Annotated in this window: 75 protein-coding genes and 1 tRNA gene (1 of these 76 only partly in view); 28 read left to right on the forward strand and 48 right to left on the reverse strand. The window is 68.8% G+C overall.

The window, feature by feature from the left end; genetic code table 11:
• The 15 genes from HNO80_RS10320 to HNO80_RS10390 form a co-directional block, all read right to left on the reverse strand.
• Positions 1-622, reverse strand: the start of a protein-coding gene (locus tag HNO80_RS10320; RefSeq protein ID WP_217500784.1) for a PKD domain-containing protein. The gene continues 2687 nt to the left of window position 1, outside the view; 622 of the gene's 3309 nt are visible here — the first part of the coding sequence; its start codon is at positions 620-622; its stop codon lies off the left edge, out of view.
• A 48-nt stretch (positions 623-670) separates the two neighbouring features.
• Entirely contained in the window at positions 671-2059 is a 1389-nt protein-coding gene (locus tag HNO80_RS10325; protein ID WP_175322770.1) for an O-antigen ligase family protein, read from the reverse strand.
• Positions 2056-3645 carry a hypothetical protein gene (locus HNO80_RS10330; protein ID WP_175322771.1) on the reverse strand — a complete coding sequence of 530 codons (1590 nt, stop codon included), beginning with the start codon at positions 3643-3645 and terminating at the stop codon, positions 2056-2058. The genes HNO80_RS10325 and HNO80_RS10330 overlap by 4 nt, the downstream gene beginning before the upstream one ends.
• Positions 3638-5002, reverse strand: coding sequence for an MATE family efflux transporter (locus HNO80_RS10335; protein WP_175322772.1), 1365 nt, complete (start codon positions 5000-5002; stop codon positions 3638-3640). The genes HNO80_RS10330 and HNO80_RS10335 overlap by 8 nt, the downstream gene beginning before the upstream one ends.
• Positions 4999-5808, reverse strand: a complete 810-nt coding sequence (locus HNO80_RS10340; RefSeq protein WP_175322773.1) for a WecB/TagA/CpsF family glycosyltransferase — start codon at positions 5806-5808, stop codon at positions 4999-5001. Before HNO80_RS10340 ends, HNO80_RS10335 begins: the two co-directional genes overlap by 4 nt.
• Positions 5809-5843: 35 nt before the next feature.
• The gene (locus HNO80_RS10345; protein ID WP_175322774.1) at positions 5844-6299 is read right to left on the reverse strand and encodes an FAD synthase family protein; all 456 of its coding nucleotides are present in this window, start codon (positions 6297-6299) and stop codon (positions 5844-5846) included.
• A 1366-nt stretch (positions 6300-7665) separates the two neighbouring features.
• A complete protein-coding gene (locus HNO80_RS18085; RefSeq protein WP_175322775.1) occupies positions 7666-10308 on the reverse strand; it encodes a helix-turn-helix transcriptional regulator in 2643 nt (880 codons plus the stop codon).
• 60 nt (positions 10309-10368) lie between these two features.
• Positions 10369-13104, reverse strand: a complete 2736-nt coding sequence (locus tag HNO80_RS10355) for a helix-turn-helix transcriptional regulator (protein ID WP_249777286.1) — start codon at positions 13102-13104, stop codon at positions 10369-10371.
• A gap of 225 nt (positions 13105-13329) precedes the next feature.
• Positions 13330-16059 (reverse strand): helix-turn-helix transcriptional regulator, encoded by a 2730-nt coding sequence (locus tag HNO80_RS10360; protein WP_175322777.1) that lies wholly within the window; start codon positions 16057-16059, stop codon positions 13330-13332.
• On the reverse strand, positions 16046-18793 hold the full coding sequence (locus tag HNO80_RS10365; protein WP_175322778.1) for a helix-turn-helix transcriptional regulator: 2748 nt from the start codon (positions 18791-18793) through the stop codon (positions 16046-16048). Before HNO80_RS10365 ends, HNO80_RS10360 begins: the two co-directional genes overlap by 14 nt.
• A gap of 185 nt (positions 18794-18978) precedes the next feature.
• Positions 18979-19566: an aminoacyl-tRNA hydrolase gene (pth, locus tag HNO80_RS10370; RefSeq protein WP_175322779.1), complete on the reverse strand. Its 588-nt coding sequence runs from the start codon at positions 19564-19566 to the stop codon at positions 18979-18981.
• Positions 19567-19665: 99 nt separating this feature from the next.
• Entirely contained in the window at positions 19666-20292 is a 627-nt protein-coding gene (locus tag HNO80_RS10375) for a 50S ribosomal protein L25/general stress protein Ctc (RefSeq protein WP_175322780.1), read from the reverse strand.
• Between the two features lie 294 nt (positions 20293-20586).
• Positions 20587-21567 carry a ribose-phosphate diphosphokinase gene (locus HNO80_RS10380; protein WP_175322781.1) on the reverse strand — a complete coding sequence of 327 codons (981 nt, stop codon included), beginning with the start codon at positions 21565-21567 and terminating at the stop codon, positions 20587-20589.
• Between the two features lie 5 nt (positions 21568-21572).
• Positions 21573-23063 (reverse strand): bifunctional UDP-N-acetylglucosamine diphosphorylase/glucosamine-1-phosphate N-acetyltransferase GlmU, encoded by a 1491-nt coding sequence (gene glmU / locus HNO80_RS10385; protein WP_175322782.1) that lies wholly within the window; start codon positions 23061-23063, stop codon positions 21573-21575.
• Positions 23064-23277: 214 nt separating this feature from the next.
• Positions 23278-23349, reverse strand: a tRNA-Gln gene (locus tag HNO80_RS10390).
• A 197-nt stretch (positions 23350-23546) separates the two neighbouring features.
• Here HNO80_RS10390 and HNO80_RS10395 point away from each other — a divergent pair.
• Positions 23547-24146 carry a TetR/AcrR family transcriptional regulator gene (locus HNO80_RS10395; RefSeq protein WP_175322840.1) on the forward strand — a complete coding sequence of 200 codons (600 nt, stop codon included), beginning with the start codon at positions 23547-23549 and terminating at the stop codon, positions 24144-24146.
• A 302-nt stretch (positions 24147-24448) separates the two neighbouring features.
• Here the strand turns inward: HNO80_RS10395 and HNO80_RS10400 are convergent, their stop codons facing one another.
• From HNO80_RS10400 to HNO80_RS10420, 5 genes are all read right to left on the reverse strand, one after another.
• Positions 24449-26278: an ABC-F family ATP-binding cassette domain-containing protein gene (locus HNO80_RS10400; RefSeq protein ID WP_175322783.1), complete on the reverse strand. Its 1830-nt coding sequence runs from the start codon at positions 26276-26278 to the stop codon at positions 24449-24451.
• An 84-nt stretch (positions 26279-26362) separates the two neighbouring features.
• Positions 26363-27325 carry a 4-(cytidine 5'-diphospho)-2-C-methyl-D-erythritol kinase gene (locus HNO80_RS10405; protein WP_175322784.1) on the reverse strand — a complete coding sequence of 321 codons (963 nt, stop codon included), beginning with the start codon at positions 27323-27325 and terminating at the stop codon, positions 26363-26365.
• A gap of 58 nt (positions 27326-27383) precedes the next feature.
• Positions 27384-28292, reverse strand: coding sequence for a 16S rRNA (adenine(1518)-N(6)/adenine(1519)-N(6))-dimethyltransferase RsmA (gene rsmA / locus HNO80_RS10410; protein WP_175322785.1), 909 nt, complete (start codon positions 28290-28292; stop codon positions 27384-27386).
• A 142-nt stretch (positions 28293-28434) separates the two neighbouring features.
• Positions 28435-29622: a resuscitation-promoting factor gene (locus HNO80_RS10415; protein WP_217500786.1), complete on the reverse strand. Its 1188-nt coding sequence runs from the start codon at positions 29620-29622 to the stop codon at positions 28435-28437.
• Between the two features lie 282 nt (positions 29623-29904).
• Positions 29905-30837 (reverse strand): TatD family hydrolase, encoded by a 933-nt coding sequence (locus tag HNO80_RS10420; protein WP_175322786.1) that lies wholly within the window; start codon positions 30835-30837, stop codon positions 29905-29907.
• Between the two features lie 159 nt (positions 30838-30996).
• Here HNO80_RS10420 and HNO80_RS10425 point away from each other — a divergent pair, with 159 nt between their 5' ends.
• The 3 genes from HNO80_RS10425 to HNO80_RS10435 are packed head-to-tail and all read left to right on the forward strand — an operon-like array spanning position 30997 to position 36113.
• A complete protein-coding gene (locus tag HNO80_RS10425) occupies positions 30997-32187 on the forward strand; it encodes an AAA family ATPase (RefSeq protein WP_175322787.1) in 1191 nt (396 codons plus the stop codon).
• A 15-nt stretch (positions 32188-32202) separates the two neighbouring features.
• The gene (locus HNO80_RS10430; protein ID WP_175322788.1) at positions 32203-33606 is read left to right on the forward strand and encodes a DUF58 domain-containing protein; all 1404 of its coding nucleotides are present in this window, start codon (positions 32203-32205) and stop codon (positions 33604-33606) included.
• The gene (locus HNO80_RS10435; protein WP_175322789.1) at positions 33603-36113 is read left to right on the forward strand and encodes a transglutaminase TgpA family protein; all 2511 of its coding nucleotides are present in this window, start codon (positions 33603-33605) and stop codon (positions 36111-36113) included. The genes HNO80_RS10430 and HNO80_RS10435 overlap by 4 nt, the downstream gene beginning before the upstream one ends.
• On the opposite strand, the gene HNO80_RS10440 is transcribed toward HNO80_RS10435, so the two are convergent.
• Positions 36110-37609 carry an NAD-dependent succinate-semialdehyde dehydrogenase gene (locus HNO80_RS10440; protein WP_175322790.1) on the reverse strand — a complete coding sequence of 500 codons (1500 nt, stop codon included), beginning with the start codon at positions 37607-37609 and terminating at the stop codon, positions 36110-36112. The genes HNO80_RS10435 and HNO80_RS10440 overlap by 4 nt on opposite strands.
• Positions 37610-37808: 199 nt before the next feature.
• Positions 37809-38726 carry a 16S rRNA (cytidine(1402)-2'-O)-methyltransferase gene (rsmI, locus tag HNO80_RS10445; protein WP_502707838.1) on the reverse strand — a complete coding sequence of 306 codons (918 nt, stop codon included), beginning with the start codon at positions 38724-38726 and terminating at the stop codon, positions 37809-37811.
• A gap of 59 nt (positions 38727-38785) precedes the next feature.
• On the opposite strand from rsmI, the gene HNO80_RS10450 reads away from it, so the two are divergent.
• The gene (locus tag HNO80_RS10450) at positions 38786-40543 is read left to right on the forward strand and encodes a dolichyl-phosphate-mannose--protein mannosyltransferase (RefSeq protein WP_175322791.1); all 1758 of its coding nucleotides are present in this window, start codon (positions 38786-38788) and stop codon (positions 40541-40543) included.
• A gap of 62 nt (positions 40544-40605) precedes the next feature.
• The gene (locus HNO80_RS10455) at positions 40606-42435 is read left to right on the forward strand and encodes an AMP-dependent synthetase/ligase (RefSeq protein WP_175322792.1); all 1830 of its coding nucleotides are present in this window, start codon (positions 40606-40608) and stop codon (positions 42433-42435) included.
• An 88-nt stretch (positions 42436-42523) separates the two neighbouring features.
• On the opposite strand, the gene HNO80_RS10460 is transcribed toward HNO80_RS10455, so the two are convergent.
• Together HNO80_RS10460 and HNO80_RS10465 are read right to left on the reverse strand one after the other, a co-directional pair.
• The gene (locus tag HNO80_RS10460) at positions 42524-43897 is read right to left on the reverse strand and encodes a TIGR01906 family membrane protein (protein WP_175322793.1); all 1374 of its coding nucleotides are present in this window, start codon (positions 43895-43897) and stop codon (positions 42524-42526) included.
• A 124-nt stretch (positions 43898-44021) separates the two neighbouring features.
• Positions 44022-45014, reverse strand: a complete 993-nt coding sequence (locus HNO80_RS10465; RefSeq protein ID WP_175322794.1) for a stage II sporulation protein M — start codon at positions 45012-45014, stop codon at positions 44022-44024.
• A gap of 62 nt (positions 45015-45076) precedes the next feature.
• On the opposite strand from HNO80_RS10465, the gene HNO80_RS10470 reads away from it, so the two are divergent.
• Entirely contained in the window at positions 45077-45883 is an 807-nt protein-coding gene (locus tag HNO80_RS10470; protein ID WP_175322843.1) for an RDD family protein, read from the forward strand.
• A 44-nt stretch (positions 45884-45927) separates the two neighbouring features.
• Here the strand turns inward: HNO80_RS10470 and HNO80_RS10475 are convergent, their stop codons facing one another.
• The 5 genes from HNO80_RS10475 to HNO80_RS17955 all read right to left on the reverse strand — a co-directional run bounded on the left by HNO80_RS10475 (position 45928) and on the right by HNO80_RS17955 (position 50911).
• Positions 45928-47127, reverse strand: a complete 1200-nt coding sequence (locus HNO80_RS10475; protein ID WP_249777292.1) for a L,D-transpeptidase — start codon at positions 47125-47127, stop codon at positions 45928-45930.
• 100 nt (positions 47128-47227) lie between these two features.
• Complete coding sequence (locus tag HNO80_RS10480) at positions 47228-48451, reverse strand: L,D-transpeptidase (RefSeq protein WP_175322844.1); 1224 nt, start codon at positions 48449-48451, stop codon at positions 47228-47230.
• 141 nt (positions 48452-48592) lie between these two features.
• Positions 48593-50071 (reverse strand): adenosylhomocysteinase, encoded by a 1479-nt coding sequence (gene ahcY / locus HNO80_RS10485; protein WP_175322796.1) that lies wholly within the window; start codon positions 50069-50071, stop codon positions 48593-48595.
• 119 nt (positions 50072-50190) lie between these two features.
• A complete protein-coding gene (locus HNO80_RS10490) occupies positions 50191-50439 on the reverse strand; it encodes a Trm112 family protein (RefSeq protein WP_175322797.1) in 249 nt (82 codons plus the stop codon).
• Between the two features lie 82 nt (positions 50440-50521).
• Positions 50522-50911, reverse strand: coding sequence for a DUF3499 domain-containing protein (locus tag HNO80_RS17955; protein WP_175322798.1), 390 nt, complete (start codon positions 50909-50911; stop codon positions 50522-50524).
• A 165-nt stretch (positions 50912-51076) separates the two neighbouring features.
• On the opposite strand from HNO80_RS17955, the gene HNO80_RS10500 reads away from it, so the two are divergent.
• Positions 51077-51577, forward strand: coding sequence for a metallopeptidase family protein (locus HNO80_RS10500; RefSeq protein WP_175322799.1), 501 nt, complete (start codon positions 51077-51079; stop codon positions 51575-51577).
• A 30-nt stretch (positions 51578-51607) separates the two neighbouring features.
• Here the strand turns inward: HNO80_RS10500 and HNO80_RS10505 are convergent, their stop codons facing one another.
• Genes HNO80_RS10505 through HNO80_RS10515 form a run of 3 tightly spaced genes read right to left on the reverse strand, consistent with a single transcriptional unit; the run spans position 51608 to position 57343 of the window.
• Positions 51608-53350 carry a DUF5719 family protein gene (locus HNO80_RS10505; RefSeq protein WP_175322800.1) on the reverse strand — a complete coding sequence of 581 codons (1743 nt, stop codon included), beginning with the start codon at positions 53348-53350 and terminating at the stop codon, positions 51608-51610.
• Complete coding sequence (locus HNO80_RS10510; protein ID WP_175322801.1) at positions 53343-56768, reverse strand: glycosyltransferase family 2 protein; 3426 nt, start codon at positions 56766-56768, stop codon at positions 53343-53345. Before HNO80_RS10510 ends, HNO80_RS10505 begins: the two co-directional genes overlap by 8 nt.
• 29 nt (positions 56769-56797) lie before the next feature.
• Positions 56798-57343: a WhiB family transcriptional regulator gene (locus tag HNO80_RS10515; protein WP_175322802.1), complete on the reverse strand. Its 546-nt coding sequence runs from the start codon at positions 57341-57343 to the stop codon at positions 56798-56800.
• A gap of 373 nt (positions 57344-57716) precedes the next feature.
• Between HNO80_RS10515 and HNO80_RS10520 the strand changes: the two genes are divergently transcribed.
• Positions 57717-58445 (forward strand): TIGR03089 family protein, encoded by a 729-nt coding sequence (locus HNO80_RS10520; RefSeq protein WP_175322803.1) that lies wholly within the window; start codon positions 57717-57719, stop codon positions 58443-58445.
• Between the two features lie 49 nt (positions 58446-58494).
• On the opposite strand, the gene HNO80_RS10525 is transcribed toward HNO80_RS10520, so the two are convergent.
• Positions 58495-59067, reverse strand: coding sequence for a GtrA family protein (locus HNO80_RS10525; RefSeq protein WP_175322804.1), 573 nt, complete (start codon positions 59065-59067; stop codon positions 58495-58497).
• 202 nt (positions 59068-59269) lie between these two features.
• Here HNO80_RS10525 and HNO80_RS10530 point away from each other — a divergent pair, with 202 nt between their 5' ends.
• From HNO80_RS10530 to HNO80_RS10555, 6 genes are all read left to right on the forward strand, one after another.
• Positions 59270-60463 carry a 5-(carboxyamino)imidazole ribonucleotide synthase gene (locus HNO80_RS10530; RefSeq protein ID WP_175322805.1) on the forward strand — a complete coding sequence of 398 codons (1194 nt, stop codon included), beginning with the start codon at positions 59270-59272 and terminating at the stop codon, positions 60461-60463.
• A 74-nt stretch (positions 60464-60537) separates the two neighbouring features.
• A complete protein-coding gene (gene purE / locus HNO80_RS10535; protein ID WP_217500805.1) occupies positions 60538-61062 on the forward strand; it encodes a 5-(carboxyamino)imidazole ribonucleotide mutase in 525 nt (174 codons plus the stop codon).
• An 11-nt stretch (positions 61063-61073) separates the two neighbouring features.
• A complete protein-coding gene (locus HNO80_RS10540; RefSeq protein WP_175322807.1) occupies positions 61074-62705 on the forward strand; it encodes an LCP family protein in 1632 nt (543 codons plus the stop codon).
• Positions 62706-62746: 41 nt separating this feature from the next.
• Positions 62747-64018, forward strand: coding sequence for a mannose-6-phosphate isomerase, class I (gene manA / locus HNO80_RS10545; RefSeq protein ID WP_175322808.1), 1272 nt, complete (start codon positions 62747-62749; stop codon positions 64016-64018).
• Positions 64019-64021: 3 nt separating this feature from the next.
• Positions 64022-64981 (forward strand): lipid II:glycine glycyltransferase FemX, encoded by a 960-nt coding sequence (locus tag HNO80_RS10550; RefSeq protein ID WP_175322809.1) that lies wholly within the window; start codon positions 64022-64024, stop codon positions 64979-64981.
• A 190-nt stretch (positions 64982-65171) separates the two neighbouring features.
• Positions 65172-66158, forward strand: a complete 987-nt coding sequence (locus tag HNO80_RS10555; protein ID WP_175322810.1) for a hypothetical protein — start codon at positions 65172-65174, stop codon at positions 66156-66158.
• Between the two features lie 2 nt (positions 66159-66160).
• Here the strand turns inward: HNO80_RS10555 and glpX are convergent, their stop codons facing one another.
• Positions 66161-67183, reverse strand: a complete 1023-nt coding sequence (glpX, locus tag HNO80_RS10560; RefSeq protein WP_175322845.1) for a class II fructose-bisphosphatase — start codon at positions 67181-67183, stop codon at positions 66161-66163.
• 221 nt (positions 67184-67404) lie between these two features.
• On the opposite strand from glpX, the gene HNO80_RS10565 reads away from it, so the two are divergent.
• The 3 genes from HNO80_RS10565 (at position 67405) to HNO80_RS10575 (ending at position 70211) form a co-directional block, all read left to right on the forward strand.
• The gene (locus HNO80_RS10565; protein ID WP_502707839.1) at positions 67405-68085 is read left to right on the forward strand and encodes a DUF4245 domain-containing protein; all 681 of its coding nucleotides are present in this window, start codon (positions 67405-67407) and stop codon (positions 68083-68085) included.
• 10 nt (positions 68086-68095) lie between these two features.
• A complete protein-coding gene (locus HNO80_RS10570) occupies positions 68096-68710 on the forward strand; it encodes a carbonic anhydrase (protein WP_175322812.1) in 615 nt (204 codons plus the stop codon).
• A 64-nt stretch (positions 68711-68774) separates the two neighbouring features.
• Positions 68775-70211 (forward strand): class II fumarate hydratase, encoded by a 1437-nt coding sequence (locus tag HNO80_RS10575; protein WP_146335408.1) that lies wholly within the window; start codon positions 68775-68777, stop codon positions 70209-70211.
• Between the two features lie 126 nt (positions 70212-70337).
• Here the strand turns inward: HNO80_RS10575 and HNO80_RS10580 are convergent, their stop codons facing one another.
• From HNO80_RS10580 to HNO80_RS10590, 3 genes are all read right to left on the reverse strand, one after another.
• On the reverse strand, positions 70338-71006 hold the full coding sequence (locus HNO80_RS10580; RefSeq protein ID WP_175322813.1) for a vWA domain-containing protein: 669 nt from the start codon (positions 71004-71006) through the stop codon (positions 70338-70340).
• A 156-nt stretch (positions 71007-71162) separates the two neighbouring features.
• Positions 71163-71633 carry an NUDIX hydrolase gene (locus HNO80_RS10585; protein WP_175322814.1) on the reverse strand — a complete coding sequence of 157 codons (471 nt, stop codon included), beginning with the start codon at positions 71631-71633 and terminating at the stop codon, positions 71163-71165.
• 9 nt (positions 71634-71642) lie between these two features.
• Positions 71643-72197, reverse strand: coding sequence for a prepilin peptidase (locus tag HNO80_RS10590; protein WP_175322815.1), 555 nt, complete (start codon positions 72195-72197; stop codon positions 71643-71645).
• 96 nt (positions 72198-72293) lie between these two features.
• On the opposite strand from HNO80_RS10590, the gene HNO80_RS10595 reads away from it, so the two are divergent.
• Positions 72294-72944 carry a GNAT family N-acetyltransferase gene (locus tag HNO80_RS10595; protein WP_175322816.1) on the forward strand — a complete coding sequence of 217 codons (651 nt, stop codon included), beginning with the start codon at positions 72294-72296 and terminating at the stop codon, positions 72942-72944.
• A gap of 284 nt (positions 72945-73228) precedes the next feature.
• Here HNO80_RS10595 and phoH2 read toward each other — a convergent pair whose 3' ends face one another.
• Together phoH2 and HNO80_RS10605 are read right to left on the reverse strand one after the other, a co-directional pair.
• Entirely contained in the window at positions 73229-74671 is a 1443-nt protein-coding gene (phoH2, locus tag HNO80_RS10600) for an RNA 5'-3' helicase PhoH2 (RefSeq protein WP_175322817.1), read from the reverse strand.
• A gap of 235 nt (positions 74672-74906) precedes the next feature.
• The gene (locus HNO80_RS10605; RefSeq protein ID WP_175322846.1) at positions 74907-75668 is read right to left on the reverse strand and encodes an isoprenyl transferase; all 762 of its coding nucleotides are present in this window, start codon (positions 75666-75668) and stop codon (positions 74907-74909) included.
• 255 nt (positions 75669-75923) lie between these two features.
• On the opposite strand from HNO80_RS10605, the gene trhA reads away from it, so the two are divergent.
• Positions 75924-76565: a PAQR family membrane homeostasis protein TrhA gene (gene trhA, locus HNO80_RS10610; RefSeq protein ID WP_502707840.1), complete on the forward strand. Its 642-nt coding sequence runs from the start codon at positions 75924-75926 to the stop codon at positions 76563-76565.
• 141 nt (positions 76566-76706) lie between these two features.
• On the opposite strand, the gene HNO80_RS10615 is transcribed toward trhA, so the two are convergent.
• From HNO80_RS10615 to mca, 4 genes are all read right to left on the reverse strand, one after another.
• Positions 76707-77384 (reverse strand): HAD family hydrolase, encoded by a 678-nt coding sequence (locus HNO80_RS10615; protein WP_175322819.1) that lies wholly within the window; start codon positions 77382-77384, stop codon positions 76707-76709.
• Positions 77381-79582, reverse strand: a complete 2202-nt coding sequence (locus HNO80_RS10620; RefSeq protein WP_175322820.1) for a thioredoxin domain-containing protein — start codon at positions 79580-79582, stop codon at positions 77381-77383. Before HNO80_RS10620 ends, HNO80_RS10615 begins: the two co-directional genes overlap by 4 nt.
• Positions 79560-79904 (reverse strand): hypothetical protein, encoded by a 345-nt coding sequence (locus HNO80_RS10625; RefSeq protein ID WP_175322821.1) that lies wholly within the window; start codon positions 79902-79904, stop codon positions 79560-79562. Before HNO80_RS10625 ends, HNO80_RS10620 begins: the two co-directional genes overlap by 23 nt.
• 81 nt (positions 79905-79985) lie before the next feature.
• Entirely contained in the window at positions 79986-80891 is a 906-nt protein-coding gene (gene mca, locus HNO80_RS10630) for a mycothiol conjugate amidase Mca (RefSeq protein WP_175322822.1), read from the reverse strand.
• A gap of 96 nt (positions 80892-80987) precedes the next feature.
• On the opposite strand from mca, the gene HNO80_RS10635 reads away from it, so the two are divergent.
• Positions 80988-81446, forward strand: coding sequence for a DUF4307 domain-containing protein (locus tag HNO80_RS10635; protein ID WP_175322823.1), 459 nt, complete (start codon positions 80988-80990; stop codon positions 81444-81446).
• A 224-nt stretch (positions 81447-81670) separates the two neighbouring features.
• Positions 81671-82165, forward strand: a complete 495-nt coding sequence (greA, locus tag HNO80_RS10640) for a transcription elongation factor GreA (protein ID WP_138769984.1) — start codon at positions 81671-81673, stop codon at positions 82163-82165.
• A gap of 60 nt (positions 82166-82225) precedes the next feature.
• Here greA and HNO80_RS10645 read toward each other — a convergent pair whose 3' ends face one another.
• The 4 genes from HNO80_RS10645 to HNO80_RS10660 form a co-directional block, all read right to left on the reverse strand.
• Positions 82226-82816: a rhomboid family intramembrane serine protease gene (locus HNO80_RS10645; RefSeq protein ID WP_175322824.1), complete on the reverse strand. Its 591-nt coding sequence runs from the start codon at positions 82814-82816 to the stop codon at positions 82226-82228.
• A gap of 9 nt (positions 82817-82825) precedes the next feature.
• Positions 82826-84064, reverse strand: coding sequence for a threonine ammonia-lyase (ilvA, locus tag HNO80_RS10650; protein ID WP_175322825.1), 1239 nt, complete (start codon positions 84062-84064; stop codon positions 82826-82828).
• Positions 84065-84067: 3 nt separating this feature from the next.
• Positions 84068-85414 carry an AI-2E family transporter gene (locus HNO80_RS10655; protein WP_175322826.1) on the reverse strand — a complete coding sequence of 449 codons (1347 nt, stop codon included), beginning with the start codon at positions 85412-85414 and terminating at the stop codon, positions 84068-84070.
• 111 nt (positions 85415-85525) lie between these two features.
• Positions 85526-86530, reverse strand: a complete 1005-nt coding sequence (locus tag HNO80_RS10660) for an aldose 1-epimerase family protein (RefSeq protein ID WP_175322827.1) — start codon at positions 86528-86530, stop codon at positions 85526-85528.
• An 83-nt stretch (positions 86531-86613) separates the two neighbouring features.
• Between HNO80_RS10660 and galT the strand changes: the two genes are divergently transcribed.
• On the forward strand, positions 86614-87789 hold the full coding sequence (galT, locus tag HNO80_RS10665) for a galactose-1-phosphate uridylyltransferase (protein ID WP_175322828.1): 1176 nt from the start codon (positions 86614-86616) through the stop codon (positions 87787-87789).
• The gene (gene galK / locus HNO80_RS10670; RefSeq protein WP_175322829.1) at positions 87786-88946 is read left to right on the forward strand and encodes a galactokinase; all 1161 of its coding nucleotides are present in this window, start codon (positions 87786-87788) and stop codon (positions 88944-88946) included. Before galT ends, galK begins: the two co-directional genes overlap by 4 nt.
• A gap of 117 nt (positions 88947-89063) precedes the next feature.
• On the opposite strand, the gene HNO80_RS10675 is transcribed toward galK, so the two are convergent.
• A complete protein-coding gene (locus tag HNO80_RS10675; protein WP_175322830.1) occupies positions 89064-89987 on the reverse strand; it encodes a Bax inhibitor-1/YccA family protein in 924 nt (307 codons plus the stop codon).
• Positions 89988-90498: 511 nt separating this feature from the next.
• Between HNO80_RS10675 and HNO80_RS10680 the strand changes: the two genes are divergently transcribed.
• The 4 genes from HNO80_RS10680 to HNO80_RS10695 are packed head-to-tail and all read left to right on the forward strand — an operon-like array spanning position 90499 to position 94630.
• Positions 90499-91794, forward strand: a complete 1296-nt coding sequence (locus HNO80_RS10680; RefSeq protein ID WP_175322831.1) for a branched-chain amino acid ABC transporter permease — start codon at positions 90499-90501, stop codon at positions 91792-91794.
• A 9-nt stretch (positions 91795-91803) separates the two neighbouring features.
• Positions 91804-92772 (forward strand): branched-chain amino acid ABC transporter permease, encoded by a 969-nt coding sequence (locus HNO80_RS10685; RefSeq protein WP_175322832.1) that lies wholly within the window; start codon positions 91804-91806, stop codon positions 92770-92772.
• A complete protein-coding gene (locus HNO80_RS10690; RefSeq protein ID WP_175322833.1) occupies positions 92769-93860 on the forward strand; it encodes an ABC transporter ATP-binding protein in 1092 nt (363 codons plus the stop codon). Before HNO80_RS10685 ends, HNO80_RS10690 begins: the two co-directional genes overlap by 4 nt.
• Entirely contained in the window at positions 93857-94630 is a 774-nt protein-coding gene (locus tag HNO80_RS10695) for an ABC transporter ATP-binding protein (protein WP_175322834.1), read from the forward strand. Before HNO80_RS10690 ends, HNO80_RS10695 begins: the two co-directional genes overlap by 4 nt.
• The last annotated feature ends 823 nt before the right edge of the window (positions 94631-95453 follow it).

Genomic DNA, 95453 nt, shown 5'->3' on the forward strand with positions numbered 1-95453 from the left:
CGCCGATGTAGACCTTGGTGCCGTCGGGGGCAGGGCGCACGACCTTGACGTCAGCATTGGAATTCGGGTCCCAGGGAAGGAGCGTCCCGTCACTCGCCTTGACAGCGGCCGCCCGGTTGCGGTCGACGCCGGACACCCTTCCGAACGATCCGCCGAAGAACACTGTGGAGCCCTGGGCCGCGATGGTCGCCACGCGGTAGCTCACGTTCGGCCTGAAATTCGCGACGAGGCTGAGGCTGCCGGTGTCGATCGCGGCGATGCGCGGGCGCGACTGGCCTTCGATCTGGGTAAAGTCCCCGCCTACGTAGACCCTGCTTTGGTCCTCCGACGCTGCAAGCGACCAGACCTTGCCGTTGGGTTGCGGAGCGTACGACAGCAGGTTTCCGGACGCGGCATCCACCACGGCGAGATACGTCCGGGAGGTCTCCTGGGTTCCCGCGGCCGCACCCGGCGGGCGAACCGTCGTGTACTCGCCGCCGATGAAGACCTTGCCCTTGGCGTAGGCCAGGGCGCGGACGGTGCCGTTGGTCTGCCAAATCGATGAATTGGTCGCCGAAAGCGCGGTTTCACGGCCGAAGGCTGGGGAGATCAGTACCCCCATCAACATTGCCAAGACCGCCATGATTCCAGCCGGGCGTAGGAGTTTCTTTGTATACATGTCGTGCCTCTCTTAGATGGTTACTGGCTCCCCGAATGACCGGAGCAAATGACGATTTGGGGTGTGATGACTCCGGCTTTGGCCGGTTCCTTCACGGTTTCGCTTGGCTGCCCGGTCGACGGCGCTGACGAGCACCGCGACGAGCACAAGGAGCGTCATCGAGGAGAAGTCGCAAAGCCCGCTCTCGTTGACTGATGCGACCATGACGTACGTCATGAGAAAGCCCGCACACGCCCTGGCGGGGTGTCCAGGGGTCCTCAGGGCGTAAACCGTCGCGGTAAGAACGGCCAACGCGACAAGAGCAGCCCCCACTGCCCCGGTCTCCCAGAAACTGTCCAGCCAGCTGTTATCGATCGGCATGACGTTGATGTCGCCTTCGCCGCGGCGGAGCAAGAGTTTCTTCTCCCCCAGCCCGTGTCCGAACCAAAACAACTGCGGATCGTAAGGTTGGCTGAGGATGAAGTCCCACACCTTGGTCCGGCCGCTCAGGTTCTGGATTTGCTCACTGTCCTGGTCGCGCATAGCCCAATCGACGATTCCGGGCACAAACGGCAGTGCCAGGCAAAGCGAGCCCATCACCAGCTTGAGTCCGCGGCGTCCGGCGGGCGAGGCAAGAGTCGTGCTGAACGCTACGAGCAGCCCCAGCAACAGGGCCAGCGCCGCTGTCCGGGTGTGGCTGAAGACGATGAGGCCGCTTCCGACTGCGACGGCGGGTACCAGCACCAGCACGCCCACGGTCCGATGCGCCCACAGGAGGACCACCAGGCCCGCCAGCACGGCCCCCACCTCTCCGACCCGGGGGGCCATCATGGGCAAGAACGCTCCTACCAGCCGCGCCGACTGGAACGGGCGGCCGCCCTGCCAGGCCAGCCCTGGCGCTGTAACTACTCCGGCGAGCACCGTCAGTGCCAAGCATGCGTAGGCGGCCGTAGCGGCACCGACCAGCACGCGGAATCGTCCGCGGATAACGGACCAAAGCAACACGGGCACCATCAAACCGAGGACCAACCGGGTACCGCGAAGGATCGCCTGAAGAGGTTCGGGCTGGAACGCCGAGGACACCACCACGTACGTTCCGTAGAGCAAGTAGAGGGCCACCGGTAGCGGGATGCGCAGCGCAGCCCTCGGCGGCAACACCATCAGCAGAGCAACGATGCAAAATATCAGCACCAAACCCTTCAGCGCACTGCTGCCGTCAGATCCGCCGCTGGGATCCGATTTCGACCAGGGCTGAACGGTCAGTAGCATCAGGCCCCAGGCGAGAAAGAGCACAATGAAGGCTGTCCGGTCGCTGAGCCGGCCCGGCGGTGACCACTCTTCGGGCAGCGGTCCGGCCGGCTCACCGCCGGCAGTGACGCTACCCGGATTGACGTTGCCGGGGCGGAACTGGAGGATGGTCATGACTTTGTCCCGGCAGCCCTCGGCGCCGTGTATTCGACTTCGGAGTTCTGCGGTTCGGGGCGACTCACCCGGGCGACTCCGGTGCGCTCCGGAATGCGGTGCCGTATTTTGGAACTCCGTGCCCGGCCAAAACGGTGCCTGCCTGCCGCGACCTTGGACCGGTCCGCCATTAGGATCGCCACCACCGGAAGATTTGCCGCGTTGAGCTCATCCATGGCCTGCTCTAGACGGTGGACACGATCCTTTCGCAGGTGCACCACCAGCACCATGGGCCCTGAAAATCCGGCAGGCAGGTTGCTGTGGGAGCCGTCGTCGCCGAAGTGCGGACCGGTTGCCAGCAACAGCAGGTCGTAGGTTCCGGTTGGCGTCGGCGTGGAGCCAAAGACGGCCGCCGCTTCACATCCGATTTCACTGTTTACGCTGGCGAGCCGCCGGCCGGACAAGGCACCAAGCGGTGTGGCGGCGCCAGCATTGGCAAGCTGCAGCGCGATTTCGGTTCCGTCCTGGGGGCGAAGGGCCACGGCAGCCACAGACCCCAGGCCGGCATGCCCTCCGGCCGCCAGCCCCAGCAGCCCGGTGGCTCCAAGGGCAGCCGACGTGAGCGGCCGCACAGCTATCTGTTCGGACGATATTCCCAGCATCGCGCTCGAACGCTCCACGGAACGAAGCAGCAGCTGGCCGGCGCCCGCCCCGTTTCGTTGGCCGCTAAAGTCGAAGATTTCCGTGAGCCCGGTGGCCCGCATGATGTCGCGCCGGTCCATGATCCGATCGGTGACCTGCCGCCGCACAACGGCAAAGACCACCCCGGCCAGGAGTCCCACGGCAAGACCCCCCAGGAGGAACATCAACATGGACGGGGATTCCTGGACCGCCACCGCAGTAGCCGGTCGAACGACGGAGCCGCCACCGTTGAAGTTCTCGACGGCATCATCCAGCGCCGCTGCAGTCGACTGGGCTTGGCTCGCTTCGTGTTCGAGTTCTTCGCGCTTGGCGAGGATGCTCGCGGCGGCCCCGGGATTCGATGTCCGGGCTGCGGCGAGTGGTCCAGCGAGCGCTGCCGCCGAAGCCAGGCTGTCCTTGGCGGCCGTGTGGGCACGCTCCGCAAGCACGTTCATGTCGGTTCGGCCAATGTCGGCACGGTACTGCAGAAAGGCTGCGGCCACCGCGTTGACGTTGGCCGCTGCCTCCTCGGGAGTGGACGCGTCCGCGGAAATGGAGAAAGAATTATCTGTCGTTGCACTTGCCCTGACGCTGGACCGGAGAACGGCCGAGCCGCGTTCGTCGAGCCGGCGGGCTTGAGCGGCCATGTCCACGACGACGGGGCTCGCCAGAATGCGGGCTTGGGTCTCGGCCGGAAGCTCCAAGCCAAGGCCGCCGGACTTCGCGATTGCGGGCTGGGAAGCCACTTCAGCGGGCAGCGAGTAGTTTCCGGTGATCAGCTCCGCCCGCGCCGTGTACTTAGTGGGATTCTGCGCCGCCACTCCGCCGCCGGCGAGACCCCCGACGACCATGAACGAAATGACCACCGGCCAGTACACGGTGATTATCTGCTTGGCTCCATGCCAGACCGACCACGATTCATTCATCGGGGACCGCCACCTCTCCGGGTTGAGACCGATCCGCCAGATGGCGGGATGATGCAGACTTGCCAGTCGTGAATGGATACTGCGAAATCGCGGTTCTGAACTGCAGGTACCAGATACCGGCGTTGAGTACGGCAGCCGCGACGAGCCCCCACACTGCCCCCTGCAGGCCGACGGCGGCCGCGCCCGATACCGGGAAAATGACAGCCAGGCACGACGTCGCAATCCGTGTCCACATGCTTCTCCTGGCCTCCCCCATTCCGCGGAGTCCAACTGCCGGGCCGGTGTTGGCGCCGTAGAACACCTGTACGAGAAACATCGGAACCACCAGGGCCGATGCGGCCGGCCATCCCTGCCCCGCGAGGGCAATCCCCCATGACCCCGGCAGCAGCTCTACGGTGATGCCCCAGAGAAGGGCTCCGAGCGAGACCACCAGTGAAAACCCTGCCGTGACGCGCCGGAACCGCGAACTTCCTATGGCAATTGCCCGCGCGGCCTCCGGGACGGCAACAACCCCGATGCCCTGGACCAGGACATTGACCGGCCCCAACATGACAAGGACCAGCTTCATTTCGCCCACTGCGGACAGACCCAACAGCCCTCCGATCGCGAAGAACATGACCTGCTGGGACCCGTTGATGGCAGCTCCCTCAAAGAGGTACCGGGGCCAGAGTCCGCGCTGCGAGTAGAGCCAGGACCTGACCTGCCGGACACTGGGCACCACGCGGCACTGGAAGCATCCGGCGGCGGCTGCCACAGTTGCCGCGGCGCCCCAGGCGAGGACAAGGGAGGCAGCGTTGACACGTCCGGAGAGGAAAACCAAGCCGAACGCCGGCACCATCAGCACAGCCCAGAGGAGATCGTTGATGAACGCAGAACGCCCCCGCCCCGCTGCGAAGAGTATCTGGCGCGTACTGTCCTGAAGGAGCAAACCCGGGAGTGCGGCGCCGAGGCTCAGCACGAGAGGCAGGTGCTCCGCCGGCATCAAATGGCTGAGCAGAGCGAACAGAGCGAGAAATGCGACGGCTGTCAACAGCGCTACTCCGCAAACGCCTGCACGGGCCCGCTGAAGCTGCTCCGGCCCGGCGGTGGTGAACCGGACCGCGAAAGGTTCAGTGGCCAGCGCCCGGGAGATGCCGAGGACTAAACTGTAGGCCGAGAAGGCCAGCGCGTAGGCACCGAAATCCGAAACGTTGACGGACCTGGCCACCAGGATCCCGACCGCGAAGTTGGTCAGGCTGCTGAGAGCCTGGTCGGCGAGCCCCCAGCCTACCCGTTTGACGGCTCCGGCCTGCCACGACCGTGCACGCCGCCTGCCAACCGGGCCGGACGTCGCTTCAGGGCCGGTCATGACTCTCATGCGGATTCCACGAGCTTCGGTGCCCGGCGGCACAGCGCCAAGATGAAGACGGGGACATTCCTGGTGTAGCGCTTCCACAAGCGGCGTGGCTCCTGGGCGAAGCGGTAGACCCATTCGAGTCCTCCCCGTTGCATCCAGCGGGGAGCCCTGCGGACCCGTCCGGCATGCATGTCGAAGGCGCCACCGACCCCGACCAGGAGCGAATTGCCCAGACGGCTGCGGTAGCAGTCCATCCAGTTCTCCTGCTTTGGTGCCCCTAGGCCCACCCAGACGATCCGGGCCCCGGAGTCATTGATTTCCTGGACCATGGCTGTCTCCTCTTCCGGGGAAAGTTCGCGGAATGGAGGCGACTGCCAACCGGCAACCTTGAGTCCGGGGATGGTTCGTCGAAGATTCTCAATCATCTCTTCGGCAACCTGTGGCGCCCCGCCCAGAAAGTAGGAGGACCAGCCCCGCTCAGCGGCTGCGCTCAACAGTGCCGGCATCAGGTCCGGCCCGCACACTCTGCCCATCCAGTCAGCGCCGGCGCTCTTGCCGGCCCAGACCAGGGGCATGCCGTCCGGAACCGTCAAGGTCGATCCGTTGAAGATTCGGCGAAGTTCGGGGTTCCGGCGCGCATGCAGCAACGCGTTGACGTCCGTGACGCACACGTAGCCGGGGTTTCCGCAGTCTATGTGTCGAACCAGCCTGTCAATGGCCTGACGCATGTTTACCGCGCTAATCCGGACACCCAAAATATCCACGCGCCGAGGACCGGGACCGGGACCAATTTCACTGCCAGGGCCGGGCTGTGTGCTTGAGACCATTTGAATTTCCCCCTTGGAAATTTGTAGTTGCGTTGCTAGGCGCGGCTTGCGGCCCCGCTGCCTGCGTCCGAGTCCAGGATCAGGCCCAGGGCGCGCCGCAAAACCGTGCTGGAGGTATGCATCGTGTACGGGAAGTAGGCGACTTCCACACCAACACTCGACAGTTGTTGTTCGAGCAAGATCCCCTTTTCCGTTCCGCGCCAGTCATCACCCTTGAAGAACACGTTGAACGGATGCTCCCGCCAGGTGTCGAGGCGGCTCGGATGGACCTCGGCGACCGCCTCGTCCACGTACCGGATGTTCCTCACGATTTCGAGTCGTTCTGACAGCGGAACGACGGGCGCCCGGCCTTTTGTTGTCTCGAGCAGTTCGTCGGAAACCACGCCGGCAATGAGGTAGTCACAGTGCTGGCGCGCCTGGGCGAGGAGGTTTAGGTGGCCTACGTGGAATAGGTCGAAAGCTCCGGCGGCGTAGCCGATACGAGTGTTCAATGGATGTCCTTAATCCCGGTGGATGTCTGTCCGGATCCTGCAGCGGCAGCACTCAACAGGCACCCACTGGCTTGATCATCTGCATCGCAGTGCGGCAAATGATGATCAGATCGCCGGCGAGAGACGCCGTCATGGCTGGTCTCCGGCGCGGCCTGCAGAGCGATGAACGAGTGCCGGCTTTGGGGTGGGGCTGGCCGGAACGATTGGCTTGGAAAGAGCTGCATGCGTGTCGGGAAAAGGCGAGGGGCGAGTGTGAGCGCATATTGAGACCCAATTCATGGCCGTTGTCAGTGACTGATGGTTTGCTATCGCAAACCTAGGAGCCGGACAGGAGGCCCACACGAGTAAAGTCCACCTATCTTCCCGGCACCGTTCTCGACTCGGACGTTCCCGACTACTCGGCGGAGGCGCGCCGTGCGCGTAGTCGCTACCTACTCCCGTCCCGCGCACTACGCCCTGGCGGTTCGGACCGCCGGCGTGCCTCCGGGGCCCAGGCCCTGAATTGGCGGGGCGAACGGCAGACCGCGGGACAGCCAGGTGGCGGGCCCAAGGCCTTCGCCCCGGGTTGCTGAGGGGATGGATCCGTTGGCGTCGGAGCGGACGAGCTGGATCCCCGTGACGCGAGCGGTCAGGAATGTGGCCACGGACAAGACCGTTGCACGAGTGGCGACCGCATCCCGGGGCTGGGCGGCGGCGGGATCGGGCAATTACCGCGCGGCAGCCTGGATGTCCGGGCGTTGTGACCAATGGCGGGGTCGGAGTCCGGAATGGCTTCCGGGCTCGCGGTCGGGCGTGAACCTGCCGGTGACATCACGAAGACACCCGGCCGTGTCAGGCCTGGTGAGTTTCTGACTGCGCAGGACGCTCAACGAAGTTCACCAGAACTGACCACGCCGGGAAGGTTCCACATCTTTCAGTGGTGCAGACCGTAAAAAGGGAGCCGGCGGCGGCTGGGGGGAGAGCCTCGGTCTCAGAAGGCTCTGACGCCGCCGGCTCCGTCTATGGGGTACGGCTGCCGCCTGTGACACCGTACGGTTCCAATGAAGGAGTTCGGAGGTGGGAGGTGTCGACGCGGCCAGTGCTTCCGGTGGCTGCTGCGGTTGCCCGCATTCCAATACCGCCCTCTAAATACCAATCTTAGGACTTTTCGAGTCGTTCCCGGGACTGACTTAAGTCAATCGCGAGGGCCCGATCTTCACACGAGTAGGGTTTACCCGACTTCTCCCCTTTTCCTGACTGCGGGACTACTTGGCCATACTTAGGCGGCGTCGGTGTCACTCGCTCGATACGCAGGCCACCGGGGGACGCCCGCGGAAACTGCGGGACTGGGCGCCCTCGATGCCTTCAGTCGCTGCCGGTCCGGAGGCTAGGGCATATCAAGATCCTTTTGGATCTCTACGAGTTCGCCGCGGCGGCTGACGCCGAGCTTCCCGAAGATCCGGTACAGGTGCCCCTCGACGGTTCGCTGTGAAACGGTGAGTTTGGCCGCAATTTCCGCGTTCGTGTCCCCGCCCGCCACCAGCTTCAGAATCTCGGATTCGCGGGCTGTCAGCTCGGCCCGGCGTTCACCTTGGGCACTGTTCAACGGGCCGGACATGCCGGCCGCGATCATCCGGCGGTGCACCTTGCGCTGCACGGCGGTGAGCTTCCACTTTTCCGGGTCGTTCTCCAGCAGGCGTGCGGCCTGCTGCGCGGCTTCGAGCGCCAGCAGCAGGTGCCCGGCGCTCACAGCCTGGTCGCTGAGCGCCGTGAGCCCAGTCGAATCGGCGGCCGTGACGGCGAGCGCGTAGTCCCGCAGCAGGCGCGCCTCCGGCACGTCGACGGCGCCGCTGCTGGCCGCCAGCGCCGCGGCGGCTGCAGTGTCCCCGCCGCGGAGGGCCAATCGGCGGATATCGGTCTCGACGGCTCTGAGCCCCTGCCGCTGCGCCTCGTCCGCGAGCCGGCCCAGCTCGCGTCGCGCGTCGTCCGCGTCCCCGCCGGAGGCCTGTTCGGCGGCGGTACAGTAGGCCTCGGCGAGGAGCCGCAGCGTCTCCGGCGCCCGGTAGGCGGCGCTGCGGAAGGCTTGCGCCTGCTCTGCCGCCTCACCTGGCTGCCCGACGGCGGAGGCGGCGTAGGCCGTCACCGCGCGTGCGAAGGCGGACAGTTCCCAGGGGTCGGCGATCAGGAGTTCTTCGACGCCGAGCAGCAGCTCCGCCAGGCTTTCCGGGACCCGCCCCTGCCGCAGCCGGGAGTAGCCGCGCATCACGTGCAGCAGTCCGCCGCTGTACACCAGCCGCGGGGCCATGTTCGAGGAATAGTCGTCCAGGACCGAAGCGAGCTCCTCCCACTCCCCGGCCCGGATCAGGCTCAGGCAGTACCGCGCCAGCACGTCCTCGTAGACGAGGGGAAGGGCCAGGCCTTCCTCCTGCACGTCGCGCCAGGCCTCCCGGCCGAGACCCAGTCCCTCCAGCACCCGGCCTTGCGCGGTCCAGACCTCGGCCAGCCGCGACACCGCCGGGATACGGATTTCCGCGTTGCCTTCGGCGGCGGCGATCAGCTCCTGCAGCCTCTCCTGAAGCTCCGTGGTCCTGCCCTCCCAGCCCTCCAGCAAGAGCGCGGCGGCGAGGCCCACGCTCGCCTCCGCCCACGCCGGCTCATCCGGGCCGCCGGGAATCGGTTCCCCGGCGCCTGCCTCGCGCGGCACATCGAAGCCTGCCACCGAAGTTCCGAGCCGGGCAGCCAGAAGTGCGGCGAGATAGGACGCCCGGCCGTACCGCAACGGCTGCGCTGCCTCGAGGAAGTCGGCCGTCTCCCCGTGGCGGCCGAGGATGTAGCTGGAATAGGCCAGCTGGATCCTGGCCTCCGACAGGAACCGGTCCTCCCGGATCGCCCCCGCGGCCCGGATCGCCGTCGCGGCGTCCAGGCCCGCGTTGGCGGCCATGGCAGCCGCGAGCAGCTCCGGGGACGCCGGCTCCGCGCCGGAATCCAGCGACCAGCGCAACTGATTCAGGAAAGCGTCCGGGAGCACGGCGCCCACCCAGGGAAGGGCCAGGAGGCTGGACCTGAGGGCGGCACTCCGGCCTGCAGGGACGCGGCGGCGGATGATTTCGCCGATGAGCGGGCTGGCCGGCCTGACGATGCGGTCCAGGTCCCGCGAGACCGTAATGATTCCGGCCATTTCAAGGGCGTCCACGGCACGGGGGCTGCTGAACCTGAGGATCTGGCCCAGCGACAGCGGCCCGGCCAGGGCAACGATGGCGGCGGCGGTTTTTTCCTCCGCTGACATGGAACGGAGCTGGTGGTCCACCAGATCCGCCGCGGGAACATCGCCAAGGTCCGGCGGGGCCAGGAGGAACCACGTTCCGCGGCGCTTTCCGATCGCGCCTGTATCCCGTGCATGGTCTATGAGCGACATCAGCATGAACGGATTGCCCGCGGTCATTTTGGCGAACAGTTCGCTCACCCACGGAGACACGTCGGCCCGGAGCACCTGTTCGCAGAGTTGGTGCACCTCGCCCCGGCTCAGGGCCGCCAGGTCAAACTTCGATATCAGGCCGTCCCCCCAGAGCGCCAGGAACTCCTCCGGGACCAGCGGACCGGGCCGGCAGGCGGCGAGCAGCCGCGCGGCGCCGGTGGCAACCGCCTGCGCGACCAGCTGGATAGTCCCCCGGTCCAGGTGTTGGGCGTCGTCGATCACGAACAGCGCGAGGGCCGGCTCGGATCTGAGGCTGGCAGTCACCGCCCCCAGCACGGCCGCATAGGAATCGAGATCGTGGTCCGGCAGGCCCGCCAGGTAGGGTGTCAGCGCTCCGAAGCGGACCGCCGCGAGCGCCGGAGTCGCGGCGAGGCGGATCACTGTTCCCTGCGGCCGAAGCTCCGCCAGCACGGCTTTGACGACGACGGTTTTCCCGGACCCCGCCCCCCCGACAATCAGGGCCCCGGCCCTGCCCTCGTCGCGGAGGCAGTGGACCACGTCCCGGACGACGCCGAATCGACCGATCAGGGTGGCGGCATCGGTCAGGCCTTCCACAGCAGGCCCCTCGCGCCGTCGTCGACCGTGTCCCGCGTGCCGGGTCTGCCCCTGTGCCGATCAGCCGATGCGGGCGCTGGCCGCCGGTGCCGAGATGACATCCTTAAGCTCCGATCGGCTTGCCACGTGGAGTTTTGAGTACACCTGGTACAAGTGGCCTTCCACCGTGCGGACCGAGACATGCATCTGTTCGGCGATCTTGCGATTGGATGTTCCGGCCGCCGCCCGGACAGCCACTTCGCACTCCCGGGCCGTCAGCGTGGAGGTGGTCAGCGAATGCAGGCCGTTCCCCGGGCTTCCGAACCTGTCGTCGAGGGACTGTTCGGTGCGCTGTGAGATGCGGAGTGCGATCCGGTTCCCGGCTTCATTGGCGCAGAAGACCGCCCTCCGCGCCACGTCGCGGGCAAAGAGAGCGTTGCCGGCGGCGTCTGCATCCTTGGCCACAGCCAGCAGCTGCTCGCTGGCGCCGTCCTTTACTCCCTCTGCCAGGCGCAGGCACAGCTGGGCGAACTGCCCGGTGACCTGAGCGGCGAGGCCGGCCAGCTTCTGGCAAAGCTGGCGGTCCCCGAGCCGAGCGGCCGCGGACAGGAAGAGCAGCCCGGTGGCCGGTGAGCCGGCGTCCGCCTCGCTGGCCGCCTCGGCGAGGAGGGTGCGGATGGCAGCGGCCCGTTGGCCGAGTTCAGCCAACGCGCAAAGCTCAAAGTAGCGTGTCACCCGGCCAACCAGCCAGGAACCGTGGCGTTGCGGCTGCGCCACTTCGGCGAGCAGCAGGCTGGCTTTTTCCTCGTCGCCGGCGAGCCCTGCCGCATAGGCACACGCGGCCGTTGCCAGGCCGGACAGACCATCGGGATCCTGGGTCCGGAGCTGCCACATCCCTGCCTCCAGCCACGGAATGGCGCTCTCAAGGCGCCCGGCATGAAGATCGATGACGCCCTGGCCGATTTCGAACATCCCCCCGAGGCGCGCGTGCGGCTCGGCCGTGCCGGTCGCGGTCGCAATGAAGGCAGATGCCTCCCGGAATTTCGCGGAAAGGAGCAGGAGCAGCAGGAAACGGCCCCTGATGTCGCGAACGGTGTTGTCTGCCAGCGGGACGGTCGCGGCCGCCGCCATGATCTGCTTGCCCAGCGCCATGGCACCGAGGACATTGCCGCTGACGGCCATGGTCTCGCAGAGCAGGCTCGCGGTGAGAATGCCGGTTTCGCTGCCCAGTTCGGGGTCAAGATCGGCTCGGACTGCCAGAACGTCATCATAGCGGCCCTCGAAGGCGGCCAGTTTGACTTCGGCGAGGCGCAATTGCCCGCGGGCCCATTCCAGTGCGGCCGGATCTTCCGCGGGCGGCCCGTCAAGGCGCTCGCGGACCATCCGCAGCCTGGCCGGGGCTTCGGCTGCGGTGGCCGGGCTCCGGTGGTCCAGCTCGGCCCGAAGGAGCTGCAGGGCGACCCACTCGGTCAGCGGGTATTCCTCGGCGGCAGAATCATCGAGTCCGTGGAGGATCCGCCGCGCGGACTCGTTGTTGTTGAACAAGATGTGGGCCTTCACCGTTTCGACGACCGCTCCGCCGAGCGCCCCGCGACCATCGATTTCGTGGATGAACCTCAGCGCCGAGGTGGGATCCGAGGCGTTGTTAGCCTGGCGTGCGGCCGCCACGGCGGTTTCGGCGCTGATCCTCTCCCCGCAGTCCAGTGCCCAGGCGAGGTCCGTGGCTCCACCGGCTTTGGCCTGTTCGGTGTCCGGCAGCACGGCGGTGAGCCGGCGCCGGAGTTCCGCGCTGCGGCCCGGAGGGACCACGCTGGCGACGATTGACGCGGTGACCGCGTTGGCGACACTGACCATCGGCGGGTGGTCGTGGCTGACCTGGATCAGGGCGCGCTCCTGCAGGTTGTCCATGTCCTGCGGATTGAAGATCCTCATGAGCGTCTGCAGCGGAACCGCGCCGGCGAGCGCCAACAGTTCGAAGACGTCGCGCTGGCCCGGGCTGAGCCTGTTCAGCCGGGCCTTGACGACGTCCCGTACCTCACCGGTCAGCGCGATCGGACGTCCGTCCAGGATCCACGAACCGTCCTGCCGCACAACGGTGCCGAGCTTGATCTGCTCCCGCGCCAGCGAATGCAGGAAGAGCGCGTTTCCGCCGCTCGCAGTCCAGAGCGCCCGGGCGGCAGAATGCGAAAAGTGCCCCCCGTACTCCTGGTTGAGCGTGGCCGAGGTCTCGGCGAAGTCGAAGGGTTCCAGGTCCACGCGGCGGAGCAGGTCATCCTTCCAGAGCCCCATGATGTCCCCGCCAACGTGGTGCAGGTCCACACTGGCGGCGAGCAGCGTCACGTGCCCTCCGGCGCTGAGCTGGGCCACCATCATGCAGGACAGGTCATCCAGGTCGTGGGCGTTATCCACGAACAGGACGACGCCGCGGCCCTGGGCTTTCGTGTGCAGCAACTGGGTGAGTCCGCGCAGCACCATGAGGGGGTGTTCCAGGTGCGAGGCGTCGAGGTCATTGAGGAGTACGCTCAGCGCGCCGTAGGGCAGCTTGGAGGCTATGGAACTTCCCCGCACCTGGACTACCAGGTAGTCATCGCCTAGCTGTTCGAGGGCGCGTTGGGCGATGAAGGACTTCCCGGCCCCGTGTTCGCCCACGAGCACGACGCCGCACCCTGCTCCTGATGTCAGGGTTTCGACGATCTCCGAAACGGTCTGTTGTCGGGTGAAGGGTTTATCCTGCCGTCCCTGGGTTGGCCGGTGTATTGCTAAGAGCGCGTCCGTTTTACCGCTGCCAGCAGGCACGCCGGCTTCTTGCTGAAACATGGGAGAGACCTTCGCAATCAATGTTTAACCAGTGATATATCCAAGGTATGGACTACCCGGGGCAAAGGCATCCGTAGGTAGTACTCGATTGCGGTGCGGGTATCGATCCCGGGTCTACGTGGCTGTACTCGGAAACCCCACGGCGCCCCCGGGCGGCAAACCAAGTAGTCGCCGGCGGTCTTCGAGTGCCGCGGGTGTGGTGCGCTCCGGCGAAGCAGGAAACACCTACTCCCCGGCCACCCTTCGAAGTTCGTCGCGTCCGCTGATGTTCAGCTTGGCGTAGCTGCGGTACAGGTGGCCCTCAACTGTCCGGACCGAGACCTGCAGTTCCGCGGCGATCTGACGGTCGCTCAGGCCGCGGACGGCCAGCGCCACGATGTCACGTTCCCGGCGGGTCAGGAGTCCGAGGGTGTCGTCCTGCCCGTCCGGTTCCTGCCCCGGCAGGCTCTCGGCACGATCCCGGCAGCGCTGCTGCTGCGACACTGCCATCCGCTCCCGCAGCGTGTCGCCGGCGGCGTGGTAGGCGCTTGCGGCGGCGCCGTACGCCAGGCCCGCGAAGCCCCAAAGTTCGGCTTCCTCGCAGCTCTTGGCAGCGTCAAGCAGTTGCGCGGGCTGCTCCGTGCCGAGTGCCTCGGCGTAGCCGCAGACGGCCGCCGCCCGGCGGCCCTCCAGTGCCGGCTTGAGCTCCCGCAGGCGCACGGCAGCCTCCGGATCGCCGAGGGCCAGTCTGAAAGCCAGGGCGTCGAACTCCAGTCCCGCGGTGTTGGGGGCGCCGTCGGGCCTGCCCAGTTTTTCCAGCTCCTCCGCCGCGCGACGGTGGCCGCCCAGCCTGGCTTTGCCGTACACCACCGCCATCTCGGAGAGCGTCCGCAGGTATCTGGAGACGGCCGGCCGGGCGGATTCGTAGTCCGCCAGCAACCCTGCGGCTTTCTCTGTGGCGCCGACCTCGGCGGCGGCGGCAAAGGCCATGGCCGCCGTCAGGGAAAACAGTTGCTGGGGATCCGCTACCCGCAGGGCCTCAAGCGCCGCACGCAGCGTCCGTTTGGCCTCCGCCGCCTTGCCCTGGTATAGCAGGATGATTCCGGTGGCCGCGTGCACTCCGCCGCCGAAGGAGATCAGGCTTGGTCCGAAGGCCGCCACGAACCCTCCCAGCAGGCTTTCCGCCGCGGTCCAGTCCCCTGCGTGGATAACCGCAGTGACGGCGCGGACCATCAGGAAGTCGGAGAGGAAATACAATTCGCCGTGGTCGGCCCCGGCTGCCTCCAGGGCTGCCTTGGCCGCCGCGTAGGCGCTGTCAGGTTTGCCCTGAACCAGCAGCTGCTCCGACTGGAGGGCCAGGCTGAAGGCCCTGTCAAGATTGTTGGCCGGCTGTCCGTCATCGTCCCCGCCCGAAACATTGCCGCCGGTTTCCCGGTCCGGGGCTCCGGCGGCCGCTGCGCCCTCGCCGGCCAGGGCCAGGACCATGCTGCGGATGGTCCGCACCCGGTCGCGGGTCGCGGTAAGGATGCTTTCGGCGTCGCCGGGGTTGTCCGCGGCGAGACGCTCGCCGGCGCGCAGCAGTGCGTCAGCTCGCTTCATGATGTCGGCCGGGGAATGCCCCAGTGCGGAGAGGACCGCCGCCCACAGCAGGGACCCGGTGAGCAGGCTCGCCACCGTGCGTCCCTTGGCGAAATCCGCCTCCAGGATGTCCCGGGCAGCCGCATGGTTGGAGGTGTTGTAGTGCGTGCGTGCTATCACCGACCGCGCCGCGATCTGCAGCTCCGGGTCCTTGACCTGGGACGCCGCCTTGCGAGCCAGGTCGTCCTCGAAGAGCCTGCTGGCGAGCACCGCTGCCCGGAGCAGCTGCCGGTCCTCGACCTCGACGCCGCATTCCATCGACCAGCTCACGTGGCGGAGGAGGCCCTCGGCCGACGCCGGTTCCCGGTCCATCAGCCGCAGCAGGCTCTGCCGGAGCTGGAGGCTGCGTGCCGGGGAGATCAGGTTCCGGAGGGTGTCGCCGTAGACCGAATGCCACAGCCGCAGTTCAGGCTGGGGAGCGTCCGAAACCCGGAGCAGCTCCTCTTCGATCAGCCCCGCCACGGTGGCTTCGTCCACCAAGGCTTCAATCAGCGTCCGGGACACCGGCTCCGCCAGTGCTACGAGGTTCAGGGCCTTGCGTTCGTCGGCCGAGCGCCGGAGCAGCTGGCGACGCACGACGTCGGTCAGCCGTTCGCCGTGGCTGTTCAGCGGGCGGGACAGCAGCCACACTCCGTTGCGCTGGAGCAGCGTACCGTCATTTTTCGCGTCGTCGACCAGGCAGCCGAGCAGCAGCGGGTTGCCGGCGGACGCCTCCCAGAGGACCTCGGCGACGTTGGGCAGGACCTGGGGACCCAGTTGGTGCGCCAGGATTTCGGTGGTCTGCTCCCGGGTGAGCGGGCGCAGGTCGTGACGTTCGGCGATGCCCTCGAACCAGAGCTGCAGGAGCGGCTCCGGCAGTCCGGGGCGGGCCGCCGCGCTGACGAGTAGTTTTGCCCAGCCGGCGGCGGCGAGCTCCACGAGGACACCGGCCGTCGCCTCATCCAGGTCGTGGGCGTCGTCGACAATCAGCAGGAGCGGTTTCTGGGTCGCCCGCCGCTCCCCCTCGAGGTAGCTCCAGAAGATCCGCAACACGGCCAGCTGGGAGGTGGCATCCTCGACGGGCAGGTCGAGGATGAACGGCGCCAGCACGCCGTACGGCACGTGGCTCAGGGCCGGGCTGCCGTGCAAGCGCACCGGGGTCACCTCGCCGCTGAGTTTGGCCGCGACGGCCTCCATCAGCGTTGACTTGCCGATTCCGTGGTCCCCAAGCAGCAGTACGGCGACCCGCGTGCCGCCCTGCAGGGCCTCCACCGCGGAGCTTACGTCTTCCGAGCGCCCCGTCAGGACGCGGTCCTCCTCCTCGACAGGCGCTTCCGCGCGGGCCCTAGATGAGTCCAAGCAGATCACTCCGCGAGGACACCCCGAGTTTCGTGAATACCTGGTACAAGTGCCCCTCCACCGTTCGAACCGAAATACCCACTTCCAGGGCGATGTCCTTGTTGGAAACTCCATTCCCGGCGAGGGCCGCAATTTGCCGCTCCCGCTCCGTCAGCAGGGGCCCCTTGGTCCGCGGGACGATTGGGAGTGCCGGCACCGATTCGGACAGGGCTTCCAGCATGGTGTGCGCCGCAGTCGCGCTCCCCGCCAGCCCGGCCGCCTTGGCAAAGTCGAACGCGAGCGCCGCGCACCTGGCCTGGACGGCGTCGAGCTCCAGGGCGGCGGCCTGTCCGGCCGCCTCGAGCATTACGACGGCGTCCTTCTTCCGGCTTCCGACCGCCACCACGCGGGACAGCTCCGCGAGCGGGCCCTGCCGGAGCGCTGCGATGTCTTCCATGAACTGGAAGTCCTTGACGCTGCCGTTGACCGTGGCGCCCAGCATGCAGATCCCGGCCAGCGTGTAGCGGCCGTTGCGGAAGTGCCGCTCGGCGGCGTGAACCAGCCGGTCCTTCGCTTCGGGATCGCCCAGCCACCGGGAGGCCATGTCCATGCAGAAGTCGGTCGAACTGCTGATCACGAAGCGCGCCGGCCCGTCGGCGGACCGTGCGCGGTCCAGGTAGACGGTGGCTTGCACTGAATTGCCCATCTGCGCGTACGCAAAGGCCGTTGCGGCGTAGGCCTGCCGGAGCGCGTGCAGGCTGGTCCTGACTTCAAGCTGAGCGATCGCGGCCAGCAGCGGGTCCAGGGCCAGGTAGCCCCGGCCCGCGTACACATAGGCGAGCCCGACGGCGAGGTCGGTGGCGGCGCTTCCGGAATGCAGGCCGTGCCCGGCACGCCCGCTGGCGTCCTTGAGCATGTCGATGCTTTGGCGCCACTGGCCCGAGAGCAGCAGGACGTTGAAGGCCCGCCAGGCGAAGTTCTCCCGGATCCGCGGGACGTTGGACCAGTCACCCAGCTTCCCGCCAATCTCGCGCATCAGCTGGCGGGCCTCGAGTTCTTTGCCCGTCACGCAGAGGGCTTCCATCAGGATGATCGAGGTTCGGAGCCGGTGCACCGGGTCCAGCGCGTCGGCGTCGGCGGCCGTGGCGGCGGCGCGGAGCCGGTCCATCATCGGCTCGTAGTCGCCGATGAAGGACAGGTAATTGAACTCGCACAGGTCGAGGCACAGTCCGGCGCGTGCCAGTGCTTCAGCGCCGGCCGGCGGGTCGCCCTGCCGGAATTCCTGCAGCCTCAGCCGGGCCTGCCGGATAAGCTCCGGCACCTTCCCGCTGCGGTCCTCCAGCCACGCCATGCAGTCGGCCTTGGCCGCGACCAGCTCGGCGAAGGCCTCCGGCTCGAGCCCGTTGATCTGTGCCTCGGAAATGTCGTCGAGGGCGGACATCGCCTGCAGGGGAAGCCCCAGCTGCAGGTACGCGGCGGCCTTCTGCAGTTGCCCCGCAGGCCATTCGCCGTCGCCGGAGCTGATGCTGCCGGCGCACTTGAGCGCGAACTTCGGGTCGAAGAGGCGGACAGCGGCCTGGGCTGCCGCCAGCGCGTGGGCCGGCGCCAGCTCGGCGTGACAGTCGTGCGTCCAGGCCGCGTAGGCCAGCAGGTCCTCGACGGTCAGTTCCGCCAGCTCATGTTCCTGGTGGCCGGGAACCTTGTCCCGCAGCTCCAGCCGGCGCTCGACACTCAGCCAGTTCCGGACGATGTCGCCCAGGTACCGGTCCCCGAGCGTCACGAGGTGCTGGTCGGTGCGGTCGACGACGATCTGCCCCGCATCCTCCATATCAGCGATGAGTCCCGGGCCGTACATCCGGGCAAGCCGGGACAGGGACATGCAGCGTGCGCAGGAAAGCACCTCGATCACTTCCCGCGCCTCGGGCGATTCCCTGGCGTACCGTGCCCTGACGATGTCCTCCAGCGCCGTCTTCCCGTCCAGCACGACCTCGTCCACCAGCGTCCACACGGAGCCGGAAAGCACCAGATTGCCGCGTTCGATCTGCTCCGAGACGACGGCCTGCAGGAGCGTGGGGCTGCCGCCGACGAGTTCGTGCATCTGGCTTGCCAGGGCGGTTGAAACCCGGTGCCCGAGCGCAGCCTGGAGCACTTCGCGGGTTTCGATCTCGGTCATGGAGTCGAGCCGGACCTCGGCGAGCTGCCCGGAGGTGATGAGCCAGTAGAAGTCGGGCGGCAGGTCGGTGGCGCGCTGTGCGGTGGCGACGAGCCTGGCCGTTCCGGTTTGCAGCAGGTTCAGCAGCACCCCGGTGCTTTGTTCGTCGAGGGAGCCCGCATTGTCCAGCAGGATCACGCACTTTCGGCCGGCGGCGTCGTTGCGGATCAGCGAGGTGATGCCGTGCAGGATCGCGGTGGGCGATCCGAGGGCGCTTTGCGGGAGCCGGGCGAGGGTGAAGGCGAGGCATCCGTAGGGCGTGGCGGAGCCGGACCCGGAACTTCGGAGCTGGAGTGTAAAGACGTCCGGACCGAAGCCGGCGAGGGCACTGCGTCCGACGAGGGACTTGCCGACTCCCCGGTCCCCCGTGATGACCACGCCCATGCTGTCGGGCGCGGTGAGGGCGGTCCGCACACGGTCGGCGTCGGCGCCCCGTGCCAGACCGGACCACGCGTGTCTGTTCACCGGCCCCGCGGCCGCTTGAACTTCGGCCGGTGCCAGTGCGGTGGAAACATTCCCCCAGCCCAGTGAATCCCTCGACATCTAGTTTCCTTCGTACCGCTGTGCGGACGGCAAACCTGAAACCGTCCGCCTAGAAGTAGCGTAACCCTATCCCCCGACAAGTAGACAGATCATAACGGGAAGCCGGGACGCTTGGAAAGGAAGACCGGCACGTGGGACGGGCGCGTGTCACTGCGGCTCCCGCCGTCGGGGCAGGGCGACGGCGGCTACTGGGCCTTCGCGGGGTGGAACTTTTGTTGGGCAGACTGGAGTCCGTCACGGACCAGGGCCTCCACCGCGTCGGCTGCCGCGTCGATCAGGAACGGCAGTTCCTTCTTCTCCGGCGCGGCGAAGTCCCGCAGCACGAAATCGGCGGTGTCCATCCGGCCCGGCGGCCGGCCCACGCCCACGCGGACCCGCAGGTAGTCCTTCGTGGCCAGCGCCTTGGAGATATCGCGGAGGCCGTTGTGGCCGCCCTCACCGCCGCCGATCTTGAGCTTGACGGTGTTGAAAGGAATGTCGATCTCGTCGTGGACGGCAATGACGCGGGCGGGCTCGATGTCGTAGAACTTCGCCAGCGCGGAGACCGGTCCGCCGGAGACATTCATGTAGCTCAGGGGCTTGGCCAGCACCACGCGGGGACCGCCGATACCGAGCCGGCCCTCGAGGACCTGGGCGCGGGCTTTGTGCGACTTGAAGCCGCCGCCGACCCGGTGTGCGAGTTCGTCGAGCACCATCTGACCCACGTTATGCCGGTTGTGGGCGTATTCGGCACCCGGGTTGCCGAGGCCTACGATCAGCCAGCTGTCAGTCATGGATCCATCCTTCTTGGGGCGTCGGGCCAGGTGCGGCGGGGGCGGAGACGACGGCGGCCGGGCCCCGTTGGGACCCGGCCACCTGAGAATGCGCCGGAATTACTCGGCGGCAGCCTCGGAGGACTCTGCGGCTTCCGCGCCTTCGGCAGCCGGAGCAGCCTCTTCCGCGGTCTCTTCTTCCTCGACGATTTCGACGGCTTCGGAGATGTTGACGACCAGGGCGTCGGCGTCGGCCAGCAGGAGGGTGCCCTTCGGCAGCACGACGTCGGACGCGTGGATGTGCTCGCCGGCGGCGCGGCCTTCGATGCTGACCTCGACGGCGGTCGGCAGGTGGGTTGCCTCGGCCTCGAGCGAGATGGTGGTCATCTCGAGGTTGTGGACGTTGCCCGGGGCAACCTCGCCGGTGACGTGAACGGGGACGTCAACGGTGACCTTCTCGCCCTTGCGGACGGTCAGCAGGTCGAGGTGCTCGATGATCTGCTTGATCGGGTTGCGCTGGATGTCCTTGACCAGGGCCAGGTGCTCTTCGCCATTGATGTCCAGGGACAGCAGGGCGTTGGCGGTGCGGACGGCCAGGGTGGTGGCCTTGGCCGGCAGGGTGATGTGGATCGGCTCGGCGCCGTGGCCGTAGATGACGGCCGGGATCTGGTTGGCCATGCGGGCGCGGCGGGCAAAGCCCTTGCCGAATTCGGTGCGTACTTCTGCTGCGAGCTTCTGCTCAGACATGGATATCTCCTCTGGGACGAACGGTGTTCAGCAAGGGCGGAGGTCTGTCAGCGACCTTCAACGCCGGGCGGCCGGGCCGCCCTTCAGAAGGGAGATTCAGACCCAGTCGATAACGGAGACCAGCAGTACAGCTAACCATGCACATTATCCGTGCAAGCGGTTTACCGGTGCTCTCCCTCGCCAAGGTATCGGAACGAGTTTAGCAGTGCCGGGCCCCGTTTAGCGAAAAGGGGGCCCGGCACCGGGTGCCGGCTGCCCGGACGGGCACGCGGCGGGGTGTTGCTGGCTTCGCCGCTAGGCGTTGCCGTCGAAGAGGCTCGTGACGGAGCCGTCGTCGAAGACTTCGCGGATAGCCCGGGCGATCAGCGGAGCGATGGACAGCACGGTGAGCTGCGGGAAGTGCTTGCTCGGGGAGATCGGCAGCGTGTTGGTGACCACGACTTCACGGGCGCCGGATTCGGCGAGGCGCTGCGATGCCGGGTCGGAGAACACGGCGTGGGTCGCGGCGATGATGACATCCTTGGCGCCGGCGTTCTTGAGCACCTGGACGGCGCCGGAGATGGTTCCGCCGGTGTCGATCATGTCGTCGATCAGCACGCAGGTGCGGCCCTCGATCTGGCCCACGACGGTCTTGGAGACCGCCTGGTTGGGCACGGTCAGGTCACGGCTCTTGTGCACGAATGCCAACGGCGCGCCGCCGAGGCGTTCGGCCCACTGCTCGGCCACGCGGACACGGCCGGTGTCCGGTGACACGACGGTGATCTTGTCAGAGCCGACGCGGGTGCGGATGTAGTCCGCGAGCAGCGGGATCGCCATCAGGTGGTCCACGGGACCGTCGAAGAAGCCCTGGATCTGCGAGGTGTGCAGGTCCACGCTCATGATGCGGTCGGCGCCGGCGGTCTTGTACAGGTCCGCGACCAGGCGGGCGGAGATCGGCTCGCGGCCGCGGCCCTTCTTGTCCTGGCGGGCGTACGGGTAGAACGGCGAGACCACGGTGATGCGCTTGGCGGAGGCCCGCTTGAGCGAATCGATCATGATCAGCTGCTCCATGAGCCAGTTGTTCAGCGGTGCCGGGTGCGCCTGGATGACGAAGGCGTCGGTGCCGCGGACGCTTTCGCCGGCCCGGACGTAGATCTCGCCGTTGGCGAAGTCGTAGGCGTCCAGGGGCAACAGTTCGGTGCCCAGCTCCTTGGCGATCTCGCGCGCCAGCTCCGGGTGTGCCCGCCCGGCGGCGAGCACCAGCTTCTTCTCCCCGTGTGCCGTAATTTCGCTCATGTTTGCTAGCCCTCTTCTGTCGATGCCGGAGTACTGGAAGATGATGAGGTGGCGCCGGCGGCCTCGGCCAGCGCGGCGGAGATGGAGCCCGGGCGGTGCGAGATGACCCAGCCTTCGGAGTTCCGCTGCTTGGCGAGGGACAAGGCCAGGGCACCGGCGGGCACGTCGCTGCGGATCACGGCGCCCGCGCCGCTGTACGCGCCGTCGCCCACCTGGACCGGAGCCACGAACACGGTGTTGGAACCGGTGCGGACACCGGAGCCGATCACCGTGCGGTGCTTCTTCTCGCCGTCGTAGTTCGCCGTGATGTTGCCGCAGCCGATGTTGGTGTCCTCGCCGATCTCCGCGTCGCCGGCGTAGCCGAGGTGGGAGAGCTTCGAGCCACGGCCGATGGTGACGTTCTTGGTCTCGTAGAACGCGCCGATCTTGCCGGTCTCGCCCAGGACAGTGCCGGGGCGCAGGTAGGTGAAGGGGCCGACGCTGGAGTTGGCGCCGATGGTGGAGCCGGACCCGTGGGTGCGGACCACCTTGGCGCCTTCACCGATCCGGACGTCGGTCAGCGTGGTGTCCGGGCCGACGACGGCGTCGCGCGCCACGGTGGTGGCGCCGTGCAGCTGGGTGTTGGGCAGCAGGCGGACATCCTCGTCGAGGGTCACGGTGGCGTCGATCCAGGTGGTGGCCGGGTCGACAACGGTGACGCCGGCGCGCATCCAGGCCTGGACGATGCGTCGGTTGTGTTCGGCGCCGAGGGCGGAGAGCTGAACGCGGTCGTTCGCGCCTTCAACCTGCCAGCGGTCTTCGGTCACAACGGCGGCGACCCGTCCCCCGGCGGCGCGGGCCAGGGAGAGGACGTCGGTGAGGTACTTCTCGCCCTGCGAGTTGTCCGTGGTGACGTGGACCAGGGCGTCCCGCAGCACGCCGGCGTCGAAAGCGTAGATGCCGGAGTTGATCTCGCGGATTTCGCGTTCGGCGTCGCTGGCGTCCTTGTGTTCCCGGATGCCGGTCACGGTGCCGTCCACGCCGCGGAGGATGCGGCCGTAGCCGGTGGCATCGTCCAGGATGGCGGTCAGGACGGTGACGGCGTTGCCGTCCGCCTCGTGCACGGCGACCAGTTCGGAAAGCAGTTCGCCGGTGAGCAGGGGGACGTCGCCGTAGGTGACAACGACGGTTCCGCTCAGCCGGGCCTCGGGGTGGAGCGCGTCGAGGGCCTCGAGGGCGGCTTCGACGGCACGGCCGGTGCCGGGGACGTCGTCCTGGTCGACGATCAGGGCGTCCGGGTCGATCTCGGCGATATGCGCGGCGACCTGGTCGCGTTCGTGGCGGACCACGAGGGCCAGCTCGCGCGGCCGGATGGCACGGGCGGCGTTGAGGGCGTGGCCGACGAGGGAGCGTCCGCCAATCTCGTGGAGGATCTTCGGGGTACGGGATTTCATCCGGGTACCGGCACCTGCAGCTAGGACAATGACGGCGGCGGGGCCGGTGTTCTCGGGGCTCACGTACGGGCTCTCCTTGCTCAGTGGCCTGACTCAGTGCCGCTGCTCGGTCGATCTCGGTTGACCCGGGGCGACAGCCAGGTGGTCCACCTTGTTGCCGGCTCCGCGCGGCCGTGCCGGACCGCATTCCGGTCGCGGCATGCTCTTCATCCTACTGGACTTCCGCCGGCCCCCGCCCGCCCGGACCGGTCCCTCCGGCTGCGAGCTCCCGCGACAGTTCCGCCCATAGGACTCGAACCTATACTCCACGGCTCCAAAGGCCGGGGTGCTGCCATTACACCAGAGCGGACCATGCCACGGCAGCGAGCCGGTGGCACAAGAGACAATTCTGCCACGAAGGATGTTGCTCGTGCGACTCAGCGCCCGGGGACGGGGTCCGCCGTGAGGCATGATGGTGCTGTGAGCAACAGCGCAGGGGTGTCCGGAGGGGCGGACCACCGCACCGGCAGGCCGGTGCGGGCTCCCGGTTACATCCCCCGGTCGCGAATGACCGGGCCCCAGCGCCGCACCCAGCTGATCGGCATCGGCAGGGGACTTTTCGCCCTCCGCGGCCTGGACGGCACCACCCTCGACGAGATTGCCGCCGCTGCCGGCGTTTCCAAGCCGGTGATTTACGAACACTTCGGCTCCAAGGAAGGCCTCTACACCCAGGTGGTGGAGTACGAGTTCCGGATCCTGCTCAGCTCCATCAACGAGGCGCTCTCCGAGGAGGCCAAGCCGCGCGTCCTGGTGGAGCGGGCCGCCCTGGCCCTGCTGGGCTACATCGAGGACCGTACCGACGGCTTCCGCATCCTGATGCGTGACGCCCCGCCGTCGCAGCCCGAAGGGGCGTTCTCCACCCTGCTCTCGCAGGTGGCGGCACGGGTCGAGTACATCCTGGCCGACGAGTTCGCCCGCCGCGGCTTCAGCGCAGCCGACGGCGCCATGTACGCCCAGATGCTGGTCGGCATGGTCGCGATGACCGGGCAGTGGTGGCAGGACAGCCGGACCCCGGACAAACGCGAAGTAGCCGCGCACCTGGTCAACCTCGCCTGGAACGGCCTCACCGGCCTGAGCAAGGAACCCGAACTCCGCAGCGACGACTGAGCTACCCCGCCCAGTGGCTGGTTACCCAGTGGTCACCTACGCGGCGCAGTGGCCCTTCGCCCGGCGGTCATTCGGTGAGTCCGCGACACGGCAGCCGGGAGTGCGCAGAACGAGAGAATCAGCGATCCTCCGCGTGCTCACCTGAGGGACATGCCCATCCCTGCTCGCGGGCAATGGACATATCACCAATATGCCCATCGCCGAGCCTGGCTGAGGGACATGTCCACACGTCCGGCAGGGCCGGAGCGGGCATGTCCATTCCTCACCCCGCACGCGGGACATGTCCGGCGCCGCCGGTAGGGCTACTCGCCGAGGACCTCGAGGGCTTCGAGCCATTCGAGTTCGAGGGCTTCGCGTTCGGCGGCGAGTTCCTGGAGCTTCGCGTTGAGGGCCGCCAGCTCGTCGAACTTGGAGGCGTCGCCGGCTCCGGCGGTCATCTGGGCGTGGATCTTGTCTTCCTGCTGTGTGAGCTTGCCCAGCTGGCGGTCGATCCGGTTCTTGGCCTTGCGGGCGTCCCGCTTCTCGGCCTCGGACGGCCCGGCTGCGGCGGGGGTCGAGGCGCCGCCGGAGGCCGTGACGGGATTGCCGCCGCCGGTGATGGTGGAGCCGGCCAGCGCCGCTTCGCGCAGTTCGAGGTACTGGTCCACGCCGCGCGGCAGGGCGCGGATCTTGCCGTCACCGAGCAGGGCCATCTGATGGTCCGTGACGCGTTCCAGCAGGTAGCGGTCGTGGCTGACGACCACGAGCGTGCCCGGCCAGCCGTCCAGCACGTCCTCGACGGCGGCCAGGGTGTCGGTGTCGAGGTCGTTGGTGGGCTCATCGAGCATCAGCACGTTCGGCTCCCCCACTAGCAGGCGCAGGAGCTGGAGGCGGCGGCGTTCGCCACCGGAGAGGTCCTTGACCGGGGTCCACTGCTTCTCGTTGGTGAAGCCGAGCTGCTCCACGAGCTGGCCGGCGGTGAACTCCTTGCCGCCGACGTTAAAGGAGCGCTTCTCGCGCTCGATCACTTCGATGACGCGCAGGTCCTTGACATCGTCGAGCTCTTTGACCTCCTGGGTCAGGACCGCGGTGACCACGGTCTTGCCGCGCTTGACCTTCCCGGAGGTGGGCTGGATTTCGCCGTTGAGGAGCTTCAGCAGGGTGGTCTTGCCGGCGCCGTTGACGCCCACCAGGCCCAGCCGTTCACCCGGGGCGAGCCGCAGCGTGATGTTGTCGAAGAGCTTCTGCCCGGGCTCACCGCCGAGGAAGTCGAGCGAGACGTGCTCGAGGTCCAGCACGTCCTTGCCGAGCCGGGCCGTGGCCATCTTGCTCAGGGCCGTCGAGTCGCGCGGTTCCGGGACATCCGCGATCAGGGCGTTGGCTGCCTCGATCCGGAACTTCGGCTTGGCCGTCCGGGCCGGGGCACCGCGCCGGAGCCAGGCAAGTTCCTTCTTGACGAGCTGCTGGCGCTTGCTTTCCATCACGGAAGCGGAACGGTCACGCTCGGCGCGGGCCAGCACATAGGCGGCGTAGCCGCCGTCGAAGGGGTCCATGATGCCGTCGTGGATTTCCCAGGTCTTGGTACAGACCTCATCGAGGAACCAGCGGTCGTGGGTGACCACGAGGAAGGCTCCCTGGTTGGGCCGCCAGCGGGTCTTCAGGTGCCGTGACAGCCACGCGACGCCCTCGACGTCGAGGTGGTTGGTGGGCTCGTCGAGCATGATGACGTCGTGGTCCTCGATCAGAAGCTTGGCCAGCGCCACACGGCGCTTCTGCCCGCCGGAGAGCGCGTGCACGTTGGCGTGCCAGTCGACGTCGGACACGAGGCCGCCCATGATTTCGCGGATCTGCGGGTTGCGGGCCCATTCGTAATCGGCCTGATCCCCGACGATCGCGGCGCCGACGGTGAGGTCGCCGTCGAGCACGTCGCTCTGGTCCAGGTAGCCGATGTTGACCTCGCTGCGCTTGGTCACCCGGCCGGAGTCCGGGGTGGCACGCATGGCCAGCAGCCGCATCAACGTCGACTTGCCGTCGCCGTTGCGGCCCACCATGCCGATCCGGTCGCCCTCTTCAAGGCCGAGGGTGATGCCATCGAGGACGGTACGGGTTGCGTACGAGACCGTGAGGTTCTCGCCGCCGAGCAGGTGTGCCACTGGGAACTGCTTTCCTAGATGAAATGGTCGAGCTAAAGACGCTGCTTAGCTGACGTAGCTCTGACGTATATACAGTCAAAGCTACTAAAGGAGCGTATCGGAAATGATCCGGGCGCCGTGCACCGGGCCGTGGACCGCCAGGGCGTCGAGGCCGTGGTGGCGCAGGTCTTCGGCGAGTCCCTCGGCCGCGGCCGGGCTGTGCGCCAGCAGCGCCACGGTGGGTCCCGAACCGGAGACAATCCCGGCGATCGCACCGCAGGATTCGCCCAGTCCGAGTACGTCGCGCAGCCCGGGTGCCAGCTCGATCGAGGCGCGCTGCAGATCGTTGACCAGGACCCGGCTGAGCGCGTCGGCGTCGCCGCTGCGGAGCGCGGCGAGGACGCGGGGATCGACGGCGGTGGGCTCCTCGACCTCCACCCCCTCGTCCGCGCGCAGCCGGTCGAGGGTCTTGTAGACCCCGGGGGTGGGCAGGCCGAAGTCCGCGGTGACGAGCACCCAGTCCGTCTGCGCCTTGACCAGCGCCGGGGAGAGCTCGTCGCCCAGGCCCAGCCCGACGGCGGTCCCTCCCAGCAGGGAGAACGGCACGTCGGCGCCGAGTTCGGCAGCGAGGTGGGCCAGTTCGTCCCGGGAGAGCCCGCTGTTCCACAGCGCGTCGCAGGCCAGCAGGGTGGCCGCGGCGTCGGCCGAGCCGCCGCCCATCCCCCCGGCGACCGGAACCCGCTTGGTGATTTCGAGGTGGACGCCGGTGGAGTGCTCCGAGACATCGGCCATGATGGCCGCGGCCTTGTACGCCAGGTTCCGCTCGTCGAGCGGGATGTCCACGCCGTCCAGGTCCAGGGTGCTGGCCGGGCTGATGCTGACCGTGATCTCGCCGGTGTCCGTGCTGGTGGCGGCGACTTCTTCATACAGGGACACGGCCAGGTACACGCTTGCCACCGAGTGGTAGCCGTCCGCGCGCAGCGGTCCGACATCCAGTGAGACGTTCACCTTGCCGGGTGCCTTGACCCGGACAGTCCTGGCGGCAAAGCGCCCTCTCACTGCGTTCATGGCTCCACGCTATGGCATGGCAGGCTGAGGCTCCAAGCAGAACCGTCAGCCGCGGCGGTCAGGAGCCGGGCTGGGCGTGCGCTTCGGCGATGCGGGCGAATGCGGTGATATCGAGCACTTCGCCCCGCGCGGTGGGGTCGACGCCGGCGGCCCGGAGGCAGCGTTCGGCTTCGGCGGCGCTTCCGGCCCAGCCCGCCAGTGCGGCCCGGAGGGTCTTGCGCCGCTGGGCGAAGGCCGCATCGATGACGGCGAAGACCTCTTCCCGGGTGACGGAGGTTGCCGGCGGTTCCCGTCGGGTGAAGGCGACGAGCCCGGAATGGATCTTGGGCGCCGGCCAGAAGACGTTCATTCCAATCACACCGGCCTTGCGCATGCCGCTGTACCAGGCCGCCTTGACCGAGGGGACCCCGTAGGTCTTGGAACCCGGGCCGGCGGCGAGCCGGTCGGCCACCTCGTCCTGGACCATGACCAGGCCGTGCCGCAGGCTCGGGAAATGCTGCAGCAGGTGCAGCACGACGGGGACGGCCACGTTGTAGGGAAGATTGGCCACCAGCGCCGTGGGCTGAACCGGCAGCGCGGTGACCTTCATCGCGTCGGCGAGGACCAGGTGGAAGTTCTCGACGGCGTCGGGGCGCCAGCGGGCCACGGTGTCGGGGAGTTTGGCGGCGAGGACCGGGTCGATTTCGACGGCGACGACCGAGGTGGCGGCGTCCAGCAGGCCCAAGGTCAGCGAACCGAGTCCCGGACCGACTTCCAGCACGGTCTCGTCCGCGCTGATGTCCGCCGCGGCGACGATGCGCCGGATGGTGTTGCCGTCGATGACGAAGTTCTGGCCCAGGGTCTTGGTGGGACGGACCCCGATTTCCTCGGCCAGCCTGCGGATGTCGGAGGCGCCGAGGAGCTGTGCAGGGGCACCGGAGGGCGCCGCGGAGGGCTCGACGGGGGCGGAGGGGGTCGGTTCAGTCACCTAGGTATCCTATCCCGCGGCGGCAACGCCGAAGGCCGGTCCCGGGGATCCGGGACCGGCCTTCGAAGGTGCGCCGCGGCGGTGGTCAGCCGATGCGGCAACCGTGGTTACCTGACCGGCCACGCGGGCCGGAAATGGGGTGTCAGCTGGAGGCCGCCCAGCCGCAGCCCCAAGGGGACAGACCGCGCTCCGCGTAGACACGGTTGGCAATGGCAATCTGCTGGGCCTTGCTGGCCTGGCTGGCGTTGGGGGCATAGGCGCCGCCGCCGGCGCCCAGCCAGGTCTGGACGTCGAACTGGAGCCCGCCGTAGTAACCGTTGCCGGAGTTGATGGACCAGTTGCCGCCGGACTCGCACTGCGCGATCTTGTCCCACATTCCCACGTTCATCATCGCCGGAGCCGCGGCGCCGGTGTTTGCGGCGGCCGGGGCGGCAGCCTCCACCTTGGGCTTCTCCTTGGTGCCGATGCTGACCTTTTCGGTGACCGGCTCGCGCGTGACCTTCTGGGCCACGAGCGTCCGGGAGGCGACACGGCCGTCCACGAGGACCAGCTTGAAGCTCTTGCTGATGCTGCCGGCCACACCGGCCTGGATGACCTTCTGCTCGCCCTTCGGCAGCGCCCCGTCCTCGGCGGTCAGCGTCTCGAAGGGTACGGCCTCGGTGGTGGCCGCGGTCTTGGACGTGTCAACGCGGGAGACCTTGACCACCATGTTGTTGACGACCGGCGCGTTGCCGGGCTGCGAGGTGCGGTCGCTGGCGCCGAGCCTGATGCCGGCGTCGGCCAGGACGCTGCCGACGGTCGCCGCCGTCGTGGTGGTCTTGGTGGCCTTGCCGTCGGCCACGAGCGTCACGGCCTTCGGCGTCGAGATACTGACGAAGGAACCGGAGACGGCCAGCTGCGCGTCCTTCGGAACGGAAATCTTCGAGGCGGAGGCGACGCCGAGTTCCGTCACGAGCCCTTCGACGGTGGGCGCGGTGGTGGTGATGGTCCGCTCCGCGCCGTCCACGCTGACCTTCACGGCCTTGGCGAGGTTGACGTTGATGACGGATCCGTCCTGCACATGGGATTCAGCCGAAGGCGACACCTTGTCGGCGGCCTGCAGCTCGACCTTGGCGCCGCGGACCACCTGGCCGACGGTGCCGCCGAAGGTCTGCACGGAGCTCACTCGTCCGTCGACGTTGAGGGTGACCGTCTTGTTGTTGCCAACGAAGGCGACCAGGCCGAGCACGAGTGCCACGAGCACCACCAGTTGTGCGCCGACCTTGACGAAGCTGAACTTGCCGTCCGATGTGAAGAACTTGACCACGATTGCCCATATCTTTTGGACCATCCGGGCACGGGGAAAAGCGCACACGTTTCCCCGGCGCAAACACCCCCAAGGGCAGTTCCGGAACAGCTCCGGATATTTGCGGAAAACGCGGGCACTGCCACACTTCCAAACGAGAGCGCACACGTGGATTCTTTGCCACAATGCGCGCCCTGAGGTAGTGAAATTATCCGAAGGCCTTCCCCGACCCCGGCTAATAGTTGTCCACTGTAACCGTAGCGTTATAAACCAACCAAGATTTTGTGCATACCCGGTATGTTGCCAGAGTGACGGCGAGTGATGTTTTTAGTCCCAGGATCCGTATGCCTGCAGGGTATTTTCGGCCAGCTGGGTGCACAGCGCGGAGAGCTCCCGACCTGTCAATTCCGCCATCGCCCGAACCGTGTAAGGAATCATGTAGCTGGCGTTCGGCCTCCCCCGGTGCGGGTGCGGAGTGAGGAACGGGGCGTCGGTCTCGACAAGGATGCGTCCGGGCTCGGCGATGGCCAGGGCCGCGCGCAGGTTCGCCGCGTTCTTGAAGGTCACCGTCCCGGCGAATGACATGTACCAGCCCTCGGCGTTGCAGGTCCGGGCGAGCTCCTCGCCGCCGGAGAAGCAGTGGAAAACCACCCGTTCCGGAGCGCCCTCCTCGCGAAGCACCTGCACGACGTCGTCGTGGGCGTCGCGGTCGTGGATCTGCAGCGTCAGGCCAAGCCGCTTGGCGATATCGATGTGGCGGCGGAAGGAGTACCGCTGCTGGGCCAGCCCCTCCCCCTCGGTGCGGAAGAAATCCAGGCCGGTCTCGCCAATGGCACGGATCCGCGGGTGGGAAGCCAGCGCCTCGATCTCCGCCAACGCCTCCTCCAGTTCGCCGCGGGCCGCGTAGGCCGGGGCGTCGTTGGGGTGCAGGGCGACGGCGCCCAGCAGCCGGGAATCCTCCTCCACCGCCCGCACGGTGAAACGGGATGACTCAAGGTCGCAGCCCACCTGCACGGCGCCCCGGACCCCCACGGCCTCGGCGGCGTCGAGGGCGTCCTTGATGCTCACTGCCGGGCCCCCGTTGGAAAAATCGGCATCCGGGAAGTCCAGGTGGGTGTGGTTGTCCATCACCGGGACGGGCAGCGGTTCCGGCGCCGGCGGATACGGCTTCCGGCCGGACGGGACAGTTTCGGACGGACCGGCGCCGCTTCCGTCGCTGCCGGTCTCGCGGAAGGGGGCGGGGGTGAGCGGATTGCACATCCTTCCAGCCTAGCCGCGGGCCGGGCGGAGAATTACCCGGAACTCTCTGTCTGCTTTGTCAGTTGTGTTAGTACGCTGATACCAAGACAGGCGTGCAGCAGTGGGGGCCCGGCCTTCCCGCCGCTCCGCCCGGACCGCACCAGGGCTGAAAGGCTGCCGATGGACTACCACCGACGCACCTCCGTTGACGAAGCGCTGCCGGAGCCGCAGGGCCTCCCTGCGCGAGCCGGGGCGACAGAGGCCGGTGTCACAGGAGCCGGGGTGACAGAAGCCGCCGCGGCCGGACCCGGGACCCGGAAACAGCCCGGGGCCGCGCTGCCAGCGCCGATGGAGGCGGCGGCTTTCCACTCCGCCAGCGAGCGCATCCTGCGGGCCATCAACACGGTGATCGACGGCAAGGCCGAAGCAGCCAAGCTGGCGCTGACGGTGCTCCTCGCCCAGGGACACTTGCTCCTCGAGGACGTTCCGGGCGTGGGCAAGACGCTGCTGGCCAAGACCCTGGCCCGGACCATCGACTGTTCCGTCAGCCGGATCCAGTTCACCCCGGATCTGCTGCCGTCCGATGTTACGGGCGTGTCCATCTACAACCAGGCCTCCCGGATGTTCGAGTTCCGCCCCGGCGCGGTGTTCGCCAACATCGTGATCGGCGACGAGATCAACCGCGCCTCCGCCAAGACCCAGTCCGCACTGTTGGAGTGCATGGAGGAGCACCAGGTCACGGTGGACGGCAAATCCTACAAACTGGACGAACCCTTCATGGTGGTGGCGACGCAGAACCCGATCGAGATGGAAGGCACCTATCCGCTGCCCGAAGCGCAGCGCGACCGCTTCATGGCCCGGATCTCGATGGGTTATCCGGACCGCGACTCCGAGATGGAGATGCTGGAGACCCACCAGGCCACGTCCCCGCTGACCAGGGTGACGGCCGTGGTCACCGCGGACGAGGTGGCGTCCATGATCGCCACCGTCCAGCAGGTCTACGTATCCCGCCCGATCAAGGAATACACGGTGGCCCTGGGCCGCGCCACGAGGGAGAGCGCCATGCTCCGGCTTGGCGCGAGCCCCCGGTCCATGCTGCAGCTGCTGCGTGCGGCGAAGGCCACCGCCGCTCTGGAGGGCCGCGACTTCGTGCTGCCCGACGACGTCGTGAGCGTGGCGGAATCGGTGCTGGCCCACCGGATCATCCTGGACCGCAAGGCCGCCAGCACCGGTGAGACGCCGCAGAGCGTCATCCGGTCCATCCTCGCGAGGGTGCCGGTCGGGCAGGAAACGGCGCCGGCGCAGGCCCGGGCCGGCAGCGACGGCGGCCGTTCCGCCGCGCGGCCGTCGACCCTCCCCACCGGCCGCTAGGGGGCTGACGCGGCCGTGGCGTTGCTGGACCGGTTCCCCAGGCACATCTTCAGCTCGCGCGGCTGGGGCCTGTTGGGAGCGGGCGTCCTGTCCCTGCTGGCCGCTCAACTACTGGGCCGCCGCGACCTGCTGGCGCTGGCGCTCCTGTTGCTGGCCCTGCCGCTGCTGTCCCTCGCCGGCACGCGCGTGCTGAAGCCGCGGTTCCGGGTCTACCGCGAGTTCAACCCATCCCCGGTGGAGACCTCCGCAACGACCACCGTCAAGCTGGCGGTGGCCCGCACCGGTCCGGGCAGCGGCCTGGCCCTGATGGAGGAGCAGTTGCCGTCCCGCTTCGGCCAGTCCCCGGTGTTCCGCTTCCCGGCGCGGACCGCCGTCGCGGGGACCAGCCGCTACGAATACCAGCTTCGGAGCGCGAAACGTGGCCAGTTCCTGATCGGGCCGGTCACGGCCGAATTCAGCGACCCCTTCGGGCTCTCCGTGCACCGGCACGCGATCGACGCCGGCGACGTCCTCACGGTGACCCCCGCCGCCGTCGAGCTCCCCGCGACCGGGCTCGCGGGCGCACGCGGCCACGACGGCGTCACCGCGACGCGGATCCGCGCCAACCCCAGCGACGACGACGTCATGACCCGCGAGTACCGGCACGGCGATCCGATGCGCCGCGTGCACTGGGCGGCAACCGCCCGGCACGGCTCCCTCATGGTGCGGCAGGAGGAATCCGTCACGACTCCGGAAGCGACGATCATCCTGGACCAGCGCTTCCAGGCCTACGCGCAGGGCGCCGGCTATGTTTCAGGCGGCGCGGCTGCGGACGGGCATGAACTGGTCACCAGCGACGCGTTCGAATGGGCCGTCACGGCCGCGATGTCCATCAGCGCCCACCTCGGCGAGCGCAACTACGCGCTGCGCTGCCTGGATCCGGCCGGGGATCCGGCCTTCCTGAATTCGCCCTCGGCGCCGGAGCCGGAGACCGACGAGTACGCCGGGGCCGGCGGCCTGCAGTCCATCGCGGAGAGCCTGGCCGCCATCGCGCTCAGCGGTCCGCGCCACGCCGCCGCCGACGCCGGGCCGCAGCCCTTCGACGACCGGTTGATGGACAAGCTCTCCGCGCACCGGTTGCGGGGGCCGATCCTCGCGATCCTGGGCCGTCTCTCGCCGGCGGAGGCGCGCGCGCTGGCCCCGGCGGCGGGGTTCGGCGCGAATGCCTTCGCCCTCCTGGTCACCGACCGCGCGGCTGACACCGGGCCGGTCCTGGAGATCCTGCGCCGCAGCGGCTGGCGCGCCGTCGCCGTCTCCGCGGCCACCCCGCTGCCGGCCGCCTGGTCCGCCTTCGACCAGGACGGCGCCGCCGGGCTTCCGCCGGCCGCAGGATCAGCGGCGGCCGACGGAGCGCGGCCCGTCGCGGGAGGCCGGCGATGACCCTGACCCCACAGCGCAGCAAGGCACCGGGACCGTCCGCGCCCGAGCCCGGACGGCCCTCCGTCCCGGTGTCCGGCGCGGCCGCCGGGCCGAAGGGTGCCGGCGTCGAGCCCTGGGCAATGGGGCTCGCCGTCGCGGTGGCCGTCGCCGGCGCGGCGCTGGGGCTCAACGGCGTGCTGCGCGGCTGGGCCTGGTACCCGGCAGCGCTCACCACGGTTTTCGCCGTCGCGCTGGCGATGGCGGGGCTCCGGGCCCTACGGCTGCGCGGCGTCCTGGTCGGCGCGGGAGGCTTCGTGGCGCTGGCCCTGGTCCTCACCTTCACCTTCTTCCGCCAGCACAGCATCGCCGGCTTCATCCCGTCCGGAGACACCATGGCCCAGCTGCTGAGGTACCTGCGGCGGGCCAGCGAGACCGTGCTCGCCGAGAGTTCACCGGTGGCGCCCAACGCCGGCATCGTCCTGCTGGTCTGCGGGGTGCTCGGCCTGGTGGTGATCCTGGTCGATGCCCTCGCCGTCCCGCTCGCGCTGCCGGCGACCAGCGGACTCGGGATCCTGGCCATCTTGGTGGTTCCGGCCATGGTGAAACCGCAGAGCGTCGGCTGGCTGGGCTTCACCGGCGCCGCAGCGGGCTACCTCATGATCCTGGCCAGCAGCCACTGGTTCCACCCCAACTCCCGGACCCGGGCGGACACGGCGCGCAATCCCGGCCAGCTCAAACGCGCTTCCCTGACCGGGGCGATGGCGCTGGTCCTGACGCTGCTGTTCCAGCTGGCCATCCCGGGCTTCGACCAGGGCATCTTTCCGCAGGGATCCCGGCTGAATCCCTGGGGATCGGCGAGCGGATTGAACCCCATGATCAGCCTCGGCAACAGCCTCCGCAGCCCCACCGGCGACGGACGGATTACCTACGCCACCAACGCCTCCCAGGCGCCGTACCTGCGCTCCGTCACCGTGGACAGCTTCGACGGCGATGCGTGGGCTCCGGACGACCGTGACGCCAGCCGGCAACCGGGCACCGGAAGGATGGACCCGGGCCCCTCTCCCAGCGTGGAAGAACAGGTCCGGGTGGTCACGGCCGTCAACACGGGCCAGTTCACGAGCCCGTACCTGCCCGCCCCCTACGCGCCCGAGTCGGTGAACGGCCTGACCGGCCGGTGGAGCTGGGATCCGGCCACGCTGAGCATCAAGGGCGTGGACACCAACTCCCGCGACCAGCAATACGTTGTGGCGTCGGTGGCGCCGAAGCTCACCCGGGCCGTGCTGGCTGAATCCCCGGACAGGACGCAGGCAGTGCCGGACACCTTCACCCGGGTCCCCGCCAGCGTCCCCCAGATCGTGCGGCAGACCGCGGACACGGTCACGGCGGGAAGCCGCAGCAACTACGCCAAGGCCATGGCGATCCAGCAGTACCTGCGTTCCGCGCAGTTCAGCTACTCGCTCCAGTCCCCCGTCCAGGGCGGCTACGACGGCAACGGGCTGTCCGTGCTGGCGGACTTCCTGGCCCAGAAGAGCGGCTACTGCATCCACTTCTCCTCGGCGATGGCCGTGATGGCGCGGCTGGAGGGGATCCCGAGCCGGGTCGCCGTCGGCTACGCTCCCGGACGCGCCACCGGGTCCACCGTGACGATCCCGGGCCTGGGGGCGCTGCCCGAGTATGAGGTGGACGCCCGTGACGCGCATGCCTGGCCCGAACTTTACTTCCAGGGCGTGGGCTGGGTGGCCTTCGAGCCGACCCCCTCGCGCGGCGTGGTGCCGGGCTACGCCACCGAGCCGGCGGCGCGCAGCGGCGCCAGCACCAACGAGAACAACGACGGCCTGATCCCCGAGGATGATCTCAAACCCACGGCGGCCCCTGCCCCCGCCCCGTTGCCGTTGCCGGCGGCCGCGGGTGGGGACGGGTCCGGCAGCAGCCTGGTCCCGCTGCTGTACGGCGGCGGGCTGTTGCTGGTGCTCCTGCTGCTGGCGGCCCCGGCGCTGGCGCGCGGCGGCCTTCGGCGGCGGCGGCTCAAGGCCTCCGGCTTGTCGGGGGCAGCTGCCCCGGCCTGGGCGGAGCTGCGGGACCTGGCCACGGACTTCGGGATCCCGCCGCACAGCAGCGAAACGCCGCGGCATTTTTCCGCCCGGCTGCGCGGTTCGGCGGCGCTCGGCGAGCCGGGCGGCGTGGACGCCCCGGCCCACGCTGCCGTGGCCTCCCTGAGCGGCGACTTTGAACGCCAGCGGTACGGCCGCCCCGGCACGGACTCCCCGGCGGGGAACTCCCTGCCGGACTCCCTGCGGGGCTCCCCCGCGGACAGGGTCGAACTGGTCCGGGACGCGTTCCGCGCCCACGCTTCGTGGTGGACCCGTTGGCGCGCCACCTGGCTGCCGCCGTCGCTCACGGCCCGCTGGCGGCGCCGGGCATGGACACCGCTGCGGGCCGTTTCGGTCCCGGCCAGGGAAGCCGGACGCGGCGCCGCGGAGTCCTGGTCCAGGGTCCGCGACGCCGTCCGCAGGCTCCGCCGAAGCTAGCCGGCGTAGGGGTCGGCGATGCCGATGTACTGGGTGTAGAGGTATTCCTCGATGCCTTCGAGGCCACCCTCGCGGCCCAGGCCGGACTGCTTGACTCCGCCGAACGGTGCGGCCGCGTTGGACACGACACCGGCGTTCAGGCCCAGCATGCCGGTTTCTAGGCGTTCGCCCATCCGGATGCCCCGGTTGAGGTCCTTAGTGAAGACGTACGCCACCAAGCCGTATTCGGTGTTGTTCGCGAGCCGGACGGCCTCGTCCTCGGTGTCGAAGGTGATGATCGGGGCGACGGGTCCAAAGATTTCCTCGGACAGGATCCGGGTGCCCTCGGTGACGCCCTTGAGGATGGTGGGCTGGTAGAAGTAGCCGGGGCCCTCGACGGCGGAGCCGCCCAGGACGGCGACGGCGCCCGCGGACAGCGCGTCAGTCACCAGCTCGTGGACCTTGTCGCGGCTCTTGGCATCGATCAGCGGGCCGACCTTGGAGTCCGCCTCGGTGCCGCGGGCCGTGGTCATGCCCTTCATCTTCGCGGCGAATTTCTCCGCGAACTCGTCGGCCACGGACTCGTGCACGATGAAGCGGTTCGCCGCGGTGCAGGCCTCGCCCATGTTCCGCAGCTTCGCCAGCATGGCGCCGGCCACCGCGGCGTCGACGTCGGCGTCCTCGAACACCACGAACGGCGCGTTGCCGCCGAGTTCCATCGAGGTCCGCAGCACCGTCTCGGAGGCGTCCGCGAGCAGCCGGCGGCCGACCTCGGTGGAGCCGGTGAAGGAGAGCTTGCGGAGGCGGGAATCCTTGATCAGCGGGCCGGTCGTGGCGCCTGCGGTGGAGGTCGGGATCACGTTCAGCACGCCCGCGGGCAGGCCGGCTTCCAGCATGACGGCGGCAAAGAGCTGCGAGGTCAGCGGCGTCAGGTTCGCGGACTTGAGCACCATGGTGCAGCCGGCGGCGACGGCCGGGGCGATCTTGCGGGTGGCCATGGCCAGCGGGAAGTTCCAAGGCGTGATCAGCAGGCAGGGGCCCACCGGCTTCTTGGTCACCAGGAGCCGGGACTTGCCGTCCGGGGAGACCGAGTAGCGGCCAAACGCGCGGACGGCTTCCTCGGAGAACCAGCGCAGGAACTCGGCGCCGTAAGTGACTTCGCCGCGTGCTTCGGCCAGCGGCTTGCCCATCTCCAGGGTCATCAGCAGCGCGAAGTCCTCGGCCCGTTCGGTGACGAGCTCGAAGGCGCGGCGCAGGATCTCACCGCGCTCCCGCGGCGGGACCTTGGCCCAGGACTCCTGCGCGGCGGCGGCGGCGTCCAGGGCGGCGGCACCGTCCTCGGGACCGGCGTCGGCCAGGCTCAGCAGCACCTTGCCGGTGGCGGGATCCTCGACGTCGAACGTCTTGCCGGACGCGGCCGGACGCCACTGTCCGTCAATCAGCAGGCCTGTCGGCACGGACGCCAGCAGTGCGGCCTCGCGCTCCGCGGTAACGGTGGGCTGGGCAGTTACAGTCACAATGACTCCCTCGTCAGCAATGGGTTCGGAAAATTTTCTGATCAGCCCCGCGCCGGCTTGCGCCGCAGGGCTGGACTACTGCCACGGTACTGCCGGGCTCTCCGGGGTGTCTACGCATGTGCGCACTAGACCAGGCCGGATCTGCTGTGCAGCTGCACAAGGGCGGCGCACGCCCGCTGCCCGCGGCCGCAGCCCCGCGTCAGCGCGCGGCGAGGACGGCGGAATAAAGTTCGCGTTTGCTGACCCTGGCGTCATCGGCCACCGCGGCGACGGCCTCCTTCAGCCGGATGCCCTGGGCGATCAGCGCGTTCACGGCCGCGACCTGGTCCTCCGGCCTGCCCGGCTCCCGCTCGGGCGCACCGCCCACGACGACGGCGATCTCGCCCCGGACCTCGTTGGTTTCGGCCCATTGGAGCAGTTCGCGCAAGGTCCCGCGGATGACCTCTTCGTAGGTCTTGGTAAGTTCCCGGCAGACGGCCGCGCGGCGGTCGGCGCCGAAACGTTCGTGCAGTGCCCGGAGCATCGGCTCCAGCCGGTGCGGCGCCTCGAAGAACACCATGGTGCGCCGCTCGGCGTCGAGGTCCGCGAGCCGCGAGGTCCGCTCCCCGGCTTTCCGCGGCAGGAAGCCCTCGAAACAAAAGCGGTCCGTCGGCAGCCCGGACAGGGCGAGCGCGGTCAACACGGCGGACGGGCCCGGAACGGCGGTGACGGTGAGCCCGGCGGCGACGGCGCCTTCGACCAGGCGGAAGCCGGGGTCCGAGACCGAGGGCATGCCGGCGTCGGTCACCATGACCAGCGTCTTCCCGGAGCGGACCTGGTCCAGGAGTTCGCCGGTCTTCGCTGCCTCGTTGTGCTCGTGGTAGCTGATCACCCGGCCCGCCACAGTGATGCCGAGGCTTTGCACCAGCCGGTGCAGCCGCCGGGTGTCCTCGGCGGCGACGATGTCCGCCGTTTCGAGCAATCCGATCAGCCGGGCGGAGGCGTCGCCGACGTTGCCGATCGGAGTGGCGGCAAGCACGATCCGGCCCGGTCCGGCGGCCGTCCCCGCTGCTGGAACGGCGTCGGCGGAGCCGGGGGCCGGGGAATTGCCTTGGGAGGTGCTTTGTTCGGGATCCACCCCACCAGCCTACTGCCGGCGGGCGCGCGGGACCGACGATCACGGCCGCGAAAGGTAGCATGGGCAACGTGACGCAGACCCCCATGCGGCCTGCCGAGGCCGGTTCAGCCGCATCCGTGCCCGCCGACAGCAGCCCGGACAGCACCCGCCGCCCCGCCCGGAGGCCGGACCTGTCCGGCACCGGCCGCAACCTCGAGGGGCACCGCTGGATCAGCCGTCCCGGCGAGGCGTTCGACGTCGGGGACCTGACAGAGCGGCTGATCGGCAACATCCGCAGCTGGCGCGACTATCCGCCCTCGCTGCGCCTGTGGTTCTGGCTCATCCCGGCCCTCACCGCGGTGCTCGGCGGAATCCTGCGCTTCGTCCGGCTGGACACCCCGCACAACCTGGTGTTCGACGAGACCTACTACGTCAAGGACGGCTACTCCCTCCTGGTCAGCGGCTACGAGCGCGCTTGGCCGGACAAGGCCAACGACTCCTTCATCGCGGGCAACCCCGGGGTACTGCTGGACAGCCCCGAGTACGTGGTCCACCCGCCGGTGGGCAAGTGGATGATCGCCGCCGGGATGTGGCTTTTCGGCCCGGAAAACCCGTTCGGGTGGCGCTTCGGGGCCGCCCTGACCGGCACCCTTTCCATCTTCCTGCTCGCCCTGATCGCGCAGAAGCTTTTCCGCTCGCTCACCCTGGGCGCCGTGGCCGGGGTGCTGCTGGCGGTGGACGGCCACCACCTCGTCATGTCCCGCACCTCGCTGCTGGACATCTTCCTGATGTTCTGGATCCTCGCCGCCTTCGGCGCGCTGCTGATGGACCGCGACGACGGCCGCCGCCGGCTCGCGAAGCGGCTCGGCAGGCAGGCCGCGGCCTCCGCCGAGGGGCGTCCCTCCCGGCTGCGGCTTGCCGCCGGACCGTGGCTGGGGATCCGCTGGTGGCGACTGGCCGCCGGCGTCTGCCTCGGCCTCGCGGTCGGCACCAAATGGTCCGCCCTGTTCTTCCTGGCCGGCTTCGGGCTGATGACGGTGCTGTGGGACCTCAGCGCGCGCCGGATCGCCGGCGTGCACGGCTGGATCACCGGCGGCATCCTCAAGGACGGCATCGGCGCCTTCCTGAGCATCGTCCCGGTCGCGGGCCTGGTCTACCTGGCCACCTGGGCCGGCTGGTTCCGCTCCAGCAACGCGTATTTCCGGCACTGGGCCGAAACCAACCCTTCGGCACAGTGGGGCTGGCTGCCCGATTCACTCCGTTCGCTGGCCCACTACCACCTCGAGGCCTACAAATTCCATCAGGGCCTGAGCGCGGACCACCCCTACGAGGCGAGCGCCTGGAGCTGGCTGGTGCTGGGCCGGCCGACGTCGTTCTTCTATGAGTCGTCCAAGCAGGGAACGGCCGGCTGTGAGCTGCCCAGTTGCACCTCGGCCATCCTCTCGGTCGGCAACCCGCTGATCTGGTGGAGCGCGGCGGTCTGCCTCGGCATCCTGCTCTTCTGGTGGGCGGGCCGGCGCGACTGGCGCGCCGGGGCCATCCTGGCCGCCGTAGGCGCCGGCTACCTGCCGTGGTTCATGTACCCGGAACGCACCATGTTCTTCTTCTATGCGGTGTCCTTCGAACCGTTCCTGGTGCTGGCCCTCGTGTACTGCCTGGGGCTGGTCCTGGGCCGGCGCACCGACCCGCTCTGGCGGCGCCGCTCCGGCCTCCTACTCGTCGCGCTGTTTGTCGTCGCGGCCGTGCTGCTCTCGGCGTTCTTCTACCCGGTGTGGACCGCGGAACTGATTACGTACCAGGACTGGCGCCTGCGGATGTGGATGCCGTCCTGGATCTAGGGCAGGATTACTAGCGGAGCCCGCGTCCGCCGGGCCGCGGACCGGAACGGGAGATACGGGTTGTGAGAGAAGCTAGCACCGGACTGCTCGTCGAGCTGGATCCGGAAAGCAATGTAACGGACCTGCTGCTGGAGCAGCACGCCAAGGATCCGGTACATGCGCTCTATGCCCGCAAGGGCCCCGCCGGCTGGACCGACATTCCGGCGCAGCAATTCCTGGACCAGGTCAAGGCCCTGGCCAAGGGGCTGATCGCCGGCGGACTCACTCCGGGCGAGACGGTCGCCGTCATGTCCGCCACCCGGTACGAATGGACCGTGGTGGACTTCGCCATCTGGTTCGCCGGCGGCGTCACCGTCCCCATCTACGAGACCTCCTCCGCCAGCCAGGTTGAGTGGATCCTGCACGACTCCGGCGCCCGCCGCGTCTTCGTCGAGGACCAGGCGAAGGCCACGCTGGTGCAGGGCGTCCTGGACGGCTCGGGGCTGCTGGCGGGCCGGGTGCTCGGCGTCGTCCGGATGGACTACGACGGCGCAGCGCCGAACCTTGCCAGCCTGGCTGCCGCCGGCACAGGCGTCAGCGACGCCGAGCTGGAGCGGCAGCGCTCGGCGGCCGGCCTCGCCGATGTGGCCTCCCTGGTTTACACCTCCGGCACCACGGGCCGGCCCAAGGGCTGCGAAATCACGCACGGCAACTTCGCCCTCGTCGCGAAGAACATCGTCCTGTTCCTGCCGGAGATCCTGCTGCAGCCCCACCCCCGGACGCTGATGTTCCTCCCGCTGGCCCACGTCCTGGCCCGCGCCGTGCAGGTGATCTGCCTCAGTGCCGGGACCACGCTGGGCCACACCTCCAACGCCAAGGAACTGCTGGAGGACCTCGGCGCGTTCCAGCCGACCTTCCTGCTCGTCGTGCCCCGGATCTTTGAGAAGGTCTATGCCGGCGCCGCGCACAAAGCGGCGCTGGCCGGCAAGGGCCGCCTCTTCGAGGCCGCCGCCGCCGTCGCCGTCGACTACTCAAAGGCGCTCGACGCCGCCGCCCGCGGCGAGGGCGCCGGTCCCGGCTGGCTCCTGCGCGCCAAGCACGGCGTCTTCGACCGGGTGTTGTACCCGAAACTGCGGCAGGCGTTCGGCGGCCGCCTGGGCTACACCGTCTCCGGGGCCAGCCCGCTCAGCGCCCACGACGCGCACTTCTTCCGCGGCGCCGGCGTACCGGTGCTCGAAGGCTACGGCCTGACCGAAACGACGGCGCCGTGCACGGCCAACACCCCGACCCGCACCAAAGTGGGGACCGTGGGCATCCCGGTGCCCGGCACCACCATCAGGATCGCCGACGACGGCGAGATCCTGGTCAAGGGCATCGGCGTCTTCAAGGGCTACCACGCCAACGAGGCGGCCAACGCCGAAGCGTTCGTCGACGGGTTTTTCCGCACCGGCGACCTCGGCTCCCTCGACGCCGACGGCTTCCTAACCATCACGGGGCGGAAGAAGGACCTGCTGGTCACCGCGGGCGGAAAGAACGTGGCACCCGGCCCGCTGGAGGAGAAGATCCGCGAGCACCAGCTGGTGGCGCAGGCGGTGGTGGTCGGTGACGGGCGGCCGTTTGTGTCAGCCCTGGTCAACCTGGACCCGGAGGGCCTCGAGAACTGGTGTGCCGCGCAGCGCATTCCCGTCATGGGCGCCACGGAGGCGGCGGCCAACGAGCAGGTCCGGGCCGCCATCCAGGCCGCCGTCGACGATGCCAACGCCTTGGTGTCCAAGGCGGAGTCGATCCGCACCTTCGTGGTGCTGGACGCCGATTTCACGGTCGAGTCCGGGCATCTAACGCCGTCCCTGAAGCTCAAGCGGTCCGCCGTCGTTCGTGATTTCCAGGACCACATCAACCGGATCTACGGCTAGGGACGCGGCGCCCCGGCGCGGCGCGGCGCACGCAAAAGCGGCCGGCACTCTCGTGCCGGCCGCTTTTTGTGTCTCCAGGTTTCCGGGCTTAGGAGGCGCCCTCGCGGCGCCCGGCTGCTCCCTCATTGCTGCCGGCGTCGGTTCCGGTGTCTGCGTCGCGGCCGGCCGGGCCCTCGACGGCGCCGTTCCGGCTGCGCTTGAAGCGGCGGCCCTTGAGCTCGGCCGGATCCGCGGCGCCGTCCCCGGCGTCCTCCGCGGCTGAGGCATTCCGGACCCGGGGTGGCAGTCCGCGGCGTTTGCGGGTCGGCCAGGTGAGGATCAGCGTGAGCAGGGCCGCCAGCAGGACGAGGGCGCCGATCACAATCCCGGCGTCAACCCAGAACTGGCCCGGGAACAGCCGGATCAGGGTGTCCTGCAGGGAGAAGGTCCAGGTGCCGTTGGCGAAGAAGATGCGGTGGAACTCGGTGAAGAACTGCTCCCAGCCCAGCACCGCGAGCACGCCCAGGCCGACGATGATCACGAGCGTGACAATGGAACCGGCGAACAGGCCACGGCGGACTCCCCCGGTGCTGCGCCGGCGCAGGTACAGAATGGCAACCAGGCTGAGCACCACCAGCAGGGCACCGGCTCCGAAGGCGGAGAGGATGACGAGCTTGACGTCGGCCATGTGGCTAACTTCGCCGTCCTTGAAAAGCGGCTCCCCGGCGCGGTTCACGAGCTCGCCGAGGTAGCGCGGGCCGGACCAGTTGCTCAGGTAGTCGACAGCGTAGGAGCCGTAGGTCATCCGGTCGTCGGTGTTGAAGCCGTAGCCGTCCCCCGGGAAGCCCGGGCGGTTGTACTCCACCCAGAGGAACAGCGGGCTGGTCACGGCGCGGACGGCCAGGACCAGGAGGATGACCGGGTAGCAGACCGCGAGCAGGACCTGCATCACCCGGGGGGCGACCGGCTTGGCGTTGGCGGCATGTTCGCGCTCGGCGTTGCGGCGTTCCACCTCTTCGCGCGGCGGCCGGACCTGCAGGGCCGAGGTGGGCAGCGACTCGTTGACCTCTTCCGTGCCGGCCGTGCCGGCAGCGGCTGTGCCGGCAGCGGTTGCGCCGGTCCCGGCCGCGCCGGCGGGCGTGGCTGCGCTGGCCGCGGCGTCGTCGGCTGCCTTCCGTTCGGCGCGCCGACCCTGGCGTTCACCGACGGCCGGGGCTCCGGCCCGATCCACCGGACCCGGCGCCGCCGCGGTGCGCTCGGCGTCCGGCGCCGCGGCGGTCCGCTCAGCGTCCGACACCTGGCCGGTCCGCTCAGCGTCCGGAGTCGCCTCGTTGCGCTCAGTCTCGGGAGCTCCGGAGGCTGCATCGGACCGCTTGCCCGCGCCGGCCGGCTTCATCCACTCGAAGGCAGGCTCGCCGGCGTCATCGGCAGAATCCAGGTCCGGATCCTGTCGATTCGGAGGGGTGGGACTTTTTTCGGTCACTGCAGCTTCGCTTCCGTAGGTTTCCGCGCCGCCGGGCCTTGGGCCGGCAACGCCACATATCTGACACCGAGCCTACCGTCAGGGCCTCAGCCCCGGCGAGGTGCCACCCCGTGACCGGGCGGATTCAGGCGGAAATTTCGGCGTAACCGGCGTCCCGGCTGCCGAGGTCACCGGTGGCGCCGGAACGGTGCGCCCGCCCGCCAAACACCAGCACGTACGCCCAGTACGCGGCCAGGACGGCGGCGCCGATGGTGATCTTGGCCCACACCGGAAGATCGCTTGGCGTCACATAACCTTCAACCACGCCCGACACCAGCAGCACCAGAACCAGGCCGAGGGCCACCGTGATGAGCGATCGGCCCTCGGCTGCGAGCGCCTGCGCGCGGCGGCGCGGCCCCGGCGCCACCACTGCCCAGAAGATCCGCAGCCCTGCCGCGCAGGCCACGAAGACTGCCGTCAGTTCCATCAGCCCGTGCGGGAGGATGTAGCTGAAGAACACGTCGAGCTTCCCTGCGTCGGCGAAGACCCCGGCGGCGACGCCGACACCCTGGGCATTGCCGATCAGGATCATCGGGACCCAGAACCCGGTGATGCCCAGCGCCACGGCCTGAGCGGCGATCCAGGCGTTGTTGGTCCAGACCAGGCCGGCGAAGGACGCGGCGGGATTCTCGGAGTAGTAGTTGATGAAGTCCTGCTCCACGTAGCGGCGGACCTCGGCATCCGAGCCCAGGGCGCGCAGGGCCTCCGGGGAGTTGCCGATCCAGAGGGCATAGGCCGCGGCGATCAGGCAGAACGCGAGCCCGCACCAGGCGGTCAGCCAGCGGACCCGGTAGAGGGCGGCGGGCAGCGCGACGACGAAGAACTGGGCGAGGTCCTCCATGAAGTTGGATCTCGCGCCGGTGAAGCGGGTGCGGGCCTGCGCGAGGGTGGCGGACAGCGCGGCGGAGAGCCCGCTCTCGGGCGCCACGGACCGCAGCAGCGAAAGGTCGGCCGATGCGCCCTGGTAGAGCCGCAGCAGCTCGTCGGCGTCGGTCCCGCTGAGCCTGCGCTGGTGCGCCAGCGCGTGCAGCCGCGCCCATTTGTCCCCGTTCACCAGGGAGAACGCCTCGATGTCCACGGCACCACCCTAGCGCCAGGTGGTTAGACTGTGCCTGATTGGCAGACGAGTGGGGGTCCGGGTTGAGTTCGATCATCACAGGCGAGGGCGTCGTCCTTGAGCTGCGGCCGGCGTCGTTCGCCGCCCGGGCGCTGGGGCTGCTGCTGGACGTCCTGGCACACACCGCAGTTCTCTGGGGCCTGCTGGTGGTAGTCGGCGCCGCCGCCCCCGAGCTGGACCGCGCCGCCATGGGCGCCCTGGTCACCGTCGTCGTCGTCTTCTGCTTCGTGGTGCTGCCCGTCACGGTGGAAACCCTCAGCCGCGGCCTGTCGCTGGGGAAGCTGGCCACCGGCCTGCGGATCGTGCGTGACGACGGCGGCGCGATCCGTTTCCGGCATGCCCTGATCCGGGGGCTGATAGGTTTCCTCGAGATTTACGCGACGCTGGGCGGCCTGGCGATCGCCGTCGCGCTTTTCAACGGCAAGTCCAAGCGCCTCGGTGACCTGGTGGCGGGCACCTATGCGCTGCGGCGGCGGGTGCAGGCCGAGGCGCCCGTCCTGCACAGTGTGCCGTTCCTGCTGCAGCCGTGGGTGTCGCTCGCGGACATTGGCCGGATTCCGGACGCCGCGGCCCGCCGAGCCTCGCTCTTCATCCGCCAGGCCCACCGCATGTCCCCCGGCTCCAGGGTGGCGATGGCGCAGTCGCTGGCCACCGAGCTTGCGGCGCACGTCGCTCCCCCGCCGCCGGCCGGAACCGGGCCGGAGGAATACCTGGCCGCGGTGCTGGGCGAACGGAGCCGCCGCGAACTGGACCGCCTGCGGCTCACCCGGGAACGCAACGCGCGCCTCGGCGCACGGCTTGGTCGGCTGCCGCACCAGCGGGGCCGCTGACCGTCCTGCGGCCGCGGAGGCTCAGGCCCTGCCGGTCGCGGGGCTCAGCGTTTGCCGTACTGGGCCCAGGGGATGTTCCAGTCGCCGAAGCCTTCCAGCGGCTCCACCGGCGCCGCCCCCGTGTTCAGGGTCTGCACCACGTCGCCGGTCTTCATGTTGGTGAAGAACCACTCGGCGTCCGCCGGGAGCAGTCCGACGCAGCCGTGCGAGACGTTGAACCGGCCCACCGCACCCCACGCGGACTCCAGCGCCTGGTGGACGTAGACGCCCGACGACGTCAGCCGGTTGGCGTACTCGACCGTCAGCGGCGGATAGTAGCCTTTGTCGCCGGGCTTGAGGCCGATGCTGCCGGCGTTGAATTTGGAGCGGCGTTCCTGCTCCATGATGACGGCGTAGCCGGAGGGTGAGAGCCAGTCCTCGCCGCCCAGGGTGACCGGTGCGGTCTTGACCAGCCGGCCGTCGAAGTAGACCTTCATCGTCTTCGTGATGTCGTCCACGACGGCGAGCCGCTGCGTTCCCACCTTGTAGGACACCGGGACGTTCGAGTTGCCGACCATGCCATTGCCGAAGTCAACGCCGAACAGTTTCAGGTCCACGGTGATCCGGCTGTTGGCGGCCCAGAAGCTCTCCGGCCGGATCCGGACGCGCCGGTCCGAGTACCAGCGCCAGGCGACGGCCTGGCCGGAGGAGACGGTGACCTTCACGGCCTTCTCCATGGCCGCCTTGTTGATGACCGGCTCGCTGAACACGATCTCGATGGGCTGCCCGGCGCCGATGGTGCTGCCGCCCCGCGGATAGACCGCGGCATCGGCTTCGTTGGCCGCGCCGACGGTCGAGAAGCTTTGAACCTTTTTCGTCTCCCGGCCGGCCAGATCCACGATCGTGAAGCTGTACCGGTACCGGGTGTCGAACTCCAGGGGGTCCCCGGCGGTCCAGGTGGAGCCGTCCGCACTGATGGTGCCGGGGACCGGCGCGCCGCCGGATTCGGACTGCAGCACCACGTCTTTGACCACCCCGTTGACGGCTTTGACCGAGGGCAGGACGGCCGGATTGACCTCCCGGGCACCGTCGAGCGGCGTTACTCCGAGTTCAACGGCCTTCACGACAGGCGCAACCAGGCCCGAGACGTTGCGCATCGGCGACGCCGATTCCGAGGGCAGGTCGCTGTCCGCCCAGACCGGGCCGGTGGCGACGCCGATCCCGCCGGCACCGATGGCGAGGCAGATCCCGGCCACGGCCAGCATCTTGCCGGTACGTCTACCGCTCTTCCCTTGCCTTAACGTCTTGTCCATCCCGCATCCCCCAACTGCATTTCCCCCATTGCAAGTCCCCCGGCGCCCCGGCTCAGTTCGCGTACTTCGCCCAGGGGATGTTCCAGTCCCCGAAGCCGTCGTCGTACGCCGCGTAGTCGCCGTCGGTGTTGACCACCTGGACCACGTCTCCGGTCGTCATGTTGTCGAAGACCCACTTGGCACCGGCCGGTCCCAGGCCGACGCAGCCGTGCGAGAGGTTCACCTTGCCGATGTAGGGCATCGCGGAGGCCGTGGCCTGGTGGATGAACTCGCCGCTGGGGGTCAGTCGTGTGGCGTAATTGACGTCGAGCTGCCCGTAGTAGGCCGGGTCGCCCGGTTTGAGGCCGATGGTGCGGGCGTCCATGTGCTCCACCCGGTATTTCTCCATCAGCACCAGGTAGCCGCGCGCCGACGGGAACCGGGTGTCCCCCATGGTCGCGGGCCACCGCCCGACTTGCCGGTCGTTGATCGAGGCGGTGAAGGTGTGCGCCCTGGCATCCGCCACGGCGACCTTCTTGTCGCCAATGTGGACCGTGACCGACTTATTGAAGTTGCCGACCTGGCCCCTGCCCAGGTTGACGCCAAAGAGCTTGATGTCCATGGTGATGGTGCTGTTGGCCGCCCAGAAATTCTGCGGCCGGTACCGGACCATGGTGTTGCTGAACCAGTGGAAGTCCCCGACCTGGCCCGAGGTGGAGCTGATCTTGATTGCCTTCTCGACGGCGGCGCGGTTCAATACCGGCTCGCTGAAGGTGAGCTGGAGCGGCTGCGCGACGCCCACCTTCATGCCGTCCAGCGGATAGATGGCCGCATCCGCCTCGTTGGCGGTGGTCACCGTGGTGAAGCTGCGGGTGTTCTCGGTCGATCGTCCCGCGCCGTCAACCACGGAGTAGCTGTAGCTGTAGCGGGTGTTGAATTCCAGCGGCCCGGAGGAGGCCCAGCTGGAACCGTCGGCGCTGAGCGTCCCCTCCACGGACTGGCCCGTCTCGCTTGTCAGGGCCGCCCGCTCAATCCGGCCGTTGCCCACTTTCAGGGTGACCGGCGCGGCCGGGTTGACCTGCACGGCAGCGTCGGCGGGAGCGGCGGCGAGCTGGAGCGGCGGCACCACCGGGAAGGCCAGGCCTTGGGTCGATCGCTCCGGCGATCCTGCTTCGGAGGCAAAGGAGGCATGTGCCAGGGGTCCGGCCGCGGCAAAGACTCCGCCGCCGGCTGCCAAGGCGCACACGGCTGCCAGCACGGCGGCTTTCCGGCCGGTGCTCCAGCTTTTCGGGGCGATCACAATACAGGTCCTTCCAGACGTTACCTTGAAAGCATAAACGAATTTCCGGTGCGGCCCGCCGTGGCCAGCGCCACGATACGGTCACAAAAGGGGCCCCGGACGGCAAGTCCGGGGCCCCTTTGGCATGCAGTGTTGCGTTTAGTAGCGGTAGTGCTCCGGCTTGTACGGGCCGGCGGCGTCGAGGTCCAGGTAGGCAGCCTGTTCCTTGGTCAGCTCGGTCAGTTGCACGCCGAGGGCGCCGAGGTGTAGTCGGGCCACCTTCTCGTCGAGGATCTTCGGCAGCACGTAAACCTGCTTTTCGTACTCGCGCTCACCCTCCGGCTGGCCCGCCTTGGTGAACAGTTCGATCTGCGCGATGGTCTGGTTGGCGAAGGAGTTGCTCATCACGAAGGAGGGGTGCCCGGTCGCGTTGCCGAGGTTCAGCAGGCGGCCCTCGGACAGGACGATGATGGAGCGCTCTTCCGCAGTCCCGGCGTCGAAGACCCACTCGTGCACCTGCGGCTTGATCTCGACCTTCTTGATGCCGGGGATCCGGGCCAGCCCGGCCATGTCGATCTCGTTGTCGAAGTGGCCGATGTTGCCCACGATCGCCTTGTCGCGCATCCCGGCCATGTGCTCGGCCATGATGACGTCCTTGTTGCCCGTGGTGGTGATGAAGATGTGGCCTTCGGCCAGCACGCTCTCGAGCGTGGCCACCTGGTAGCCGTCCATCGCCGCCTGCAGCGCGCAGATCGGGTCGATTTCGGTGACGATCACGCGCGAGCCCTGGCCTCGGAACGCCTCCGCGGCGCCCTTGCCGACGTCGCCGTACCCGCATACGACGGCGACCTTGCCGCCCATCAGCACGTCGGTGGCTCGGTTGATGCCGTCCGGGAGCGAGTGGCGGATGCCGTACTTGTTGTCGAACTTGCTCTTGGTGACGGAGTCGTTGACGTTGATCGCCGGGAACAACAGCTTGCCCTGCTCGGCGAGCTGGTAGAGACGGTGGACGCCCGTGGTGGTCTCCTCGGTTACGCCGAGCAGGCGCGAGCCGATCCGGGTCCACTTCTGCGGGTCCTTCTGCAGCGAGGCGCGCAGCACCTCGAGGAAGACGCGGCCCTCCTCGGACTCATCGTCGCCTGCTGCCGGCACCGCGCCGAGGGCTTCGAATTCCGCGCCCTTGTGCACCAGCATGGTGGCGTCGCCGCCGTCGTCGAGGATCATATTGGGGCCCAGGTCCGGGTTGCTGTCCGCGCCGGGCCAGGTCAGGATCTGCTCGGCCGTCCACCAGTATTCCTCGAGCGTCTCGCCCTTCCAGGCGAACACCGGAACGCCCTGCGGGTCCTCGACGGTGCCCTGCCCGACCACTACGGCGGCTGCGGCCTCATTCTGGGTGGAGAAGATGTTGCAGGAAGCCCAGCGGACCTCCGCGCCGAGGGCGGTGAGGGTCTCGATCAGCACGGCCGTCTGCACCGTCATGTGCAGGGAGCCGGCGATCCGGGCACCCTTCAGCGGCTGGCTCGCGCCGAACTCCTCGCGCAGGGACATCAGCCCGGGCATCTCGTGCTCCGCGAGGCGGATCTGGTGCCGGCCGGCCTCGGCCAGCGAAATGTCGGCAATTTTGTAGTCGAAAGTCATGGGGATCCTTTGTGGTAGCCGGAATATAGCTGAAGGGACTGCAAGTGGTTCGGTGCCGGGGCGCCCGCCGATGGGTCGGCCGCGGTTATTCCGTCCGCCTCCCGCGCCGGAGGGCGGGACTACTCTGCCGCGTGGCGGGGCGCGCCGTCGTGACGGCCGCCGTCGTGCTGATCGGAGGAGGCGGCGGTGGCAGCGGCCAGCAGCTCCGGCGGCAGCAGCAGCGGGATGCCGTCCTCGATCGTGTAGCGCAGCTTCTGCCCGTTCGAGCCGGGTGACGCGGCGACGAGCTCTTCGCCCTCCTGCACCAGGGCTGAGCCGGTCACGGGGCAGCGCAGGACAGACAACAGTTCGGGACTGATCAGTGGCATGGTGAAGGCTCCCTGGGGGCGACGCCGCTGGCGCCGGTGGCGTACGGAAATTTCAGTTCCCAGCCTACCGCCAGTTCGCGGCTCAGGAGGGTTCGCGCAGGACGCGCAGATGCCCGCGGCGCGTACCGTCGGCGGCGGCCGGGGCTTCGAGAGCCGGATGCGCGGCACGCTGGCCCTGGGCGGGCTCCGCGGCTGCGGGCCGGGCGGCGGCCTCGCGGACCGCATGGGCCAGGGCCAGCAGGTCGTCGGGGCCGGGACCGGCCGGGGTGGCCGGCATCGCGAGCCTCAGGACTTCCCAGCCCCGCGGGACGGTCAGGGTACCGGCGTGCTGCTCGCAAAGGTCGTAGCAGTGCGGCTCGGCGTAGGTGGCCAGCGGGCCGAGGACTGCGGTGGAGTCGGCATACACGTACGTCAAAGTAGCCACCGCCGAATTCCGGCAGGCGGACCTTGAACACTGACGAATTGCACCCACGACATCACAGACTACTCCCCCACGTCCCCGCTCCCGCGCATTGAAACGCCCGTACGGCCCCGGGGCGGTGCGTCCAGGGCAGCCGGCGGTGTCCGGCGGCCTGCGACGGCGGGTCGCGACGGCCGCCATATCGCAGAAATCAGGCGCCGGGTTTAGAGTCAAGATATGCAGTCATCGCACCATGATCCCGGCTTTACGGTCCGGTTGGCTGACCCCGGCGACGGCGGCACCGCCAAGGGGAAGAGCTTCCGGCAACGTCGCAGGAACCGTCACGGCCGCGGCCTGCGCGGCGAGCTGATGCTCCCGACGCTGCCCGGCTACCGGACACGTTCGGACCGCTTCGATGACTTTGTCCTGGATTCGGCCCAGCGCCTGCACGATATCTGGGGGAAGCCGCTGGACGGGGTCCGTTTTGCGGTCGAGGAAATTCCGCCCGGACTCGAAAAGCTCGTAGCCGACGGCACCCCGGCGCCGATGGGCTCCTACTCACCGGCGACGGCGGAGGAGGGCCCGGTGATCACGCTTTACCGGCGGGTTGTGGAGCAGGCCTGCGGCAGCCGCGAAGAACTCCAGGACCTCGTGCATGACGTGGTGGTGGAGCGTACCGCGGAGATGCTCGGCGTCCCGCCCGAGTCGCTGGACCCGGTGTACCGCCGCCGCTATTAGGACGCCGTTGCTGAGAGCTGGCCGTGCCGGCTAGTACCCGAGGGTGACCGCGATCTGTTCCTGGCCGGCCGGGCCGGGTGTAACCGGGATGCTGGCGATGTCGGACCTGCCGCCCTGCTGGAGCATTACGGCCCCGTAGGCCGCATCCCCCGCCGCCGAGACCAGGTACCCCACCAGCGGCGAGCCACCCACCTCCCCGGGCACTTTGACGGAAGCGGTGGTTCCGCCGGCGATGTCCATCGTGGCGGCGGTGCGGACCTTGCCGTCGGCGGTGATCGGCGTGTACGAGATCTTGGCGCGGCCTTCCGGCGCGCCGAACATCAGGAACCGCTCGCCCGTCCGGGGCACCGGAACCACGTGCTGGCTTCCGAGCCTCGCCGAAGACGGCGCCCAGGCTAAATCGGCGGCTTCCTCGGCCCTGAGCCCGCGGGTGACCCGGGCCGCGGCGGCGAAGGAAACGTCCGAGCTGGCCGCGACCGTGTAGTGCCCCGCCGGGACGCCCGCGAGGGAGACCTCGGTGACGGCGCCCGCCCTGGCGGTGACCACGCCGCCGCCGGGCAGGGCCTTCTGGCCGTCTCGGCCGAAAAGTTTCACTTCCACCACGGCGTCCGCGGCGCCGGGGACGGTGATCTGCAGGGCGGGTTTGGCGTCGGCAAAGCCGGTTTTGGCGCCCAGCGCCGCCAGCGCGTCCGGGTTCTGGATATCGATGCCGGAGATGACCTGGCGGGTCGCGGGGGCCGTTCCCGGCGAAATGAAATCCACCCCGCCGGGGGTCAGCCCGCGGAGCACGCTTTGCTGGATGACGGCCGCGACGGGGCCGCCGGTGCTGCGCACCCGCACGCTCAGCTGGTTCTGCCCGGGCGCCAGGCCGGCCAGGATGATGGACCGGGTGCTGCCCGGCGCGACCAGCAGCCCGCGGCTTCCGGGGGCCTGGATGGGGCCTTTGGCGCCGAAGAGATCCAGGCCGACGGTAGCCGGCGTGCCGGAGGCGTTGCTGAGGTTCAGCACGGCGGTCCGGCCGAGGGCGGTGTTCGCCCCGACCAGCCACAGGTCGTTGGCCGGACGCTGGCAGGCGGCGGCAGCCGCGCCGCGGAGGTCCCCGTCATCAGCCGTGTAGCTCATCACGGCCCCGGCCGAGGGCTGCTGGTTTTCTTGCGCATCCGCGCTGAGCACACTGACGGCGTCGACAGCGCGCTGCGACACGACGCCGGCCTGCAGCGCCGATGCTGGAGCGCCCGGGGCCGGGCTCGCAGTCGGCGCCGCGGCTGCAGGGGTGGCCTTCGCAAGTTCCACCAGCCGGCTGCCGGTAAGCGCGGCGAGCCGGCTCCCGGGAAGTGCGCCGGTGCTGGAGCTGATGACGACGGCGTTGACCGCACTCTTCGCGGTCGCCGATTCCGGGCTGAACTGCGGATCGGTGCCGACGGGCGTGCCTTCGAGCAGCCGCGCAGGTCCGGGGCAGATGCCCACGCTGCTGCCGGCCGGAACCGCGGCCAGCGGCGCCTCCAGCGGCCGGCTGCCGGGGACCTGCGGGGCGAGTGCGGTTGCCGCGACCAGGCCGCCGCCGGCGGCGACAAGCACTGCGGCGGACAGGACTCCCCCGACGGTCCTCGAGAGGCTCTTCAGCCGGGCCAAGGCGGGAACCCCGGTGCGGGCCGTGCGCGGCTGGGCGCCGCGTGCGCTTCTGTCCCGCTTGCTCTCAACCGCCGGGGTCTGGGACTGCTTGGCCGGTTCGGGCCGTTCCGGAGGCGTTACGGCCCCATGGGTGTCATGCATGCTGATGTTCCTTACGCAGGGAGCCTTCGTCCCTGGAGAGCCCGGTGTTCGGACGGCGGGCAGGCATGGGAATGGCCAGCAGGATAGTCAGGCCGATCACGACGGCCTGGACGATTCCGGTCCAGAGGGCCCACGGGTTTTCGTAGCGGATGCTGAGCTGGCCGCCCTGGGCCGGCAGGGTAAACGCCTGCGCCCAGTCTGCGGTGGTGGCGGTCAGGCGCCGGCCATCGAGCCAGGCGCTCCAGCCCGGATCGGCCCGGTCGGCAAGGACCACCAGCCGGCCTTCCGGCCCGGCCGGCACGGCCGCATCGGCGGCGACCACCCCGGCCGGCAGCAGCCCGATGGTGGTGCCGGCAGCGTTGACGACCCGCACGCGGTGCGCGACGTCGGCGGCCTTGGCTACCGTCTCGTTCAGCGAGCTGATCCGCCACAGCCAGCCGACGTCGGTCTGGCCGACGGCCACGAGGCCGGGAACGGCGTCCAGCCGGCTGGCCGTCAGTTCCGCCGAGCTGTCGCTGGCCTCCAGGACGACGAAGCCGACGCCGAGCTGCTCCAGCTGCCGGCGGGGGTCCACGCCCTGGCCGGCGGCAATCGTGGCGACCACGCTGCGCAGGGAAGCCGCGACGGCGTCGTCGTCCCGGACCGTTTCCTTGCCCGGTTCGCCCATCACCGGACGGGCGGAGGCGACGGCGGACAGCTCGTCCAGCCTGGTGCCGTCACCCCGCATGAGTGCGGCCGCGAACGTTCCGTCCTCCTTGGCGGAGAGGACCAGGGTCCGGGTCTGTTCCGGTCCCTCGCCACGGTCGATGGCCGTCGCCGGGAGCGTGCGGGCCTTGGTGGCCTGGACCAGCCGGCGGGTGCCGAGCGCACCATTGCCACGGTCAGCGTTGGTGTCCGCATCCGCCCCCGCGATGCTGCCGGGGGCGGCATCTGACGCGTCCCCGCTCGGGGCGGCGGCGGCCGGGGGCGGGTCGGACTGCAGCACGTTGTGTGCGGCCCACGCGGCGAGCCCGGCCAGCGGCCCGGCGAGCAGGAGCACCGTTGCGGTGACGGCGGTGCCGCGGATGAGGATTTTGCGAACCAAAAATGCGCGGCCCGGTGTGGCTGCAGCGGACGCGTCGGCGGCGTCGAGGACGGCTTCGGCACCGAGCAGCGCCGCCCCCAGCAGCGCGAACGCCGCCGCCGATACCGTCGGCCCGGTGAAAGGGGTGACCAGAACGTCGGCGCTGGCGCCGGTGGCGACGTGCCCGGCCAGCCAGCCGCCCGCCAGCATCAGCACGGCGGCGGCCCAGAAACTGCGGGCCAGCCGCGGCCGCCGGCCCGTTCCGCGCCGGCCCGGGAGGAAGAGCGCGGTGAGGGCCAGCAGCACGAGGGGCAGGCCGAACAGCAGTGCCAGCAGCAGCGCCCACGGCACGGCCCCCGGCCCGAAGACCGTCAGTCCGGCCAGGCCGGCGCCGGACTCGAAGCGCAGCGGCTGGCCCAGCGCCTGCTGCCAAAGCGGCGCGGCGTCGAAGCCCAGCGGCAGGCCCGGGTCTGCCAGCAGGGCGCGCGGACGGTCCAGGGCAGAGAGGGCAAAGGGAAGGAACAGGGCAAGGCTGGGAAGCAGCGACCACCAGACGGTGCGCCCGCGGCCTCGCAGCAGCACGCCGCACAGGATGACGACGGTGAAGGAGGGCAGCAGCAGCGACGGTGCCGCCGCGGTAACGACTGCCAGCGCCAGTCCCGCCGCGGCTGCCGCGGTCCACGACGGTGTGCCGTTGATTCCGGGCTTGGCGGGAGGCGTCTCGGTGAAGCGCCGCTCGCCCGGCGCCGGGACGGCGTAGCGTCCGCGGCCCGGGACGGAGCCGGTGGCGCGAAGCAGGGCCAGGACGAGCAACGGCATCATCACGTGCGCAACGAGCGCGCCGAGGCGGCCCTGGTTGAGTGCCACCTGGAGGGCGGGAGCGCCGGCCCAAATGAGTGCGGCAATAAGCCGTAGCCTGCGCCGGCGGGTCAGGGCACCGGCGGCGAACCAAGCCCCCAGCCCGGACAACGGCATGGCCAGCACCAGCAGCCAGGCCACGGCACCGTTGGTGTTGCCGGCGCCAAGGACGCCGAGCACCCAGAGTACGTAGCCGAACGGGTCGCCGTGGCCCGGCAGGCCCGCACCGAGGGCAATCCACCAGCCCGAAGCATGGGTCCAGATGTCGCCCAGGCGGGTCGAGACCGGGATCAGCGCCCCGCCGGTGACTGCGTCGGCGCGGAATAGGCTCAACAGTCCGACCACGGAGGCCGCGGCGGTGAGTAGCAGCGCCAGCAGGGCGCCGTTTCCCGCCCAGCCGCGCCCGGTGGTGTCCAGGGCGGCGAAGTCGTCGGCGGAATCACCGCTGGGCTGTTCGGCCAGCGGGTCGTGCCTGGACGGCGCGTCGGTATCGTCCGATCCAAGGGCTTCCATCAGCGAACGCCGGTGCGCCCAGACCTCGCGCCGCGGCGTCTGCAGCCCCTTGATGACGGAGCGCCGGATGCGCCGTGTGCGGGCCGCGTTGCGCCGGCCGCGGTACACGGCTGCGGGCCTCCCGAGGGCGCCAAGGGTTGCCAGCAGCTGGGAGAATCCGTGGCCGGGGTCCTTGACGGCGATGCTGAGGACAAGTTTGAAGAGGCTGCCCAGCAGGGCGCCAGCGGCGTGCAGCGGAACCTTCCAGGCCGAGGCGTGCTTGAGCCGCAGGTGGACCTGGGCCTTGCGGGCCGCCGTCGCGTTGCCCTGGGCGTGCGGCCGGTGCGACACGTGGAAGATCCGGGCGCTCGGGACCACCACCACGCGGTGGCCGGCGAGCCGGTTGCGCCAGCAGAAGTCGACGTCGTCGCCGCTGCCCGGAAGGGCAGGGTCGAAGCCGCGGAGGTCCTCCCAGACGTCGCGGCGCACCAGCATGCCGGCCGAGTTGACGGCAAAGGTGTCGCTGCGGCCGTCGTACTGGCCCTGGTCGAGTTCGTCGGCTTCGATCAGCGTCAGGCGCTCGGCCCAGCGGCTGGTGGAAAGTCCGACGTCGATCAGCCGGCGGCCGGCGTGCCAGTCCAGCTGCTTGCAGCCGGCCACGGTGACCGAGGGCGCCCGTTCCACGGCGTGCAAGAGCTCGGCAAGGGCCTCGGGAGCCGGCGCGGCGTCGTCGTGCAGCAGCCAGATCCATTCGGAGGCGGCGTGCCCGGCGTCCCCGCGCCAGGGCGCGAGCGCCTTCAGTCCGGCCTGGACGGCACCGCCCAGGCCGGTCCTGGCCTGGTCGAAGACGGTGACGTTGGCTTTGCCGAGCGCCTGCTCAAGCAGTGCCGCCGAGTGGTCGCGTGATCCGGTGTCGATCCCGATGACTGCATCCGCCGGACGGGTCTGCGCCGCCAATGCCGCCAGGGTCCTGGGGAGATAGTCACCGCCGTTGTGGGCTACCACAACGGCGGTGACTCGTACTTCTTGAAGAATTAGACTGCCCGCTTCCTAAGCCTGCGGCGTTCCCGCTCGGAGAGGCCGCCCCAGATGCCGAAGCGCTCGTCGTTGGACAAGGCGTACTCCAGGCACTGTGAGCGTACATTGCATGCACCGCACACCTTTTTGGCGTCGCGGGTGGAGCCTCCCTTTTCAGGGAAGAAGGCCTCCGGGTCGGTCTGCGCGCAGAGTGCGTCTGTCTGCCATCCGAGCTCGCCTTCGTCATCGAAGTCCTGCCGGGACGGCAACCCGATCCACACCGGCTGGGCGGTGGTTCCGGAGTGCAGGGTCTGCAGTTCCATTGGCGGGTCGAGCGGATCATTGTCCTGCTCCGGGTTCCCTGCCAGAAGTGCTTCATGGGCTGCGAGGAAGGCCGTGGCCTGGTCCTGCAGCGAATCCTGGGTGTGTTCGTTGTACCGCTCCGCGGCGTCCGGATCGGCCGGGTCCACGTACCAGTCACTCGGCACCCCGCGTGAACGGTATTTTGCCGTCGCCTGGCCGGCGACAACTTCATCTTCATGGATACGCTCTGCAAGCCCCATTGGCGTTCCCTCTCTGATTTTGCAGCCCTTGCCTGACCCTCGGACACTCGGTTGTGTGCCGCCTGATGCGCATTGGCTTTCGATACCTAATTACACGTGTGTAAGTATCCGGGAGTCAAGCCGCAGCGGAGATAATAATCAATTCCCATCAGAATGCCGGGGCACGCCACGCCCGGGAGTTTTTGCGCCCCGCCCGCCTGCTGGCTCGGAATTGACAGCCTGCTGACCACTTTCTTGCGCCTTTTCTGCGATTCTCCTGCGTTTACGCTGATTTTCCGCCGCCGCCCTCCACCGCGCCGCCGCCGTCCGGGGTGCGTCCCCGAGCCGGCTGTGACCGAGATCACGTCCCGCACCGCCGTGGCAAGATGAGAGCATGAGCATCCCGGCATTCGAACTGATGACAGCCCTGCGATCCGGCCAGTCGACCTCTCCCCGGTTGACCTGGTACGGGCCCGACGCCGAACGCGTGGAACTCTCCGGCCGGGTGCTGGACAACTGGGTGGCCAAGACCAGCAATCTCTTGCAGGACGAGCTGGACGCTGAGCCGGGAACGAGGTTGCGGCTGGCTCTCCCGGCGCACTGGAAATCCGTGGTGCTCGCGCTGGCCGCCTGGCAGCTCGGCATGGAGGTGGTGCTCGACGCCGCGGAAGCCGAGCTGCTCGCCACCGCGGAGCCCGGGCCGGCTGCCGCGGAAGGTGCGTTCGACGCCGTCCTGGCGGTCGCGCTGCCGGCGCTGGCGATGCGCTGGCTGGGCGAGTTGCCCTCCGGCGTCGTGGACTACGCCGCCGAGGTGCGCTCCCACGGCGACTTTTTCATGCCGCACGTAGACCCGGAAGCCGGCCGCCGGGCCGTGCAGGGTGCTGCGGGCGATGCGTACAGCCACGCCGAGCTGCTGCAGGGTTTTGCCGCCCCGGCGAAGGCCTCTCCGGCGGAGTCCGCGGAGAGCGGGGAGCGGTTGCTGGTCCGGGCCGCCGACGGCCTCGAATCGGTCCTGGCACAGTCCCTCGGGGCGTGGCAGCGCGATGGTTCCGTGGTGCTGGTGCACCCGGACGTTGCGGTTACCGACCGGCTGCTCAGTGACGAGCGGGTCAGCCGGAGCTGACCCGGGCCAGCCTGGTCAGCGGTGGGACCGGTTCAGCGGTGGGACCGGTTCAGCGGTGGTCGGGTTCGGTTCCGGGAACGTCCGGGTCCTGGAGGCTCTGCCCGGGAACCTTGACGGCGTCCTGGCCGTGCGGGTGCCGTTCGATGATTTCGTGGTCGTGCGAGAACTCCGGCTCGTCGTCGAGTTCCTTATTGAAAACCAGGAAGCGGTAGGCGAAGAACCGCACCACCGTGGCGACGAGGATGCCGACGACACCGGCGGAGAAGAGCATGTTCTTGTCCGTGATGCCCATGCCGTACTTGGCGAGGGCGGTGAGGCCGGTGGAGATGCCGATGCCGATGCCGTTGATGAGGACGAACATGGCGAATTCACGCAGCACGTTTTCCTGGCGCCGGTGGCGGAAAGTCCAGAAGCGGTTCGCGATCCAGGAGAAGATCGTGGCGACCGTCGCGCCCACGAAGCGGGCCTTCGCCTCACTGTCGGACATGGCGCCGTGCATCAGGTAGTACGTCAGGCCGTTGTCGATGATGAAGGCGACACCGCCGACGGCGCCGAACTTTGCCACTTCGCGCCAGAAGAGCGAGGCAAGCCCACGCGCACGATCTGCAAGTGTGTTAATCATGACCCTCCATGGCCGTTTGAATCTGGTGGAATCTGGCGGCCATATGGCCAACGGCCCATTTTAGCGCCGTTTCCCGGGTGCGCGCCCACAGCCGGCCCCAATCCGCGGCGGCGCCCGGCCATCCACGCCGAAAATGCCGCTGTTTGGGCGGCCCGGGTGTGCGAAGGCCGGTTCCGCGCAGGTTTTCGGTAGGCTGGGAGATGTGACTTTTCCTGTAATCGGCGTGGTTGGCGGCGGCCAGCTTGCCCGCATGATGGCCCCTGCCGCGACCGCCCTCGGCTTCGAACTCCGTGTCCTCGCCGAGGGTGAGGACGTTTCCGCCGTCGCGGCCGTGGCCAAGGCCCCGGTCGGCGACTACACGGACCTTGACCACCTGCTGGAGTTCTCCCGCGGCCTGGACGTGCTGACCTTTGACCATGAGCATGTCCCCACCGGGCACCTGCGCGCCCTGATCGAGGCCGGCGTCAACGTCCACCCGGGCCCCGATGCCCTCGTCAACGCCCAGGACAAGCTGGTGATGCGCGCAGCGATCGACCGGCTGGAGCTTCCCAACCCGCGCTGGGCCGCCGTGGCGGACGTGCAGGATCTGGTGGCCTTCGGGGATGACGCCGGCTGGCCGGTGGTGCTCAAGACGCCGCGGGGCGGCTACGACGGCAAGGGCGTGCGGATCGTCGCCTCCGCCGAGGATGCCGCGGACTCGGCCGACTGGTTCGAGGCCATGAGCCCCCTCCTGGCCGAGGCCAAGGTGGAGTTCAGCCGTGAACTCTCGGCCATGGTCGCGCGGACGCCCGACGGCGAATCCCGGGCCTGGCCCGTGGTCCACACCGTCCAGGTCGACGGCGTCTGCGACGAAGTCATCGCCCCCGCCCTGGACATCCCGCTGGAGGTTGCCGCCGCGGCCGAGGACGCCGCCGTCCGGATCGCCAACGAGCTCGGCGTCACGGGCGTCATGGCCGTGGAGATGTTCGAAACCCCTGGAGTCGGCGCCGGCTTCCTGATCAACGAACTCGCCATGCGTCCGCACAACACCGGCCACTGGACGCAGGACGGCTCGGTCACGAGCCAGTTCGAACAGCACCTGCGAGCCATCCTGAACCTGCCGCTGGGAGCCACCGACCTGCTGGGACCTGTTGTGGTCATGAAGAACTTCCTCGGCGGCGCGAACCAGAACCTGTTCTCCGCCTACCCCGCGGCCCTCGCCAGTGAGCCGGCCGCCAAGGTCCACTGCTACGGCAAGGCCGTGCGGCCTGGCCGGAAAATCGGGCACGTCAATCTCGTCGGCACCTCTGCCGCCGACGTCGACTCCGTCCGGCAGCGGGCCGCTACCGTCGCCAACATCATCCGGGACGGACGGGCGCATGCCGCCGCCCCGGGGAACCCCGAGGAGAACGCGTGAACGCCAGCACCGAAGCCCAAGACTCCGCTTCCCGGAACTCCGGCAACGGGGCCGCCCCGATCGTGGGCCTCGTGATGGGGTCCGACTCCGACTGGCCCGTGATGGAGGCCGCCGCCGAGGCGCTGGCCGAATTCGGCATCCCCTTCGAGGCCGACGTCGTCTCCGCCCACCGCATGCCCACCGAGATGATCCGCTACGGGCAGACCGCGCATGAACGCGGCCTGCGCGTGATCATTGCCGGCGCCGGCGGCGCAGCACACCTGCCCGGTATGCTCGCCTCCGTGACTCCCCTGCCTGTGATTGGCGTGCCCGTTCCGCTGAAAACCCTGGACGGGATGGACTCGCTGCTGTCCATCGTGCAGATGCCCGCCGGCGTGCCGGTCGCCACGGTCTCGATCGCCGGCGCCCGCAACGCCGGGTTGCTCGCGGTCCGGATGCTGGCCTCGGGCACGGATGCCCTCGCGGACCAGCTGCGCTCCGATCTGGTGCAGTTCGCCCAGGAACTCAACGACGCCGCCACCCGGAAGGGTGCGAACCTGCGCAACAAGGTGGCCGAAGTCTTCTCGGACGAAAACAGCGTTACGCGGGGCGGCCGGTAGGGATCCAGCACATGAGCAAAGGTTTCGCCGCTGCGCAGGAAAAGTCGCAGCCGCCACGGAGTGCCCTGACGGACCCGGTCCGCTACCCCTCCGGAGCGGCGTCGCCGGTCCTGGCCAAGCGCGCCTTCCTGCTGATCCTGATGACACTGCTGGTCCCCGGCAGCGCCCAGATCGTCGCGGGCAACCGCCGACTGGGGCGGTTCGCGCTCCGCGTCACCCTCACCGCCTGGGTCCTGGTCATCGTGGCCCTGGTCCTGCTCGTGGTGTCCCGCCCGACACTGATCAACTTCATCGCCAATCCCGCCACCTCGCTGGTGCTGGTCATCGTGCTTGCGCTGCTCGCCCTCGGCTGGGCGGCCCTGTTCCTCAACACACTGCGCCTGGTCCGCCCGGTGCTGCTGGAGACCGGGACGCGCACCGCCGTCGTCGTCACCCTGGTGCTGGCCATGCTGCTCAGCAGCGGCAGCCTGGGCTACGCGGCGTACCTGCTGAACGTCGGCCGGGACGCGATCGGCACGATCTTCGCCAACGGCCCGGCCATGGAGCCCTCCGAAGGCCGCTACAACTTCCTGATGATGGGCGGCGACGCCGGGGCGGACCGCACCGGACGCCGCCCGGACAGCCTGTCCGTGATCAGCGTGGACGCCAAGACCGGCAAGGCGGCGATCATCTCCATCCCCCGCAACCTCCAGAACGCCCAGTTCAGCGAGGGCTCCCCGATGCGGAAGATCTACCCGGACGGCTACGACTGCGGCAACGAGTGCCTCATCAACGCCATCAACACCGAGGTCACCAACAAGTACAAGGATCTTTACCCCGGCGTGCAGGACCCGGGCGCCCAAGCCACCCTCGAGGCGGTTTCCGGCACCCTCGGCATCAAGGTCCAGGCCTATGTCCTGGTCGACATGGACGGCTTCGCCAAACTCATCGACGCCATGGGCGGAATCCGGATCAAGGCCGGTGGCTGGGTTCCGATCAGCGGCCCCACCATCGACGAAGCCAACGGAATCCACGGCATGCCGCTGGGCTGGATCCCGGCGGGCGAGAACAAGCTGGACGGCTATCACGCCCTCTGGTACGGCCGCTCCCGCGAATTCGTCGACGATTACGCCCGGATCGCCCGCCAGCAGTGCGTCCAGCAGGCGATGCTCAAGCAGATGGATCCCGCGACGCTGCTCGCGAAATTCGAGGGGATCGTCAAGGCCGGCACCAAGGTGGTCGACTCCAACATTTCCGCCAGCCAGCTCGGCAGTTTCGTGGACCTCGCGATGAAGTCCAAGGGCCAGCCCGTGAGCCGGCTGACGATCGGGCCGCCGGACTTCGACGCCTCCTTCTCCACGGTGCCGGACTTCAACAAGATCCACCAGGCGGTGGACAAGCTGCTCGGGCCCGCTCCCGCGGCCGGGGCAGCCGACGACTCCATCCGCCAGCCGGCGCTGGTGCCCGGACCGCTCTCCGCGGCCGGAGCGCCCTCCGCCACCAAGCCTTCGCCGTCGCCGTCGTCGTCGGACTTCACCCCCGTGACCACCACGCCGGAGGGCGAGCCGATCACGGAGCAGATGCTCAACGACTTCAAACGCAACGGCGATGAGCAGTCCATCCGCAACCTGGTGGCCACCAACGGCCAGTGCGCGCCCCTCTAGGTCCGGACGTTTGCTCCGTCCGTCAAGCAGATAGGTATTCCGTGTACGAACTTGAGAACGTCCTCCGGCCCTACGCCTGGGGATCGACCACCGCGATCGCCGGTCTGCTCGGTCGGCCGGCCTCCGGCGGCCCGGAGGCCGAGCTCTGGATCGGCGCCCACCCGGACTCCCCGTCGCTGGCGGTCACCTCAGCCGCTCAAGGCGACGCCGACGACGGCGGCCGGCTGGCCCTGGACGAGCTGATCGCAGGCGACCCGGAGCACCATCTTGGCGGCGACAGCGTGGCCCGCTTTGGTCCGCGGCTGCCATTCCTGCTCAAGGTCCTTGCCGCCGAACGCCCGCTGTCCCTGCAGGTGCATCCGACGCTTGAGCAGGCGCGGGCCGGGTTCGCCCGCGAGGAGGCTGCCGACGTTGACCGGGCCGCCGCGGAGCGAAACTACAAGGACGACAACCACAAGCCGGAGATGATTTTCGCCCTGACGCCGTTCGAGGCCCTCTGCGGGTTCCGGCCCGCGGCAGAGTCGCGGGCCGTGTTCCTGCACCTGGTGCAGTGCCTTGAGCTCGCGGGCCTGGACGTCCCGGCACTGCTTCCCCGGCTGCTCGAGGACCTGTCCCGGTCCGCCGAACCGGCCGCCCTTCGTGCCGCCTTCGAGCGGCTGATCGCCGGCGGCGAGGACGTCGCCGAGGCGACGGCCGCCGTCGTCGCCGCGCTGGTCTCCGGCGCGCCGATGGCATCGCACGTGGCGGAGCTGACCACGGTGGTGAACCTCAACCAGGACTACCCCGGGGATCCCGGCGTGCTGATCTCGCTGCTGCTGAACCGGATTTCCCTCGCCCCCGGTGATGCCGTGTACCTGCCCGCCGGCAATGTGCACGCGTACCTGCACGGGCTCGGCATCGAGGTGATGGCCTCCTCGGACAACGTGCTGCGCGGCGGGCTGACGCCGAAATTCGTGGACGTGCCGGAACTGCTGAAGACGATCGCCTTCGAGGCCGTCGGCGTGCCGGCGCTTAGCGCGGAGACGACGATGCTGGGCCAGGAGCTCTACCGGCCGCCGTTCCAGGAATTCTCGCTGCAGCGGGTGGAACTGAGCCCCGGCGCGGAACCGGTGCCGCTGGCGCAGGCCGGCGCCGCGGTGATCATCGTGGTGTCCGGCGCAATCCTGCTGGACTCCCCCAAGGGCGATCTGCAGCTGGAGCGGGGCGCTTCGGCGTTCCTTCCGGCCGCCGAGGCGCCGGTCAACGTGCACCCCGTCGCGGGTGCCACCGGGCCCGCCGTGGCCTTTGCCGTCACTACCGGAATGAAGGCCTGAACCGTGGATTACTTCCTGCAGGGCCCGCACTGGGCCGACGTCCAGCGCGCCCTGGGCCGCACCGTGCACGAGCAGGCCGGGGAAGGCTGGCGTTTCCTCGCCGTCGAGGAACGCAACCCGGCCGGCAAGGTGCTGTACGTGCCGTACGGCCCGCTTGCCGAGTCCCTCGCCGCCTTCGACGCCGCGCTGGAGTCCCTGACGGCGCTGGCCCGCCGGTGCGGGGCGGTGTGCGTCCGGCTGGAACCGGTCAGCTCCGGGTTCGCGGCCTCCGACGCCGGCACCGTGCTGCGGAGCCGCGGCCTGCGGCCCGCGCCGGCGAACCTGCAGCCCGAACTGAGCTGGATCGTGGACCTGGACCGCGACTTCAAAGACGTTCTGGCGGAGATGAAGCCGGTCAACCGCAACCTGTACCGCAACATCCATAAGAAGGGTGTGACCTTCCGGTCCAGCCAGGATCCCGCGGAGATTTCCGTGCTGCTGGAGTTCCTGCACCTGACCGCGGCACGCAACGGCTTCAAGCCGCAAAGTGACGAGTACCTGACCCAGGTTGCGCGTTCGCTGATGCCGGCCGGTGCCGCCACGCTCTTCATCGCCGAACTCGAGGGCAAGCCGATCGCTGCGGCCCTGGCCTACGACTCCGCGGACACCCGCACCTATGCGCACGCCGCCCTGGATGACACGCACCGGAAGCTCAGCGCGGGAATTCCGCTGCTCGTCACGCTGATGGCCGATGCCAAGAACAAGGGCCTGGCGCACGTGGACCTCTGGGGCGTGGCCCCCGCGGACCAGCCCGACCACAAGTGGGCCGGATTCACGGCGTTCAAGAAATCCTTCGGCGGCCGTGAAATCGCCTACCCCGGAACGTGGGACCTGCCGGTGAAGAAGCTCCGGTACGGCGCGTACCAGCTCGCCCGCAAGGCCGCCCAGCTCCTCAAGGGCCTGCGCGCCAAGCTCCGCAAGTAGCGCGAACGGACACTTGCGGCCCAATCCCCCACGCGCGAACGGACACTTAAGGCCCACCCCCACGCGCGAACGGACACTTACGGCCCACGCAGCGGCGATTTCGGGGCCCCAAGTGTCCGTTCGCGCAGGGTGGCTGCACTGTAGCTGTGGATAACCCGCTGGACCGGTTCCTGCCAGCGCACACTGAAGCATGGCCCGACTTCCGTTGCCGCCGGAACTGCTTGCCGGCTCCTTCACCGCCCGAGACGCCGAGACTGCGGGCCTCACCCGCAAGCGGACCCGCAGGCCGGATGTCTATCTGCCGTCGCGTGGGATCCGGGTTCCCGCGGCTGCGAACACCCCCGCGGAGAGCCTGAAGGCTTTCTCCGCCCTCGACGACGAATCGACAATCACGCATCATTCCGGCGGACGTTTCTGGGCCATGGGCCTGCCGGGCTGGCTTCAGGAGGACTGGCGAATCCATGTGGCCCGCGAACGTGACAGCAGCAAACCGCGACGGCGGAACGTCGTCGGCCACCGCCTGACCTTCCTGCCGGGCGAGGTTGTGGTTGTGGACGGGCTTCGAGTCACCTCGCCGGCCCGGACCTGGCTGGATCTTGCCGCGGTGCTCTCACCCGACGAACTGGTGGCGGCCGGCGACTCGATCGTCGTCGCGCACGGCCCGGACTTTCCGGTTCCGCGCACTGCCTTGGCCACCCTGGCGGAGCTTGAACGTATGGTCGCGGCCCATCCCGGCATGCGGGGAGTGCGCACCGCCCGCGCTGCATTGCCGGACATCCGGGTGGGCGCGGACTCACCGCAGGAAACGAAAATGCGGCTGATCCTCGGCCGGACCGGCCTGGGCGAGCCGGTGCTGAACCATGTCATTCACAACACCTGGGGCCAGGCCTGTGTGTGGCCCGACGCCGCCTATCCGGAGCAGCGGATCGCACTGCAGTACGACGGCGCCCACCATGCCGACCCTCACCAGCATCAGCTCGACACCAGGCGGCTGGCTGTCACGGAAGGCCTCGGCTGGAAGGAAGTCCGCGTCTTCAAAGAGGACCTGGAGGGCGAGCGGCCCTTCGTCGTCGAAAAGGTCCGGGCCGCCCTCGGCCGCCGCGTCCCTGCCGAACCTACACTTGGGGCCCCGAATCGGCTGGATTCGGGGCCCCAAGTGTACGTTCGCGCGTTGTGAGGCTAGCTCTTGCGGGCGTAGCCTTCCCACTTGCTGGCCTGGTGCTCGCCGTCCACGAACCGGATGGTGCCCGACTTGGAGCGCATCACGATGGACTGGGTGAGGACCTTATCCTTGGAGTAACGGACACCCTTGAGCAGGTCGCCGTCGGTGATGCCGGTGGCCGCGAAGTAGCAGTTGTCGCTGGAGACCAGGTCGTTGGTGGAGAGCACGCGGTCCAGGTCGTGTCCGGCGTCGATGGCCTTTTGCTTCTCTTCGTCGCTGGTGGGCCAGAGCCGGCCCTGGATGACGCCGCCGAGGGACTTGATGGCGCAGGCGGCGACGATGCCTTCCGGCGTTCCGCCGATGCCCATCAGGGCGTCGACGCCGGTACCGGCACGGGCCGCGGCGATGGCACCGGCGACGTCGCCGTCCATGATGAACTTCGTGCGGGCGCCGGCCTCGCGGATTTCCTCGACCAGCGGGCGGTGCCGGTCACGGTCCAGGATCATCACGTTGAGCTGGTTGACCTTGACGCCTTTGGCCTTGGCGATGAGGTGCAGGTTTTGCTTCACCGGCAGGCGCAGGTCCACCATGTCGGCGGCTTCCGGACCGGTGACGAGCTTCTCCATGTAGAACACGGCGGACGGGTCGAACATCGAACCGCGCTCGGCCACGGCCAGGACGGCCAGTGCGTTGTTGATGCCGAGGGCGGTCAGCCGGGTTCCGTCGATCGGGTCGACGGCGACGTCGCACTCGGGGCCGGTGCCGTCTCCGACACGCTCGCCGTTGAACAGCATGGGGGCTTCGTCTTTTTCACCTTCGCCGATGACCACGACGCCGTTGAAGTGGACGGTCTGCAGGAAGGAGCGCATGGCGTCGACGGCGGCGCCGTCGGCCTTGTTTTTGTCGCCGAAACCGACCCAGTGGCCGCCGGCGATGGCCGCAGCCTCGGTGACGCGGACCAGTTCCAGGGCAAGGTTGCGGTCAGGCTCGTCGATGCCGACGGCGAGCGACGGGGAAAGCGTGGAGTACTTCTGGGTCATGGACGCTGGTGACACGTGAACCTCTTCTTCGAGTGGCGATCATTGAACCCGCGGCATCCTGTCTCCGACCGCCGCGGTGATTCGTCTGTTACTGATCATAGTCGCGGTGGCCTCCATCGGTCATGGAATGACCAAACCGTGAACCGGCCGGGATTCGGCGGGCGCCCTCCCGCCGAATGTGAGATCGGTCCGAAATGGGCGACTATAGAGGGGTGAATGAATTGCAGGACACGTCGCCCGAGGCCCCCGGATCGCCCTCCGTCGGGGCAACGCCGGATGGCGAAAGCGCCGCCGGCGAACAGCCCGTCAAGCCCGTCATCCGCGCCGCAGCGGCAAAGCGGGCCAACGCCTCGGTGATTGGCATGATCATCGCCCTGGCCCTGAGCATCGGCGCGTTCCTGCCGGTGGTCTTGATGAACCCTTCGCCCAAGAGCGACGGGTACCGTCCGGACATCAACGTCAGCGCCATCGCGCAAAACGCCGCGGGTGTGGCGGGATTCACACCGGTAGCCCCGGAAACCGGCGACACATTCCGCTCGAACTACGCCCGCTGGGAGTCTGGCTCCGGCAGTGGCGTGGCCACTTGGGAGGTCGGCTACCTGACGCCCAAGGAGTCCTTCATCGGCCTGGTGCAGACCCGGCAGGCCAACCCGACCTGGCTGCTGCAGCAGACGAAAAACGCGCCGGTGACCGGGACGCGGACCGCCGGCGGCCGCGACTGGCAGCTGCGCGACACCGGCAAGGGCGAGAAGAGCATGGTGCTCGATTACCGCGGAACCACAGTGATCCTGACCGGGCCCGCATCCCTAGAGGAGTTCTCCGCGCTGGCCGCGGCCGTGGTGACGTCGCTGGAGCGTAATCCGGCGGCAACAAGTTCCCCGCAGGCCATCCCGGCGCCGTAAAGTAAGCAGGGTGACTACTACACTGACTCCCGCCCTCGCCTGGCGCCGCCTGCGCGAAGGCAATGACCGTTTCGTCGCCGGCGAATCCTCGCACCCGAACCAGGACGCATCGCGGCGATCCTCCCTTGTGGAGAACCAGCATCCGTTCGCCGTCATCTTCGGCTGCGCCGACTCGCGCCTGGCCGCCGAAATCATCTTCGACCTGGGCCTCGGCGACGCGTTCGTCGTCCGCACGGCCGGCCAGGTCATGGACGACGCCGTGCTCGGCTCGCTCGAATACAGCATCAGCGTGCTCGGGGTGCCGCTGATCGTGGTGCTTGGCCACGACAACTGCGGCGCGGTCACCGCCACCAAGACCGCGGTGGAGACCGGGGAGATGCCGGTCGGATTCATGCGCAGCCTGGTCGAGCGCATCACCCCGTCGGTGCTGACGTCGCTGCGCAACGACCAGCACGAGGTCAACGACATGGTGGTGGAGAACGTCAAACAGACCTCGCAGCGCCTGGTGGACAGCTCCAAAGTGATTTCCGAGGCCGTCGGAAGCGGCCGCGCCGCGGTGATCGGGCTCGCCTACCGCCTGGCCGAGGGCCGGGCGGACCTCGTCTCCGGAATCGGAGAGCTCTAGGAGCTTCGTTTCAGCGCGGGTTCACGGTTTTCGGTGGGACGCTTGGGCCGAATAAGCTAGCCCCATGACTTCCACAGCAGATTTGAACACTGAAGAGTTCCGCATTGAACACGACACGATGGGCGAAGTCCGCGTTCCCGTGAACGCTCTGTACCGCGCCCAGACGCAGCGTGCAGTCGAAAACTTCCCGATCTCCGGCAAGACCCTGGAGCGCGCCCACATCGAGGCCCTCGCCCGGGTCAAAAAGGCTGCAGCCCAGGCCAACGCAGAGCTGGGTGTGCTCGACGGCGAGCTGGCCCAGGCGATTGCGGACGCCGCCGATGAGGTTGCCGCCGGCAAGTACGACGGCGACTTCCCGATCGACGTCTTCCAGACCGGCTCCGGAACGTCCTCGAACATGAACACCAACGAGGTCCTGGCCGAGCTCGCCTCGCGCGCACTCAAGGCAGCCGGCAGCGACAAGGTGGTCCACCCGAACGACCACGTCAACGCCTCGCAGTCCTCCAACGATGTCTTCCCGACCTCGGTCCACGTCGCTGCCACGTCCGCCCTGATCAACGACCTGATCCCGGCGCTGGGCTACCTCGCGGAGTCGCTGGAACGCAAGGCCGCCGAGTTCAAGGACGTCGTGAAGTCCGGCCGCACGCACCTGATGGACGCCACCCCGGTCACCCTCGGCCAGGAGTTCGGCGGCTACGCCGCACAGGTCCGCTACGGCATCGAACGCATCAACGCCTCCCTCCCCCGCGTCGCCGAGGTCCCGCTGGGCGGCACCGCCGTCGGCACCGGCATCAACACCCCGGCGGGCTTCCCGGAGCGCGTCATCGAACTCCTCGCCGCCGACACCGGCCTGCCGCTGACCGAGGCCCGCGACCACTTCGAGGCCCAGGCCAACCGCGACGGCCTGATCGAAGCGTCCAGCCAGCTGCGCAACATCGCGATCTCCTTCATGAAGATCAACAACGACCTGCGCTGGATGGGCTCCGGCCCGAACACCGGCCTCGGCGAAATCGCGATCCCGGACCTGCAGCCCGGCTCCTCGATCATGCCCGGCAAGGTCAACCCGGTCATCTGCGAGGCCTCCATCATGGTCTGCGCCCAGGTCATCGGCAACGACACCGCCATCGCCTGGTCCGGCACCAACGGCGCCTTCGAACTAAACGTCGGCATCCCCGTGATGGCCGCCAACCTGCTCGAATCCGTCCGGCTGCTGGCCAACACCAGCCGCGTCATGGCGGACAAGATGATAGACGGCATCACCGCCAACGTGGAGCGCGCCCGCTTCCTCGCCGAAGCCTCGCCCTCCATCGTCACGCCGCTGAACAAGTTCATCGGCTACGAGAACGCCGCCAAGATCGCCAAGAAGGCAGTCGCCGAGGGCCTGACCATCCGCGAGACCGTCGTGGCCATGGGCTTCCTGGAGCGCGGCGAGCTGACCGAAGAGCAGCTCGACACCGCCCTGGACGTCATGTCCATGACGCGTCCGCCGCACAAGGCCTAATCGCCGGCCCGGTCAACCGGGCCCGCACGGCACAGCATCCGACGGCGGCCGGCACCTTTCCAGCGGAAGGTGCCGGCCGCCGTCGTGCGTTATGCCGGCACGGCGCCCATCCGGAGGCAGGCGGTGCTACTCCAGCGGCAGCTCTCCTCCGGCCGCGCGGCGTTCCTCCGCGGTGTAGGCAGAGTAGGCAGCGGCTTCGTCCAGGCTGGCACCGGCCATGCGGGCTTCCCGGAGCCGTCTGGTCTTCGCGGACTGGCCGGAGAAGGCGGCGTCCACGTTGCCGGCCGCGTATGTCAGGGCGTCCTCGGCCCGGATGCCCAGCCCGTGCGCCGTCAGGACGGCATCCTGGTTGGCTCCAAGGTAGGTGAACTGCCAGCCCCACTGGTGCTGCTGGCGTTCGACCAGGGCCTTGACCATGGCACCGCTGGCCTCGCGTGAGGCATTTTCATGGCCGTCGGTGAGCACGGCCACGAGCACGGTGCCCGGGCGCTCCGGTTCGGGCAGCGCTGCCAACTCTGCGCCGGCCTCCCCGATCAGCCGGACCATCGCGTCGTGCAGGGCCGTGCTCCCGCGGGGCTGGAGCACCAGCGGCGGAACGTCCCGGATGTCCACCGCGGCGTAGACCCGCTCGTAGACGTCGTCGAACTGCGCCAGCGAGAGCTTGCACCGGCCCGCCACCGCCTGCTGCTCGCGGACGAAAGCCGCGAAGCCTCCCACGGTGTCGTCGGCGATGGAGCTCATGGAACCGGAGCGGTCCAGGAGGACATACACGTGCGTCAGTGCTGAATCTGTCATGCTTCCCCATTTCCGGCCCGGGCGTGCCCGGGCCACTGTCGCCAGCTGAGAGAGCTGGATGGAAGCAGGCTATGGCCGGGCTGTGACAATCTTGCCCGGCCCTGCCTTGTCCGGACCGGCCCGGACAAGGCAGCCCGGCGGGCAGTGCGGCGTACGTCAGCCCTGGAAGCGCGCCGCGCCGTCCGGATCCCGGGCTTGTTCGATCGATTCCAGATGCCCGGGCATCAGCTCGGGGAATTCTTCGGGCCGGAACCAGCCCACGGCGAGGGATTCGTCGTCGTTGACGCGGGCCTCCCCGGAGACATAACGGCAGCGGAACACCAGGGTTAGGAAGTGGCAGACGTCGCCGTTGGGGTAGGTGGTGGGACCCACGGCGTCCACCGAGACCAGCCTTTCGGCAGCGGCAACCACGCCGGTCTCCTCCAGGACCTCGCGCAGCAGGCCCGGTGCGGGCTCCTCGCCCGGTTCTAGGATCCCGGTGATCAGGCCCCACCGGCCATTGTCCGCCCGCTGGCCGAGCAGGACCCGGCCGGCGTCGTCGAACACCACGGCACGGGCGCCGGGAATCCAGAGGCCACCCCTGAATTCATCCTGAAGCTGCGCGAGAAAATCGGACAGGAACCCCATCCCGCCAGCCTAACCTGCGGGCAGCAGCATCGCGGCCACAGTCCCGGCGAGCATGAAGGGGCCGAACGGAATGTCCGACTTCAGCGTTCCGCGCCGCGAAACGAGCAATGCCACACTCCAGAGTCCGCCGAACAGGAAGGCCGCAAACGTTCCGGCAAAGACGTGCCCCCAGCCGAGGAACCCGAGGTACATGCCCAGCACCCCCGCGAGCTTGACGTCGCCAAAGCCCATCCCCGGCGGATAGACAGCCCGCAGGAGGAAATAGAACAGCCAGAGGACGGCCCCGCCGGCCACGACCCGGAGCCCGGGCACGCCGAAGAGCCCTGCCCCGCCGTCCGGCGCTGACGCTCCGGCCACGGACACCGCCTGCGCCGCGGCGGCGCCCAGCAGGAGCACGCCCGCGACCGCGTAGGAGGGAAAGATGATCCGGTTGGGCAGCAGGTGGTGCCTGACATCGATGACGGTCAGCCGCGCGGCCATCACCGCGAAGTGGGCGCACGCCAGCAGCGCCAGCCAGAAGGCCAGCGGGGCGTCTCCCCCAAGTTCGCCGAGTCGATGGATCACCCTCGGATGCTACTGGATTTTGCCGTGTCCGTGCCGCTCCCCGCCGGGGTTGGCGTGTGACTGGCGGCCGCCGCGCGCCGACGTTAGGCTTCCGGGATGACTGCGCCCGACTCCTACTGGCCCCCGTTCGCCCTCTCGCTGGCCACGCCCCGCCTCACGCTCCGGCCCATCCGCGACGCGGAAATCCCCGCCGCGGTGCAGGCGGCCCTGAGCGGGGTCCACGAACCAGGCCGCAGCCCCTTCAGCCGGCCTTGGACGGAAATGCCGGCCGAGGAGCTCGGCCCGAACATGGCGCAATGGTACTGGCGCTGCCGCGGGAATATGTCGCCGCAGGAATGGACCCTACTGCTGGGCGTCTGGCACGACGGCGAGTTCGTCGGCTGCCAGGACGTCGAGGCCAAGGACTTCGCCACCTTGAAGACGGTCAGCACCGGCTCCTGGCTCACCCGACGCGTGCAGGGCCGGGGACTGGGCAAGGAAATGCGCGCCGCCGTCGCCCTCTACGCCTTCGACTGGCTCGGCGCCGAAGTCGCCGAGTCCGAGGCGGCGGCCTGGAATCAGCAGTCCCTCGGCGTCTCCCGCTCCCTCGGCTACGAGCTCAACGGCATCACCCGCGCCAACTGGGGCGGCAAACTCCAAGACTCCCAACGGGTCCGCCTCACCCCCGCCACCTTCAAACGCCCCGACTGGACCCTGGAAGTCCAAGGCCACGAACCCACAGCAAAGTACCTGGGGATCCACGCGTAGCCAGCGGGGCGGGGCCACCGCAGCCCCGCGAAGGTGACAGACGCACACGCCGCGCCGCGGGTCCTTCGCCAAAAGGCACCGTTCGCACACGCCGCGCCGCGGGTCCTTCGCGTAGTCGCGCATCGCGGCACATCGGCCCCCAGAGGTCGCCCAGCGACCGCCGGGGGCCGATGGGACGTGTCTAAGCGACGGCGAAGGGGCCGTGGCACGGCGAACGTGGCACGGCGAACCCGGCCAGGCGAACCCAACCACGGCCCCAAAAGGAAGCGAGCTGAAGGCGAGGCTTAGATCTCCGCCCCCTCGAGCATGTCCGTCACCAGCGCAGCGATCGGCGAGCGCTCGGAGCGGGTGAGGGTGATGTGGCCGAAGAGCGGGTGGCCCTTGAGGGTTTCGACAACGGCGGCCACGCCGTCGTGCCGTCCCACCCGGAGGTTGTCGCGCTGGGCGACGTCGTGGGTCAGCACGATTTTGGAGTTCTGGCCGATCCGGCTCATCACGGTGAGCAGGACGTTCTTCTCGAGGGATTGCGCCTCGTCCACGATCACGAACGCGTCGTGGAGTGAGCGGCCGCGGATGTGCGTGAGCGGCATGACTTCGAGCATGCCGCGGTCCATGACCTCCTCCACCACTTCCTGGCTGACCAACGCGCCTAGGGTGTCGAAGACGGCCTGCGCCCAGGGGTTCATCTTCTCGGACTCGGAGCCGGGCAGGTAGCCGAGTTCCTGGCCGCCGACGGCGTAGAGCGGCCGGAAGACGATTACCTTGCGGTGCTCCCGGCGTTCCAGGACGGCTTCGAGGCCGGCGCACAGGGCCAGCGCGGATTTGCCGGTGCCGGCCCGTCCGCCGAGGGACACGATGCCCACGGACGGGTCCATCAGCAGGTCGATCGCGAGCCGCTGCTCGGCCGAGCGTCCGTGCAGGCCGAAGACGTCCCGGTCGCCCTTGACCAGGCGGACCTGCTTGTCGGCTCCGACCCGGCCCAGGGCGGAGCCGCGGTTGGAGAGCAGCACCAGGCCGGTGTTCACCGGAAGTTCGGCCGCGGCCGGGATGAAGACGGGCTCGTGGCCGTAGAGCGTGTCCACTTCGTCCTCGGCGGCGTCGATCTCGGCGATGCCGGTCCAGCCGGAGTCCTTGACGAGCTCGTTGCGGTATTCGTCGGCGAGCAGCCCCATGGCGGAGGCCTTGACCCGCATCGGCAGGTCTTTGGATACCACGGTGACGTCGCGGCCCTCGTTGGCAAGGTTCTTGGCGACGGCGAGGATCCGGCTGTCGTTGTCGCCGCCCCGGAATCCGGCCGGCAGCACCTCGGCGGAGATGTGGTTCATCTCGACCATCAGGGTGCCGCCGTCGTTGCCCAGCGGGATCGCGCGGTCCAGGCCGCCGTGCTCCACCCGGAGGTCGTCGAGCAGGCGCAGCGCCTTGCGGGCGAAGTAGCCCAGTTCCGGGTCATGCCGTTTGCTTTCAAGCTCGGTGATGACGACGATCGGCAGGATCACTTCATGTTCGGCGAAGCGCAGCAGCGCCCGCGGGTCCGAGAGCAGCACGGAGGTGTCGATCACGTAGCTTCGGGCGGTCTCCCGGCTTGCTGTTCCTTCCCCGGAAACAGCAAGACCGGCGGCAACGTCGGAATGCGCTGCGCCGGTCTTGGAAGTGGCTCGCTTGGCGCGAGAGGTAGCTTTCTTGCCCTGGTCGGAAATGACGCCGGGCAATTCTGCAGAAATAGCCACATCGACTCCAGCCCCGGGCCGCTGGCCCGGACTTGTTATTGGTGAGGCGGTTCGGCCTTGAGGCCGGACGCGGCCTCCCATACATCCGGTGCGAACTTCCGCTCCATGTACTGGCCTCCCCGATCAGCCGGCGGTTTGCCCGCTGATGGGATTAACGTACGTCCACAGCCCGCACGTTGCCGGTCTATTTTTCGGCGATTCTTGAAGACATCAGGTGAAGCCCGGATGAACCGCGTCAGGAGCCGAAGCGGCGCTGCCGGCCGGCGTAGTCGCGCAGCGCGCGGAGGAAGTCCACCTTGCGGAACGCCGGCCACAAGGCCTCGCAGAAGTAGAACTCGCTGTAGGCGCTTTGCCACATCAGGAAGCCGGACAGCCGCTGCTCCCCGGAGGTGCGGATCACGAGGTCCGGGTCGGGCTGGCCGCGGGTGTAGAGGAAGCGCGAGATGTCGTCGACGCTGAGTTCGTCGGCCAGCTTGCCGATGTCGGCGCCGCGGGCGACGGCGTCGTGCAGCAGTTCGCGGACGGCGTCGACGATTTCCCGGCGGCCGCCGTAACCGACGGCGACATTGACGTGGATCTTTTCGTGCACGGGGGTGCGGGCCGTGAGCTTGTTGAGCCGCTCGGCGAGGTAGTCCGGCAGCAGTTCCGGGGCGCCCATGGCGTGCACCGAGATGTCGGCGTCCTCGTCGAGGCGGTCCAGGGTGTTGGCGATGATGCCCATCAGCAGGTCCAGCTCTTCGCCGGAGCGGTTCATGTTGTCCGTGGAGAGCATGTAGAGCGTGACGACTTTGATCCCGAGCTCCTGGCACCAGCCAAGGAATTCGTGGATCTTGTCCGCGCCGGCCTGGTGGCCCTGGCTGGTGGGGGCGTTGAACTGCCGGGCCCAGCGCCTGTTGCCGTCAACCATGACCCCGATGTGCTTGGGGATGCGCTCCGGGTCAAGGGACCGCTGGAGGCTGCGCTCGTAGAAGCCATACAGGAACCCGGGCAGTTCCATCCGGAGATTCACCTGGCTTCCTTGAGGTCTGACGGCAGTGCATTCCTAGGCTACCCGCCGGAGGGCAGGTACAGCGCACACCGCGGTCTCGATTTCCTCCGCAGACATTGTTACCCGCGGGTAACTTACCGGACCGTAGGTTATTATGGCGGGATGGAGAGCACCAGTCCGGAGCCCGGATCCGAGCGGTCCGCGCACAGCGGAAATAGCCCCAAGGGCCGGGAAAGCAGCCCGGTGGACGACGCCGCCGTCAGGATCGCCGAACTCCTGATGATCAAGCCGAAATGGCGCGGCTGGATCCACACCGTCACGGCGCCGCTGGCCTTTGCAGCAGGCCTGGTGCTGGTGCTCCTGGCCCCCACCGCCGAGCTGAAGACCGCCTCGGCGGTCTACGCCTTCACCGGTGTTCTGCTCTTCGGCGTCAGCGCCGTCTACCACCGCGGGAACTGGTCCCCCGGCGTCAAAATCGTGCTGAAGCGGCTGGACCACACAAACATCATGCTGGTGATCGCCGGCAGCTACACACCGCTGGCCTGGGCGCTCCTGGACCGGCCCAAGGCCGTGCTGCTGCTGTGGGTGATTTGGTCCGGCGCGGTGCTCGGGGTGCTCTTCCGCTTGCTCTGGACCCACGCCCCGCGCTGGCTCTACGTGCCGATCTACATCGCCCTGGGCTGCGGGGCCTTGTTCTACCTGCCCGATTTCTTCGCCGCCAGCGCCCCCGCCGCGGTGCTGATCTGCGTGGGTGGCGCCCTCTACATTGCCGGCGCCGTGTTCTATGCGCTGAAGAAGCCGAATTTCAGCTACGAGCACTTCGGCTTCCACGAGCTGTTCCATGCCTTCACGGTCTTTGCCTTCGCCGCGCACTACATCGCGATCGCGATCGCTGTCCTGGGCTGACCGGCTCAGCCCGGCCCGGACCGCCGGCCCGCCTGGATTCCCCCACTTTTGAATTCCAGACGCCGGGACTCGCCGGCGGTCAGGCCGGACACGCCGGGCGCCCACTTCAAACGTGGGGGGATTCCAGCGCCGGCGCCACCCTCAGCCGGGCCGGCCCGCGGCAATCAACTCCGGGAGCTGGCGCATGTCGTGGAAGACCGTGGTGCCGGGGCCCGCGAGCCATTCCGCCGGGGTCATTCCGCCCGCATAGGCGAACGCGTGCATCCCCGCGGCCCGTGCCGCCTGGACCCCGTAGGCGCTGTCCTCGACGACGGCGCAGCGCTCCGGCGCGGTCCCGAGCGTCCCGGCCGCATGCAGGAAAAGGTCCGGGGCAGGCTTGCCGTTGGCCACTTCCGTGGCGCTGAAGATGCGGCCGGCGAAACGGTGCAGCAGCCCGGTCCGGCCCAGTGTCCGTTGCATCTTCGCATGGCTGCCGCTGGAGGCAACACAGTGCGGGAGCCGGAGCCGGTCCAGGGCCTCCTCCACGCCGTCGACGGCCGTAAGGTCGCGTTCGAAGGCCTCGTGGTACCACGTCTGGTAGGTCCGGTCCCAGCCTTCGGCCAACTCGATGCCCAGCTCTCGTTCGACGGCGGCGATGAAGTTGGCCTCGCTCCGGCCGACGAAGCGCCGCACGATTTCCTCGATCTCAAGCTCCCAGCCAAGGTCGGCCAGGACCCGCTGGTCAACCTGGACCGAAATCACCTCCGAGTCCACCAGGACGCCGTCACAATCAAGAACCACCAGGTCAAAGGGATCCGGGTCCCCCGGGACAAGACTCATTCAGCCATGGTAGCCAGCCGGGCACGGAGCGCGGCGACAGAACCCGCCGGAAGGTCGCACACCATGCCGCGGCACAGGTAGACCTGCGGCGACCCGCCCGGCCCCGCAACGCGGCCGCGGAGCAGGGGGACCTGCCCGCCCCCGGCGGCGGACTCCCCCGCCGGGTCCTGGAGCGCAATCACCAGCCCCGGGCTGGGCGAGAGCAGCAGCGCGCGGTGCAGCGCCGCCCGCTCCGGCGTGTCGGTGCCGACGACGGCGGCTTCCACCGGGCCCGCCAGTGCGGCCTGCGCCGTGGCCAGCATCCACCCGGCCACCCTGGGTGCGTTGGTGGCCAGCGGCGGCAGCAAGGACAGGATGTTTCCGGCCATGGCGCGGCGTTCCGAGGATCCGGACAGCGCTGCAGAGGACAGCAAGACCCCGGCAAACGCGGCCGCACCGCTGGGGGTGGCGTTGTCGAAGGGATCCATGCCGGCCCGGCCGCCCTGCGCGTTGAGGACCTGCGCTGATTCCCCGGCGGCGTCGCGCAGCGCCCCGCCGGCCGCGAACCGCGTGCAGGCAGCCGCCAGGATGGCCTCGGCCAGGGCATACCAGCGGGTCCGCCCGGAGACGGCGTAAAGCGCGAACAGGCCCTCCACGCAAAAAGCGTAGTCCTCCAGCAGGCCGCCGATCCCGCGGGCAGACCCATCGTGGGACACCCGGAGCAGCCGGCCTGGCTCCCCGCCCTGACCCGGTGTCCAGTGCACCCGCTCGAGGTAGCCGGCGATCCGCTCGGCTGCGCCGAGCAATTCGGGGCGGTCCAGCACGGCACTGGCCTCGGCCAAAGCCGCGACGGCCAGCCCGTTCCAGCCGGCCACCACCTTGTCATCCCGGGCAGGCTGCGGCCGCGCCGCGCGGGCCAGCCGCAGCAGCGGCCGGGCCCGCTGCCACAACCCGGCTTCCGGACCGTCCAGCGCGTGGCCGGGATGCAGCGGCGACCCGGCTTCGGACACGGTGCCAGCGTCGCGGACATGCATCAGCCGCGCCACGGCCGCGCCGTCCGCGGGCCCCAGCAGCTCCGCCAGTTCCGCGGGGGTCCACAGATAGCTGGCGCCCTCGGAATGCACCCCGCCCACCACGGTGTCCGCATCCAAGGATGACGCCAGCGCCGCAGGGCCTTCGGCGCCGCCTTGGGTAGCTTGCGCCGCCGCACCGGACAGACCCAGCGAGTCGAGCATCCAGTCGGCGGTGTCGCCGGCGACGGCGGCGGCCTCCGCGGCCGGGTACCCGTCCGTGCCGCCGAGCCGGACCCAGTGGACGTAGACGCGAAGCAGTTGGGCGTTGTCGTAGAGCATCTTCTCGAAGTGCGGCACGGACCAGTCGCGCGTCACGGAGTAGCGGGCAAAGCCGCCGTCGAGCTGGTCGAACAGTGCCGAACGCGCCATCGCGGCGAGCGTGCGGCCCGCCACGTCCCGGGCCGCCTCCGCGGTGTCGGAAGCTGTGGCGGCGTGCCGGATCAGGAACTCCAGGACGGCCGACGGCGGGAATTTGGGGGCGGTGCCGAAGCCTCCCGCGACATCTTCGGAGCGGGCCAGGGCGCGCACCGCCGCGGAAAGCAGGGCCGGGTCAAGGGCGGCCGCGGGCGCGTCCAAGCGGACGGCGGAAGCGGACTGCGCGGCGGCGATGCCGCGCGCCAGCGTGGCGGCGTTCTGTTCGACGGCATCGCGGCGTTCCAGCCAGGCCTCGCGGACCGCTGCCAGCACCTGGCGGAAGGAGGGCCTGCCGGGCATCGGCCGGGGCGGATAGTAGGTGCCGGCGTGGAAGGCCCGGCCGTCAGGCAGCAGGAAGACTGACATCGGCCAGCCGCCCTCGCCGCTGATGGCCTGCGTGGCGGCCATGTAGACGGCGTCGACGTCGGGGCGTTCCTCCCGGTCCACCTTCACGGCGACGAAGTTGGCGTTCAGGAAGTCGGCGGTGTCCTGGTCTTCGAAGGACTCGCCGGCCATGACATGGCACCAGTGGCAGGCGGCGTAGCCGATCGACAGGAACACCGGAACGTCCCGGGCCGCGGCGAACGCAAAGGCTTCATCGCCGAAGGGCTGCCAGTGCACGGGGTTGCCGGCGTGCTGGCGGAGGTAGGCGGAGGGTTCCCCGCCCAGGGCGTTGGCCGCCCCGGGTGAGGCATCGGAGGGGCCGCGGTCAGCGGTTCCCGGATCCTGCATCACCGTTGGTTTCCGGCCGGATTTCCGCGCCGTCGCCGGTTTGCGGGTAGCCGCCCAGGCTGCCGCTCCCGGGCTGCCCGGCCTGGATCTGTCCGGCTTCCTCGGCGGCGGCACGCTCTTCCTCCACCTGCGCCCGGTAGCGGACCCGACGGATCCGGCGCACCATGTCCACAATCAGCAGCGCCGTAAGCACCACGATGAACGCGGTCAGCAGGAAACCCAGCAGGCCCGGGGTGACCTGGTCCTGGTCGAGTCCCGGGCGCAGCGACGGCGTCGGTGTCGGCGCCGGGGAAGTCGCCAGGGCGATGAGCAAGGAATGCACGGTGGAAACCTTCTGTGGGGAGCGTCTTTTGCGGGTCTTCCGGTACCACTCTTCTACGCGGCATAGAAGTCCCTGCTGGAACTATCTTAGCCCGGCAAAGAAGTCCGTCTCGGGCACGTCGGCGGGGACCCGGGTCTTGATCAGCGAGTAGTCCTCCCACGGCCAGGTCTGCCGCTGCATCGCCGGCGTTACCGCGAAGAAGAAGCCTTCCGGGTCGATCTGGGTGCGGTGCGAGCGCAGGGCGTCGTCGCGTGCCTCGAAGAAATCCCCGCACTCTATCTGGGTGGTGGTGGGGTGCGTGGGCGCGGGCGGGGTGTGCCCTTCCGCGTCCGCCTCAAGCCAGGCCGCGAGCCGCTCGGCATACGGCGACTGCAGGCCGGCTTCCTCGAGGGCGTAGTGCAGGGCGCGGAAGCGTTCGGGACTGAACGCACGGTCGTAATAGAGCTTGCTGGGTTCCCAGGCCTCCCCGGTTCCGGGGTAGCGTGCCGGGTCGCCGGCGGCCTCGAAAGCCTCGACGGCGACCCGGTGCGCCATGATGTGGTCCGGGTGCGGATAGCCGCCGTTCTCGTCATAGCTAAGGATGACTTGCGGCTTGAAGTCGCGGACCAACCGGACCAGCGGGGCGGCGGCCCGCTCCAGCGGCAGCGTGGCAAACGAGCCGACCGGAAGCGGCGGCAGCGGGTCGCCTTCGGGCAGGCCGGAGTCGACGAAGCCCAGCCAGCGCTGGCGGATTCCGAGGACCTTGGCGGCGTTGTCCATCTCCAGCCGGCGGGCGCCCGCCATGTCCCGCTTGGGGTGCGGCGCACTCTCCATCGCCGGGTTCTGGATGTCGCCGCGGGAGCCGTCGGTGCAGGTGGCCACCATGACTTCGACGCCGGAGGCGGCGTACATGGCCATCGTCGCGGCGCCCTTGCTGGACTCGTCGTCGGGGTGCGCGTGGACGGCGAGCAGCCGAAGCTTGGCTGACGGGCTGGGGGACGCTGTCATCGTTGGACGGCTCCTCTTTCTTCTGCGGGGTCGGTGCTGCGCGGGCGGAACGGCGGTGCGGAAATTCCCCTGCCCGATCCACACTAAACTGGACTGGTGACTTCCGAGGAGCAGCCTGCCGCGCCCGCGCCGGCACCTACCAGCCTAGCCAATCGCTACGGCGGCCAAAAGCGCACACTGGGCGGCAGGACCAAGCGCAACATCCTGATTGCTGCCCTCGCGGCCGGAATCGGCTTCATGGCCTGGATTTCGACGTCGGCAGCCACCGAATCCGTCAGCTTCAAGGACATCGGCTACAGCACCCCCGACGCCACCGTGGCCGAGGCGGATTTCCAGGTCACCAAGAATCCGGCCACGGCCGCCAAGTGCGCCGTCAAGGCCCTGGATGCCAAGTTCGCCGTCGTCGGCTGGAAGGTCGTCGACGTCGGTCCCAACGCCGTCGATGCCGGCGCCGACGGCGGCCGCACCACCGTGCACCGGGTGACGATCCGCACCGAATCGCAGTCCGTGTCCGCCGTCGTGGACAACTGCTGGATTCCGGACGCCGCGAAGTAGCCGCCCCCGGGAGGAATCGGGCCTGGAACCGGGGCTCCGGCAGGGCTCAATGCGTAACACAGTGTGATCTGCGCCGCAGCGGTTCTTGGGTTTATCCACAGCATTGACTACAATAGATCAATACCCCTGCCCCGCTGAGCTGGTTACTGAGATCCATAAGTGGCCACCGTGGCGGGGTCTTTGCTTGTTTGACCAGCTTGTTTGACCATCAAAAGGAGAAGTCCGTGTCGACCACCAACAGCGCAACTGCAGCTTGGCTTACCCAGGAAGCTTTTGACCGCCTGAAGGCAGAGCTGGACCACCTCTCCGGCGCCGGCCGTGCAGACATCGTTCAGAAGATCGAAGCTGCCCGCCAGGAAGGCGACCTCAAGGAGAACGGCGGCTACCACGCGGCCAAGGAAGAGCAGGGCAAGATCGAGGCCCGCATCCGCCAGTTGACCGTGCTGCTCCGCGATGCGCACGTGGGCGAGGCCGCTGCCGACGACGGCATTGTCGAGGCCGGCATGATCGTCGTCGCGAAGATCGCCGGGGACGAAGAGACGTTCCTGCTGGGCTCGCGCGAAATCGCTGGCGACTCCGAGCTGGACGTCTTCAGCGAGAAGTCCCCGCTGGGGTCCGCCATCGTCGGCCACAAGGAAGGCGACAAGCTCAGCTACACCGCCCCGAACGGCAAGGACATCACGGTGGAGATCATCTCCGCCAAGCCGTACGTCGGCTAACAGCACCAGCGCTCGACGCCGGCCCTCCCCTGCAACGGGAGGGCCGGCGTCGCCGTTTAACTACCGGCGCCGGCTCAGTAGCAGAGCCGCGATGACGCCACCGGCGGCCCCGCCCAGGTGCGCCTGCCAGGAGACGTAGCCCGCCACGATGGGGAGCATGCCGAAGAGGATGCCGCCGTAGGCCAAAAAGAGCACCACCGAGAGCAGGATCTGGCCCCAGTGGCGGTTGAAGAAGCCCCGTACCAGCAGGAACGCGAAGAGCCCGAAGACCAGCCCGGACGCTCCCACCGTGATGTTGAACCCGCCGATCAGCCACACCGCCGCTCCCGAGCCGAGCCAGCTGGAGGCCAGCGCCGTGGCGAAGACCCGCACGCCGGACAGGAAGACCAGGAACCCGAAGATGACCAGCGGCAGGGTGTTGGAGAGCAGGTGGGCGAGGTTGGCGTGCAGCAACGGGAACGTCAGGATGTCCAGCAGCCCGTCGGCGGAGCGCGGGCGCAGCCCGAAGGTGGCGTTCAGCGAATGCATCGTCAGGGAGTTGACGATCTCGATCGCGTAGAGCAGCAGCACGAAGGATCCCACCACCAGCAGGCCCAGCCGGGCCAGGACGGCAGGGGTATCCCGCCGCTCGGCCTTGGACGCTCCGAGCACGGCGGCCGCCTAGTGCACCACGATCGGCTGGAATCCTTCGGCCCGGAGCGCGCCAAGGACCTGCTCGCAGTGCTCGTGGCCCTTGGTTTCCAGGTTGACGGTGATGGAGACGTCGCCCATGCTGATCGAGCCGCCCACCCGGGTGTGGTCCAGTCCGGTCACGTTGGCGTCATTTTCGGCGATGATCCTGGCGATGGTCGCGAGCGAGCCGGGCCGGTCGTCCAGCATCATCCGCACGGTCATGTAGCGGCCGGCGGCGGAGAGGCCGCGCTGGATGACTTTGAGCATGAGCATCGGATCGATGTTGCCGCCGGAGAGCACGACGGCGGTGGTGCCGGGGTTTTCGATCTTGCCTTCCATCAGGGCGGCCACGCCCACGGCGCCGGCCGGTTCGACCACCATCTTGGCCCGTTCCAGCAGGAAGATCAGCGCCCGGGCCAGCGCGTCCTCGCTGACGGTGACGACGTCGTCGACGAGCTCGCGGATGATGCTGAAGGGCAGCTGCCCCGGCCGGCCGACGGCGATGCCGTCCGCCATGGTGGACACGCGCTTGAGCGGCACGAGGGCGTCGGCGGCGAGCGAGGGCGGGTAGGCTGCGGCGTTTTCGGCCTGCACGCCGATGATCCGGATCTCCCGGCCGAGTTCCTTGGCCCTGGCCTTCACGGCCACCGCGACGCCCGCCAGCAGGCCGCCGCCGCCGACGCCCATCAGGATGGTGTCCACGTTCGGGATCTGCTCGAGGATTTCCAGTCCCACGGTGCCTTGGCCGGCCACCACGTCGACGTCGTCGAAGGGGTGGACAAAGACGGCGCCCGATTCGTCCGCGTAGCGCTTGGCCTCGGCCAGCGCCTCGTCGACGTTGTGGCCGTGCAGCACCACCTCGGCGCCGTGGCTGCGCGTCGCGGCAAGCTTGGGCAGGGCAACGCCGAGCGGCATGTAGATGCGGGCCTTGATGCCGAGGGCCTTCGCCGCGACGGCCACGCCCTGGGCGTGGTTGCCGGCAGAGGCCGCAACGACGCCGCGCTTCTTCTCCTCGGCCGAGAGCTTGGCCATACGGACGTAGGCACCGCGCACCTTGAAGGAGCCGGCGCGCTGCAGGTTCTCACATTTGAAGTAGACGTCGCCGCCGACGATGCTGCCCAGCGCCCGGGAGGACTCCACCGGGGTCCGCGTAATAATCCCGTCGAGCAGCTTCTGCGCCTCCAGGACATCGTCCAACGTGACGGGCAGGCTCTCGAGGGTATTCACGAACTAGTCTCCTTTAGGGGTTCCGGCGTCGGCGCCAGGGCGGTGGACCTCCCTGAAACCCGGGTCCTGGCCGGCGCCTGCAAGGGCAGGAACTCCCTGCGGGCTTGCGGCTGCCAGCTCTCCATCATGTTCCCACGTTCTGGCCGCAATGTACCGAATGGCCGAGTTTGCTACGGCGAGGATCGGTACGGAGAACAGGGCACCCGGGATGCCGGCGAGGTAGGAACCCGCGGCGACGGACAGGATGACGGCGACCGGGTGGAGCGAGACGGCCTTGCCCATGACCAGGGGCTGCAGGATATGGCCTTCCAACTGCTGGACCAGCAGCACGATGCCCACCATGATGAGGGCGTTGACCAGGCCGTTGGCCACAAGGGCCAGCAACACGGCGACGGCGCCGGTGACGAGTGCGCCGACCAGCGGGATGAACGAGCCGATGAACACCAGCACGCCAAGCGGCAGGGCCAGCGGGACGCCAATGATCGCGGCGCCGACGCCGATTCCCAGGGCGTCCACGAAGGCCACGAACATCTGGATCCGGGTGTAGCTGACCATTGAGGTCCAGCCGCGCCGGCCGGCGCCGTTGACGGCCGGGCGGGCCTTCCGCGGCATCAGCCGGACCAGGAATCCCCAGATCCGTTCGCCTTCGAGCAGGAAGAAGATCGTGACGAACAAGGCAATCAAGAGCCCGGCGGCGAAATGCCCGGCGGTGCTGCCGAAGGTCAGCGCGCCGCTGAGGATGCTGCTGCTGTTCTTCTGCAGCGCGTCGGCCCCTTCCTTGACGTAGGTGTCGATCTGGGCGGCCGTCAGGTGCAGCGGCCCGTCGGCCAGCCAGGTCTGGACCTGCTGCAGGCCGGTAAGCGCTTGGCTCCAGAGCTCGCCGAAGCCGGCGGTGAGCTGGCGGCCCACGAGGGCGAGCGCGCCGGCGATGACCCCGATGAAGCCGAGCAGGGTGATGGCGACGGCGGCGCCGTTGGGCACCCGGCGCCTGCGCAGCCAGCGGGTGACGGGGCTGAGCAGTCCGGCCAGCAGGGCGGCGACCATCACCGGGATGATGAGGAAGCTGATTTTGCTGAGCAGCCAGACGAGCACCCCGGTCACAACCAGGATCAGGCCGATCCGCCACGCCCACGACGCCGCAATCCGTACGCCGTAGGGAATGTCCTCGTCCAGTTCCCGGTCGCTGCGGGCACGGGGCTCCGTGCCTCCGGCCCGTTCACGGAGCCCGGCCGGGTCGACCGCCGGTGAAGACTGCCCGGCGGGCGGGGCGGAGAGTTCGGGGTCGGCGTAGCCCGGCAGGGTGGCGTCGGGCACGGCCTGGTCGGAGCGGGCGTCATCAGCTGGCGTCATTACCCCATAATTCCCTAGCTTGGCTAGGAAAGGAAACGGGAACACGGCCGCGGTTCCGCCGCCTCCCGCCGTCGTCATGACCGGCGGCGGAGGCCGCTGGTCCGTGAACCGCTAGGAGCCCAGCTCGGCAGTGATTCCCCAGCTCATGGTGAAGGACTCCCCCGCAGGCAGCCAACGCAGGCCGTCGCCGCTGTTGAAGGCGTTGGCCGGCCCGGTCATGGGCTCGAGCGCCACGGCCGTGGTCCGGCCGGGGAACTTGTCGGTGACGAAGACGTGCACGTAGCGGCAGTGCTCGTCCTGCCAGAGGCTTACGCTGCGGCCGTCGGCGGCACGCAGCGTACTGCTCGCCAGGCCGCCGTCGAAGTCCAGGTCCGTGAACGCGCAGTCCATGTCGAGCTCCCCGGCCAGCCGGCCCGCCCGGAGGTCGAAGTCGCCGGCGACCGGCTCGGTACTGCGCGGAATCAGGCGCCCGTCGGTCACCAGCCGGGTGCGGCCGCTGACGGTCACGGTGAGTTCCTCGCTCGGAACCTCCCCCAGCCGCAGGTACGGGTGCGCGCCGAGGACGAAGGGGGCCGGCTCCTGGGAATCGTTGATCAGCGTCTGCCACGCGGTGAGCCCCAGGGCCTCGTTGAGTTCGTAGCGCACCCGGTGCCGCAGCAGGAACGGGTAGCCGTGTTGCGGAAACACAGCCGCCTCCAGGGTCACGGAGAATTCCGATTCATCCACCAACTCGTAGGAGGCGTTCCGCAGCAGCCCGTGGCTGGCGTTGTTTCTGGCCACCTCGGTGATATCGAGCTGCTGTTTCTTCCCGTTGAGGTACCAGACACCGTCCTCCACGCGGTTTGCCCACGGCGCCAGGGTGATCCCGGTGGCGCCGGGCGGGATGTCGGCGTCGCCGTAGCTCTCGGTCAGCGCGATGCCCGCACGGCTGTAGAGCCGCAGGCCGGCCGCGAGTTCGGTCACCACGGCCAGGGCATCGCCCCGGCGCAGTTCGTATTGCCTGCCGCTCGCGTAGCGACGGGCGGAGGTGTCGGGTCCGCCTGCGGCGGAAGCGATGGCGGCGGAGGCGACGGCGGCAGAAGGGTCTGGGGTGGCCGGGGAAGCAGGGAGGTCCATGGGCACCACGGTACCGAACCGGGCGCCCGCCCGTACACGGCGGGGCTTTGCCGGAAACTCATGAAGTCTGATCGAATGATGGAATGCGCGCCAACAGCATCACCAAAGGCACCCTCGCCGACGGCCGGGAGCTCTACTACTTCGATGATGCCTACCGTGGTGCCGAGCGTGATGATGCCGGGGATGCAGCCACGCAGCGGAGCCGGCCGCGGGCCTACGACGACCGCCGGGCGCTGGACGGACGGGCCGCCGCCGGCGAGCTGCGCTTCGACGCGCTGACCGGCGAATGGGTGGCGATCGCCGCCCATCGCCAGTCCCGGACGCACCTTCCGCCGGCCGATGAGTGCCCGCTGTGTCCGAGCGCCCCGGCCAACCCCTCGGAAATCCCGGCGCCGGACTACGACGTCGTCGTCTTCGAAAACCGCTTCCCCTCGCTGGGCCCCGACCTCGGCCAGCTCCCGGCGCAGCCGGCGTGGGGAACCAGCGTGCCGGCGTACGGGCGCTGCGAGGTGGTCTCCTTCACGCCGGACCATACCGGTTCCTTCGGCGGCCTCGGCGAGGTACGTGCCCGTACCGTGGTGGAGGCCTGGGCTGTCCGCACTGCGGCGCTCAGCGCGCTGCCCGGGATCCGCCAGGTGTTCCCGTTCGAGAACCGCGGCGCGGAAATCGGTGTCACGCTGCACCACCCGCACGGCCAGATCTACGCCTACCCCTACCTGCCGCCGCGCGCGGCTGTGCTGGCCGCCGCCGCACGGAAACATTACGACGACGCCGGCGGCCGGGACACGCTCACCGGCTCGCTGCTGCGCTCCGAGCGCACGGACGGCAGCAGGATGGTCCTTGAGGGCCGGCACTTCAGCGCCTACGTGCCCTTCGCCGCCCGCTGGCCGCTGGAAGTCCACCTCGTCCCGCACCGGCAGGTCCCCGACCTCGCGGCCCTCGACGGCGAAGAGAGGGACGAACTCGCGCAGCTGTACCTGGACCTGCTGCGGCGCCTGGATGCCCTCTACCCCACCCCTACCCCGTACATCGCCGCGTGGCAGCAGGCGCCCCTGGACACGCTGCTCCGCCCCGCCGGCTACCTGCACCTGCAGCTGACCTCGCCCCGCCGCGCCGCGGACAAGCTCAAGTACCTGGCCGGCTCGGAGGCAGCCATGGGGGCATTCATCAACGACACCACGCCGGAGGCTGTCGCGGCCCGGCTGCGCGACGCAGTCCCCACGAGTTACGCAGTCCCCACGGAAAGCAGCACCCTATGAACCTCCCGCTGGGCACCAAGGAACTTCGGTCGCGGTTCGAGGAGGTCTTCGGGGCTGCCCCCGACGGCGTTTGGCAGGCCCCGGGCCGGGTCAACCTGATCGGCGAACACACGGACTACAACGAGGGCTTCGTGCTGCCGTTCGCCATCGACCGGACCGCCCGGGTGGCCGTCCGACTCCGGCAGGACTACACGCTGCGGATGCTGTCCACGTTCGGAAACCAAGGGCTGACGACGGCGGACGCTTGCGTCCTGGACCCCGCCACGGCCAGGGGCTGGACCAAGTATCCGCTCGGCGTGCTCTGGGCCCTGGAGCAGCGCGGCCTCGCCGTCCCCGGACTGGACCTGCTGCTGGACTCCGACGTGCCGCGGGGAGCCGGGCTGTCCTCCTCGCATGCCATCGAATGTGCCATCATCCTGGCCGTCAACGAGCTGACCGGTGCCGGGCTCAGCGCGGAGGACATGGTCCTGGCCACCCAGCGCGCGGAGAACGACTTCGTCGGAGCACCCACCGGGATCATGGACCAGTCGGCCTCGCTCCGGGGCGCCGCGGGCCGGGCCGTGTTCCTCGACTGCCGGGACCAGAGCGTCCGGCTGGTGCCGTTCGACGCCGAGGCAGCCGGCCTGGTGCTGCTGGTGATCGACACCAAGGTCTCGCACTCGCACGCCGGCGGTGGTTACGCGGCCCGGCGCGCGTCCTGCGAGCTGGCCGCCGACGTGCTCGGCGTCCGGGCGCTGCGCGACGTCGGGGTCGGGGATCTCGAGGAAGCTGCCGGGCTGCTGGACACGGAAACGTTCCACCGGGTCCGGCACGTCGTCACCGAGAACGACCGCGTGCTGCAGACCGTGGAACTCCTCGAGAGCGCAGGGCCGCAGGCCATCGGCGCGCTGCTGGACGCCTCCCACGCCTCGATGCGGGACGATTTCGAAATCTCCTGCCCCGAATTGAACCTCGCGGTGGACACAGCCCGCGCCGGCGGCGCCATCGGCGCCCGGATGACCGGCGGCGGCTTCGGCGGCGCCGCGATCGCCCTCACCCCGGCAGGCGCGGAGCAGCGGGTGCGGGCCGACGTCGGACGGGCCTTCGCGCGCGCCGGCTACGCCGCTCCGGACGTCTTCCGCGTGCGCCCCGCGGCGGGAGCCCGGAGGCTGGACTGAAGCCGGCCTGATGCTGGCATGGGGCTGGCCTGAAGCCGGCCGGGGCGGAAGGCACGAAGCGGGCCCCGCCATCCGGCGGGGCCCGCTTCATAAGTCGTGCTGTTGTGCGGTTGCCGGCTAGTCGTCGCCGCGCAGGATGGCCAGCAGGCGGATGATCTCGACGTAGAGCCAGACGAGGGTGACCGTGAGGCCGAACGCCGCGGTCCAGGAGAAGCGCTGCGGGGCGCCGCTGCGGACGCCGGCTTCGATGCTGGTGAAGTCCATGATCAGGGAGAACGCGGCCAGTCCGATCGCGAGCAGACCGATGAAGACACCCAGCGGGATCCCGAAGAGCTCGACCTGGGTACGCAGGCCGAACGGGGTCTGCACGGCGCCGGTCCACATCATGACCATGTTGACGAGCGCGAAGACGGCGTAGCCGATCAGGGCGATCATGAAGAAGCGCATCGCTTTGGGGGTGGCGCGGACCTTGCCGCTCTTGAACAGGACTAGGGTCACGGCGAAGACGGAGAGCGTTCCGATCACGGCCTGGAGCCCGACGCCCGGGAACATCCCGTCGAGGATCCGGGTCAGGCCGCCGAGGAACAGGCCCTCAAGGGCTGCGTAGGCCAGGATCAGCGCCGGCGAGGGCTGCTTCTTGAAGGTGTTGACGAGGGCCAGGACAAAGCCGCCCAGCGCACCGACAATCATCAGCATCGAGGCCAGGCCCTGCGCCACCACGAGGGTAACGGCCGCGCCCGCGATCACGGCCGCGAGGCAGGCCGCCGTCTTCATGATGACGTCGTCAAAGGTCATGCGGCCGCTGTCGGCTGGTCCGGCGGCAGGGCGGTTGTACATGTCCTGCAGCTGGTCGCTGCTCATCGCCTGCTGCGCCGGGTTCCAGCCGGCCTGGGCCTGGCCGTACTGGGGCTGGCCGAACTGGTTTTGGCCATACGGGTTCTGGCCGTAGCCCTGCCCGTACGGCGCTTGCGGGGCAGGCGGTGCCTGGGTGGCTCCACGGAAGTTCTTTCCGTTGAAGATCGGGTTTCCGCCAAGTGCCATTGCTGGTGTCCTCCAAATTAAGGGGGTAGGTGATGATCGGTGGTGAGGATCGTTATGTCTCACGCTACCAATTCCCACGCCCGGCGGGCAGGGATAGTTCCCTTCGGGTTCCTGCCGCAATGAAACCGTGATCTGGTGCGGCCCGCCCCCGCCCTGCTTCGGCCCCGGCGGGCCGCCCGTCCGCCGAATGTTTAGGAATCCTCGGAATCAACAAAAGTTTTCTTTAGCTCGGCTAAATCCCGCCGGTCCGTCTGCTTCACGGTTGTTACGCGATCGCGACGTTCTCCCTGCTCGCAGCGGCATTAGTTGTCCCGCCCGGCCTGTAACATTGGCCCAACAGGGTGACGAACATCACAAGCAAGAACCGCTCCATCGCATCGCAGTATCCGCTCTACCCTCGTCCCCTGACCGTTCGCAGCGGTTGCAATGGCGCAACCCAGACCACCCCCATGTGGAGGTTTTCAATTTGAGAAGCACACCGAGAGGCCTGTCGCAGAGACGGCGCGGCAGAATGCTGAAAGCTGTGGGGGCCCTTTTCGCCGCCGTGGCCGCCCTTCTGCTCGTCGTCGCACCGGCATCCCAGGCCGCGACCCCCTCGCCGACACCATCCCCGTCGAGCACCTCGTTCCAAAACAGCATCAGCGGCTTCCTGCGCGGCGATGACCGCGCCCCGCTCGCCGGTGTCAGCATCACCGCCAAGAGCGGCGACTTTACCGGAACAACCAAATCGGGTCCCAACGGTTCCTGGACCATCGGCGTCCCCACCCAGGGGACCTACGAGGTCGAACTGGACGTGAAAACCCTGCCCCAGGGCATCAAGCTCGCCGAGGGCCAGGAAAACCCCCGCAAGGTCAGCTTCAGCCAGACGTCCAACCTGTCGGTGATCTTCGCCTTCGGCAAGGGCATCGTGGTCCAGCAGCAAGACTTCGGCCAGAACCTGCTTAACCGCCTGGTGGCGGGCCTGAGCTTCGGCCTGCTGCTCGCCCTCGCATCGGTGGGATTGTCGCTGATCTTCGGCACCACCGGCCTGACCAACTTCGCGCACGGCGAGATGGTCACGCTCGGCGCCGTCCTCGTCTTCGGCTTCAACGCCATGAACCTGCCGTTCTGGCTCTCCATCATCCTCGCCCTCCTCGGCGGCGGGCTCTTCGGCTACGTCCAGGACGCCGGGCTGTGGAAGCCGCTGCGGCGCCGCGGCACCGGCCTGGTCCCGATGATGATCGTCAGCATCGGCCTCGCCCTCGCCGTCCGCTACGTGATCCAGTTCTACTTCGGCGGCGCCACCCAGCAGCTGCCCTTCGCCCAGAGCGCGGAAATCCAAGTCGGGCCGGTCTCCATCTCGCCCAACAACCTCTGGTCCCTGCTCATCAGCGTCGTCGTCATCGCCGTCCTCGGCGTCGTACTGCTCAAGACCCGGCTGGGCAAGGCAACCCGCGCGGTCGCCGATAACCCGGCACTGGCCGCGGCCTCCGGCATCGACGTCGACTCGGTCATCCGGATCGTCTGGGTCACCGGCGGCATGCTCGCCTCGCTCGGCGGCATTCTCTGGGCGTACTACCGTCCCGGCGTCACCTTCGATATGGGTTCGCAGATCCTGCTGCTCATCTTCGCCGGCGTGACCCTCGGCGGCCTCGGCACCGTCTGGGGCGCCCTGTTCGGATCCATCATCGTCGGCATCTTCGTGGAGCTGACCACCGTCTTCGGCCTCGCCGCCGACCTCAAGTACGTGGGAGCACTGTTCATCATGATCGTTGTCCTCTTGTTCCGGCCTCAGGGCATCCTGGGCCGCCGCGAGCGCGTGGGTTAGGAGACAGACATGGACTTCGGATTTATTCTTTCCAGCGCTGCCGGTGAGCTGCTCAGCCCGACGACGGCGGCGTACGCGCTTGCCGCCCTCGGCCTGGCGGTGCACTTCGGCTACTCCGGCCTGCTGAACTTCGGCCAGGCCGGCTTCATGGCGGTGGGAGCCTACGGCTTCGCCATCTCCACCCTGACGTTCCACGTGCCGTTCTTCGTGGGCCTGCTGATCGCCGTCGTCTGCTCGGCGATCTTCGCCTTGCTGCTAGGCATCCCCACGCTCCGGCTGCGGGCCGACTACCTCGCCATCGTGACGATCGCGGCCGCGGAAATCGTCCGCTACATCGTCACCACCAACCAGCTCACCTCGGTGACCGGTTCCGCCAACGGCCTGGCCGCCTTCGAAGGCGACTTCTACGCCATGAACCCGTTCCCCGAAGGATCGTACTTCGGGATGAACAACCGCGACTTCTTCATCCGCGTGGTCGGCTGGGCCTTGGTGATCGTCTGCTGCCTGCTGGTCTGGCTCCTGATGCGCAGCCCCTGGGGCCGCGTCCTGAAGGGTATCCGTGAAGACGAGAACGCCGTCCGCTCGCTCGGCAAGAACGTCTACTCCTACAAGATGCAGGCCCTCGTCATCGGCGGCGTGCTCGGAGCCCTCGCGGGCATGGTCTTCACCCTCCCCCGCGGTGCGGTGCAGCCGGCCAACTACGGCACCGAGCTGACGTTCTTCCTCTACACCTGCCTGCTGCTCGGCGGCCTCGGCACCGTGCTGGGGCCCGTCGTCGGGGCGATGATCTTCTGGGTCGTGCTCTCGCTCACCCAGGGCGTGCTGTACGGCTTGATCGAATCGGGCGCCGTCACGTGGCTGAACACGGTCCAGGCCGGCCAGCTGCGTTACATCCTGGTCGGCATCGCGCTGATGCTGCTGATGATCTTTAGGCCTCAGGGCGTCTTCGGCAACAAGAAGGAGCTGGCGTTCGCATGAGCATGCACAGCGAAGAACCAAAGACCGGCGTCGGCTCCACCGAGGCCGCAGAGAACATCGACTACATGACGGACACGCGTCCGATTGCGGCCGGCGAGATCGCTCCCGGCTGCAAGAAGCGCGATCCGATTGTGGTGGCGGAGAACGTCACCCGCAGCTTCGGCGGCATCAACGCCGTCGACGTCGAATACCTCGAGATCCCGCGGCACAAGATCACGGCCCTGATCGGCCCCAACGGCGCCGGCAAGACCACCCTGTTCAACCTGCTGACGGGCTTCGATACGCCGAACACGGGCAAATGGCAGTTCGAAGGAAACAGCCTGGCCGGCGTCTCCTCCTACAAGGTGGCCCGCATGGGCATGGTCCGCACCTTCCAGCTGACCAAGGTCATGGGCAAGCTCACCGTCATGGAGAACATGCGGCTGGGCGCCTCACACCAATCCGGCGAGAGGCTCTCCAAGGCCCTGTTCAAGGGAATCTGGGGCGGCCAGGAAAAGAAGATCACCGAAGAAGCCAACGTGCTGCTGGAGAAGTTCAAGCTCGACGCCAAGAAGGACGACTACGCGGCGTCCCTCTCCGGCGGCCAGCGCAAGCTCCTCGAAATGGCCCGTTCGCTGATGGTTCGTCCGAAGCTCGTGATGCTGGACGAACCGATGGCAGGCGTCAACCCGGCGCTGACCCAGTCCCTGCTGGACCACATCAAGAACCTCAAGGCCGAGGGCATGACCGTGTTGTTTGTCGAGCACGACATGCACATGGTCCGCCACATCGCCGACTGGGTCGTGGTGATGGCCGAGGGCAAGATCGTGGCCGAGGGCCCGCCGGCCGAGGTCATGAAGAACCCGGCCGTGATCGACGCCTACCTGGGCGCCCACCACGACGTGGATCTTGGCGATTCGGAAGGCATCAAGGTGCTCGCAGCCGAACTTGAGGCCGACGAGGAGTCAATCGTCGGCACCGAGAACGCGGGCATCATCTCCGCCGACGTGCTCGTGACGGAAACACCGGGCACCGAAACCGCCAACGGTGCGGGGCACGGCCGGCGCAGCGCCGAGGAGCCGAACCGGACAGAGAAGGACACAGAATGAGCGCCACGAGTGCGGCCACCGCCGCGAAGAACGCATACGAGGGCGATTCGGTCGTCAAGGTCACCGACCTGGTGGCCGGTTACATCCCGGGCGTCAACATCCTCAACGGCTGCAGCATCGAGGCCCGCAAGGGTGAGCTGATCGGCATCATCGGGCCCAACGGCGCCGGCAAGTCGACCCTGCTGAAGGCCATGTTCGGCCTCGTCAAGGTCCACTCCGGCTCCGTAGTGGTCCGTGGCCAGGACATCACCGGGCTGAAGGCCAACAAACTGGTCAGCCGGGGCGTCGGCTTCGTCCCGCAAACCAACAACGTCTTCGCGGCCCTGACCATCGAAGAGAACCTCCAGATGGGGATGTTCCAGCGGCCGAAGGACTTCGCCAAGCGGTTCGACTTCGTCGCAGAGCTGTTCCCGGAGCTGGCCAAGCGACGGGCCCAGCGCGCCGGCTCGCTCTCCGGCGGCGAGCGCCAGATGGTCGCCATGGGGCGTGCCCTGATGATGGACCCGGCCGTGCTGCTGCTCGACGAGCCCTCGGCCGGCCTCTCCCCCGTCAAGCAGGACGAAACCTTCCTGCGGGTGCACGAGATCAACCGGGCCGGCGTCTCCGTGATCATGGTGGAGCAGAACGCGCGCCGCTGCCTGCAGATCTGTGACCGCGGCTATGTCCTGGACCAGGGCAAGGACGCGTACACGGGCACCGGCCGGGAACTCATGAAGGATCCCAAGGTCATCCAGCTGTACCTGGGTACCTTGGCGGACACGGTCGACTAGTCCGACCATCGCCGTCCCGAAGGGCCGTCACCAGCCGGTGGCGGCCCTTCTGCGTGCCCGGCGCGTGTGCGGGTCCACGTGTACCGTTCGGGCGCCTCAGCAGGTCTCCGGGCGCCTCACCAGCCACTTGCTCGGCGCCTGCGCTCGTTCCTCCCCGGCGCAACAACGGCGCTTTCGCAAGCGCCTGCCTCCGTCGCCCACAGCAGGCCCGACGTCGTGCGCCCCTCCACGCGCCCACCCGTCCCGTTTCCGCGCCGGTTCCGGACCGGCGCACCCCGGATCCGGGAGGCCCCCGTCGAGTTCCGTAGCGAGAATCCGGCGCCGCAGCCTCCGCAGGCCACCGCCGGCCCGACGTCGTCCGCCCCTCCGGGTGCCCATCCCTCCTGTTTCCGCGCCGGTTCCGGACCGGCGCACCCCGGATCCGGGAGGCCCTCGTCCGGTTCCGTAGCGGGAATCCGATTCCGCAGCCTCCAGCGCCCACAGCGGCCTGACGACGCTGTCCGGCCCCCCAGCATCAGCGGGTTCCTTGATCAGGTCGCAGGCTTGGCACTTGACTCGGCGGCCCGCCCCTCGTTTCCGCGCCGGTTCCGGACGGGCGCACCCCGGATCCGGGATGCCCTGGTCCGATTCCGTAGCGTGAATCCGATCCAGCGGCCCGGGGCGGGTTTCCGGCGTCGGGCACTTCCCCCGGCGGTCGAAAGTCGGCTGTGCGTGACGCAGGTCCCCGGACCGCACCTCCCCCGGCATGCAAGAGACCCCCGTCCGGGGTGAACTGCTCCCCGGAAGTTGGACTGAGAAATTCAGTTCCGACTCCCGGGGAGCA

This window comes from Arthrobacter sp. C9C5 (genome assembly GCF_013359735.1).
Classification (GTDB): domain Bacteria; phylum Actinomycetota; class Actinomycetes; order Actinomycetales; family Micrococcaceae; genus Arthrobacter.

What these genes read in the sequence shown, in the direction of transcription:
- ahcY (WP_175322796.1), bottom strand. Translation starts at nt 50,071, where the DNA reads ATGACTTTCGACTACAAAATTGCCGACATTTCGCTGGCCGAGGCCGGC.
- galK (WP_175322829.1), top strand. Translation starts at nt 87,786, where the DNA reads ATGAACCTCCCGCTGGGCACCAAGGAACTTCGGTCGCGGTTCGAGGAG.
- HNO80_RS10415 (WP_217500786.1), bottom strand. Translation starts at nt 29,622, where the DNA reads ATGGTCCAAAAGATATGGGCAATCGTGGTCAAGTTCTTCACATCGGAC.
- HNO80_RS10580 (WP_175322813.1), bottom strand. Translation starts at nt 71,006, where the DNA reads ATGACAGATTCAGCACTGACGCACGTGTATGTCCTCCTGGACCGCTCC.
- HNO80_RS10330 (WP_175322771.1), bottom strand. Translation starts at nt 3,645, where the DNA reads ATGAATGAATCGTGGTCGGTCTGGCATGGAGCCAAGCAGATAATCACC.
- HNO80_RS10585 (WP_175322814.1), bottom strand. Translation starts at nt 71,633, where the DNA reads ATGGGGTTCCTGTCCGATTTTCTCGCGCAGCTTCAGGATGAATTCAGG.
- HNO80_RS10395 (WP_175322840.1), top strand. Translation starts at nt 23,547, where the DNA reads ATGACCGGGCCCCAGCGCCGCACCCAGCTGATCGGCATCGGCAGGGGA.
- HNO80_RS10340 (WP_175322773.1), bottom strand. Translation starts at nt 5,808, where the DNA reads ATGGTCTCAAGCACACAGCCCGGCCCTGGCAGTGAAATTGGTCCCGGT.
- HNO80_RS10380 (WP_175322781.1), bottom strand. Translation starts at nt 21,567, where the DNA reads ATGAGCGAAATTACGGCACACGGGGAGAAGAAGCTGGTGCTCGCCGCC.
- HNO80_RS10505 (WP_175322800.1), bottom strand. Translation starts at nt 53,350, where the DNA reads ATGCATGACACCCATGGGGCCGTAACGCCTCCGGAACGGCCCGAACCG.
- HNO80_RS10690 (WP_175322833.1), top strand. Translation starts at nt 92,769, where the DNA reads ATGAGCATGCACAGCGAAGAACCAAAGACCGGCGTCGGCTCCACCGAG.
- HNO80_RS10435 (WP_175322789.1), top strand. Translation starts at nt 33,603, where the DNA reads ATGACCCTGACCCCACAGCGCAGCAAGGCACCGGGACCGTCCGCGCCC.
- HNO80_RS10655 (WP_175322826.1), bottom strand. Translation starts at nt 85,414, where the DNA reads ATGACGCCAGCTGATGACGCCCGCTCCGACCAGGCCGTGCCCGACGCC.
- HNO80_RS10615 (WP_175322819.1), bottom strand. Translation starts at nt 77,384, where the DNA reads ATGAGTCTTGTCCCGGGGGACCCGGATCCCTTTGACCTGGTGGTTCTT.
- HNO80_RS10685 (WP_175322832.1), top strand. Translation starts at nt 91,804, where the DNA reads ATGGACTTCGGATTTATTCTTTCCAGCGCTGCCGGTGAGCTGCTCAGC.
- HNO80_RS10675 (WP_175322830.1), bottom strand. Translation starts at nt 89,987, where the DNA reads ATGGCACTTGGCGGAAACCCGATCTTCAACGGAAAGAACTTCCGTGGA.
- HNO80_RS10500 (WP_175322799.1), top strand. Translation starts at nt 51,077, where the DNA reads ATGCAGTCATCGCACCATGATCCCGGCTTTACGGTCCGGTTGGCTGAC.
- glpX (WP_175322845.1), bottom strand. Translation starts at nt 67,183, where the DNA reads ATGACCCAGAAGTACTCCACGCTTTCCCCGTCGCTCGCCGTCGGCATC.
- HNO80_RS10355 (WP_249777286.1), bottom strand. Translation starts at nt 13,104, where the DNA reads ATGTTTCAGCAAGAAGCCGGCGTGCCTGCTGGCAGCGGTAAAACGGAC.
- HNO80_RS10420 (WP_175322786.1), bottom strand. Translation starts at nt 30,837, where the DNA reads ATGTGCAATCCGCTCACCCCCGCCCCCTTCCGCGAGACCGGCAGCGAC.
- HNO80_RS10660 (WP_175322827.1), bottom strand. Translation starts at nt 86,530, where the DNA reads ATGGACCTCCCTGCTTCCCCGGCCACCCCAGACCCTTCTGCCGCCGTC.
- HNO80_RS10595 (WP_175322816.1), top strand. Translation starts at nt 72,294, where the DNA reads ATGACTGCGCCCGACTCCTACTGGCCCCCGTTCGCCCTCTCGCTGGCC.
- HNO80_RS10620 (WP_175322820.1), bottom strand. Translation starts at nt 79,582, where the DNA reads ATGCAGGATCCGGGAACCGCTGACCGCGGCCCCTCCGATGCCTCACCC.
- HNO80_RS10405 (WP_175322784.1), bottom strand. Translation starts at nt 27,325, where the DNA reads ATGAACGCAGTGAGAGGGCGCTTTGCCGCCAGGACTGTCCGGGTCAAG.
- HNO80_RS10425 (WP_175322787.1), top strand. Translation starts at nt 30,997, where the DNA reads ATGGACTACCACCGACGCACCTCCGTTGACGAAGCGCTGCCGGAGCCG.
- pth (WP_175322779.1), bottom strand. Translation starts at nt 19,566, where the DNA reads ATGACTGACAGCTGGCTGATCGTAGGCCTCGGCAACCCGGGTGCCGAA.
- HNO80_RS10325 (WP_175322770.1), bottom strand. Translation starts at nt 2,059, where the DNA reads ATGACCATCCTCCAGTTCCGCCCCGGCAACGTCAATCCGGGTAGCGTC.
- HNO80_RS10680 (WP_175322831.1), top strand. Translation starts at nt 90,499, where the DNA reads ATGCTGAAAGCTGTGGGGGCCCTTTTCGCCGCCGTGGCCGCCCTTCTG.
- HNO80_RS10575 (WP_146335408.1), top strand. Translation starts at nt 68,775, where the DNA reads ATGACTTCCACAGCAGATTTGAACACTGAAGAGTTCCGCATTGAACAC.
- HNO80_RS10375 (WP_175322780.1), bottom strand. Translation starts at nt 20,292, where the DNA reads ATGTCTGAGCAGAAGCTCGCAGCAGAAGTACGCACCGAATTCGGCAAG.
- HNO80_RS10335 (WP_175322772.1), bottom strand. Translation starts at nt 5,002, where the DNA reads ATGAGAGTCATGACCGGCCCTGAAGCGACGTCCGGCCCGGTTGGCAGG.
- purE (WP_217500805.1), top strand. Translation starts at nt 60,538, where the DNA reads ATGGGGTCCGACTCCGACTGGCCCGTGATGGAGGCCGCCGCCGAGGCG.
- HNO80_RS10450 (WP_175322791.1), top strand. Translation starts at nt 38,786, where the DNA reads ATGGGCAACGTGACGCAGACCCCCATGCGGCCTGCCGAGGCCGGTTCA.
- HNO80_RS10515 (WP_175322802.1), bottom strand. Translation starts at nt 57,343, where the DNA reads ATGGGGCTTGCAGAGCGTATCCATGAAGATGAAGTTGTCGCCGGCCAG.
- mca (WP_175322822.1), bottom strand. Translation starts at nt 80,891, where the DNA reads ATGACAGCGTCCCCCAGCCCGTCAGCCAAGCTTCGGCTGCTCGCCGTC.
- HNO80_RS10555 (WP_175322810.1), top strand. Translation starts at nt 65,172, where the DNA reads ATGGCCCGACTTCCGTTGCCGCCGGAACTGCTTGCCGGCTCCTTCACC.
- galT (WP_175322828.1), top strand. Translation starts at nt 86,614, where the DNA reads ATGCGCGCCAACAGCATCACCAAAGGCACCCTCGCCGACGGCCGGGAG.
- HNO80_RS10540 (WP_175322807.1), top strand. Translation starts at nt 61,074, where the DNA reads ATGAGCAAAGGTTTCGCCGCTGCGCAGGAAAAGTCGCAGCCGCCACGG.
- HNO80_RS10605 (WP_175322846.1), bottom strand. Translation starts at nt 75,668, where the DNA reads ATGGAACTGCCCGGGTTCCTGTATGGCTTCTACGAGCGCAGCCTCCAG.
- HNO80_RS10475 (WP_249777292.1), bottom strand. Translation starts at nt 47,127, where the DNA reads ATGCTGGCCGTGGCCGGGATCTGCCTCGCCATCGGTGCCGGCGGGATC.
- HNO80_RS10520 (WP_175322803.1), top strand. Translation starts at nt 57,717, where the DNA reads ATGAGCATCCCGGCATTCGAACTGATGACAGCCCTGCGATCCGGCCAG.
- HNO80_RS10490 (WP_175322797.1), bottom strand. Translation starts at nt 50,439, where the DNA reads ATGCCACTGATCAGTCCCGAACTGTTGTCTGTCCTGCGCTGCCCCGTG.
- HNO80_RS10695 (WP_175322834.1), top strand. Translation starts at nt 93,857, where the DNA reads ATGAGCGCCACGAGTGCGGCCACCGCCGCGAAGAACGCATACGAGGGC.
- HNO80_RS10365 (WP_175322778.1), bottom strand. Translation starts at nt 18,793, where the DNA reads ATGTCGAGGGATTCACTGGGCTGGGGGAATGTTTCCACCGCACTGGCA.
- HNO80_RS10525 (WP_175322804.1), bottom strand. Translation starts at nt 59,067, where the DNA reads ATGATTAACACACTTGCAGATCGTGCGCGTGGGCTTGCCTCGCTCTTC.